The following is a 115343-nucleotide window of genomic DNA, read 5'->3' on the forward strand; positions in this document are numbered from 1 at the left end:
GGCACACACTCCACCGGCGGCCCGCAGCCGACAAGCGGCACACACCCCACCAGCGGCCAGCACGCGACTGGCGGTCAGCAGCGCAGCGGAGGCAGGCACGCGCGTGGACCAGCCGCCGGCCCTTCGGCCACCCACTGGTCCGACGGCGGCACCTCCGGACCCACGCCCCACACACCCGGCGCGGAACCACCCACCGGCCACTGGCCCGAGGACCGCTCGCCCGAACCCCCGCCCCGCGGGCCAGCAGGCGAACCACCCGCTGGAAGCTGGTTCGCAAGCGCTGCCCAACCCCCGTCCGGCGCCGAACCGCCCGGCTGGGCAGAAGGCGGCTCCGAACCCCCATGGCAAGGGCCCGGCGCAGAGCCCAGCCGCTGGTCTGATGGCAGTTCGTCCGAGCCCGCCCCGCGCAGGTCAGCCGGCGAGCCGCCTGCCAGCGACTGGTTCGAAAGCGCCGCCCAACCCCCACCGCACAGGCCCGGCGCAGAACCGCCCGGCAACCGATGGGACGAAAGCGGCTCCTCCGAGCCCGCGCCGGGCGGGGCTGCTGAATCGCCTCAGCGCCGGGCCACGGGACGCTCCGGCCCTGCGGCACGTCCGGCGGGCGCCGAGGCTCCTGGTGAGCCTGCCGACGACGAGGAACGGGGGGCGGACTCCCCTCCCCTGCCCACCGGGCACGGACACGGCCATGGACCGGCCACTCCGGCGTCCACTCGCGTGCGGCAGCTGCTGGCCATCCTCCTCACCCCCTTCGCCCTGGCCTCGCTGGTGGGGTTGGTGGTGTTGTTCCCCACCGGGGACGCGCCCGCAGTCAGCAGTTCCGGGTTGACCCCGGTCGACGGGACCGTGACGGCCGCGCAGGCGGGGCCGTGCTCCGAGGGGGACGTGGGGGGCACCGACTGCCTCACGCTCACCGTCCAGCTCACCGAAGGGGCGGCGGCGGGTAGCGACATCCGCACCACCGTGCCGCTGGAGCCGAGCACCCCCCGCTTCGCCGTGGGGGACGACGTCGTGCTCGCCTACAACGGCGGCGAGCCGTTAAGCGGGCAGTCCTACCAGGTCGTCGACTTCCAGCGCGGGTTTCCGCTGGTCCTGCTGGCCGCGGTGTTCGCGATGGCGGTCATCGCGCTGGCCCGGTGGAAGGGGCTGTCCGCGCTCGCCGCGCTCGGGGTGAGCATCGGGGTGCTGGTCGTCTTCGTGCTGCCCGCCATCGTGCGCGGGGAGAACCCGCTGCTGGTGGGCATCACGGCGGCAGGCGTGATCATGTTCGCGGTCCTGTACCTGACGCACGGGTTCTCGGCGCGGACGTCGACCGCGGTGCTCGGGACGATGGTCAGCCTCGCCCTGATCGGGGCGCTCAGCGCCCTGTTCTCCGCGTTCGCGGCGCTGACCGGGCTGGACGAGGAGACCGCGACGCTGGTGGGCGTCCTCGGGCGCGAGGTGGACACGCGCGGGCTGCTGCTGGCGGGCATCGTCATCGGCGCCCTGGGTGTGCTCGACGACGTGACCGTGACCCAGACCAGCGCCGTGTGGGAGCTCCGCGCGGCCAACCCGTCCCTGGGATGGCGGGAGCTGTACGCCGCCGGGGTGCGCATCGGCCGCGACCACGTCGCCTCCGCGGTGAACACGCTCGTCATGGCGTACGCGGGCGCCGCCCTGCCGCTGCTGCTCTACTCGTCGGTCTCCGGGGTCGGCGCAGGCGCGATCCTGGGGTCCCAGGACATCGCCCAGGAGATCGTGCGGACCCTGGTGGGCAGCATCGGCCTCGTGGCCGCCGTGCCCGTGACGACCGCGCTGGCGGCCCTGGTCGCCGTGCGCGAGGTCAGTCCAGCGACGCCACGAACCGGGTGACGGCGTCGCCGCTGAGCCGCTGGGCGAGCTTGCCCTGCGGGGCGGCCGCCGCCAGCTGGTAGAGCGGCCGCTCCGGCGCGGCCTCGCCCTTGGCCTCCGCCCGCAGCTGGGCGACCAGGAGCTGGGAGAACACCAGGCCCGCCGAGTGCTCGCTGGCGGCCATCGCGTCGGCCAGCCTGCGCAGCGCGAGGATGCCCAGCTCGCGCCCGCCGGTCCCGGCGTACACCGCCAGCGTGATGTTGATCGTGCGCCTGCCCTGCGCGACCAGCACGCTGACCGTCCGCATGCCGCGCACGTCACTGACCAGCAGCTCGATGCGGTCGGCGTGCCGCAGGTCGACGGACTTGCTGCCGATGGTGCGGGCGACGACCGTCGTGCCCTCCAGCGTCAGCCGCCTGCGCCCGGCGGCCCACGAGACGAGCAGGAACACGGCCACCAGCACGGCCGCGGTCACCAGACCCGTGGTCAAACCGGCCGTCGACCCCGCGATGAGCCCCACGACCAGCCCGACGACCGCGCCGACCCCCACGCCGAGCAGGGCGACGACCGCCGTCGCGCAGCCGCGCCGGGTCTGCCGGGTCGGGACGCTGAGCGGGACGGCCTCCATCAGATGCCCCGGCCCCGGCCGCGGTGCGCCGACCCCGGGTCGGACAGGTCGATCATGCCGGTGAGGAACGGGTTGCTCGCCCGCTCGCGGCCGATCGTGGTCGCCGGGCCGTGCCCGGGCAGCACCACGGTGTCGTCGGGCAGCGGGAGGATCTTGGTGCGCAGCGACTCGGTCATCTCCGCCATCGACCCGCCGGGCAGGTCGGTGCGGCCGATGGACCCGGCGAAGAGGGTGTCGCCCGCGAACATCAGCTCGCCGCCCTCCTCGGTCGCGGTGCGGAAGGTGACCGAGCCCCGGGTGTGGCCGGGGGTGTGGTCGACGGTGAGCGTCAGGCCCGCGAGGTCCAGTTCCGCGCCGTCGGTCATCTCCCGGACCTCGGCGGGCTCGCGCATCGCCAGCTCGCCGAAGAACGCGGCGGCCTCCTTGCTCATCCCGAGCATCGGGTCCGACAGCAGCGCGCGGTCCTCGGGGTGGATCCAGGCGGGGATGTCGTTGCCGTCGCAGACCGGCGTCACCGAGAACGTGTGGTCGAGGTGGCCGTGGGTCAGCACGACCGCGACCGGGGACAGCCGGTACTTGGCGATCGCCTCCGCGACGCCCGCCTCGGCCTCCTGACCTGGGTCGACGATCACGCAGGGCGCCCCTTCGCCCGCGGCGACGAGGTAGCAGTTGGTCTGGAAAGCACCGGCGGGGAAGCCGACGACGAGCACGGGCGGACCTCCGGGAGCCGATTTCCTCTCCGCGCGAGCCTAGTCGGGGCGACCTCCCACGCTGTTCTTACCCCGGTGCCCCCTAGACTGCGCGCCTGCCAGGGATCACGTCACGGGAGGGTGCCAGGTGCCGACCAACCAGCAGCGCCGGGAAGCGGCGAAGCGGAAGCTGGAACGCCAGATGGTCCGCCGGGCTGAGCGCGCCAAGAAGCGGCGCATCTTCGCCGTCGGCGCCACCGTCATCGGCGTCGTGCTCGTCGTGGGGCTGATCTATTGGCTCACCACGATCGGCGGCGACGACACCACCGACCCGGCGGCGCAGACCGACACCACCGCGCCCGAGGCGACGCCGGACGTGCCCGCGAGCATCCCGACGGAGCTGGCGGCGGTGCCCAAGCGGCCCAAGGCGCTGCCCGCGACGACGACCTGCGAGTACCGCACCGAGGAGGGCGCCGAGCCCGCCAAGGAGGTCGACGCCCCGCCGACCGCGGACGTGTCCGCGACGGGCACCGTGCAGGCCACCATCAAGCTCTCGACGGGCGACGTGAAGGCAACGCTGGACCGCGCCCTGGCGCCGTGCACCGTGAACAGCTTCGTGAGCCTGGCCAAGCAGGGCTACTTCGCCGACGCCCCCTGCCACCGCCTGACCACCGGCGAGGGCCTGCAGGTCCTGCAGTGCGGCGACCCGACCGGCACCGGCAGCGGCGGCCCCGGCTACGTCTTCGACAACGAGACCTTCCCGGAGATCAAGTACGGCCGCGGCATCCTGGCCATGGCGAACGCGGGCGGCACCAAGAAGGGCGAGGGCACCAACGGCAGCCAGTTCTTCATCGTCTACGGCTCCGCCGAGCTGCCCCCGGACTACACCGTCTTCGGCAGCATCGACGCCGAGAGCATGAAGGTGATCGACGAGATCGCCAAGGCGGGCACCATCTCCCAGGGCATGCCCGGGGACGGCAAGCCCAAGACCGAGGTGGCGATCACCGCGGTCGAGATCGCGTGATCGCGCCCCGGGTCGGCCTGGCCGCCGCGCTGCTCTGCGGCGCGGCGGCGCTGACCGCCTGCGCGTCCACCGTGTCCGGCAGCGCCAGCGGGTCGGGGTCCACCACCGAGCGGACCACGACCGAGAGGACCACGACGAGCACCGCGCCCGCGGGCGACGTGGACGTCCCGGCGAGCATCCCGACGGAGCTGGCGCCGATGCCCAAGCGGACCACGGCGCTCCCGGCCAAGGTCGACTGCGAGTACCGGACGGAGCAGGGCGCGGCACCGGCCAAGGACGTCGACGCCCCGCCCGCGACCGGCGTGTCCGCGCAGGGCACCGCGGCCGCGACCATCGCGCTCGGCGGCGGCGACGTGGCGGTCACGCTGGACCGCGCGCTCGCCCCGTGCGCGGTGAACAACTTCGTCAGCCTCGCCAAGCAGGGCTACTACGACGACACGACGTGCCACCGCCTGACGACGGCGGAGTCGCTGCAGGTCCTGCAGTGCGGCGACCCGACCGGAACGGGCAGCGGCGGCCCCGGCTACACCTTCGACGACGAGGTGTTCCCCGAACTCGAGTACGGGCGCGGCATGCTGGCCATGGCCAACGCGGGCACCGGCGCGGACGGCAACGGCACCAACGGCAGCCAGTTCTTCATCGTCTACGGCGCCTGCGAGATCCCGCCGAACTACACCGTCTTCGGCAGCATCGACGCCGCGAGCATGGCGGTGGTCGACGAGATCGCCAAGGCGGGCACGGTCTCCGAGGGCATGCCGGGCGACGGCAAGCCCTCGGCCGAGGTCGTGATCAGCGGCGTCGAGGTCGCGTGAGCGTGCGGGTCGTCATGGCCGTCGCGCTGCTGGCCTGCGCGGCGGGCTGTGATGCGCCCACTCCGGACAGCGCCGCGGCGTCCGCCGCGACAACCGCGACTACGACCACGGTCGCCACCACCTCGGCGTCCTGCGACTACCGCCCGACCCCCGAGGACCCGCCGGCGGACGGCAGGGACGTCGGCCTGCCGTCCGGCGTCGCCGCCCCGGACGTGGTGATCCTGCTGACCAACCACGGCGAGATCACCATGGCGATGTCGCGCGCGACGCCGTGCACCACGGCGAGCATCTCGCACCTGGCCACGTCCGGCTTCTACACCGGCTCCCCGTGCCACCGCATGACCAAGGCCGAGACCCTGTCCGTGCTCCAGTGCGGCGACCCGACCGGCACGGGTTCCGGCGGCCCGGGCTACACGCTGCCGGACGAGAACCCGACGGACCTCAAGCCCGCGAGCACGGCGGGCTACGTGACCTACCCGCGCGGCACCGTCGCCATGGCCAACACGGGCGAGCCGCACAGCGGCGGCAGCCAGTTCTTCCTCGTGTACGCCGATTCGACGCTGCCTCCGACCTACGCGGTCTTCGCGACGCTGGACGAGGCGAGCCTCGCGGTGCTGGACAAGATCGCCGAGGGCGGGGTGGCGGGCGGCGGCCGCGACGGCGCGCCCGCGGTCGCGGTGACCATCGAGAAGGCCCTCGCCGCCTGAGATCGGGGCTTGGGCCGTCCGGGGGACCGCCTGTCCCGCTTTCGTCCGCTGCCTACCTCGATATATAGCGAGTAGCGTATAGGTCACTGACCGCGCACGAGAGGTGACCCGCGATGAGCACTCGTCCCCGCGCAAAGTCTGTCCGGCCCGCTGGCTGCGGCTGCGGCTGCAGCAACTGCTCCGGCCCCGGCTGCGGCTGCTGCGGCAGCTGCTGACGCCGAGCACCGGGCGGGTCATGCCGCTCGCCCGGTGGGCCGTGTCGGTGGGCGCTGCGACACTGCCGGGGTGACTTACCGGGAGCTGCGGGTCGATGTCCCCGGCGTGGCGTGCCTGTGGTCGGTCGACGTCGACGGCCCCGGCGGCCGGGTGGTGCCCGACGGCTGCACGGACCTGATGTGGCACGCGGCGGCCGACCGGCTGTTCGTGGCCGGACCCGACACCACCGCGCACACCACCACGTTGCCGCCCGGGCGCCTGGTCGGCGTCCGCTACCTCCCGGGAGCGGCCGGGTTCGGCGTCCCCGCCGACGCGCTGCGCGACGGCCGCCCCGACCTGGCCGACGTCTGGACCAGGCAGGCCGCGGAGGCGCTGACCGAGCGCCTGCGCGGAGCGACGGCGGAGGAGGCCCAGCGGATCCTCCTGCTGGCCGCCCCCGCCGCGCCGGACCCGCTGGCCGCCCGGGTGCGCCTGCTGGCCGAGACCGGCCGCGTGCGCGACATCGCCGACGCCGTCGGCTACGGCGAACGCCAACTGCGCCGACGCTGCCTGGCCGCCTTCGGCTACGGCCCCAAGACCCTGCACCGCGTCCTGCGCTTCCAGCGCGCCCTCCGACTGGCCCGCGCGGGCCTGCGGTTCACCGACGTCGCCGCCCGGGCAGGCTACGCCGACCAGGCCCACCTCGCCCGCGACGTCCGCGACCTCGCCCAGGCCCCGCTCACAGCTCTCGTCCATGCGCCCACAGAGTCTTGAGCGCCTCGATCGTCACCAGGCCCAACCACACGTGCTCCACCACTGAGCCAGCACAGCCACCAACCACCGCCCGCGCCGGGCACGCCGACCAGGCCCACCTCGCCCGCGACGTCCGGGACCTCGCTCAGGCCCCGCTCACAGCTCTCGTCCATACGCCCGCAGGGTCTTGAGCGCCTCGATCGTCACCAGGCCCAACCACACGTGCTCCACCACCGGCGCCCCCATGAGCCAGCACAGCCACCAACCACCGCCCGCGGCCGGGCACGCCGACCAACCCACCTCGCCCGCGACGTCCGGGACCTCGCTCAGGCCCCGCTCACAGCTCTCGTCCATGCGCTCGCAGGGTCTTGAGCGCCTCGATCGTCACCGGGCCCGACCACTCGTGCTCCACCACCGGGGTCCAGATGAGCCAGCGCGGCCGCCAGCCGCCGTCGGCGCCGCGTTCGGCCGTCAGCGCGTCCAGGCTCTCGGCCATCTCCGCGGCGGAGAACCACGACGCGGCGAGAGAATTCGGCGTTGGGGCGTACTCGTGCGGGTACGGCAGCTCCGCGACCGTGTAGCCCTGCGGCGTCTCGCCCATGTCCGAGCCGAGCCGGACCATCCGGGACGAGCGGACCAGCTCGCCGAGGCGGTCCGCCGCCGCCCGGGCCCGCGTGCGGTCGGGCGCTCCCTCCAGGAACTCCAGGCATCCCCGCACCTCGTACGGGTGCGACGAGGCCAGCGCCTCGATCCGGGGCCAGCAGTAGTCGGCCGCGCGGGCCACCCAGGGATGGTCGACTTCGGCCAGCGCGCCCGCCAGGTTGGCCGTCGGCAGCAGCGCGCCCTCGGTCGACGCCTGCCACCACGGCGAGTGCGGGTACTCCCCCGCGGGCACGGCGAACGGCACCGCGCCGTCGGCGTCGCTGATCTCCGCCAGGTGATCGGCGATCGCGGGCGCGAACGCGTCGAGGGCGCCGACCTCGCGCAGGACCGACACGGCGGTCAGCGCGGCGAGCGGCTGGCTGTCCGCGCCCCGGCCGTCGGGCTCCAGCGCGTGCCCGTAGCCGCCGTCGGGGTTGCGGTACGCGTCCAGCGCGCGCACGACCGGCTCGGCGTCGCCGGACCCGAACAGGAACGCGAACCGACGCCGGTCCAGCAGCCGCGCGTGGGTGAAGAGGAACGTCTCAGCAGCGGTAATCGACACCAGGCAAACCTAGGCCGCGCCCCGGACCGCACGCTTGAACGAAACGGTCAGGACGCCGACGTGACCCGGTAGACGTCGTACACGCCCTCCACGCTGCGGACCGCCTTGAGCACGTGGCCGAGGTGCTTCGGGTCGCCCATCTCGAAGGAGAACCGGCTCACCGCGACCCGGTCCCGCGAGGTCGTGACCGACGCCGAGAGGATGTTGACCCGCTCGTCGGCCAGCACCTTCGTCACGTCCGAGAGCAGCCGGTGCCGGTCCAGCGCCTCCACCTGGATGGCCACCAGGAACACCGAGGACTCCGAGGGCGCCCACTCCACCTCCAGCAGCCGCTCCGGCGTCTGCAGCAGGTCGTCGGCGTTGGTGCAGTCCGTGCGGTGCACGCTCACCCCGCCGCCGCGGGTCACGAACCCGAGGATGTCGTCGCCGGGGACGGGCGTGCAGCAGCGCGCCAGCTTCACCCAGACGTCCGAGGCGCCCTTGACGATGACGCCCGCGTCGCCGGTGCTGCGGCGCCGGGTGATGGTCGACGGCGTGGACCGCTCGGCCAGCTCCTCCTCGGCGTGCTCCACGCCGCCGAGCAGCGCGACCAGCCGCTGCACCACGTGCCGGGCGGAGATGTGGCCCTCGCCGATCGCCGCGTACAGCGTGCCCACGTCCGGGTAGCGCAATTCGCGGGACAGGGCGGCCACCGAGTCCACCGACACCAGCCGCTGCATCGGCAGGCCGACGCGGCGCACCTCCTTGGTGATGGCGTCCTTGCCGGACTCGATCGCCTCGTCCTTGCGCTCCTTGGCGAACCACTGCTTGATCTTCGCCTTGGCCCTCGGCGACGCGGCGATGTCCAGCCAGTCCCGGCTGGGGCCCGCGCCCTCGGCCTTGGACGTGAAGATCTCGACGACCTCGCCGTTCTCCAGCTTGCGCTCCAGCGCCACCAGCCGGGAGTTGACCCGCGCGCCGATGCAGCGGTGCCCGACCTCGGTGTGCACGGCGTAGGCGAAGTCGATCGGCGTCGAGCCCGCGGGCAGGGTGACCACGTCGCCCTTGGGCGTGAAGACGAAGATCTCCCGGGCGGCCAGGTCGTAGCGCAGCGACTCCAGGAACTCGCCGGGGTCGGCGGCCTCGCGCTGCCAGTCGAGGAGCTGGCGCATCCAGGCCATCTCGTCGACGTCGACGCCGGAGTGGGTGCCCTTGGTCTCCTTGTACCGCCAGTGCGCGGCGATGCCGTACTCCGCCGTCCGGTGCATCTCGTGCGTGCGGATCTGCACTTCCAGCGGCTTGCCGTCCGGCCCGATCACGGTGGTGTGCAGCGACTGGTACACCCCGAACCTCGGCTGGGCGATGTAGTCCTTGAACCGGCCCGGCATCGGCTGCCACAGCGCGTGCACGACGCCCATCGCCGCGTAGCAGTCGCGCACGTCGTCGACGAGGATGCGCACGCCGACCAGGTCGTGGATGTCGTCGAAGTCGCGGCCGCGGACGATCATCTTCTGGTGGATCGAGTAGTAGTGCTTCGGCCTGCCCTCGACCCGCGCCCCGATCCGGGACTGCTCCAGGTGCTTGCTCAGCTCGGTCACGACCTTCTTCAGGTACGTGTCCCGCGACGGCGCGCGGTTGGCCACCAGCCGCACGATCTCGTCGTACTTCTTGGGCTGCAGGATGGCGAAGGCCAGGTCCTCCAGCTCCCACTTCACGGTGGCCATGCCCAGCCGGTGCGCCAGCGGGGCCAACACCTCCAGCGTCTCGCGGGCCTTCTTGGCCTGCTTCTCCGGCGGCAGGAAGCGCATTGTGCGCATGTTGTGCAGCCGGTCGGCCAGCTTGATGACCAGCACCCGGGGGTCGCGGGCCATGGCGATGACCATCTTGCGGATGGTCTCGGCCTCCGCGGCGGAGCCCAGCTGCACCTTGTCCAGCTTCGTGACGCCGTCGACCAGGTGCCCGACCTCGTCGCCGAAGTCGCCGCGCAGCCGCTCGATGGAGTACTCGGTGTCCTCGACGGTGTCGTGCAGCAGGGCAGCGACCAGCGTCGTGGTGTCCATGCCCAGCTCGGCCAGGATCGTGGCCACGGCGAGCGGGTGGGTGATGTACGGGTCGCCGGACTTGCGCCGCTGCGAGCGGTGCATCTCCTCGGCGACGTCGTACGCGCGTTGCAGCAGGGCGAGGTCGGCCTTGGGGTGCAGCTCGCGGTGCACCGCCGCCAGCGGCTCCAGCACCTGTTTGACCGGCGCGGCGCGCTGCGCGGTGATCCGGCGGGCCAGCCGGGCCCGGACGCGCCGGGTGGCCGATGGCTCGCGGCCCGCGGGCGAGGAGTCGGTCTCCGCCGCGATTCCCACGTCGTGTGTCACCCATGCTCCCGGCAAGCTCGCCACGCCCGGGGGCGCTCGGCCTTCCGGGCCACGAGTGTGACCCGGATACCGAGGATAACTCCGTTCACCTGGGCGAACCGGGAGGCCCGCTGCGAAGGACCCGGATCACACGCCCAGAGGCCGGAAATGTTCCGTTCGGCTGGTCGCGAACGACCACTCGGCGTGCCTAGACGGTCAGCAGCGCGCCCGTGTCCCTGCCGGTCAGCCGCTCCCGGCCCGCCAGTGCGGCGATCTCGACGACGACCCGCGTCGCGGCCACCCGCGCGCCCGCCCGCTCGACCAGGTCGCACGCCGCCGCCAGGGTGCCGCCGGTGGCCAGCACGTCGTCGACGACGATCACCTTCTCGGCCAGCCGCAGCCCGCCGTCGGGCAGCTCCAGCGTCGCCGTGCCGTACTCCAGCTCATAGGTCTGGCGGTCGGCGACGAGCGGGAGCTTGCCCGCCTTGCGCACCGGAACCACGCCCAGCCCGTGCACGGCCGCCAGCGCCGCGCCGAACAGGAAGCCCCTGGCCTCGACGGCGACGACGGTCGTCACCTCGGGGTCCAGGTCGGCCCCCAGCGCCTCGGCCACGGCCCGCAGCGCCGGGCCGTCGGCCAGCATCGGGGTCAGGTCGCGGAACAGGACGCCCGGCTCGGGGAAGTCGGGGACCTCCCGGATGAGCGCGAGCGCCCTGGTGAGTGCCTCCGTCACTTGCGCTTCTTGCCCTGCGGCTTGCCCCCGGGCTTGCGCCGCTGGTCGACCGCCTTGGGGTTGCGGGCCGGGACGCCGCCCGCGACGACCATCGCGCGCTCCTTGCGGACCTCGGCGTCGATGGCGTCGTCGTCGCTCAGGTCGACGTCGTCGGCAGCGGCGGCGCTGTGCCTGCGCTCGATGTTCGCCCGCCGCTGCGCGACCCGCTGGGCCTGCAGCTTGTACTTCGGGTCCATCATCTTGAGGTCCACCAGCACCGGGGTGCACAGGAAGATCGACGAGACGACGCCTGCCAGCATGCCGGTCGCCTGCACCAGCGCCAGGTCGGCCAGCGTGCCGACGCCGAGCAGGCCGACGCCGATCACCAGCAGGCCGGTCACCGGGAGCAGCGCGATCAGCGAGGTGTTGATCGAGCGCATCAGGGTCTGGTTGACCGCCAGGTTCGCGGCCTCGCCGTAGGTGCGCCTGGTCAGGCCGAGCAGGCCGCGGGTGTTCTCCTTGACCTTGTCGAACACGACGACCGTGTCGTAGAGGGAGAAGCCGAGGATGGTCAGCAGGCCGATGACCGTGGCCGGGGTGACCTCGAAGCCCACCATCGAGTAGACGCCCGCGGTGACGATCAGGTCGTGGAACAGACCGACCAGCGCCGCGACCGCCATCCACTTCTCGAAGTACAGCGCGAGGAACACCGACACCAGGGCGAGGAACACCAGCAGCGCCCACAGCGCCTTGGAGGAGATCTCCCCGCCCCAGCTGCCGGACACCGCGCTGTCGCTGATCAGCGCCTCGCTGGAGGTGCCGTTCGGCGCCACCGGCTTGAGCTGCTCGAACAGCGCGCCCTTGAGCTTGGACACCTGGTCGGGCGTCAGCGCCTCCGAGCGGATCTGGATGGTCGCGGTGTCCCCGGCGCCGACCGTCTGCACCGACGCGGGCTCCTTGCCCAGCGCCTCGGTGAAGATGTCCTCGGCCCGCTGGGTGTCGATCGGGCCCGCCGCGCTCGTCGCGGGGAACTGCACCCGGGTGCCGCCCTCGAAGTCGATGCCGAGGTTGAAACCCCGGAACACGATCGAGGCGATGCACGCCAGGAACAGCACGCTGAAGATGATGTAGCCGCGCTTGCGCTTGCCGATGATGTCGAGGGCGCCGTTGCCGGTGTAGAGCCCTTCCAGGAGGTGCCGTTTCACCTCACACCTCCTTCACGGCCGGGGTCGCGCCGACCCGCGCCGAACGCTGCAGGGCGGCGGAGCGCTGGGCGCCGCCGAGACCGGAGAGCCTCGGGTCGGACAGGAACTTCGACCGCGACGCGAGCGCGACCAGCGGGTGCGTCACCAGGAACACCACGATCAGGTCGAGCACGGTGGACATGCCCAGGGTGAACGCGAAGCCCCGGACCTGGCCGACGGCGAGCAGGTAGAGCACCGCGGCGGCCAGGAAGCTGACCGCGTCGGCGGACAGGATCGTCCGGCGGGCGCGGACCCAGGCCCTGGGCACCGACGAGCGGAACGTGCGGCCGTCGCGCACCTCGTCCTTCAACCGTTCGAAGAAGATGACGAACGAGTCCGCGGTGATGCCGATGGCGATGATGAAGCCCGCGATGCCCGCGAGGTCGAGGGTGAACCCGATCCAGCGGCCGAGCAGGATCAGCACCGCGTAGACGATCACGGCGGAGAGCACCAGCGACAGGATCGTCAGCAGGCCGAGCAGGCGGTAGTAGAAGAGGCAGTAGACGAACACCAGCGCCAGGCCGATGCCGCCCGCGATCAGGCCCGCCTGCAGCGAGGCCAGGCCCAGCGTCGCCGAGACCGTCTCGGCCTCGGACGACTCGAAGGACAGCGGCAGCGAGCCGTACTTGAGGACGTTGGCCAGCTTGCCCGCCTCGCTCTGGCTGAACCCGCCGTCGCCGCCGGTGATCGTGGTGTCGCCGTTGATGGCGCCCTCGATGGTCGGGGCGGAGACGACCTCGGTGTCGAGCACGAACGCCGCGCGCTCGCCGACGTGCGAGGCGGTGTACTTCGACCAGATGTCCGAGCCCTCGGGCTCGAAGCTGAGGACGACGACGTAGCCGATGCCCTGCGGGTCGAGGTTGGCGTTGGCGTCGCTGATCTGGGTGCCCTCCAGGAACGACGGGCCGAGGATGAACTTCTCGACGCCGTCCTGGTCGCACGCGGCCAGCGGCAGCTTGGGGTCGTCGTTGCCGACCAGCGGGTCGGCGACGCCGGTCCCGCAGTCCAGGGTGGCCAGCGCGGCCTGCTGCAGCACCGGGTCGGCGGCGGCGCCGTCCGGGCTGGGGGCGAGGTTGGGCGCCTGGCGGCACGCCTTGGCCGCGGTGATCACCTCGGCGTCGTCGGCGTCCTCGTCGGCCAGCAGCTTGGCGTAGTTCTCGCAGACCTCCACGCCCGTCGGCGTCCCGGACGTCGAGGTCGGCGGGGCCGTGGTCGTCGTGGGCTGCTGCGCGAGGGGCAGCGGGCGGCCCTGCGGCGACGGCGTCGTGGTCGCCCCGTCTGCCGCGGGCGGCTCCGGGGTGGTGGTGGCGGGCGCGGTGGTGGTGCCGCCGGGGGCCGTGGTCGTCGGCGGGGCCGTCGGTTGCGGCGCCGCGGGCACGGCGTTCAGCACCGGGCGGAACCGCAGCTGCGCGGTCTGGCCGAGTTCCTTGGCGCGCTCGCCGTTCTCACCCGGGACGGTGATGACGATGTTGTTGCCGTCGAGGACGACCTCCGCGCCGCTCACGCCGAGCCCGTTGACGCGGGTCTCGATGATCTGCCGGGAGATGTCGAGCGACTCCCGCGACGGCGGCTCACCGCTCTCGGTGCGCGCGGTCAGCGCCACGCGCGTGCCGCCCTGCAGATCGATGCCCAGCTTCGGGGTGAGCTTGCGGTCGCCGGTGAAGAACACCAGCGCGTACAGGATGGCAACGATCGCCACGAAGAACGCGAGGTAGCGTCCTGGGCGGATCTGCCCGGCCGGTGGTGCCACGGTCGGTCGTTCTCCTCGACTCGTCTAGCGGGTGCGCGCGCTGGGGACGCGCATGGGTGTCACGCCATGCCGCTGCGCCCGCACCCGAACGCACAGGGTGAGGGCGCAGCGTACCCGGTGCGGGGTGAACCCTGTGTTGCGTGGGTCACCCCGCGACCACCGGTCGGATCAGTTGCGCTTGTCGCTCTCGATGGGCTCGGCGACCTCGGCGGTGGCCTCGTCGACCTCGTCGGTCACCTCGTCGTCCTCCACGTCCGGGCCGACCTTCTCCCGCACTGCCTGGCGCAGCCAGGTCGTCTCCACGCCGGGGGCGATCTCGATGCCGATGGTGGCGTCGTCGGAGATGTCGGAGACGGTGCCGTAGAGGCCCGACGTGGTCATGACGCGGTCGCCCACGGTGAGCGAGTTCTGCAGCTCCTGCTGCTGCTGCATCATCTTCTTCTGCCTGCGCGAGCCGAGGATCAGCGGGATCGCGAGCACGGCGATCAGCAGCAGCGGAAGCAGGGCCTGTTCCATGTCTCTCCGTTCGCCGGAACCGCTCCCTCCGGGCGGACGCCGGGGAGAAGTCCGATTTTCACGATTCGGGTGCGGCGCGGGATCGCGCGCGTCACTCGTCGAACAGGGTAGGCGCGCCGCGTCCGGGCGCGTCTACCGGGGCGGACAGACCCAGGTGGGCCCACGCGGCGGCGGTGGCGACCCGGCCGCGCGGAGTCCGGGCCAGCATGCCCGCGCGCACGAGATAGGGCTCGCACACCTCCTCCACGGTAGTCGGCTCCTCCCCCACCGCAACGGCCAGCGTCGAGACGCCGACCGGCCCGCCGCCGAAGGAGCGCACCAGCGCGCCGAGCACGGCCCGGTCCAGCCGGTCGAGGCCGAGGTCGTCGACGTCGTAGACGGCCAGCGCCGCCTTGGCGACCTCCAGCGTGACCGCGCCGTCGGCGCGCACCTCCGCGTAGTCGCGGACCCGGCGCAGCAGGCGGTTGGCGATGCGCGGGGTGCCCCGGGAGCGGGAGGCGATCTCGGCGGCCCCGTCCGGACGCAGGTCGACGCCGAGGATCGTCGCGGAGCGGCGCAGCACCCGCTCCAGGTCCTCGGGCGCGTAGAACTCCATGTGCGCGGTGAAGCCGAAGCGGTCGCGCAGCGGCCCGGTGAGCGCGCCGGACCGGGTGGTGGCCCCGACCAGGGTGAACGGGGCGATCTCCAGCGGGATCGATGTGGCGCCCGGCCCCTTGCCGACGACGACGTCGACGCGGAAGTCCTCCATCGCCAGGTACAGCATCTCCTCAGCGGGACGGGCGATGCGGTGGATCTCGTCGATGAACATGACCTCGCCCTCGACGAGGTTGGACAGCATCGCGGCGAGGTCGCCCGCGCGTTCCATGGCCGGGCCGGAGGTGATCCGGATGGGCCTGCCCAGCTCGGCGGCGATGATCATGGCGAGGCTGGTCTTGCCGAGGCCGGGCGGGCCCGACAGCAGCACGTGGTCGGGCGGGGCGCCGCGCCGGGTCGCGCCCTTGAGCACCAGTTCGAGCTGTTCGCGCACGCGCGGCTGGCCGACGAACTCGGCCAGGGTCCTCGGCCGCAGGGTCGACTCGTCGTCGCGTTCCCCGGGGTCGGCGTGCGCGGAGACCGGGGACTCCCAGTCCTCGTCCTCGGTCACCGCTTGCGCCCGAGCACGGCCAGCGCCTCGCGCAGCGCGGTGGACATGTCGGCCTGGCCGTTGGCGGCCAGCACGCCGTCGACGGTCTGCTCGGCCTGCTTGGCGGCGAACCCGAGCCCGACGAGCGCCTCGACGACCGCGCCGCGCACCCGGCTCGGCGACTGCGCCGCGGGCGCCTCCGCGCTCCCGGCCAGCGCGCCGACCTTGTCGCGCAGCTCGATGATCAGCCGCTCCGCGCCCTTGCGGCCGATGCCGGGCACCTGGGTCAGCGTGGTGATGTTGCCGTCGGCCAGGGCGTGGCGCAGCTGCTCGGGCTCCAGCACGGCGAGCGTGGCCAGTGCCAGCCGCGGTCCGATGCCGGACACGGTCTGCAGCAGGCGGAAGAGGTCGCGGGCGTCGGTGTCGGCGAAGCCGAACAGGGTCAGCGAGTCCTCGCGCACGACCAGCGCGGTGGCCAGCGCGGCCTCCTCGCCCCGGCGCAGCCCGGCCAGCGTGTGCGGGGTGGCCTGCACGGCGAGGCCGACACCGCCCACGTCGACCACCGCGTGGTCGAGTCCGACCGAGGCCACCTGTCCGCGAACCGAGGAGATCACAGCATCATCTTTCACGCTTGGGTCTTGCGGGCCGCCGCCAGCCTGGCACGGTGCTTGCGCGCCAGCTCGGCCGCCCTCGCCTCGGCCTCGGCGAGCCGGTTGCGCACCGGCGCCCGCCACAGGTGGCAGATGGCCAGGGCGAGCGCGTCGGCGGCGTCGGCGGGCTTGGGGGCGGTCGCGAGCCCGAGCAACCGGGTCACCATGGTCGTGACCTGCGCCTTGTCGGCCCGTCCCGATCCGGTGACCGCGGCCTTGACCTCGCTGGGGGTGTGGAACTCCACCGGGAGGCCGCGCCGGGCAGCGGCGAGGGCGACCACGCCCGCCGCCTGGGCGGTGCCCATGGCGGTGCGCACGTTGTGCTGGCTGAACACGCGCTCGATGGCGACGACGTCGGGTTTGTGCCGGTCGAGCCAGTCCTCCACGCCGTCGGCGACCTTGAGCAGCCGCACCGCGAGCGAGTCGTCGACGGGGGTGCGGATGACGTCGACGGCCACCGCGGTGACGCGCCTGCCCGCGGCCCCGTCGACCACGGCGATGCCGCAGCGGGTCAGGCCGGGGTCGACTCCCAGCACGCGCACGCCCGCCCCTTTCCGTGAACACTCGTTCGAGAGCTTAGGGGGCGCGGCGCCCGCGGCGGGGCCCCGACACGCGGACGGGCGAAATCAGGGCGGTCCCCGGGGAAACCCTGATGGCCCGGCGGCCGGACGCGGGCACCATGGGTGGTGTCAGGGGAGCCGCAGGAACAGGAGCACGAATGAACGAGTCCGACAAGGCCGACACCGTCCGATCGGCGGCCGACTCCATGGTCGACGCGGTGCGGGGGCTGCTCAGCGAGGGCATCAACCGCAGGGTCGTCGTCCGCGACAGCAAGAACGACGTGGTCGTGGACGTGCCGGTCGCGGTCGGCATCGTCGCCGCGCTCGCCGCGCCGGTCGCCACCACGATCGGCGCCGGGGTCGCGCTGGTGGGCAAGTGCGGCATCAAGATCGAGAACCGGACCCCGCCCTCGGCCCCGCCCGCTACCGTCGACGCCGAGTAGGCCTCGACCGGGCGGTCAGCGCCGGGTGACCGTGATCGGACGGTCCATCCGGGCGGGGCGCAGCGGCCGGGCCGGGGCGAGCCACGGCTCGTGGGGCGCCCCGTCCGGCCGCGCCGACCAGGCGCGGCAGACCGTGTCGAGCTTGACCGGGTGGATGGTGAGCACGCCCTCGGTGTCGATGTGCATCCGCAGGAAGCCCTTGTGGTCCTCGATGCTCTGCCCCGCCATGACCTCGTTGACGTTGATGCCCGCGCGGGAGGCGAGCAGCAGGTAGACGGCGACGAGTTCGGCGTCGATGAAGCCGATCAGCAGCGGGGTGCCGAACAGGACGATCGACAGCGTCGACCAGTCGCCGACCGCGCCGTCCGGCAGGACGTCGGTGTGCAGGGCGACGACGGTGAGGGACCAGCCGACGCTCAGTCCGATGTGGGCGATCGCGTGCAGCAGTCCGGCCGCGGTGGCCTTGGGGCCCTGGCGGATGTGCTGTATTCGGGCGAACGCCAGGCCGCCGAAGACGAGGACGATGCCGACGCCGATCGCGGGCGCCCAGCTGGCGACCTTGCCGAAGAAGCCGCGCTGCTCGTCGTCGGCGAGGGTGCTGACCAGGCCGTACAGCACGGCGAGGGTCATCAGGGTCTGGAAGGTCCCGGTGAGCGCCCAGAAGCCGGGGTTGCGCCAGGGCAGGCTGAAGACGCCGGTGGCGAAGCGGCGCGACGCGGCCACGTCGGGGTAGCGGGCGGCGAGGTCGTAGGCCGTGGGCGGCGACGGGTCGCGCACGCGCGAGGCCGTCGGGGGCAGGCGGAGCTCGTCGGGGAGCTCGTGCGTGGCGGCCAGGTACGCCCCGCCCAGCCCGCAGGTGATCAGGTGCCGTCCGCCGTCGCGCTCGGCGTAGTGCGCGTAGTGGTGGGTGTCGCCGGAGAGCATCACCCGGATCTCGGCGCCGCGGGCGCGCACGATCTCGCGGTTGAAGAACTCGATGGTGTCGTGGCACTTGGTCGACCCGCCCGCGCCCGCGGCGATCCACGCAGGCGACGGGGTGCAGAGGATGACGCCGTCGCCGGGCTCGATGTCGCGGGAGACCGTGCGGAAGTACTCCAGCTGCGGGGCGTCGACGTAGTCGTCGAACTGGGTGTCGATGGCCATCAGCCACCAGCGGTGCGGGAGCTGGACGGCGAAGTAGGACCGGGTCTGCTCGGTGTCCCAGCCGCCGATGGGCCTGCGCTGGGCGAAGACCCGCAGGAATGAAGTGAGCCCGTCGTACCAGTCGTGGTTGCCGGGCAGGGCGAACAGGACCGGCCGGTCCCCGGTCGTGCTGGGCAGCGCGGCGCGGTAGGGGCCTTTGGTGCGGTCCTCGTAGGCGCGGGTCGAGGCGCCCGGGTAGACCTGGTCGCCGCCGAGGACCAGCAGGCTGCCGCGCGGGAGGGTGTCGCCGTCGAGGGTCAGCGACTCGGCGGCCAGCAGGGAGGCCACGGAATACGTGGCGTCGAAGCCGTCGCCCACGTCGGCGGCGAAGTCGAACCACAGCTCGTCGCCGATGCGGCGGTGGATGGTCGACGGCAGGCCGCCCTGCAGTTCGCGCTTGTCGGCGTAGGACCCGAACACCGCCGCGATCGCGGACTGGATGCCGGTGCTGACCAGCACCTTCGGCGCGAGCCAGCGGACCGCGGGCTGGGGGCGGAAGCCGAGTTCGACCTCGGTGCACGCGCTCGGCCGGGGCCGCTCGGTGGACATGCGGCTCCCCTTCCGCCGAACCGGACCAAGATCCTAGTTCGGGCGTCGGGGCGGCGGATAGGCCCGTTCAGGGGCCGTCGATGCCCGGGCGCCAGGTCTCCGGCCTGCCGGTGTAGGTGAGCACCGGCTGCCAGATGTCGAAGCCGTCCGGGGCGTCCGGGCTCCACGGGAACCTGCCGTCCGGGGTGGCGACGATCAGCTGCATCGCCGGGAAGTCGCCCTGCGGGTAGACGAGGAACGCGCTGCCGAAGAACTCCGGGTAGTGGCCCTTGTGGACGCGCTCCACGACCACCGGGGTGCCCTCGAAGAAGTCGAGGTAGGGCAGGCCGGGGTAGAACCGCTCGCCCTCGGCGGTGCGGCGCACGTAGAGGTCGAGCAGCGGGCGGGCCATGTCGACCGGCAGCCCGACCACGACCGCCTCCGGCGCGGCGAAGCGGCGCCACACGCCCACCGTGAAGGCGTACGGCGCCCCGTCGGCGTCGCCCGCGACCTCGACCGCCGCGTACCCGTCCTGGTCCGCGGTGTGGAGCAGCCACTCGCGCAGCTGCTCCTCGTCCGGGGTGAGGGCGGGCAGGGACACTAGGCGTCGACCTCGGCCATCACGTCGTCGGCCACGTCGAAGTTGGCGTACACGTTCTGCACGTCGTCGGAGTCCTCGAGCGCGTCGATCAGCTTGAAGATCTTGCGCGCGCCGTCGGCGTCGAGCTGGACGGTGGACATGGGCAGGAAGCTCGCGTCGGCGGACTCGTAGTCGTAGCCCGCGTCCTGCAGCGCCTTGCGGACGGCGACCATGTCACCGGCCTCGGAGACCACCTCGAAGCTCTCGCCGAGGTCGTTGACCTCCTCCGCGCCCGCGTCGAGCACGGCCATGAGGACGTCGTCCTCGGTCAGGCCGTTCTTCGGGACGATCACCACGCCCTTGCGGTTGAACATGTACGACACCGAGCCCGGGTCGGCCATGGAGCCGCCGTTGCGGGTCATGGCGGTGCGGACCTCGGTGGCGGCGCGGTTGCGGTTGTCGGTGAGGCACTCGATCAGCACCGCGACGCCGTTGGGGCCGTAGCCCTCGTACATGATCGTCTGCCAGTCGGCGCCGCCCGCCTCCTCGCCGCCGCCGCGCTTGCGGGCCCGCTCGATGTTGTCGTTCGGGACGGAGCTCTTCTTCGCCTTCTGGATGGCGTCGTAGAGGGTCGGGTTGCCCTCGGGGTCGCCGCCGCCGGTGCGCGCCGCGACCTCGATGTTCTTGATCAGCTTCGCGAAGAGCTTGCCACGCTTGGCGTCGAGGGCGGCCTTCTTGTGCTTGGTCGTCGCCCACTTGGAGTGGCCGCTCATCTATCCTCCGTCGTCAGGTCAGGCTTCACGGACCAGGTCCGTGAACAGGCGGTGCACGCGGTGGTCGCCGGTGAGCTCGGGGTGGAAGGCGGTGGCCAGCACCCTGCCCTGGCGGACGGCGACGATCCTACCGCCGGCCTCCCCCGCGGCCTGGGTGTCGGGGACCCTCGCCAGCACCTCGGCCTCGGCCGAGACCGACTCGACCCACGGCGCGCGGATGAAGACCGCGTGCACCGGGCCGTCGTCGAGGCCGGTGACGTCGAGGTCGGCCTCGAAGGAGTCCACCTGCCTGCCGAACGCGTTGCGCCGCACGACCATATCGATGCCGCCGACCTGGTGCTGGTCGGGGCGGCCGTCGATGATCTTCTCGGCGAGCAGGATCATGCCAGCGCACGAGCCGTAGACGGGCAGGCCGTCGGCGATCCGGGCGCGCAGGGGCTCCAGCAGGTCGAAGGTGGCCAGCAGGCGGGAGATCGTGGTCGACTCCCCGCCCGGCAGCACCAGCCCGTCCACTCGGGACAGCTCCTCGGGCCTGCGCACACTCGTCGTCGCGGCGCCCGCCGCGGTGAGCGCGGCGACGTGCTCGCGCACGTCGCCCTGCAGGGCGAGCACCCCGATCAGGGGTCGGTCGGTGGACACCGGTTCGATTCCTTTCGTACGGGTCGAGGTTAGGCCAGCCCCGCGAGACGGAGCAGAGCGGTGGTCAACGCGGCGGCCACGACAACCACCACGAACGGCGCCTTGCGCCAGGCGAGCACACCCGCGACAAGCACCCCGGCGGGCAACGCCCACCCCGCGAAGTCCTGCCCCTTGGCCAGCGCCGACGTCGCCACCAGCGCGAACAGCAGCACGACGGCCGAGGTGGACAGCAGTTCCTTCACCCGGTCCGAGAAGGTCAACCGGTCGCGCAACAGCACCCCACCGAAGCGGAACGCGAAGGTCCCCGCGGCGAGGATCAGGATCGGCAAGAGCGTCACAGCAGAACCTCCAAGACACGACGCGGGACGGCGGGCAGATCAGTCGGACCCCCGGCCCACGACGCCCTCCGGGCGAAATCGTCCGACGGCCCGCTCTCGGTTCCGGAGCCTTCCCCGCCGCGCGCCGACGCAAGCGGGCCACTCACGTCACCACCTCCCCGCACCCTCCGAACCAGGGACGACAAGGTCGGCGGGGTCAGCGCGCCGGTCACGCGACCACCTCCGGCGCCTTCCGGGCAGGCCGGGGGACCGCGAGGAGGCCGAGCAGCGCCAGCAGGATCGGCACGCCCGTCGGCAGGAACGGGGTGGCCGCCAGGGCGACCGCGGCGCCCACCAGGGCGGGAATGCGGGCACTGGCGTCCTTCAGCGCGGGGAGGACCAGGGCCAGCATGGCCGCCGGGAAGACCGCGTCGAGGCCGAGGGCGTCCGCGTCGCCGACGAGTTGGCCCGCGACGGCGCCGCCGAGGACGCCGAGGTTCCAGGCGACGAACAGGGTCGCGCCGCACGCCCAGTAGGCCGCTCGCGCGCGTACCGCGTCGCGTTGGGCCATCGCGAAGGCGACGGACTCGTCGATCAGGAGGTGGCTGCCGAGCAGGCGGGCCGCCCAGCCTCGGCCGACGAGTTCGCCGACCGCCAGGCCGAACGGCAGGTGGCGGGCGTTGAGCAGCAGCCCGCCGAGGACCGCGGCGACGGGGCTGCCGCCCGCCGCCGTCACGCCGACGGCCAGGTACTGCGAGCCGCCCGCGAAGACCAGGAGGGACATAGCCACCGGGACCCACATCGGCAGGCCGGAGGCCACGGAGATGGCGCCGAAGGACGCGCCGTTGACCGCGGCGGCGGCCGCGATGGCCAGCACGCCGCGCCACAGCTCCGCATCGAGTGTTCGCCAGATCGAACGCATAGTGTCCTACGATGAACAATGCTCCGGTCGTTCGTCAAGCCGAACGACTTGTCCGTCACACCGAACGGGAGGCCCGGTGGACCAGCGCGGCGCCCCACTGGACGTCATCGCCCGCTCGCTGCGCCGCGAACGCGAGCGCGCGGGCCTGTCCCTGAGCGAGGCCGCCAAGCGCGCGGGCATCGCCAAGTCGACGCTGTCGCAACTGGAGGCGGCGTCCGGCAACCCGAGCGTGGAGACGCTGTGGGCGCTGAGCGTGGCGCTCGGCGTGCCGTTCTCCCGGCTCGTCGAGCCGCCCACCCCGCGCGTGCAGGTGATCAGGGCGGGCGAGGGGCCGATCGTGTACTCCGAGCGCGCGGACTACGCCGCGACCCTGCTCGCGTCCTGCCCGCCGAACGCCCGCCGCGACATCTACCTGATCAGCGCGGAGCCGGGCAGCCGCAGGGAGTCCGACCCGCACTTCCCCGGCGTGGTCGAGCACGTGGTCCTGGCCAGCGGCCGGGCCCGGCTGGGCCCGACCGACGAGCCGGTGGAACTCGGACCGGGCGACTACATCGCCTATCCCGGCGACATCCCGCACGTGTTCGAGGCGCTGGAGCCGGGCACGACGGCGTGCCTGGTCTCCGAGCACGTCTGACTACCAGCCGCGCTCCGCGAGCCGGTGCGGCTCCGGGACGTCCTCGACGTTGATGCCGACCATGGCCTCGCCCAGGCCGCGGGAGACCTTGGCGATCATGTCGGGGTCGTCGTGGAAGGTGGTGGCCTTGACGATGGCGTCGGCGCGCTTGGCCGGGTCGCCGGACTTGAAGATGCCGGAGCCGACGAACACGCCCTCGGCGCCCAGCTGCATCATCATCGCCGCGTCGGCCGGGGTCGCGATGCCGCCTGCGGTGAACAGCACGACCGGCAGCTTTCCGGTGGTCGCGACCTCCTTGACCAGCTCGTACGGCGCCTGCAGCTCCTTGGCAGCGACGTAGAGCTCGTCCTCGGGCAGCGAGGTCAGCCGCTTGATCTCGCCGCGGATCTTGCGCATGTGGGTCGTGGCGTTGGAGACGTCGCCGGTGCCCGCCTCGCCCTTGGAGCGGATCATCGCCGCGCCCTCGGTGATGCGCCGCAGCGCCTCGCCGAGGTTGGTGGCGCCGCAGACGAAGGGGACGGTGAAGGCCCACTTGTCGATGTGGTTGGCGTAGTCGGCCGGGGTCAGCACCTCGGACTCGTCGATGTAGTCCACGCCGAGGGACTGCAGCACCTGCGCCTCGACGAAGTGGCCGATGCGGGCCTTGGCCATGACCGGGATGGAGACGGCCTCGATGATCCCCTGGATCAGGTCGGGGTCGCTCATGCGCGCCACGCCGCCCTGCGCGCGGATGTCGGCGGGCACCCGCTCCAGCGCCATGACCGCGACGGCGCCCGCGTCCTCGGCGATCTTGGCCTGGGTGGCGTCGACGACGTCCATGATCACGCCGCCCTTGAGCATCTCCGCCATGCCGCGCTTGACCCGGGACGTGCCGGTCTCCGGCTGGGGGGCAGTGGTGGTCTGTGCGTCGGACACGGTTCGCCTCTCGAATCGTCTTGGGGTATGCGGCTCACGAAAGGCCGCTGACCACAGCTTACGTGTGATGTGGACCGCTGAAGGCAGCCAATGCGGGGCTATCTCGGCAGGCCACTTCCGACCTGCGGGGAGCGCGCTGGTCACCAGCGGTGACAAGATGTGAGATCCGACACAAGGGCGGGTCGAGCGGGAGGTGCGGGAGATGGGCAGCAAGCACGCCGACAACGGTCATGCCGAGTCCGCCGTGACGGTGGACGACCCGGCGCGGATCAGGAACGTGGCCCTGGTGGGCCCGTCCGGCTCGGGGAAGACGACGCTCGCCGAGGCGCTGCTGGCCGCCACCGGCGTGCTCCCCCGGGCCGGGACCGTCACCGAGGGGACCACGGTCTGCGACCACGATCCGGCCGCGCAGCGCCAGCAGCGGTCGGTGGGGCTGGCGGTGGCCCCGCTGATGCACGACGGCGTCAAGGTCAACCTGATCGACACCCCCGGCTACGCCGATTTCGTCGGCGAGCTGCGGGCGGGACTGCGCGCGGCGGACGCGGCGCTGTTCGTGGTGTGCGCGGCCGAGGGCGTCGACCCGGCGACCATCGCGCTGTGGCGCGAGTGTGATGCGGTCGGCATGCCCCGCGCGCTCGTCGTGGCCCGCCTCGACCACCCGCGCGCGGACTTCACCGCCGAGCTGGTCGCCTGCCGGGAGGCCTTCGGCGCCAACGTGCTGCCGCTGTGGCTGCCGCACGGCGACTCCGCCCTCGACGGGCTCATCACCAAGCGCCGCTACGACCACTCCGGCGGGCGGATGACGCTCACCGACCTCGACGACGCCGCCCGCGACGCGATCGCCGACGCCCGCGCGGAACTGCTGGAGGGCATCATCGCCGAGAGCGAGGACGAGTCCCTGATGGACCGCTACCTCGGCGGCGAGGAGATCGACACCGAGACCGTCATCACCGACCTGGAGAAGGCGGTCGCCCGCGGCTCGTTCTTCCCGGTCGTGCCGGTGTGCTCGTTCACCGGACTCGGCCTCGAGGAACTGCTGGAGGTGCTGACCCGCGGCTTCCCGTCACCGCTGGAGCACCCGCTGCCCGAGGTGACCGACCCGCACGGCCGCCCGCACGCGGCGATCATCCCCGACCCCCGGGGCCCGCTGGCCGCGGAGGTCGTCCGCACGGCGGTCGACTCCTATGTGGGCAGGGTGTCGCTGGTGCGGGTGTTCTCCGGGACCCTGCGACCGGAACGGCAGGTGCACGTCTCCGGCCACGGATTGGCCGATCGCGGCCACGAGGACCATGACGCGGACGAGCGCGTCGCGCACGTCTACTCTCCCCTGGGGGCCTCGCTGCGCGAGGTCCCTTATTGCATCGCCGGTGATGTGTGCGCGCTGACCAAGGTCGGCTCGGCCGAGACCGGCGACACCCTGTCCGCGCCCGAGGACCCGCTGCTGATGTCCCCGTGGACGATGCCGGAGCCGCTGCTGCCGGTCGCCGTGGTCGCCCGCACCCGCAGCGACGAGGACGCCCTGGCCCGCAACCTGGCCCGGCTGGTGGCGGGCGACCCGACCCTGCGCATGGACCGCAATCCGGAGACCCACCAGCTCGTGCTGTGGTGCATGGGCGAGGCGCACGCCGACGTCGTGCTGGCCCGCTTGCGCGCGGGCGGCGCGGAGATCGACACCGAGCCGGTCAAGGTGTCGATGCGCGAGACGTTCGCCGGGCCCGCGCGGGGGCACGGCAGGCACGTGAAGCAGTCCGGCGGCCACGGCCAGTACGCCGTGTGCGACATCGAGGTCGAGCCGCTCCCGACCGGCGCTGGCTTCGAGTTCCTCGACCGGGTGGTGGGCGGCGCGGTCCCGCACCAGTTCATCCCCAGCGTGGAGAAGGGCATCCGCGCCCAGCTCGCCCGGGGCGTGTCGACCGGCAACCCGATGGTGGACATCCGCGTGACGCTCGTCGACGGCAAGGCGCACAGCGTGGACTCCTCCGACGCGGCCTTCCAGACAGCGGGCGCGCTGGCGCTGAAGGACGCCGCGGCGAAGACCACGATCTCCCTGCTGGAGCCGATCGACTCGGTGACGGTCCGGCTGCCGGATGAGCACCTGGGCACGGTCCTCGGCGACCTGTCGGCCCGCCGCGGCCGGGTCCTCGGCACGGAGTCGGAGGGCTCGGGCTTCACGATCGTCACCGCCGAGGTCCCCGCCACCAACCTGGTCCGCTACCTCATCGACCTGCGCTCCCTGACCTCCGGCTCGGCGACCTTCACCCGCCACTTCGCCCGCTTCGACCCCATGCCGACCTCCCTGGCCACGCAGATGGCCTAGCCGCGCGGTCCGGGACGACCTGACGAGGCCGTCCCGGACCGGTCAAGCAGACCTCGGTGAACCGCCCCAGTTCGACCATCGCGCCGCGGTCAGCGGGCACATGACGGCGTCGGCGGCTAAGGCTCCTGGGCCAGGTCCGGTTCGGCGATCTCGAAGTACTCCGGGCGCGGCGCGCCGCCTGCGAGTTTGAACCAGCGGACCACGCGGCGGCGGCGTTGGGTGAGGGTGTCGCGGACGGCGTCGCCGTGGACGCGGCGGGCGATGACCACGCGGTGTTCGGCGTCGGTCAGTTCGGCGGTCAGCGCGGACGGCAGCCGGGATCGGTCCACTTCGGACAGCGATCGGGTCAGCACGTTCTCCGCGTCCTCCCGGGCCACCCGCGGGGCGTGTTCGGCCTGTTCGGCCTCCACCCGCAGGTGTTCCACCCCCAGCACCCCCGCCACGGCGCGGGCGACCACGGCGCGGCGGGCCAGGGCGGCGTCGAGGGCGGCCCAGGCGGCGTCGGTGCGGATGTGCAGGCGGTCCAGCCGGTTCGCCGTCCCCACCAGGTACACGCCGCCCAGCACCATGACCGCGACCAGCAGGACGATCCACCAGCTCACTGCGCCTCCCCCACCGGGCGCGGGCAGGCCGCGACCGCCTGCTCGTAGACGCGCAGCACCTGCGCGGCCACCACCGACCAGTCGTACGCGGCCACCCGCCGGTGTCCCTCGGCCGCCACCGCGGCGCGGCGCTCGGGGTCGGAGAGCAGCGAGCGCAAGGCCTCCGTCAGAGCGGGCGCGTCCCCGACCGGCGTCAGCACCCCGGCCCGCCCGTCGTCCAGCACCCGGCGGAAGGCGTCGAGATCGCTCGCTGCGACGGCGGTCCCGGCGGCCATCGCCTCGGTGAGGATGATCCCGAAGCTCTCCCCGCCGGTGTTGGGCGCGCAGTAGACGTCGATGCCGCGCAGCATCGACGCCTTCTCCCGGTCGTCCACCTGCCCCAGCAGCTCGACCCGCACCGGGCCCGCCGCCTTCCGCAGTTCGGCGGCGTCGCCCCGGCCCACCACGACCAGCCGCAGCTCCGGGAACTCCGCGGCCAGCGGGCGCAGCGCCTCCAGCAGCACCGGCATCCCCTTGCGCGGCTCGTCGTAGCGGCCGACGAACCCGACCGAGCAGCCGCGCGGATACCCCGGCAGCGGGTCGGCGTCGCGGAAGAACGCGACGTCCACGCCGTTGGGGATCTCCACCGCGTCGCCGCCCAGGTGCTCCACCTGCACCCGGCGCGCCAGCGCGGACACCGCGATGCGGGCCGTCACCTTCTCCAGGAACGGCTGCAGCACCATCTGGAACGCGCTCAGCGTGCGCGAGCGCGGGGTCGAGGTGTGGAACGTCGCCACGATCGGCCCGTCGGCGACCATCAGCGCCAGCATCGACAGGCTCGGCGCGGTCGGCTCGTGCAGGTGCAGGACGTCGAAGTCGTGCTCGCGGATCCAGCGCCGGACCCGGGCGAAGGACAGCGGCCCGAACGACAGCCGGGCCACCGACCCGTTGTACGGGATGCCCAGCGCCCGGCCCGCGGGCTGGACGAAGTCGGGGACCGGGGTGTCGTCGTCGGCGGGCGCGAGCACGTCGACCGAGTGCCCCAGCCCGCGCAGCGCCCTGGCCAGGTCGACGACGTGCGCCTGCACCCCGCCGGGGACGTCGAAGGAGTACGGGCAGACGATGCCGACGCGCAGTCGCTGTGCCGATGGTCCGCTCGCCAGCCCGCTCACGACGTCACGTCCTCCAGCCACAGGTTCTGGAGCATGTGCCAGTCCTCCGGGTGCGCGGCGATGTCCGCGGCCAGCACGTCGGCCAGCGCCTGGGTCGCCGACGGCACCGCGCGCACGCCCGCCACCGGCAGCGGCGGGTGGAACCGCACGCCCCACCCGTCCTCGGTGAACCAGCAGCCGACCGGGATCAGCGCCGCCCCGGTGCGGGCGGCCAGGTACGCCGGCCCCGCGGGCATCTTCGTCTCCGCGCCGAAGAACGTCACCGTCCTGCCGCTCGGCGTCAGGTCGCGGTCGGCGAGCAGGCAGACCAGCCCGTTCTCCCGCAGCCGCTCGGCCAGGACCACCGCGGGGTTGCGCTCCCCGCCCGTGGCCGGGACGACCTCGAACCCCAGCGACTCGCGGTACGCGACGAACCGGTCGTACAGCGACTCCGGTTTCAGCCGCTCCGCGACGGTCGTGAACCGGCCGTACGCGCGCACCAGCCAGACCCCGGCGGCGTCCCAGTTCCCCGAGTGCGACAGCGCGAAGACGACGCCGTTGCCGTCGGCCAGCGCCTTGTCCACGTACTCGGTCCCGGTGACGCCCGCGTCGACCCGCCGGTACACCGAGTCCAGGTCCATCGACGGCAGCCGGAAGGCCTCCATCCAGTACCGGGCGTAGGACCGCAGTCCGGCCCGCACCAGGTCGTCCAGCTCGGCCGCGCCCGCCTGGGGCACCACCCGCGACAGGTTCCGGCGCAGCCGCCGCGCGCCCGGCCCCTCCCGGCGGGCGGCGAGGTCGGCCCCCGCGCGGAACAGCCCGGTCGCGACCGGCTCCGGCAGCGTCCGCACCAGCCGCCAGCCCGCCGCGTACCCCGCGTCGGCCAGCCGCTCCCCCCAGCTCATGCCCGCTCCTCCGCGCTCCGGCGCACCGCGACCAGCCGCTGCGCCACCGTCACCACCGACCCGACCGACAGCAGCACCAGCGCCACGTGCAGCGCGTACGGCACGCCGAGGCCCACCAGGCCGGTCCCCACCAGCGTGGTGATAAGCCGTTCCGCCCGCTCCACGAGCCCGCCGTCCGCCGACAGCCCGCTGGCCTCCGCGCGCGCCTTCACATAGGAGATCACCTGCGCGGTGACGAGGCAGATCAGCGCGGTCGAGGCCAGCAGCGCGTCCTGCGCCACGAAGAAGGCGTACCAGGCGATCCCGCTGAACAGCGCGCCGTCGGCGAGCCGGTCGCAGGTCGCGTCCAGCACCGCGCCGTAGCGCGTGCCGCCGCCGCGGGCCCTGGCCATCGCGCCGTCGAGCAGGTCGAACATGGCGAAGCCCCACACCACGAACGTCCCCGCGAGGAGGTGGCCCGCCGGGAAGAGCCAGAGGGCGCCCGCGATGGCGCCCGCCGTGCCCACCAGGGTGATCGCGTTGGGGGTCAGCCCGACACCGACCAGCCACCTGCCGACGGGATCGGTGACTCGGGACACCGAGGCTCTGGCGAATATGTTCAGCATGGGGCCTTACCGGCGGAGATGAACAGGGCTGGGGAAGCCTAACCCGACCACGATCGTGCGCTCGGCACCCCGCGTGCGTGCCGTCCTCCGGTCGGCGGCCGAGCCGGACCGGGACCCGCCACTAGGATCGGGGCATGGCCGTGGACCCTGAGCTCGTCGCCCAGGAAGGCGTCGGGATACCCGACGCCCTGCAGCGGCTGTGGACGCCGCACCGCATGGCCTACATCCGCGGCGAGAACAAGCCGGTCGGCGACGAGCGCGAGCTGTGCCCGTTCTGCACCCTCGTCCAGCTCGACGACCCGGACGCGCTGATCATCGCCCGCGGCGAGCTGGTCTACGTGGTGCTCAACCTGTACCCGTACAACCCCGGCCACCTCATGGTGGTGCCGTTCCGCCACGTCGCCGACTACACCGACCTCACCGCGGAGGAGACGGTCGAGCTGGCCGAGCACACCCAGCGGGCGATGCGGGTGGCGCGCAAGGTGGCCGCGCCGCACGGGTTCAACATCGGCATGAACCAGGGCGTCATCGCGGGCGCGGGCATCGCCGCCCACCTGCACCAGCACCTGGTGCCGAGGTGGGGCGGCGATGCCAACTTCATGCCGGTGATCGGCCACACGAAGGTCCTGCCGCAGCTGCTCGGCGAGACCAGGGCGCTGCTGGCCGACGCGTGGCGCACGGTCGACTGACCGCCTAGCGCGCCGGGTCGACCCCGTACACCTTGGCGATGTCGTCGAGCACCACGTTCGCGCCGTAGAGGCCGACCGCGCTCATCCAGGTCTTGTCGCTGACCTCGTGGACGGTGCCCTTGAGCTGCCCCCACAGCGGGTTGGCCTCGAACTTCTCCTTGGTCTGCGCGCTCAGGCCCGCCTCGTCGGCGTAGACGGAGACGAAGATGTCGTCGGCGTCCATGAGGCCGATCTGCTCGTCGGAGATCTCGGTGTTGAAGCCGGTGCCGGTCGCGGCCTCGGGCTTGTCGAAGCCGAGGTCGCCGATGATGACGCCGATGTAGGTGTCGTCCTTGTAGATGCGGGTCGGGCCGTCGACGAACCGCACGACCGACACCGTCGGGTTGGCGCCCTCGGCGGCGCGCACCGCGTCGCCGACGGCCTTGGCCCTGGTCTCGTAGGCGGCGATCTTCTGCTTGGCCAGGTCCTCCTTGCCCAGCGCCCGGCCCACGAGTTCGAGGTTGGCCTTCCAGGTGCCGCCGGTGGTCTCGGAGAACACCGTCGGCGCGATCGCGGTCAGCTGCTCGTAGAGCTTCTCGTGGCGGACCTTCGCCGAGAGGATCAGGTCGGGGTCGAGCTCGACGATCTTCTCCAGGTTGGGCTCGCTCAGCGTGCCGACCGGGACGGCCTTGGGCGCGTACTTCGCCACGTCGCCGCCGAAGTAGTCGGGCAGCCTGTCGTCACCGCCCGCGAGGGTGGTGAAGCCGACGACCTCGCCCTCCAGCGCCAGCGTGGCGTCCACGAAGGTCATGTCGAGCGCGACCACCCGCAGCGGCCGCTCGGGCAGCTCGGCGGTCCCCATGGCGTGGGTGACGGTGCGCGGGAACGCGCCCCCGCCCGCGGCCGCGCCGCCCTGCGATTCCGGTTCGGCGCCGCCGCACGCGGTGGCGGCGAGGGCCAGTGCGACGACTAGGGAGCGTGCTCTCATGCGAGGGGTGTCCTTCAAGGTCATTTGTAAAGGTAGGCTGCCCTAAGCTAACACTCGGAGGAACGCGTGACCCAGGCCCGGACCAGCCTGCGGCGCCGGGGCCTGGTCGTGGTCGCCGCCGCCGTGCTCGGCGTGGTGCTGCTCAGCATCGCGCTGGGCAGCAAGGCGTTGAGCCTGCCCGAGGTGTGGCACGGCCTGTGGACGCCCACCGGCGCCGAGGGCGACGTCATCGTCCGCTCGCTGCGGCTGCCGCGCACCGCGCTCGCCCTGGTCGCCGGCTGCGCGCTGGGCGTGGCGGGCGCGCTCATGCAGGGCCACACCCGCAACCCGATCGCCGACCCGGTGCTGCTCGGGGTGAGCGCGGGCGCGGGCATGTTCGTCGCGGGCGGGATCTTCCTGCTCGGCGTCACCACGCTCTACGGCTACGTCTGGTTCGGCTTCGCGGGGGCGTTCCTGGCCTCGGCGATCGTCTACTTCGTGGGCAACCGCACCCGGGGCGGCGCGACACCGGTCACCCTCGCGCTCGGCGGCGCGGCGGTGCACGCGCTGTTCACCGCGCTCACCGCGGGCATGCTGATCCTGGACGAGCAGGCGCTGGAGCTCTACCGGTTCTGGACCGTCGGCTCGGTCTCCGGGCGTCCGGCCGAGATCACCGCGCAGATGCTGCCGTTCGTCGTCGCGGGCCTGGTGTTGGCCGCGGCCAACGCGCGCGGGCTCAACTCGCTGTCCCTCGGCGAGGACGTGGCCCGCGCGCTCGGGGTGCGGGTCGGGCTCACCCGGCTGGTGGGCATGGCCGCGATCACCCTGCTCACCGGGGTCGCGGTGGCCGCGTGCGGGCCGATCGGGTTCGTCGGCCTGATGGCCGCGCACATCGCCCGCTCGATCACCGGCCCGGACTACCGGTGGGTGCTGCTGTACTCGGCGCTGGTCGGGATGGCGCTCATGGTCGCCGCGGACGTGCTGGGCAGGCTGGTGGCGCGCCCGAGCGAGCTGCCGGTGGGGATCATGCTGGCGTTCATCGGCGCCCCGGTGTTCATCTACCTGATCCGTCGGCGGAAGCCGGTGCGGCTGTGAAGGCGATCCGCGTCGGCCCGGTCTCGGCCGTCATCCGCCCCCGGCACGTGCTGGTGCCCGCCGTCACCCTGGTGGCGCTGTTCGCCGCGATCGTGGCGAACACCGGACGCGGCGAGTTCGACATCCCGGCCAGCGACATCGTCGGGGTCCTTCTCGGCGGGGGCGACCGCACCGACCGGCTGGTCGTCCTGCAGTTCCGGCTGCCCAGGGCCGCCGTCGGGGCCATGGTCGGGGCGGCGCTCGGGCTGGCGGGGGCGATCATCCAGGGCGTCGGGCGCAATCCGCTGGCGAGCCCGGACATCCTCGGCGTCACCGCGGGCGCGGGGGCCGGGGCGGTCGCGGTGATCGTGCTCGCCGGGGAGTACGGCGCGGTCAGCGGGCCGCTCGCCGAGGTGGGCGTGCCGCTGGCCTCGATCGGCGGGGCGCTGGCGGCGGCGGTCCTGGTGTACGTCCTCGCGGTGCGCCGCGGGCTGTCCGGGTACCGGGTGCTGCTGGTGGGCGTCGGCATCCAGGCGGTGCTGACCAGCCTGATCTCGTGGCTGCTGGTGAAGGCGTCCATCGTGGACGCCGGACGCGCGATCGTCTGGCTCAACGGCAGCCTGAACGCGGCCACGTGGGAGAACGCGCAAGCCGTCGGGATCGCGCTGGTGGTGCTGCTGCCCGCCGCGCTGGTCCTGTCGTTCCCCTTCGGCGCCCTGAACTTCGACGACGACACCGCGCGCGGCCTCGGCGTCCGCATCGACACCACGCGCGCGGTGCTGATCGTCATCGCGGTCCTGCTGACCGCCACCGCGACCGCGGCGGCGGGGCCGATCGCGTTCGTCGCCCTGGCCTGCCCGCAGCTCGCGGTCCGGCTCCTGGGCACGGGCACGCCGCCGCTGCTCGCGTCCGCCCTGCTGGGCGCGGCCGTCACCGTCTGGGCGGACGTCCTGGGGCGCACGGCCTTCGGCGCCGTCGAACTGCCGGTCGGCGTCCTGACGGCCGCTCTGGGCGCGCCGTACCTGCTGTACCTGCTCGTCCGCAGCGGAAAGGCCCGCACATGACCGACCTGCGCGCCGAGCGCCTCACCCTCGCCTACGACGAACGCACCGTGGTGCACGGTGTGGACCTCGAAATCCCCCAGGGCACGGTGACCGCCGTGATCGGCCCCAACGGCTGCGGCAAGTCCACTCTGCTGCGCGCGTTCGGCAGGCTGCTCAAGCCGGTGGAGGGCCACGTCCTGCTCAACGGCCAACCGGTCCACAAACTGCCGACCCGGTCCGTGGCGAACGTCGTCGGCCTGCTTCCCCAGTCCCCCGTGGCCCCCGACGGCCTGACGGTCGCCGACCTGGTCGCCCGCGGCCGACACCCGCACCAGACCTGGTACCGCCGCTGGTCCTCCGCCGACGAGGAGGCCGTCAACCAGGCCCTGAAGAAGACCGCCGCGGACGAGTTCGCCGACCGCACCCTCGACGAACTCTCCGGCGGCCAACGCCAACGAGCCTGGATCGCGATGGCCCTGGCCCAGGAAACCGACATCCTCCTGCTGGACGAGCCCACGACGCACCTGGACCTGGCCCACCAGATCGACGTCCTGGAACTGGTCCGAGACCTCCACCGGGACACCAACCGCACGATCGTCATGGTCCTCCACGAACTGGCGTTGGCCGCCCGCTACGCCGACCGATTGGTAGCGATGAAAAACGGCCGGATCGTGGCCGTGGGGGCGCCTGGGGAGGTGTTGACGGAGGAGTTGCTGCTGGAGGTGTTCGGCTTGCGAGCGCGGGTGCGTGAGGATGAGGAGACGGGGTCGCTCATGGTGATCCCTTTGGGACGGTAGGCCCGCTCGCGCTGACCTTGCCACTCCGGCGGGCTCTCACCTTGCCTTGCCCGCCTGCCACTCCGGCGAACTCTCACCCGTCTTGCCCCGCCGCCGCCCAGCGGCTCTCACCCCGCCTTGCCTGCCCACCGCTCCGGCGGGCTTTCATCCCCACTTCCCCCACCCCAGCAACTCCCAACCTCACTTCTCCCGCCCGTCACCCCGGCGAGCCTTAACTCCGCCTCGCCTGCCCACCACGCTGGCCAACTCTCAACTCTTCTCGCCCGCCCCACTGGCGGCCATTCAACCTTGCCTGCTGAATCACACCTCTGCCCGCGGCACGTGCCAGCCAGCTTTCCGCACTCCCTCAGCTCACCCTCCGTCCCGGCAGCGGCAGGTGCTCTCTCAGCCTGGCCAGCTCCGGCTTTCACCCCCCACCTGTGCCCCAGGTGCCCACCTCGTCCTCCCTAGGTGGCGTGACGCCCTTCGCGAGCTGATTTGTTGGTCCGATGGGGTGGACCCGCATTCGCGGGGCCCCTAAGCGAAGCGTCGCGGGCGCGGGGAAGCGGCGGAGCGGGCAAGCCGTCCGCGCCCGAGCGAGGGTAGCGACGCTTCGCTCCCCACGAATGCGGGTCCACCCCATCGGACAGTGCTCGTGGGGCGTGTTGCGTGGGTGGGTGGTTGCGCTGCTTCTTCTTTTTTGTGCTCTAGACCGAGAAGGTCTCTGCGGTGGGAGACGAGTTCTCTCGGCGCGCTACCCACGCCTCGATCGCGGCCACCGCCTGTGCCACGGGAACGCCATTTACCTGGGTGCCGTCGCGGAAGCGGAAGGAGACTGCGCCTGCTTCCACGTCCTTGCCGCCCGCCAGCAGGAGGAACGGGACCTTCTGCAGCGTGTGGTTGCGGATCTTCTTCTGCATCCGCTCGTCCGAGGTGTCCACCTCGACGCGGAGGCCTCGGGTCTTGAGGTCCTTCGCCACGCCCATGAGGTGGTCGATGTGCTCGTCGGCCACCGGGATGCCGACCACCTGGACCGGGGCCAGCCAGGCCGGGAAGGCGCCCGCGTAGTGCTCGGTCAGCACGCCGAAGAAGCGCTCGATCGAGCCGAACAGGGCGCGGTGGATCATGACCGGGCGCTGGCGGGAGCCGTCGGCGGCGGTGTACTCCAGTTCGAACTTCTCCGGGAGCATGAAGTCGACCTGGATCGTGGACATCTGCCAGGTGCGGCCGAGGGCGTCCTTGGCCTGGACGGAGATCTTGGGGCCGTAGAACGCCGCGCCGCCCGGGTCGGGGACCAGCTCGAGGCCGGAGCTCTCGGCGGCCTCGCGCAGCGTCTGCGTCGCCTCTGCCCACACCTCGTCGGAGCCGATGTACTTCTCCTCGTTGCGGGTCGACAGCTCCAGGTAGAAGTCCGTGAGCCCGTAGTCGCGCAGCAGGCCGAGCACGAAGGACAGCAGCGACCGCAGCTCGTCCTGCACCTGCTCGGGCGTGCAGAAGATGTGGGCGTCGTCCTGCGTCATGCCGCGCACGCGGGTCAGGCCGTGGATGACGCCGGACTTCTCGTAGCGGTACACCGAGCCGAACTCGAACATGCGCAGCGGCAGCTCCCGGTACGACCGGCCGCGCGAGCGGAAGATCAGGTCGTGGAACGGGCAGTTCATCGGCTTGAGGTAGTAGTCCTGCCCCGGCCTGCGGACGGTGCCGTCGGCGTTCAACTCGGCGTCGAGGTGCATCGCCGGGTACATGCCCTCGCGGTACCAGTCCAGGTGCCCGGAGGTCTCGAACAGCGTCCCCTTGGTGATGTGCGGGGAGTAGACGAACTCGTAGCCCTCTTCCTCGTGCCTGCTGCGCGAGTAGTCCTCCATGACCCGCCGGACGATGCCGCCCTTGGGGTGGAAGACCGCCAGGCCGGAGCCGATCTCGTCGGGGAAGCTGAACAGGTCCAGCTCGACGCCCAGCCTGCGGTGGTCGCGCCGCTCGGCCTCGGCCAGCAGCTCCAGGTGCCGGTCGAGCGCCTCCTGCGACTCCCACGCGGTGCCGTAGATGCGCTGCAGCTGCGGGTTCTTCTCGCTGCCGCGCCAGTAGGCCGCCGCGACCCGCATCAGCTTGAACGCCGGGATGTGCTTGGTGGTCGGCACGTGCGGCCCCCGGCACAGGTCGCCCCAGACGCGCTCGCCGGAGCGCGGGTCGAGGTTGTCGTAGATGGTCAGCTCGCCGCCGCCCACCTCCATGACCTCGCTGGTGTCGACGTCGCTCTTGATGTCGACCAGCTCCAGCTTGTACGGCTCGCCCGCCAGCTCCTGCTTGGCCGCGTCGACCGACTCGACGACCCGCCGGGAGAACCGCTGCGCGCCCTTGATGATCTGCTTCATGCGCTTCTCCAGCGCCTGCAGGTCCTCCGGGGTGAACGGGCGGTCGACGTCGAAGTCGTAGTAGAAGCCGTCCTTGACCGGCGGGCCGATGCCCAGCTTGGCCTCGGGGAACTGCTGCTGGACGGCCTGGGCGAGCACGTGCGCGCACGAGTGGCGGATGACGGCGCGGCCGTCCTCGCTGTCGGCGGCGACCGGCTCGACGGTGGCGTCCGCGTCCGGCGTCCACGCGAGATCGCGCAGCCGCCCGTCGGCGTCGCGGACGACGACGACGGCGTCGGGTCCCTTGCCGGGCAGTCCGGCCTCGCGGACGGCGGCGCCCGCGGTAGTCCCCGCGCGCACCACCACGCTGGTGGGGACGGCGGGCACGGGCTGCGGCTGGGACACGACGACTCCTGGTCGGCTCGGGTGCGCTTGACCCGTCGATGCTATCGAGGGGGTCCGGCAGCACGCGCGCCGGTTATCCCTGCATCTCCCGCATGCGGCGGATCTCGTCGGCCTGCTCGGCGATGACGTCGTCGGCCATCTCCTGCACCCGCACGTCCACACCGGAGACCTGCACGGCCCTGGCCATCTCGATGGCGCCCTCGTGGTGGCGGATCATCAGTTCGAGGAACAACCGGTCGAACTCGGGCCCGCGCGCCGCGGTGAGCGCGGCCAGCTCCTCGGCGGTGGCCATGCCGGGCATGTCGGCGTGGGCGTGCGCCTCGGTGGGGTTGACCGCAGGCAGGTCGTGGCCCGTCAGCCAGCGGTTCATCATGCCGATCTCGGGGCCCTGCACGTCGTGGATGCGCGAGGCCAGGCCCCTGACCCGCTCGTCGGCTGCCCGCTCGGGGGCGAGCGCGCTCATCTCCACCGCCTGCTGGTGGTGGATGATCATGTTCCGGACGTAGGAGACGTCCTCGTCGTTGGGCTCGGTGTCGGGGAGCGCGGACTCCGCTTCCTCCGCGGAGAGGGTCCGGTTGGGCTCACCCGGCAGGCCGGGCTGGACAATCGTATGGTCAGGTGCTGGGGGCTCTTCAGAGCAGGCCGATACTCCGAACAGCGCAATGGCGACAACCGTGAGCCAAGCCCGCACATGCCCTCCCAACTGCGACGACGCCGACGACCGTACCTCCTCGGCGGCCTCGTCGGGGATAAACGTTCAACTGGTAAAACCACCCGAAAAGTGAGGGTGGTTTGAATAGCTAACAACGACGATACTTCGGGCACCCGAAACCGAGAGGGGTGTGCAGCGTGTCTTCATCCCGACGTGACCGGCGCCGCCGAACACCAGTTGCGATCCTGGGAACGACCTTCGTCGCCGCCGCCACGGTGCTGGGGACGACCTCCGCGACCGCGCAGAGCGAGTTCCCCGCGCCGGACGAGACCGTCATGAGCGCGAACGTCACGCACGTCGCCAACATTCCGGCCACCGCGCCGCTCGCGGGCTCCGCGTCGGTCGGCACGGACCTCGCCTTCACCGGCGACTACGCGATCGTCGGCAACTACCTGGGCTTCACGATCTACGACATCAAGAACCCCAAGCGGCCCGCGATCCTGAGCCAGGTCCTGTGCCCCGGCTCGCAGAACGACGTGTCCGTCACCGGCGACCTCGTCGTGCTCTCGACCGACTCCCGCCGCAGCGACGCGTCCTGCTCGTCGACCTCCCAGAACGACGGCAGCAAGCCGTACTGGGAGGGCATCAAGGTCTTCGACATCAGCGACAAGCGCAACCCGCGCTACGTCACCGCCGTGGAGACCGCCTGCGGGTCGCACACGCACACCCTCGTGCCCGACAAGCGCGGCCGTGACATGTACGTCTACGTGTCCTCCTACGGGCCCTCGCAGACCCTCTCCAAGTGCAAGCCGCCGCACGACTCGATCTCCATCGTGAAGATCCCGCTGCGCGACCCGGCGTCGGCCGCGCTCGTGGCCACGCCGAACCTGTTCCCGGACGGCGGCAACCCCGGGCGTCCCGGCACGGTCCAGACCGGCTACGTCTCGGCCACCACCGGCTGCCACGACATCACCGCGTACCCGTCGAAGAACATCGCCGCGGGCGCCTGCATGGGCGACGGCATCCTGATGGACATCTCCGACCGCGAGAAGCCGCGCGTCATCAACCGCGTCCAGGACAACGAGAACTTCGCGTTCTGGCACTCGGCGACGTTCAACAACGCGGGCACCAAGGTCCTGTTCACCGACGAGCTCGGCGGCGGCGGCGCGGCCACCTGCAACGCCGAGATCGGCCCGAACCGCGGCGCCAACGCCATCTACGACATCACCGGCCGCGGCGACAACCGCCTGATGGAGTTCCGCAGCCTCTACAAGATCGACCGGCACCAGACGTCGTCGGAGAACTGCGTGGCCCACAACGGCTCGCTGATCCCCGTCCCGGGCCGCGACATCTTCGTCCAGGCCTGGTACATGGGCGGCGTTCAGATCATCGACTTCACCGACTCCACCAACCCGAAGGAGATCGGCTACTTCGAGCGCGGCCCCGCCGCGAACCCGGACGAGAGCGGCGGCTCCTGGTCGGCGTACTACTACAACGGCTACATCTACTCCAGCGACCTCGGCAAGGGCCTCGACGTCCTCCAGGTCAACGACCCCCGCACCAACCCCGCGCGCGGCGTCCACCTCACCGAGCTGAACGTCCAGTCCCAGCACTCCTACCGCTGACCCGACGCGCCGATGCCCCGGTCGATCGGCCGGGGCATCGGCCTGTCGCTACTCGGCCTCGCTCTGCTGGCCGTAGCGCTCCCGGTGGTAGGCGAGGTGCCGCACGTCTATGCCGTGTTCCTCGTCAACGGCAAGCACTCCCTGGCTGACGCCGTTGACCCGGACGGTGAGGTCTGCGTCGATCACGAGCGCGCCCGCGTCGAAGAGCACGTGGCAGTTCGGGCACAAGCACAGGACGTTCTGCGGCACATCCGGGCCATCGTGCCCACTTCCGAGCGGCCGGATGTGCGCGCCCTCGGAGTACCCGCGATCACCGACCATCAGCCTGACCCGACACGCTTGGCAGGTGTCGCTGTACATCGCCTTCACGTAGCGGGAGACGACTGTCGACCGCACGACCCGCTGAACAGTCGAATCACGTCGACCAGGCTTGACGGTCCCTTCCGGCGCGACAGAACTCGCCTTGTCGGCGTCGATTACGGGTGTCAGGCGGAATTGGCACACCTTGTGCCCTTTGCGCTCGACGTCCCGCCACGCGTCCACTACTCGGAAAAGCCCGAGATAGCGATAACCAGGCTCACGCATGCCATGCAAGACCCGCACCGGGATACCGGTCAGCCTGCTGGTCAGCAGCGCGGCGTTGGCGGGCGTCTTGAAGCTCTGGTCCCGGCCTGCTTCCCCTTGGCCGGCGTAGATGATCTCACCGTCGACCTCCTGGTCGGCGGGGACGAGGATCGATTCGGCGCCTGCGGCAGCAGTCCCGCAGACGCTTTCCGTCAGCGGCAGGTGCACTCCAGCCCGCGAGGCGGCCTCCCGGCTCGCGTAGCGGGTTCCTGCGGGCTGCCCAGCGATCTCCCCGAAGCCTGCGCGCTCGTGTTCCTCGGCGGTCCGAACGTCGAAGCCGAGATCCTGCAGCACGCGAACCACGGACGCCAGCCCGCCGGTGAAGTCCGCCGCCCGCCAGAACGTGCCCGTGGCGAACCCATGAGCGACACCGACGATCGCCTTGGAGTCGTACGCGCGCCCTTCATGCACCAGCACGTATTTGCGCGCAGGCCCGAATCCGTAGGTCGAACGGAACTCGTCACCACCGAGCCGGTCGAATTCGGCAACCGCCCGCCGCACCGACTCGACCGTGACCTCCCCTAAGCCCATGAGCGGATCCTAGATCCACCTCAGCACCGTCGGAAGAAGCCCTGGAGCCCTGAACGATCGGATCGAAGGCAGCCCCTGATTTCGGCTTGGTTCCACATGCCGTCACCCACCCGTCGGCGGAGGTCAGGTTGTCAGCCATCAGTCGGTGAGGTAGTTGGTCGACGCCTCAGTGAAGGGGCCAGCGGTAGTGTTTCGACTTCACCTCACCACCGTCGAAGGTCACGACGACCCACACTTCGTGGTCGTTCGGGGGCAACGCGAACCGGTGGAACTCCTTCGTCCCGTCGGCGTCGACCTCGAGGGTGGCCCCTGGGTTGAACGGGCTGTCCCACTCCGATGAGTGGGGAACGACGTTGAACCGGGCGTTCGGTGGGAATCCCCACATGCGGATGAACATGGCGTGACAGGGCGACGCGCAGCCGTCGACGTCGTCCTCGGGCCTACCGAGCGACACTTCCACAATGGGCTCGGTGGACTCGGTTGGGGGCTGTCTCGACGACGTGGCGAGGGTGGTCGTTGTCGTGGTCGGAGCGGGCACGGGCCGTGGTGTCGGGGTCCTGGTGGGCGTCGGCACGGGGGAAGCGGCGCTCGTCGTCGGTTCGGCCGTGATGGTCGTGGGAGTCGGAAGCACGATCGGTCGGTCGTCCAGGGGTTCGGGGGTCACGAGGAAGCTCAAGGCCACCACCCCGAGCACCGACGCGAGTCGTGCCCGCCCCAGCACCGACTCCACTCGCGCCCGCACCAGCCGCACCTGCGACGCGTGGAAGTGGACATCCCGTCCGGCCTGCACGTTCACCGCACTCGACTCCGCCGTGACGGTGTTGAACACAAGCCCGCTCTGACGGGCTTCGGTCACTCCATCATCCGCTGAGCGGCTCCTACCGCCGAAGACCCGGGCAACCCATCGACTCGGCCAGCGCTCCACGCGCCCTAGTGTGGACCTAGCGCACCAACCCAATCACGCTTCGTTGGGTTTCCAGTTCCGGCATAGCGGCTAGACACGAGCTGTCGGATCGGATCGACGAGCCCTCAGGTCATGCAGGGACAGCACGTCCCCTCATCATCGCCGTCACCGATGTGAGCACCCCTCAGTCAGATCGCCGCACCCGCGCATCCACCGATCGCAGTACGTCACCGTGTGCCGGTGTCTGGTAAGCCTGGTGACGGAGCTGGCGATCCGTCGGCGTCTCAGCGTGCTTGACCGTTCGACGTGCGCACCGAATGGAGAAAGCCATGACCAGGTGGCGGAAGTCGACGCTCCGATGCGGTGCCCGACCTTTCGCCACACCTTCTCAAGGCTGACATGACAGCCTCTTTGCGTACCCGGCATCCCGGCAGGTGGGTGTTCGGCCTGCTCTTGGTCGCGATGCTCAGCACGGTGGGGATCAGCGTCCTCTCCGCAGGGGATCGAGTCGACCCAGCGGCGCGGCCAGGGCCGTCATCAGCGACGAGGACCACCGATCGCACTCCAGCGCCGACGCTGACTCTCGCCGAGTTCCGGGCCAAGGAGAAAGCCGCCCATCGGGCGGTCCGCACGGCAGTGGAGCGGGTGCTGAAGGCGTCTTCCCTCGCCGAGGTGGACACCGCCACCGCGAACCTCTCCAAGGTGCTGGACGAGCAGTGGAACGAGATCGCGTCGTTCCACCCGTCGGATGAGGTCTGGGAGCCGACACGCCACCTCTTGGCAGCACTGCACGAGCCCCTCGCGGAATTGCGAGGCACCAAACCCTCGTCGAACGTCGCGTCAACGGATGAGTGCGGTCCGACGACGCTCCAGGAGCGGCTGTACGACGCGAAGGCGAACGTCTACCAGATCCTGCACTCCAGCGAGCCCAGGCTGCCGCTCCCCGCCAGCCCCGAACCGCCACCCGCCGGACAGAACCGCCTGCCGAACGGCCACGTGATCGAGCGCACCGGCCCGCGCGGGCCAGGCCGCCTCGACATCGACAACGGCACGGCAGACGACGTCGCCGTGTCCGTCGTGACCGGAGACCCGTCGAAGCCTCAAGTCATGGTGTACGTGCGGGCCCACTCCCAGGCGACGGTGACGGGGATATCAGGTACTTACCAGGTGTACTTCAAGTCCGGCTCCGACTGGGACGCGGACAGGCGCGGCTTCACCCAGGGCTGCGCGTTCCACAGGTTCGACCAGCCATTCGACCAGCGGTCCCACTGGCAGATCGATCTACGACGATCAGTACTCGGCAACGCCAAGACCAGCACCGTCCCGCCGTACTAGTGCGGCGTCACCCTGAGCGGAGACCGCTGCGTCCGCCTCGCGCCAACGATGTCCGCGGAAAGCCGGGCGCGCCCGCTGCGGAGCGACGCACCCACCGCCACCTGGATCTTTCCTTGGCGAAGGTCGGTTCGAGCTTCCCGTCGTCATCGAGAGCGCGGGCGATGCCGGTCCGGAACGCCTTGCTGAACTCCGTGTAGTGGACCGTGAGCGGTCGGAGGCGGGCCTTCTGCACCGCTTCCAGCAGCTCGCTGCTGTACTCGCGGGTGGAGCTGGCGTAGGCGGAGCACCGGGTGGGGGCGTACCCGCCGATCTCGGCCAGGAGCAGCTGACTCGACGTGATCGCGGCCGAGGCAGGCGTGGCCAAGGCGTGCAGGCGTTCGGTTCGGCGGGATCGAGGTGATCACCCGCGCCAGGTCCTTCTCGGTGAGCGGCTGCTCCATCGCAGGCGTCGACTCCCGACGTTCGTCCCGCCAGCCGTGCACGTGCTGTCGGAGTGTCCTGCGCCGCGCTACAGGCTCACCTCCCAGCGAAGCGGCGCTTGTATCCGTGGTCGGCGAGCGGCTCGGTCACCGCTCCTCGCGGGCGGACTGGTCGGACCTGATCACGGCGGCGAGCCCGAGCAGCACCGCTGCGATGCCGACCACATGGCTCCAGTGGAACGACTCGCCCAGCAGCACGTAGGACAACAGCAGTGCCGAGACCGGCATGACCGCCATGAACCCCGACGCGGTGGCGCCCGAGGACCGCCGCATCCCGGAGAACCACAACACCGACCCGACGCCCATCGTCGCCGCCCCCCACCACAGCACCGCTAGCCAGTCCGCACCCGACGGCACACCCCAGTCGAACGACAGCGCGTCCACCACGGCGAACGGGGCGAACAACAGGCCCGCACCGACCGCGGCCACGGCGGAGATCGCCAACGGCGTCAACCCGGCGGTCAGCTTCTTGCCCAACAGCGTGTAGGTCGCCTCACAACACACCGCGCCGAACACCAACACGCTGCCCAACCACACGTTCTCGCCCTGGCCGCCGACCGCGCCCCCCAGATTGACCACCAGCACCCCGCACACGGCCAAGGCCAGCCCCATCGCGCTCCACCGGTTGATCCGGTCGCTCAGGAACAGCACCGCCCCGACCGCGGTCACCGCCGGGGTCATCGCCATCACCACGGCGCCGACCGCCCCCGGAGCCTGCCGCATCCCCAGGAACAACAACACGGTGAACCCGAACGTCCCCACGACCGCGATGCCCGCCAACAACCACCGGTCCCGAACGCCCAACCGCTCCCCCGGCCAGTCCGTCCTCCGCCTGACCACCAGCAACGGCACGAGCACCACAACAGCGGTCAGCATCCGCAACCCCGACGCCAGCATCGCCGGGAACGCCTCCCCCACCAGACGACTGACCGGCGTGGCAGAGCCGAACAGAGCCATGCCCCCTGCCATCAGGGCATACGCCACCGCGCGACTCCCGTTCGAGTTCCCCACCGCCATGCCGCCGGGATACCGCGCCGCGCGGCATCCATGCATGACCGCGGCCACCGCAGACGCGGTGGCCCACACGGCAAACGCGACGAGCACCACCAATACCGGGATCCAGCGACACCTTCATCGGCCACGTACCGACCCGGCAGCGCGACGGGCTCGGAGTCGCCAGCGCCCTGGCCGCCTTGACGGAGGCATCCCTGATCCGACGAATCGACCATCCGACCATATGACCCGCAACAACGATTCGGAGAATCGGACTAACCGCGCCGTCGCATCTCGCTCATCGCGTACCCACCAATGGGGTCAAGGTCGCGGTTTGCACTTGCGATAGAACGGCTGGTTGGGTCCCCTCATGGGTCATGTGGACCATCAGCGCTGATCCGCCGACCACTAGCCCGCTGTCGGACACCCCGACACTCACACTGGCCGCAGAGAGCGGCACTCTCGGTTCGATCGAGGAATGGATCAACAACGTCTTCGATCCGCTTTCCGAGGGCCTGTCCACCTTCGTATTCGCCGAGATCTCCGTGTTCGGCATCAGCTTCCCCTGGATCGTCGGCTGGCTGATCGCCGCCGCGGCGATCTTCAGCGTCTACTTCGGCTTCATCCAGTTCCGGGGGTTCAAGATGGCCCTGGAACTCGTCCGCGGACGGTACTCGAAGAAGGACGATCCGGGCGAGATCACGCACTTCCAGGCGCTCAGCTCCGCGGTGTCGGGCACGGTCGGGCTCGGCAACATCGCGGGGGTGGGCGTCGCGGTGACCATCGGCGGGGCGGGGGCCACGTTCTGGATGATCCTCGCGGGCCTGCTGGGCATGTGCACCAAGTTCGTCGAGTGCACCCTCGGTGTGCGGTACCGGGAGACCCACGAGGACGGCACCGTCTCCGGCGGCCCCATGTACTACCTGCGCAAGGGCATCGCCGAGCGGTTCGGCGAGCGTGGCGGCAAGGCGGTGGGGCGGGTGCTCGCCGTGCTGGCCTCGGTCATGATCCTGTTCTTCGCCATCGCGGGCGGGAACATGTTCCAGGCCAACCAGACCTTCGCCCAACTGCGCGACGTCACCGGCGGGAGCGAGGGCTTCCTCGGCACGGACGGGGCCGCGCTGATCTTCGGCATTCTGCTCGCCGCCGTGGTCGGGGCCGTGATCATCGGAGGCATCAAGTCGATCGGCAAGGTGACCAGCAAGCTGGTGCCGTCCATGGCGATCCTCTACATTCTCGCCTGCCTTGTGGTCATCGGGACCAACATCACCGCGGTGCCCTCCGCGTTCGGCGCGATCATCTCCGGCGCGTTCTCCCCGGAGGGCGTGCTCGGCGGCGCCATCGGCGCGCTGATCGTCGGGTTCCAGCGGGCGGCGTTCTCCAACGAGGCGGGCCTGGGGTCGGCGCCGATCGCGCACTCGGCGGTCAAGACCCGGCATCCGGTGACCGAGGGCTACGTCGCGCTGCTCGAACCGTTCATCGACACCGTCGTCATCTGCACCATGACGGCGCTGACGATCATCATCGCCAAGACCGAGTTCTGGACGAACGCCCAGGCATCGGTGTTCGCGGGCGGTGAGGTGCCGAATGGCGTGACGGTGACCTCGGAGTCCTTCGCGACCGTGCTGCCCTGGTTCCCCTACGTGCTCACCCTGGCGGTGGCGCTGTTCGCGCTGTCGACGCTGATCACCTGGGCCTACTACGGGCAGAAGGCGTGGACGTACCTGTTCGGCAAGTCGCCCGTCACCGAGCGCGTCTACCAGGTGGTCTTCTGCCTGTTCATCGTCGCGGGCTCGGTGCTGACCCTGGGCAGCGTGCTGAACTTCGCCGACGCCGTGCTGTTCCTGCTCGCCCTGTTCAACATCATCGGCCTGTACCTGCTGGCTCCGGTGGTCAAGCGGGAACTGCGGAGCTTCCAGGCCAAGATCCGCTCCGGCGAGGTCAAGAAGAACGACCGGGTCGGATCCTGACCGGCGGGCGCCCCGCGGGCCGTCCAGCCCGCGGGGCGCTCCGACATTGCCGACGTAGCCTTTCCGTCCATCGCACCGATGGGTGCGCCGGAATCGCGGTGCTGGTCGTCAGGCGGCGCGGAACCGGGCGGCCTGAGTTGATCGCGGCCACCCCTGCCGCAGGCTCCGGACCACCTTCGCCGACCGACCCGAACGAAGGCCGGCCCCAGGGCGTGCACCTCCACGACCTGAGCCACACCCACCAGACCTGGCTCACCGAGGACGGCGCCAGATGCTCCCCGAAACGATCAATGCCCTGCCAACAAGATTTGTTGGCAGGGCATTGACCAGCACGAATAACCCGTGGGCGATACTGGGATCGAACCAGTGACCCCTTCGGTGTGAACGAAGTGCTCTCCCGCTGAGCTAATCGCCCGGGTCTGCCGCCCGCTCGGAGCGACGGGTGAACCTTACAACATGGTCGGGACTAGTCGAAAACCGGGGACCTCAACCACGGCCAGTCGATGCCCACCCAGCCGCCTACCAGGGAGAAGACGCCGAACAGCCAGAGGGTGACCGCCACGACGGCGCCGGTGAGGGCGAGCACGAGCAGGCGGACGGCGATGTGCTGGCGCTTGAGCCACTCGACCCACGCGTCGTACTTCGCGCGGGCGAAGTCGAGGACGCGGCGGGCCCAGGGGAACTCGACGGCGAGGATGGCCAGGCCCGCGAACACCACCAGCCAACCCGGACCGGGGTACGGGATCAGCAGGATGCCGCCAGCGAGGACCGCGCCGCCGATCACCGCGACGCCCACGCGCCACACCAGTCGGGTGGTTCTACTGCGGTCGGCCCAGTCCGGGCGGATGGACTTGTCCTCACTGGCCCCGCTCGTCACGTGCGCACCTCCGTCCCGGGCGAGCCGGTGGGTCATTGTGCCCGGAGCCGCGCATCGGGGCATCCGCAATGCTCTTGACCTGCGGGAACGTGGTCATTGCCACATCAACCGAACCCTCCCAGGTCAGCGCGGATTTTGCCATCCGGGAACAGCCGCCGCTGTCCAGATTCGCACTTCAGGCGCTACCAACCGACCCGAAAACCGGCCAGTATGGGGAGGCTGCCCGGGTCGCCGAGGTGACACTGCGCAGCGAGACGAGCGCCCAGCGCGGCGAGCGGTGGCCCGTCCGGGTGACATCATCCGGAATCGCGACCTTTTCGTTGCGCAGAGGCGTCACATGGAAGGGGCTCAGTCGTTTTGACTGGGGAGGGAGCAGAAGGGTAGCGACGATGCGAAACGATCACGTCACGCTGCGGTCGACCGCGGTGTTCGACCTACTGGCGCCGAGGACCCCCGCGGTGCCGGTCAAGGTGGAGCTGCGGTACGACACGCGCGACCCGTACGCGGTCGTCGCAGCCTTCCGCACCGGCCGCACCGGCTGGGTGGAATGGGTCTTCGCCCGCGACCTGCTGGCCGACGGCCTCATCGCCGAGGCGGGCGACGGCGATGTGCGCATCCGCCCGGCAGGCGACGACCCCGAGGTCGTGGTCATCGAGCTGAGCAGCCCGTCGGGCCACGCGGTGTTCGAGGCGGCCGCCCAGGAGCTCGCCGACTTCCTCGACCGCACCTACGACGTCGTCGTGCCCGGCAACGAGCACCTGTGGGTCGACGTCGACGAAGCGCTCACCCAGCTGATCTCCACCGACCTGACCTGAGGAAACCGGTGAAGGGGACCCCCGATTTGGATCCCTTGGGGGGCCTCCGATAGAGTTCACTCGCACCACGCCGGAGGGACCACCACGGACCACCCGGAAGGCGTGCGGACGTAGCGCAGCTGGTAGCGCATCACCTTGCCAAGGTGAGGGTCGCGGGTTCGAATCCCGTCGTCCGCTCGGAAGCGGTTCGGCCTGTGCGCCGGCCCCCCGAAGGTCCCCCTTCGGGATACGGCGGAGTGGCCGAGTGGCTTAGGCAAGGGCCTGCAAAGCCCTGTACGCGGGTTCGATTCCCGCCTCCGCCTCGGGCGATTAGCTCAGTGGGAGAGCACTACCTTGACACGGTAGGGGTCACTGGTTCAATCCCAGTATCGCCCACCAGTGATAGTGGCTGGTCATAGGCCCTGTCCCTCTTTGCGAGGGGCAGGGCCTCAGTCGTGAATGGGGGCGATTTGACGGTCTTCGACCAATTCCCGAGTTCTCGCCGCTCCGGAGCGGCGAGGGCCGTGAGTGACGGCCGCCACCTCCTCCCGCAGGCGTGGGGGCGTGCCTGCCCCGTCGAAGGTGAACCAGGGCAAGACGCGGGCTCGTGATCCTCGGCGGTCGGAAAGTGGACCGCCGCCACGGACCGGATGGTTGTGGGGCGGTGAGGTCTGCACGGCTTGCCGTCCGAAGTCGAGATTTCCGGCGACGTACTCGGCAGCAGGAGCAGTGGGGCAGGGTGGCGCAGGAGGCGGTGCCCGGGCGGGCTCCAGGCGCCTCCCGCGCGGGCGGCCGTCGGGTTGGCGGCTTGTCGCCCCGGCCTGGATTAGTCCTCAGGGTGCGCAGGGTGCGGGGGCAGGCAAATCACCGGCGCCGGTGGTGGTCAGCGGCGGGTGTCAGGGGAGTTCTTTGAAGTAGCGGGCGACGGGCCAGCGTTGGAAGCCTGCCCGCTCGTAGGCCGCCCTGGCGGGGGCGTGTCCCGGGTCGTCACCGGTTTCTGCCATGAGCATGCGCATTCCGGCTGTTCGGGCGCGTTCGGCTGCCCGTGCCATGAGTGCGGTGCCCACGCCTCGGCGTTGGTGGGCGGGGTGGACGGCGAGGACGTACAGCTCGCCCATGTGGTCCTCGGGGTGCAGGCGGGTGCACGCCCAGCCGACCAGGTCGTTGCCGTGGAAGGCGAGGTCTACGTTGTCCGGTTCTCCGTCCAGGACGGCGGAGAGGTCGGCGAGTTGGCGGGCTTCCCAGCCGTGGGGATAGAACGAGTCGTAGACGAACGCGGGCACTGCCGACCTGGTGAGCGGGAAGACCGACGCCCACGCCCGTATCGACAGGTCGAGCACCGCCGCCCGGTGCTCGGGGGTGTAGGGCCTGATCCGCATCCCTGGGTTGGTCATGACGGTCCTCATCGGTCGGAAGTCGCGTGGGCGGCCAGGAGAGGTGCGCGATGAGCGTATCCGCCCGCTTGATCTCCAGTTAACTGCAGCTTTTAGGGTCACGGGTATGCGAATCACGGCCAGCGCTCCTCCGTCATCCCGCGCCACGCTCAAGGAGTGGTTGGGGCTCGCGGTCCTCCTGTTGCCCACGATGGTGCTGACCATGGACCTGACCGTCCTGCACCTCGCGATCCCCGACATCAGCGCCGAGCTCGCGCCGTCGTCCACCCAGGTGCTGTGGATCACCGACGTGTACGGCTTCCTGGTGGCGGGATTCCTCTTGGTCATGGGCAACCTCGGCGACCGGATCGGCCGTCGCAGGCTGCTGCTGCTCGGGGCGGCGGCCTTCGCGGCCGCCTCGGCGCTGGCGGCGTACTCCACGAGCGCGGAGATGCTGATCGCCGCGCGGGCCGTGCTCGGCGTGGCGGGTGCGACGCTGATGCCCTCGACGATGGCGCTGCTGCGCACGATGTTCCGCGACGAGCGCCAGCGGACGACGGCCATCAGCGTGTGGATGGGCGGGTTCATGGTCGGCGGGGTGCTCGGCCCGCTGGTCGGCGGCGCGATCCTGTCGGTCGCCTGGTGGGGCGCGGTCTTCCTGCTCGCGATACCGGTGATGGGACTGCTGCTGGTGGTCGGCCCGGTGCTGCTGCCGGAATCCAGCGATCCGGCGCCTGCGCGGATCGACCTCGTCAGCGCCGTCGTGTCGACCGGCGGGATCCTGGCCCTGGTGTACGCGCTCAAGGAGATCGTGCAGCACGGCATCGGTGTGCGCCCGGCCGCGGCCTTCCTGGCCGGGCTGGTGCTGCTGGTGGCGTTCGTCCGCAGGCAGACCCGGTTGGCGGACCCGTTCCTCGACGTCAGCCTGTTCCGCCGCCCTGTGTTCGGCATCGGCATCGCCGCGATGACCGTGGGCGGCGCGGTGATGCTGGGGTTCAACCTGTTCACCGCGCAGTACCTGCAGCTGGTCGAGGGCCACGACACCCTGGTCGCAGGCCTGTGGCTGCTGCCGCAGACCGGCGGCATGGTGGTCGGCCTCGGCGTGACCTCCGCGATCGCGGCCCGGGTGCGCCCGGTCGTCGTCCTCGCGGGCGGGTTGGCCGCCGCGGCCGCTGGCTACGTCCTCATCGCCCTGACCGTCGGGGAGTCCTTCGGCTGGTTCATCGCCGGGACCGTCGTCGCCGCCGTCGGCCTCGCCGGACCCGCGGTGCTGGCGACCACCGTCGTCCTGTCCGCGGCTCCGCCCGAGCGCGCGGGCGCGGCCTCGGCCATCTCCGAGACCAGCAACGAACTGGGCGGCGCCCTCGGCCTCGCGGTGCTCGGGAGCATCGGCGCGGCCGCGTACCGCGCTTCCGTCGACGGCCTGACCCCGGCGGACCTGCCCGAGCCCACGGACACGGCGATCCGGGACTCCATCGGCGGCGCCATCACCACCGCCCGCGACCTCCCGGGCGACCTCGGCGGCCAGGTCGTCGATGCGGCACGGCTCGCGTTCGTCAACGCCACGGCGGTGACCGCGTACGCCGGAGCGGCCCTGGTCGCCGCGATGGCGGTCATCGCCCTGGTCGGCTTGCGGAAACTCCCGGTCGCGCCCGAGCAAGGCCAGGAAAGCGCCGACGCATCCCGGTGAGCGCGGGCTATAGCCCGACCGCGGCGCCGCTGCCAATGAATTGCGATCGGCGGGAAGGCAACGGACCAGAATGATCACTATTCCGCGAATGGCGCGCCTTGCCAATCTCTCGACCGTCGCGTCATTGGACGGCGCAACTGTAGACAGGGGCCCGCCGGTTTCATGACAATTAAAGAATGTCGAAAATGTCTTTGCCATCGAGATTTATGAAATCCCAGAGATTCGCGATCGCGGCGGTGGTCAGCGTCGTCATGACCTCGGCGGTGACGCTGGTGGTGGCGGGTAATGGGGCCGCGGCGGCGGGCTCGCCCGCGGCGCTTGTCGTCTGTGATGCGCCTGCTTGGGCGGAGGGCAACACCTACACCGCGGGGACCAAGGTGAGTTACCAGGGCAGGCTCTACGCCGCCAAGGTGACCCACACCGCGTGGCCGGGGACCGGGTGGAATCCCGCTTCCACGCCGACGCTGTGGACGGATTCCGGCGTGTGCGACGGCAATCCGCCGACCACCACCACCGATCCGACGACCACGCCGCCGACGACGGATCCGACAACGGAGCCGCCGACAACGACCACGACGACCCAGCCGCCCGGCGGCGACACCTGCCCGGTGAAGTCGAAGCCCGCCGGGAAGGTCCTGGTCGGGTACTGGGAGAACTGGGACGGCGCCGCGAACGGTGTGCACCCGCCGTTCGGGTGGACGCCGGTGACCAACCCGGCGATCCGGCAGCACGGGTACAACGTGCTCAACGCCGCCTTCCCGGTGATCCGCTCCGACGGCACCGTGCTGTGGGAGGACGGGATGGACGCCACCGTCAAGGTCGCCACCCCGGCCGAGATGTGCCAGGCCAAGGCGGCGGGCCAGACGATCCTCATGTCGATCGGCGGCGCGACCGCAGGCATCGACCTGGGCTCGCGGGCGGTGGCCGATCGGTTCATCCAGACGATCGTGCCGATCCTGAAGAAGTACAACTTCGACGGCATCGACATCGACATCGAGACCGGGCTCACCGGCAGCGGGAACATCAGCCAGCTGTCCACCTCGCAGGCCAACCTCATCCACATCATCGACGGCGTGCTGGCGCAGATGCCGTCGAACTTCGGCCTGACGATGGCGCCCGAGACCGCCTACGTCACCGGCGGCAGCGTCGTCTACGGCTCGATCTGGGGCGCCTACCTGCCGATCATCAAGAAGTACGCGGACAACGGCAGGCTCTGGTGGCTGAACATGCAGTACTACAACGGAAGCATGTACGGCTGCAGCGGCGACTCCTACTCCGCGGGCACGGTCCAGGGCTTCGTGAAGCAGACGGAGTGCCTGAACCAGGGCCTGGTCATCCAGGGCACCACGATCCGGGTGCCGTATGACAAGCAGGTCCCCGGCCTGCCCGCCCAGCCGGGCGCGGGCGGCGGCCACATGGGCCCCGCGCTGGTGTCCCAGGCGTGGAACAGCTTCGGCGGCAGCCTCAAGGGGCTGATGACGTGGTCGCTCAACTGGGACGGCTCGAAGGGGTGGACGTTCGGCGACAACGTCAAGGCGTTGCAGGGCCGGTGACCACCGGGGAGCCCGTTCGGTCGCTCGACGCGGCCGGACGGGCTCCATACTGCGGGGGTGGCTGACCCGGCGGCGTTCACCGATCCGAGCAACTGGCACGGCGGCTTCTACGAGCTGTCCCTGGAGTTGGGCGACCGCGACGACGGCCGTCTCCAGCGCGCGCTGACCGCGTTGTGGCGCGCGGCCGCCATCTCCGGCTGCTACCCCAGCGCCGACCGGGAACCGCCCGAGCAGACGGCGGTGCCCGTCACCGTGGCGTCCCTGGAGGAGTTCGGGCACCTGCGGGGGATCATCCGCCTGCACGAGGGGACCCCGGTCGTCTGCGGATGCGTCGTCACTCGTCTCGACGACGGCGCCGACTGGTTGACGCTGTACCTACCGCAAGGCGCGTTGGCCCGGGTCGACCGCCGGGTCGGGGGCTTCCCCTTCGGGCCGGACGGCGGGGCGGTGTCGCTGGACTGGCGGGCCGCGCTGGACGCGTGGCTGGCGGAGGTGGCAGGGCAGGTCTTCCAGGAGGTCGACTTCCGGCTCGGCCTGATCGGGTTCGAGATCGACGGAGACATCAGCGCGGACGGCCTCCGCGGCTCTGTGCCCCAGGAACGGTGGAACGGGTATCTCCTGCCCGAGCAAGGGCGGTTGCGGTACACGCCCGCGAACCGCTGAAGTGGCCGGAGCAGGGCACTACGTTCCCCGGGGGGACGAGATGGCGATGGACCGCGACCCCTGCAGGCCGCCCTCGCACGGCCTTGCCGGCTTCCACGTCATCCACCTACGCCAGGGTCTTCCTGCTGGCGTTCGCGGACTGAACGGCGGGGTCAGACCGGGAGGGTCTGGGGGTCGGTGAGCCTGCTGTAGGGCTGTTTGAGGTTGATGACCTCCAGGAAGAGCTGGGTGAGGTCCGGGTCGGTGGCGGCGGCCTCGAAGAAGCGGGCGACGCGCTCGTCGTCCGGGCCCGGCTGGAAGGAGGGGTCCGTCAATGCGGCGTCGCCCGCGGTGGCGATCGCCCAGGCGTTGGCGACGGGCTCGGCGCAGCGCGGCAGGTAGCGGGACGCGAGGTCGTCGCGGCGGTCGGCGAGCAGGTCGCGCAGGAGGCGGGCCTGGATGGCGGCCAGGGTGATGCCCTGGCCGTAGAGGGGGTTGAGGACGCTGATGCTGTCGCCCAGCGGCAGCAGGCCCGCGGGCCATGCGGTCGCCTCGTCGTAGCGGCGCCAGAGGTTGGCCGGGATGTGGAAGATATGCGGGCCGTCGAGGACCTCGGCCCCGGCGACCGTCTCGGCGATGAGGGGCGACGGGAGGCTCGCGGCGTAGTCCAGGTACTCGGCCTCGCCGAACGGCGGGCGCACGCCGTAGCCCGCCAGGGAGGCGATCCAGCGGTCGCCCTCCAGCCACAGCAGCGCGCCCGCGCGGGGCGCGTCGGCGGTGGGGCCGATGAGGATGCTGTCGATCCGGGCCGGGTCGCGGGTGTAGACGCGGCTGACGTAGTAGAGGTCCACGCGCAGCTGTTCCTCCCGTGGCCGGGGGTATCCGGCCTGCGCCAGCCAGTCGGGGAGCCGGGAGGCGCGGCCGGTGGCGTCGACCACCAGGTCCGCGTCCACCCACTGGTCCGGACCCGACGAGGCGACCCGGACGCGGCGCACCGCGCCGTCGGTGACGTCGATGCCGGTGACGATGTGCTCGGGGTGGATCTCGACGCCGGGCAGGGCCGCGACCCTGGCCCGGACGTGGTGTTCGAGCAGGACCCGGCTCACGGCCAGGCCGCGCAGGTCGCTGGGCGCGGTGGCGAGGTGGTGCCCGTTGCTCACCCACGCCACGTCGGCGGCGAGGTCGTCGCGACGGGCTCCCTTGGCCACAAACTCTTCGGTGATGCCGGGCAGCAGCTCCTCAAGGACGTCGACCGAGGTGGTCAGCAGCCCGTGGGCGTGACGGCCCTGCCCGACGCAGCGGCGCGCCCGCGGGGTCCCCGGCAGGGCGTCGCGGTCGAACACCACCACCCGTCGATACCAGGGCTGCAGCGCCGCCGCCGTCATCAGGCCCGCCATCGACGCGCCCGCCACCACTGCCACACCACCGGGTCTGGACATCGCTCCCACTCCTCACCGCCGACGGTCACCGCGGCAGGCGCAACACGAGGAGTTACCTCAAGGCAGGCGATTCACCCTTTCCATCGTCGACCTGGCGCGGCGGATATGACAGCTAGTCAGCATGGCACCGGAATAGGCGGACGATCCCACTGCCGCGCGGATTCACTCGTTCGCCCCGGGAATGGCCGCTGCGACAGAGGCGCGTTAGGACGAGTGAGGGACACCGGGATGTGCCTACAGCCACCAGTTTAGGGGTGTCGTGTCGTCCGCGGGGTCGTAGACGTTGACGTAGTACCACTCCCCCGTCGGCACCCTGGCCTGGTAGGCGTTCATCGCCGACTCGATGGCCGACCAGCCCGCGCTCAGCGGGATGGTGAAGACGGTCAGCGAGGCCGTGCGGTCGCGGGTCCAGCCGACGCCGTCGCAGCGGCCGCCCATGCGCTCCACCGCCGCGCGCAGGGACGACAGGTCGGCGGCTGCCTCGGCGGGGGCGCTGACGTGGACGGCGATGTTGCCGCCGCGCTCGACGACCGTGAAGGAGTGGTCGGGGGCGACGGTGAGCAGGTCGCCCGCGGCGGCGCCCATCGCGAGGCCGGGAGACGCGGTGAGGCGCCAGCCGCTGCCCTCCGCGACGGCGGGCACGTCCTCGTGCACCGGCCGCCCGGAGGGCCCCGTCTGGACCAGGAGTCGCACTGTGCTCACGGGTCTCGATCCTAATCCGTTCTGCCGTAGGGAGCGCCGCAGCTTCCGCGTTCGGCGCAGGACATCCCGGGTCTCGGCCCGCCGCGGTTGCCCGCGCTGAGGTTGCAGGCCGCGCCCTCCAGGCACACGTTGGGCCGCGACAGGTTGCCGCCCCGCGAGGTGGGCACGTTGCGGTGGCCCAGGTGCATGTTCGACGGGTTGGTCGACGTCTGGCCGCAGCGCCAGCAGACGTAGGGGCCGCCAGCCTGGTCCGCCTCATCGATCAGGGCGTTGCGGACCGCCTGCTGGCCCGCGCGGGAGCCGCCGGTCGGACCGCCGGTGCTGGCCGCGATCTCGGCCGCCGTCGCGCCCTGCCCGTCCCGCAGGACCTGGCCAGCCCCGCCCATCGGCTGCTGGGTGGCCGGGCGGATCGTGGGCGTGGTGGGCGGGGCCGCCGCGGGCGGCGGGCTGCCGCGCAGCGACCGCACGACCGCGCCGCCGCCCTTGACCACGCCGAACGTGACGCCGGAGATCACCGCGTCGGTGGCGATCGCGCCCGCGGTCTGCTCCTCGCCGGAGATGGCCCGGGAGACGACGCCGCCGGTGACGCCCGCGCCGACCGCGGCCGTGCCCTGCACGACCAGGGACGCGCCCATGGTCGCCCCGGCGACCGCGCCGGAGATGACGCCAGCGCCCGCCGCGCCCGCCAGCCTGCCCGCGTTGAACTCGCCGGTCACCGCCTGCCGGACGCCCTCGATGCCGACGCCGACCACCAGGCCGATGCCCGCGCCGACCACCACGTTCAGCCAGCGCCCGTCGGGGTCGCTGACGCGGATCGGGTTGTGGCCCGCGTAGGTGTAGGAGGCCAGGTTGACCGGGCTGTAGACCCCGCCTGCGGGCGCGCCGTCCAGATAGGACTCCATCGCCGGGTCCGGGCTCTGCCACAGCTGCGTGCGCGGGTCGTAGTAGCGCGCGCCGAAGTAGTACAGCCCGGTCTCGGGATCGATCTCCTTGCCCGTGTACTGGTGCGGGACGGGCTGCGACGGGTGCTCGCTGACCCACGTCTCCCCCGCCGCGAAGTACTTGGCGTGCTCGGCGAGGCCGCCCTGGTCGTCGGTGACGAACGACGTGGAGCCCAGGTGGTCGCCGTGCGAGAAGTACTGCCGGTCCTCCGGCCGGTGGTCGGGCTCGACGGCCTTCGTCACCAGCTTCGTCGGGCCGACGTAGACGTGCTTGAACTCGTGGTTGCCGCGGGTGGAGTAGTTCTGGTTCGGGTAGACGTGGAACTGGGCGCCGTCCTTGATGACCCGGTTTCCCTGGTCGTCGTAGCGGTGCCGGGCGCGGTTGGCGGTGCCGCCCGCGTTGTCGCAGGACGTCGGGACCTGCGGCAGGACCTGCGACTGCACGTTCTCGTGGGTGCAGGCGAGCCGGTTCTCCTCGTCCCAGATCAGCTGCCGCGTGGGCTTGGGCTGCTGCGAGCGGCTGATCTGGTTGCCGTTGGCGTCGTAGGCGATGGTGAACGGGCCGAGCCGGTCCGGCGCGTGCGGCTTGGCGCCGCCGTAGCCGTAGGCGTGGTTGTAGGTGGTCTTGTGCTGGGTGATGGTGTTGCCACCGCTGACCAGCTGGTGGACCTGGTTCTTGCTCGTGATGTTGTGGATCGAGTCGTAGACCAGGTCCACGGTGTAGCGGTCGGTCCTCGGGTTGCGGGACTGGTACGTGCCCTCGGCCCGGGTGAGCCGGTACAGGTCGTCGTAGACGAAGGTCTGCGTGCTCGGCCCGCCGACCTGCCTGCCGACCTCGGGCCCGCCGGGCACCGGCGCGGTGTCCCTGATCGAGGTCACGTTGCCCACGGCGTCGTAGTCGTAGGCCACGTCCTGGAACACGTGGTCGCCGTGCTCGGCGTCGAGGCGGGCGTGCAGGCCGTCCAGCCGCCGCGTGGTGTCGTCGTAGCGGTAGACGGTGCGGGTGCCGTTGCCGGTCTCCAGCAGGGTGCGCTGCTCGAACTTGTCGTAGTCGAGTCTGCTCAGGTAGGTGTAATCGATGCCGCCCTTGGTCCCGGTGGCGCCGTCGACGAGACCGCCGCTGTTGTACCGGTAGGACAGGACCTCCCCGTCGGGGTAGGTGATGCCGAGCACGCGGTTCCACGTGTCGTAGCGGTACTGCGTGGCGTACTCGCGCACCTGTCCGCCCTGGACGGTGACCGTGCGGCTCTCCCGGGTCACCTCGCCGAGCGGGCCGTACTCGCGGGTGAGGGAGCCCGCGCCGTCGGTCATCGCCACGACCCGGCTGGCGCCGTTGTTCGGGGCGCCGGGCGCGCCGTAGGTGTAGGTGACGTCGTTGGCGGTGAACAGCGGGTAGCGGATCTTGCTGAGCCGGTTGAACTCGTAGTCGTACTCGATGGCGTGGCCGGACTGGGCCAGCTTCGCGGTGACCTTGCGGATCGGGTTGTCCGTCAGGTCGAACTCGGTGACCGTGCGGCCGGAGTCCGGGCTGTCGACGACCGTGCGCCGCCCGAAGAGGTCGTACTCGGCGGTGGTGGCGTTGCCCTGGTCGTCGGTGACCGCGGTGAGCTGGCCGAGCGGGTCGTGGTCGTAGCTGGTCCAGATGACCGGCTGGCCGCCCGCCGGGTTGAACTCCTGCACCGAGGTGGTCAGCTCGCGCACGTTGTCGTAGGTGCGCTTGGACTTGCCGTTGGCGTCGGTGGTGACCATCTGGAAGCGCTGCGTCCCCGACCGGTCCGCGCCGAAGCCGTACTCGGTGGTGTCGACCGTGCCGTCCGGGTGGGTGGTGGACGTCTTGCGGTCGAGCACGTCGTAGGCCACCCGCGTCGGCGGCACCGGGTCGACGGCCGGGGAGAACTCGGCGTTCGCCGGTCCCTTCGGCTCGGTCACCGGGTACGACAGGGCCACCGGCCTGCCGAGGGTGTCGTAGACCGTGCGGCCGGACACCGTCATGACGTCGGCGGGCGGCGTGTCGGGTCCGGTGTGGACCGTCGCGTCCTTCTTCGTCTGGACCTGCCTGCGCAGGCCGTCGACGAAGGTGATGGTGTCGATGGTGTCCGGGCGGACCGTGCCGTCGGCCTGCCGGTCGACGTGGCGGGTGATCGCGTACGGGACGGGCGCCTCGGGGTGGTACTCGAAGTCGATGGTCACCCGGTTCTCGGCGGCCTCGTACGGCCCGGTGACGGTGTCCACCCGGCCTGCGGCGTCGTAGGTGTTGCGCACCTGGTGGCCGTTGAAGTCGGTGGTCGTCTCCACCAGCCCGAACCGCAGGTCGTAGGTGGCCAGGGAGCGGTAGCCGAAGCTGTCGGTCACCGACTCCACGTGCACGCCCACGACCTGGTCGTAGGTGTAGTCGAGCCGGTACCGCTGGCCGTGCTTGTTCACCGGGCGGGTGACCGACGTGAGGTTGCCGTCGTCGCGGTAGGTCATGTCGGTGACGGCCTCGGACCCGTCCGCCAGCCGGGCGCGCACCTGGGTGACGTCGCCGGACGCGCAGTCCACGGTGGACTCGCGGTGGCGCATGAGCTGGCCGCCGCCGATGACCTCGATGCGCTTGGGCGTGCCGATGATGTGGCTCGCCTGGCAGGCGGCGTCCTCCGCGGTGAAGCCGACCCGGGTCTCGACGTCGTCGGCCGGGCCCGCGTCGGCGGTGTCCAGCCTGCGGGTCATGTTGCCCGCGGCGTCGTAGTCCATGGTGACGAACGTGGTCAGGCCGGGGTTGGGCGCGCCCTCGAAGTAGCGGCGGTCGGTGCGCACCAGCGCCGGGAAGATCGTCGCCGTGGTGCTGGCCGCGTCCGCGGGCGCGCCGGAGAGATCGCGCAGCTGGTAGGTGTGCTCGGTCTCGACGAACGGCCTGCCCGCCGCGTCGAGCGTGCGCTCGGAGCGCACCAGCCCCCGGGTGTAGTGGCTGTCGTTGTGGAAGGCGCGTTCCACGCTGCGGAGCACGGCGTCGCCGTCGGCGGGGTCGCGGTGGCGCTCGGTCAGCGTCGCGTAGCCGAGGAACTCCCGCTCCAGCCGGTCGAAGTGGCCGCCAGCGTACTCGTAGGTGACGAGCTGGACGTCCGGCCCGTCGCCGGGGTGCCCGTCGTCGACGGCGACCCGGCTCAGCACCCAGCGCGACTGCGGCAGGTCGTAGGTGTTGCCGTCGCGGGTGTAGTCGAACTCCATCGAGCCGCCGAGCGGGCGCTTGACCGAGCGCAGCAGGTTCGTGCGGCCGGTCTTGTTGCGCGCCACGGTCAGCTCGTCGTCCTGGGTGGACGCGAGGTGGTCGGCGAAGCCGTCGCCGTCGATGTCGCGGATCGACTGCTCGGTGCGGGCGGCCCCGGTCGAGATGTCCGCGCCGGGGTTGATCACCACGCAGACGGCGGTGAAGCAGATGCCGAAGGTGAAGTACACGCCGCCGCCGAGCTTGGCGTTCTGGTCGCCGTTGAGGCCGGTGAGGCTGCCGTGGAACGGCACGGCGGGCTCGAAGCCGTTGCCGGTGTTGAGCGCGACCGTGATCGGGGTGCCTGCGAACACGCGGTCCATCAGGCCGTCGCCGTTGAGGTCCATCATCGTCGCCGACGCCGAGCTGCTGCCCTCGGAGTAGGACGCGCCGCCCGCGAAGCCGTAGAAGTCGGTGTTGAACCCGATGTTGAGGCCGAAGTGCGAGCCGCCCCCGTCGTTGACCGCGGCCGGGTTGCGCCAGGTCTCCGGCGCGCCGAAGCGGTAGCCGAGGTTGAGCGCGACCCTGCCGTCCTCGTAGACGCGGTCGGGCAGGTCGTCGCCGTTGATGTCGATCAGGTCGAACGCGGTGTCCGCGTCGCTGCCGCCGATGGTGCCGCCCACGCCCAGCGGCGGCATGTCGTTGCCGGACTGCGCGCTGTTGGCCGCGGCGTGGCCGGGCGGGGACGCGTGGCCGCGCCCGGTGCCGATGGTGCGCGCCGCGCTGCCCGCGCTGGCGTTGCCTGAAACGGTCTCGGAGCGGCGCACCGCGCCGTCCGGCGTCGCGCCCCGGGTGGCGCCGAGGCCGCCGACCATGTCGGTGTACTGCACGCCGCCCGCGCCCACGACGTCCGGGAACTGGTCGCCGTTGAGGTCGACGAAGTCCACCTCGCCGGTGCTGTCGCCGGTGGCGATGCTGCCGCCGAGGGAGCCGACCCCGCCGCCGACGCTGCCGGTCAGCGAGATCTGCTCCGAGCGCGACAGCCGGGGCACGGCCGTGGCCCCGGCGAAGTCCTCCGGCTTGGGCAGGCTGATCGACTCCACGCCCAGCCGCGAGCTGCTCGACCGGTCCCGGGCGACCCAGTTGTGCTCGCCCGCGCTCCACCGCTTGGCCTGCGGTGACGGGGAGAACGGGGCCACCTTCGGCGGCGTGATGCGCGGGTCGGCCGCGAACTCGTCCTTCTGCGCCTGCGGATCGACCGAGTCCGGCAGCTGGTCGGCGAAGCTCTCGTCGATGACCAGGTCGTCCTGGACGATCGGCTGGCCCGCGCGGTCGCGGTTGCCGTTGTAGCCGATCGTGGCCCACCCGCGGTACGGCTGCGGGAACGCGCCCTCCACGGCCGCGCTGTGGAAGGCGTGCGGGGCCGCAGAGCCGTCGACGGTCACCGAGCTGCCGGTGAGCGCGTCGCGCAGGGTGGGGCTGGTGGTGCTGAAGTCGAAGAACAGCTCCTCGCCCTCCTGGGCGTCGACCGCGAGCGGGGCGGGCGCGGTGACCTGGCCCGCGACGATGTCGAAGAAGCCCTTGCCCGCCAGCGCGCCGCGCCGCTTGACGGTGAACGCCACCCGGGTGGTCGGGGTCTCGCCGCCGAAGTCGAACGTCAGCGCTGGCGTCACGTCGAGTTGGCCGTCGGCCGGGACGACGTAGGCCGCCTGCGGCGCGGTGAGCCCGTTGACCGGGTAGATGTCCAGGTCGTACGGCGGGTGCACGACGACGAGCGGGCTGCCGTCGGGCGCGGTGAGCCGGTCGACGCCCTCGGCCTCGGTGTAGTGCGCCCTCGGGGTCCACTCCACCTGGTCGACGTCGATCGGCGAGTCGACCCGCACCCGCCACTTGAGCTTCTGGCCCTTCTGCACGGCGATGTCGCCGGTGACGGGGATGGCGCCCGTGGCGTTCGCGGCGAGGGTCTGCTCGAACACCGGCGCGCCGTCGCGGGTGATGACCACGGTGACGTCGTCGGTCGTGGCAGCCTTCTTCACCAAATCGCCGGACAGCCGCATGGCGCCGGTCAGCGGGACGGTGACCTCGGCGGAGCGGCCCGCGAGGGTGAAGTCGCGCGCGGCGTCGAAGGTGTGGTGCGCCAGCCCGTTGACGTCGGCGCCCGCTGGGGCGCCGACATAGCTGACGACCGGGTTCCAGACGACCTCGTCCAGGCCGCCGTCGAAGGCCGACTGGACGCGGAAGTACAGCCGCTGGCCTCGGCTGACGGTGATCGCGTCGACCCCGGTGGGGGCGTACTCGGCGTCGTCCTCGGCCTCGATGCGCTGCGCCCACAGCTCAGCGCCCTCGTGCTGGATCGCGACGCGGACGCCGTCGGCGGTGGTGGAGGCGTCGCGCTCGGCCGCGGTCTCCGGGGCCAGCCGGACGCCGCCGGTGACGCGGACCTGGCCGTCGTAGGGGGCGACCCAGCGCCGGACGCTGTCCAGCAGCGGGAAGGAGTCGATCAGCCGTTCCTGGTCGGCGGCGTAGTCGCCGAGCAGCCCGTCGGTGTCGACCTGCCCCGCGCCGATCGGCACCGGCGTGTCGCCGCTGACGCCGTACACCGGGACGCCGCCGTCGCCGAGCCGTCCGAACAGGACGGTCGTGCCGTTCACCAGGTCGGTGATGCCGTCGCCGTTGACGTCGGCGAAGTACTGCGTGGTGCGGGAGAAGGTGTTGACGTAGTCCAGCTGAGCGGCGACCGCGCCCGCGTAGCCCTCGACGCCGAGGGTGACGCTGTTGCTGCTCTCGCTCTGGATGCCCGGGAGGGCCAGGGCGCGCGCGTCGTCGGCGAACCGGGGCGTGCCGCCGGGGCCTGCGAGGTTGCGCCGGTACTTCACCTGGCCGCCGTCGCGGAACACCTTGTCCGGCAGGGAGTCGCCGTCGACGTCGATGAGCGCGAGCAGGCCGCTGTCCTCGGCGTGGTTGAAGCCGACCTTGACGCCGACCGACCCGGACTTGGTCGGCGAGCTGCCCACGCCGACGTAGAGGTGCCCGCCGCCGCCGACGCTGGTGTTCGCGTTGAGCGCGCTCGCCTCGCCCGCCTCGTCGGGGGTCAGGTTGAGCGCGTCGCTGCCGAGGTCGTCGCCGGGGCTGGTCCACGCGAGCTGGTCGAACGCCTGGTACTGGCCCTCGGCGTCGCGGATGTCGTCGAAGTAGTCGAACTCGTGCGCGGTGAACAGCGCGCCGGTCGCGTCGTGCTGGGTGATCTTCTTCAGCAGCGTCTTGGCGAACGCGCCGGTGGTGTACTCGAAGGAGTAGTCGCGGACGGGCTGGTCGTCGATGCGGATCTCGACGCGGCGCAGCAGGTCGCCGGTCACCCGTTTGAAGCCGCCGCGGGCGTCGATGGTCTTGTCCGCGCGCAGCGGCTCGCCCAGCTCGCGGTCGCGGACGAAGGTGACGGAGTAGCGGCCCTCGGTGTCGCCGTGCCCGGTGTAGGTGATCCGCTTCGGGTAGAGGTTGCGGCCGGGCTCGGCTCCGCCGTCCACGCCCGGGTCCTCGACCTTGGCGTGGTGGTAGCGCAGCAGGTTGCCGTTGGCGTCGCGGACCTCGCGCAGCGCCCAGAGGTGCACGTTGCCCTCGGCGTCGGCCAGGCTGGCCTCCGGCTCCGGCGCGGGCGCGCCCTTGGCCGAGCCGTAGAAGTAGGTCGTGCCGGTCTTGTCGGTGACCTCCCAGCGGTAGTTCGACGGGTGGTCGCCGCGCCGGACGATCCGGTCGAACCCGCCCTCGACGCGGGCGTGGAAGACCTTGTCGGCCGTGCGCGCCTGCAGCTGCCCGCGGTGCGCGACCGGGGTCAGCTGCTCGCCGTTGAGCAGGTAGGTCTCGGTCTCCAGGCCGTCGTCGTAGCGCGGGACGCCCCAGCGGGTCTCGGTCACGATGGCGGGCGTGGCCAGGTCCCAGCCGGTGCCCATCCAGCCGTTGCCGCCGGAGGAGTTGTAGCGCACGTCCAGCTTGGGCTGCAGGCCTTCGCGGCCCGGCGGCACCTCGATGGGATGGCTCAGCCGGTTGTCGCCCTGGCTGTTCGGGCCGGGCGGGGCGATCAGCGCGACGCCCTGGGCGGGGTCGGCGGCCTGGATGTCCTTGAGCTGGTTGGGGTCGAACGACGCGCCCTCGGCGTGCTCGGGGACCGTCACCGTCGCGTTGATCATGTTGGTGAAGTGGTCGGTCGCCGAGACGATCTGGTGGTTGGCCTCGTCGACGGCGACGCGGCGCAGCGGCTTCCAGCAGGCGCCCAGCTCGTCGTAGAAGAAGGTGAAGATGTCGTTGGCGGTGAAGTCCGGGGTCAGCAGCGCCGGGTCGTACGGCATGGTCACCGTGATCTCGGCGGAGAACGTGTGCGGCGTCGGCGTGAATCGGTAGCCCTTGTGCGGTCCGGTCACGTTCGTCATGCCGGAGTCGAGCGCGGGCAGCTGGCCCTGGCCCAGCGGCGTGATGCCGACGCCGACGGGCAGCCGCACCGCGTCCGGGCCGATCTGCAGCTTCGCGCCCTCGTGGGCGATGGTGCGCGTGCCCGGCTCGCCGGGCCGCACCACCACCTGGTGGGCGGGCAGCCCCACCTCGGCGCGCGCGGCCCGGTCGCCCGTCCGCACGGCAGCGGCGCCGCTGTCGGCGCACTGGTCGGCGACCAGCGCCACCGTCGGACCGGCAGCCTCCTGCGGGGGAACGGACGACCCGGAGAAGACCAGCGCGAGCGCGCTGAACGCGCCCAGCACCCGGACCGTCCGAGGGCGATCGACTAGGAATCCGGCCACGTGAACCACTCCCCAACGCGGAAGGCGCTCATCACCGGCAGGTAGTTCGCGCGACCGGTTCCCGGCGTTGCGGCCGTCACCGGATCGGACGCGGTTGACCGGCGGGAGATCCCACGTTCGCCCGCACCACTGCTACCGGGAGCGGGTCTGCGGGGCGCGGCCGTCACCCGAACGTCCGGCGGCCGGACGGACCAGTCGGGCGCGTCCGGCCGCCGATCGGGCGATCAGTGGCCGAACACCGGGTAGTGGTCGGAGAAGTCGGTGTAGGAGTACGTGCGGAACCAGGACGTCACCGTCCATACCGGACTTTTCACCCGGCGGGTCTCGTTGGTCAGCAGCGGGCCTTGGAGGGTGAGCACGTAGTCCAGGTGCTCGGACGCGTACTCAGGGCCGTACTGGCCGCGGCAGACGGAGTTGTCGGCGCAGTCCCACGAGTGCGGGTGCCCGGTGTACGGGGGCGCGGGCGCGTCCAGGTCGGCCAGCATCGCCGGGTACTCGGGGCCGTCCTTGATCACGTTCAGGTCGCCTGCCACGTACAGCGGCTCGTCGGCGGGGATGCCCTCGGCGGCCAGGAAGGCGGCGATCTCGGCGCGCTGGGCGGCGCGTACGGCCGCCGCGTCAGCGCAGGCGGGGTCCTCGGCCTGCATGTGCGTGCCGATCACGTGCACGGGACCGGCGGGCGAGGCCAGTCGGACGTAGGCGAACCCCTTGTTGGCGAGGCGGTCCGCGCCGCAGCCGGTGGTGTAGACGTGCTGGGCGCGCTCGGCGATCGGCCACCGGCTGAGGATCGCGACGCCGCCGTCCTCGGGGGTGGTGTCGCCGTAGGCGCCGGTGGTGGCGTCCCAGCCTGCGCGCGAGCGGCCGACGGTCGGCGTGCGGTGCGGATAGGTGTCGGCGAGGTTGGCCAGCAGGCGGTCGCCCGCGGCGTTGTCGAACAGCTCCTGCAGCACGACGACGTCCTGCCCGGCGAGGACGCCCTCCCGGTCGATCAGGTCGGCGCGGGTGCTCTGGCCCCAGTTCGGGTAGAGGGCGCGGGACAGCATGAACACGTTGTAGGTGGCGATCTTCGGCGCCACGGCGGCCGCGGCGGGCACGGGCGGGACCGCCAGGACGGCGGCCAGGCCAAACGTGAGCAGGGTTCGCATCTTCATGGCGGCGATCATGCTGGCCCGCGCTCGCCGGGCACAAGCACGGCGGGCGAGTGTTCACCGCGCGCTCGACGGCCACCTGCCGACGGGTAACCTTCCGCCGCCACAGCGGACGAGGGGGTAGCTATGACGGCGGTGGACGAGGACAGACGCACGCGGAAGCAGGGCAGGCTGTGGCGCGTCGCGCTCCTGGTCATGGCCGCCGCGCCCGCGGCGCTCGCGCTGTGGCAGGCGGCGCGCGGATCGCGCACGCACGTGCTGCTCGACTACTGGCACGTCCTCGCGAAGATCACCGACGACCAGGGCGGGCTGGTGCCCGGCCAGGTCGCGAGCTACCACCTCGAGCAGCCGTTCCTGGTGCCGTCGTTGATCTTCTGGCTGGACGCGCAGGTGCTCGGCGGCAGCAACCGCGCCCTGACCGTGGTGACCGTGGCGCTGCTGGCGGGCGTGGTGGTCCTGCTGGCCACCATGCTTCCCCGCGCGCTGGACCCGACGCTGCGGGCGGCGCTCACGGCCGGGTTCTCGTTCCTCGTGTTCAGCCCGCACGCGCTCGAACTGTGGGCGCAGGCGACAACGGGATCAGCTGGGCGCCCGCCGTCTTCCTCAGCGTGGCCGCGCTTTCGCTCGCCCACCACGGGCGAACGGCCTGGGGTTACGCGTGCGCGGGACTGGCGACGCTGTCGTTCGGGGTCGGGCTGCCGGTGTGGTTCGCGCTCGCGCTCGTCGTGTGGGTCCGCCGCGGCCGCGCGTGGGTCCCCGCCGCCGTCGGCGTCGCCGTGGCGCTGCTGTGGGTCCTCACCAAGCCGGACGGGATGAACTCCGGCGCGGTCGCGGGGTTCCAGCCCGCGGACCGGCTGTCCGTCGCCATGGCGGCGCTGGGCGGGGTGTGGACCGCGCAGAGCCCGGACCTGGCCGTCCTCGCCGGGGGCGTGACCGCCGGGGTGCTCGTCCTCCTTGCCTACTCCGCGCTGGGACGGCGGCGCGCCGCCGACGCGGGCTGGGTGGGCCTGGCCTGCTACGCCGTCGCCCTGGCTGCGCTGATCGGGGCGGGGCGGACCACCGGGGGCGGGAACGTCGGCCTGGTCAGCCGGTACGCCATCGTCGCCGCGCTCGCCCTGTGCGCGGTGATCGGGCTGCTCGCGCTCAGCGAGCGCCTGCCGCGCAGGCACCTCGTCGTCGGCGTGCTGGTCGTCGGCGCGGTCACGTTCAGCCTGGGCGCGCCCAAGGCGGCCGACGTCCGCCGGTCGTACGGTCCCCTTGAGGTCGCGGCTGCCGCCCTGCGCGTCGAGGCGCCCGCCGCCCTCGCGGAGCTGCGCATCCAGAGCGGCGTCATCCCGGCCGCGAAGGCCATGGGCATGTACCCCTTCACCGACTTCACCCTCGGCTGCGGGGACCACGAACTCGACGGGACCGTCGACCGCGCCCTCATCCGCCCCCTGCCCGCCGGGAACGGCGTGGTCGACACCCGCCCGGCCACCGCGGACGCCGTGCTCACCGGCTGGACCGCCATCGACGGCCGCCCCGCCGACTGCGTCCTCGTGCTCGACCCGCTCGGCCGCATCGTCGGCGGCGGCGTCACCGGGCTGCACCACCCCGGCCTCCCGCCCGACCTCGGCCCCGCGGGCTGGCGCGCGGTCGCCCGACCCGGGATTTCGGACATCACCGTCGTCGCCGTGGCCGGGTCGGCGTACTACGAGCTGACCGGCTGACGAGGCTCAGCCCGGATGGACGAGGCCGTGGGCCATGCCGCTCGCCGCACGGTCCCGCTGCTGGCTGCGTCCGCTGCCGCCCCTCGGATCGGCTGCCGCTGGCGACGACGTGAGCCCGGTCCCGGGCGTCGGTTCGGCCAGGGCACGGCTGATGGCCCAGTTCGTCATCGTCGAGCCGGAGGCCGAGGACGCCACACCCCTGCACGGACACTGATCGCGTTGTCTCCCTTCTCTAGAACAGAACCGGGGTGTGCGGCAGGAGAGCGTCGTTGCGGGCGTCGGCGAGTTTGCGGGCCGTGGCCCCGCCGATGAGCGAGGGCAGGTAGCGGTCCGCTGGCCAGACCTGGATGGGGGTGTCGCCCAGCAGGTCGGGCAGGAACAGCGCCATGGGCTGCGCGGACCGCGCCTGCGGGATGGTCTGCGTCCCCTCGACGCGCAACTCGGTCCAGTTGGGGCCGTGGAAGGTCCACGGGGTGTCCTGCTGCCAGCGCGGCGGCTGGAAGACGTGCCTGCGGGCGCCGCGCACGGTGACCGCGGTGGCGCTGGTCGACCAGTGCGCGGAGCGCCCGCGCCGCACGGGTGGCGCGCCGCGGTGGTAGAAGACGGTGGTCCGGCGGCGCTCGTGGAACCGCACCTCGTGGAACCGCTGCCCGTGCGGGGTGTGGTGGACGAACCGCAGCCGGTCGCCGCGCCGGTACAGCGCGGCCTGCGCTGCCGCGGCGGCGTCGGCGAACGCCTGGGTCAGGGGTCTGCCGCGGTGATCCCCGAACTCACCGAGCACTACCACCGGGATGTCGTCGGATCCAGACTCGAACGCGCGCGCGTGCACCACGGTGTCGTATCCCGCCTTGCCGTACGGGATGACCGCGTCGTGCACGAGCCGCCAACTGATGTCCTGCATGCTCCTCCTTCCCGTTGGTATCGACCATACGTTCGACCACCGACAATTCCGCGACGTCAGCCGAAGGGCGGACGCACATCCGCGACGGTGTACTCCATGACGCGGTCGGCGACGATCGCGATGCCGGTGTCCGGGGCCGAGGCGACCGCCCGCCACGCGTCGAGGGCCGCGCGGGACTCCCAGCGCTCGAAGTTGTTCACCCGGCCCCGGTCGAGCGGGTCGGCGGCGATGACCAGGTCGAGACACCCCGGCGCCCGCCGCGCCCGCCGCACCAGGTCCCGGTGGGCCTCCACGAACGCGTCCCGCTCGCCCGGGTCGACCTCCACGTGCCCTGCGATGATCACCATGCTCGTCCCTCTCGTCGATGGCCTCACCCAGGTGATACGTCCCGGCCCAGGCGAACTCATCGGCGCGCGGCGTCAGCCCGCGGGGAGGGAGATGACCATGGTGAGGCCGCCGCCGGGGGTGTCCTCGGCGGCGATGGTCCCGCCCATGGCGTCGATGAAGCCCTTGGCGACGCTGAGGCCCAGGCCGATGCCGGGGGTGGCGCGGTCGCCGAAGCGGTGGAACGGGGTGAAGACCGTGTCGGCGGCCTGTTTGGGCAGGCCGGGGCCGTGGTCGACGACGCGGAGTTCGACCTGGTCGCCGTGGGTGCTGGCGCGGACGGCGATGCCGGGGGCGCCCGCGCCGTGGCGCAGGGCGTTGTCGATGACGTTGGCGACGACGCGTTCCAGCAGGCCGGGGTCGGCCAGGACCGGGGGCAGGCCCTCGTCCACGTCGACGGTGACGGTGCGGCGTTCGTCGATGCCTGCGAGGGCCTGGGCGACGACCTCGTCGTAGCCGACCGGGCGGAGTTGGGGGGTGACCGCGCCGGTGGCCAGGCGGGAGGAGTCCAGGAGGTTGTCGACCAGACCGGCCAGCCGGTCGGCGGACTCCTCGACGGCGGCCATCAGCTCGGCGGTGTCGGCCGCGGAGAGCTCGATGTCCGGGGCGCGCAGGCTGCCGATGGCGGCCTTGATCGAGGTCAGCGGGGTGCGCAGGTCGTGGCCGACGGCCGAGAGCAGGGCGGTGCGCAGTTCGGTGGTGGCCGCGCGCCGCTGGGCATCGGCGGTCTCGGCGGCCATCCGCTGCTGGCGCAGCGCCAGGAGGGCCTGGCCAGCGGCGGCCTCCAGCACCCGCTGGTCGCTCGCCGACAGGGAACGCCCGCGCAGCGCCAGGTGGACGTCGGCGGTCACCGGGACGTCGACGTCGGCGTCGTCGGGTTCGGCGCACGGCCGCGCGCCCACGCAGGCGACCCGCTCCCACCGGCCGTCGCGGCGTTCGAGCAGGGCGACCGAGTCGAGGCCGAAGTGCTCGCGGACCTGGGTGAGCAGCCGCGCCAGCGGGTGCGGGCTGAGCACGGCCCGCGAGTACGACGCCAGCAGCGCCGCCTCGGTGCGGGCGCGGGCGCCCTGCTGGGCCAGCCGCGCCGCCCGGTCGACCACCAGCGCCACGAGCACGGCGACGATCACCATGGCGGCCAGCGAGATGATGTTGCGCGGCGCGGCCACGGTGAGGCTGTGGTACGGCTCGGTGAAGAAGAAGTTGAGCAGGCCCGCCCCCAGGAACGCCGCCACCAGCCCGGGTCCGAGCCCGCCGACCAGGGCGACGACGACGGTGGCCAGCACGAAGCCGAGCAGCACCGTCGACAGCTCGATCCGGTCGCGCAGCAGCAGGCACAGCGCCGCGGACGCGGCGGGCAGCAGCAGGGCCATCAGCCATCCGACGAGCAGCCGCGAGCGCTGGAACGAGCTGCGGAGCACGCGCCAGCGCAGGCCGCGGCGGGCCTCGTCGTGGGTGACCATGTGCACGTCGATCGGCCCGGACGCCTGGATGACGGCCGCGCCGATGCCCTCGTCGAACACCCGGGCCAGCCGCGGCCTGCGGGAGGTGCCGAGCACCAGCTGCGTCGCGTTGACGCCGCGGGCGAAGTCCAGCAGCGCGGTGGGCACGTCGTCGCCGACCACGGTGTGGAAGGTCGCGCCGAGGTCGTCGGTGACCTCGCGGCAGCGGGCGACGGTCCCCGGCGACGCGCCCTCGAGCCCGCCCCCGCGCAGGACGTGCACGACGAGCAGGTCCGCGCCCGCGCGCAGGGCGATCCGGCGCGCGCGGCGGATCAGCGTCTCGCTCTCCGGCCCGCCGGTGATCGCCGCGACCACGCGCTCGCGGGCCTCCCAGGTGTCGGTGATGTCCTGTTCTGCGCGGTAGCGCTGCAGGGCGACGTCCACCTGGTCCGCCACCCACAGCAGGGCCAGCTCGCGCAGCGCGGTGAGGTTGGCGACGCGGAAGTAGTTGCCCAGCGCGGCATCGATCCGGTCGGCGGCGTAGACGTTGCCGTGGGCGAGCCGCCGCCGCAGGGCCTGCGGGGTGATGTCGACCAGTTCGACCTGCTCGGCGCGGCGCACGACCGCGTCGGGCACGGTCTCGCGCTGGCGGATGCCCGTGATCCGCTCGACGACGTCGGTGAGCGACTCCAGGTGCTCGATGTTGACCGTGGACAGCACGTCGATGCCCGCGTCGAGCAGTTCGTCGACGTCCTGCCAGCGCTTGGCGTTGCGCGAGCCGGGCGCGTTGGTGTGGGCGAGCTCGTCGACGACGGCCACCTCGGGCCTGCGGGCCAGCACGGCGTCGATGTCCATCTCGGCGCCGCGACGCGGAACCGTCTCCAGGCCGTCGAGCAGTTCGGCGGTCCTGGCGCGCCCGTGCGTCTCGACGAGGCCGACCACGATGTCGGTGCCCCGCTCCGCCCGCCTGCGCGCCTCCCCCACCATGGCGAACGTCTTGCCGACGCCGGGCGCGGCCCCGAGGTAGATGCGCAGCTCACCGCGCCTGCGTGTGCTCTCCACGCCCCCAGTCTGCTCCGCGGCGGCCAAGCGGCGCGGGTCAGCGGATGGCGGCGATGGCGTCGAGCAGGCGGGACTGGAACTTGTCCGGCAGCGGCACGTACCCGGACTCGGTCATGCCCGCCTGGCCCGCGGTCGCCGCAGTGTTGAGGAACGCCTTCACTGCCGTCACGGTCCCCGGGGAGTACCCGGTGGAGCAGACGATCTCGTAGGTGACGAGCACCAGCGGGTAGGCGCCGGGGCTGTCGCTGGCGTAGAGGGCGTCGAGGTCGAGGACGAGGTCGTTGCCCTTGCCCTTGATGGTCGCGGCCTCGATGGCCTTGCGCGCGGACTCCACGCTGAGCGGGACCGGGCCGGAGCCGCTGTCGATGGCCGCCATCCGCAAGCCCTTGTCCTGGGCGAAGGACCACTCGACGTAGCCGATCGCGCCGCGGCTGGCGGCCACCGCCTCGGCGACGCCGGGCGATCCCTGGCCGCCTTGGCCGATGCCGCCGTTGAACGTCTTGCCCGCGCCCTTGGTCCACGCGCCGTCGGATGCGGCGGTCAGGTACTTCTGGAAGTTGTCGGTGGTGCCGGACTCGTCGGCGCGGTAGACGACCGCGATCGGGAGGTCCGGCAGCGCCGTGCCGCCGTTGAGGGCGGCGATGGCCGGGTCGTTCCAGCGGGTGATCGCCCCGCTGAAGATCTCGGCCAGCACCGCGCCGTTCAGCGTGAGGTCCGTCAGCCCGTCGACCTGGTAGACGACCGCGACCGGGCCGAACACCAGCGGCAGGTTCCACGCCGGGTTGCCGCCGCAGCGCGCCGCGGCGTCCTCGACCTCGCCCTTCTCCGCCTTGAGCGCGGAGTCGCTGCCGCCGATGTCGACGATGCCCGAGACGAACTGCTTGACGCCCGCGCCGGAACCGCTGGCGGTGTAGGACATCTGGAAGCCGGGGCACTGGCGCGTGTAGGCGGCGATGAACACGTCCATCGCGCCCTTCTGGGCGGTGGAGCCCTCCCCGGTGAGCGCCTGCTCGCCGCCGCACTCGACCGGGACGGTCGCCGTCGGCGCGGGCGCGTCGCCGCCCCCGATCGACCACCGGACGGTGTTGACGTCGCTGCCGCAGGCAGACAGGGCCAGGCACAGCGCGGCCGCGGCGGCGGCGCCCCGCTTGTTCGTCACTGCCACGTCCTCCGCCCGGAACCCGCGTCCACCGCCATGAAATGAACGATAGATGAACATCGGTCCGGTCACTGACCAGGGGTCATGCGGTGGCGAGCAGCTCACGGACGCGGGGGATCACCCGGTCGCCGTAGAGCCGGATCGACGCCATCCGGTGCTCGTGCGGCAGCGGTCCGGCGCTGTACTTGAGCTGGAACCGGGACAGGCCCAGGGTGCGCACGGCCCAGGCGATCTTGCGGGCCACGGTCTCCGGCGAGCCGACGAACAGCGCGCCCGTGGGACCGGCCATGGCGTCGTAGTCGGCGCGGGTCATCGGGGACCAGCCGCGCTCGGCGCCGATCTTGGCGAAGGACGCCTGGTGGTGCGGGAAGTGCTGGGCCACCGCCAGGTCGTCGGTCTCGGCGATGTGGCCGGGGCTGTGCATCGCGACCGGCAGCTCGTCGTGCCCGGCCTCGCGCAGCGCCCGGCGGTACAGCGCGGCCAGCGGCGCGAACCGCTCGGGTGAGCCGCCGATCACGGCCATCACCAGCGGCAGGCCGTACGCCGCCGCGCGGACCACGGACTGCGGCGTGCCGCCGACGCCGACCCACGCGGGCAGCCGCCCGGACTCGGTGAGCGGGTAGGCCTGCGCGCCGTCCAGCGGCGGGCGCACGGTGCCCGCCCAGCTGACCGGCTTCTCGTCCAGCAGGCGGGTGAACAGGTCCAGTTTCTCGGCGAAGAGCACCTCGTAGTCGGCCAGCGAGTACCCGAACAGCGGGAACGACTCGGTGAACGAGCCGCGGCCCAGCGTCACCTCGGCGCGGCCCCGGGAGAGCGCGTCGAGGGTGGCGAACCGCTCGTACACGCGGACGGGGTCGTCGGAGCTGAGCACGGTCACGCCGGTGCCCAGGCGGATGCGCTCGGTCCGCGCCGCGATCGCGGCCAGCACGACGTCGGGCGAGGACACTGCCATCTCCGGGCGGTGGTGCTCGCCGACGCCGAAGTAGTCGACGCCCACCCGGTCGGCCAGCACGCCCTCGGCCACGACCTGCCGGATCGCCTCGGCCTGGGCGATCGGCTGCCCGTCCGCGCCGTTCTCGACGTCGCCGAAGGTGTCCAGGCCGAACGTCGGCGCCTGCGGTGTGCCCAGGATGTCGGTGTCCATCCCACTCCTCCCGAGTAGTTGCCTCGGCAAACACCCGGGCCGGGGCGGGTTATTCCAGGATCGCGGCGAGGGCGTCGGCCAGCACCCGGGGCTCCGGGCCGTGGTCCTGGCCGGGCAGGACGGTCCTGGTCGCGGTGGGCAGGGCGGCGGCGACGGCGTCGGCGGCCTCGGGCATGCCGGGGAAGGTGCGGTCGCCGGAGAGGACGGCGACCGGGACGGTGACGCCCGCCCAGCGGGTCGGCCAGTCGGGGTCGAGGGTGATGTCGTTGAGCGCGGTGAAGTCGTAGCGCAGGGTGGGCGCGACGGACACCATCGCGGGCCAGGCGGGCGACGCCGCGATGCCCTCGACCATCTCGGGCGCCACGCCGATGACCGCCGTCAGGCCGTGGCGCATGGCGGCGTCGTGGTCGCCCGCGTCGAGGAGGCGGCGCAGCTCGGTGATCTTGTCCGAGTTGTCGGCCCCGGGGAAGAACGGCGGCTCGTACAGCACCAGGCCGGTCACCCCGATCCCGGCCGCGGCGGCGGGCAGCGCGACGGTGGCGCCCGACGAGCTCGCGTAGAGCGTCGCGGTCCCGCCGACGGCGGCGATCAGCGCGGCGACGTCGGCCACCTCGCGCTCGACCGACCAGTCCGGGTGGTCGCCGGAGCGGCCCCGGCCGCGCCGGTCGTAGTCGACGGCGGTGAACCCGCGCTCGGCCAGCAGCTTCGCGGCCGTCGTGGTGCGCGCGTCGATGGCCCGGAACTGGGTGGCGCCGCCGATGAACACCACGGCGGGCCCGCTCCCGTAGGCGTCGTAGTCGATCGTGGTGCCGTCCGCCGAGGTCGCTGTGCTCATGGCCATGGCTTAGCACACCAGGGCAAACGCCGAGGCGCTCTGGGCCGATGTCCCTACTCCCCGCCCGACCGTTCTCGTCAGCACCGAGGGCCTGATGCCGAATTCGTGATCACCCTGTTGGCCCAAACCACTTGACGGGGTTCCCGGGCATCGGTGACGGTTTTGACCGGTCGATGACAGGAGTCGCTGATGGCGGTGACGGCGCGTGAGCGGCCCGCGGAGTCGGGCGTGCGCGAGGTGGGGCTGGTCGGGTACTGCGTCGACACCGGCTCCAACCTGCTGATGGACGCCTTCCTGCGCGCGTTGTCCGCCCGGGTCGAGGCCGCGGGCGGCCACGTCCTGCTGTTCAACGCCCCCGCCGGGGCCGAGGGCGTCGGGGTCTACACCGACCTGGCCGCGCGCCGGGCGGTCGACGCGTTCGTGCTGGCCGACACCGTCGTCGACGATCCCCGGCACGCGGCGCTGGCCCGGTTCGGGGTGCCGCTGGTGTCCTTCGGCCGGGCGCCGGTCGGCGGGTGGGTCGACGTGGACGGCGGGGCGGCGACCGCGGAGCTGGTGCGCGGGCTGGTCGCGCTCGGGCACCGGCGCATCGGGTTCCTCGGCTCCTGCACGCCGCGCGCCGCGGGCGTGGACGAGCGGCTGGCGGGCTGGCGGCGGGCCTGCGCCGACCTCGGGGTCAGCGGCGAGGTCGTCTGGGCCGAGGAGGACACCGTCGCCGCGGGCGAGCGGGCGGCCCTGCGGCTGCTGGGCTCAAGGCGTCCGCCGACGGCCATCGTCGGCGTGGACGACCAGGTGGCGATCGGCGCGCTGCGCGCCGGGCGCGGGGAGGTCGCGGTCACCGGCTTCGACGACTCGCCGCTGGCCGCGGTCGCCGAGCTGACCTCCGTGCGCCAGCCGATCGACCGGATCGTCGGCGAACTCGTGCGCCTGCTGACGACGGGCGGCGAGGAGCACGTGCTGCTGCGCGGCGAGATCGTCGCCAGGGCCAGCGCCCCGCTCGCGGCCCGTCAGGGCCGGTACGGGAAACCGGGGTACATGTAGCCCGCGCCCCAGAAGGGCACGTAGCCGTAGTAGCCGTACAGGTCGTCGGCGTAGGTGCGCTCGACGGTGAGGTCCGGGTCGTACACGGGCGCGCCGACGACGTGCTCGCGGTCCTGGTCGATGCGGATGTCGTCCTGCCCGACGGCGGTCACGGCGTCCACGGGCACGAGCACCTTCTGCTGCCCGATTCCGAGGAACCCGCCGGAGGCGACCTCCAGGAACCGGACCCGGCGCTCGTCCTCGTCGACGATCAGGCCGTCGACCGAGCCCACCTCCTCGCCCTTGCGGTCGAACACGGCGCGGCCCCGGACGTCGTCGTCGGGGTTGGCGAGGGTGAGGTCGGTGTCGCCGATGCGCACCAGCGTCGCGGTCATGGCACTCCTTCGATTCGGTCACCGGTCGCGTACCCGGACGCTTCGGGCGCGAAACGGGGTGTCGGATCGGCCACAGCGCCCAGCTCGCGGAGCCGGTCAGCGAGGAAGCGGCGGTCGGCGGGGTCGACGGCGAGCTCGGCGGCCCGCCGGTAGGCCCGCTCGGCCTCCGCCCGCCTGCCGAGGCGGCGCAGCAGATCGGCGCGGGCGGCGTGGAAGAGGTGGTAGTCGTCCAGGCCGTCGACGCAATCGATCAGCGCGAGGCCGTCCTCCGGGTCGGCGGCCATGGCCACGGCGATGCCGTGGTTGAGGGCGACGACCGGCGTGGGGGCGACGGCGAGCAGGTCGGCGTAGAGGGCGGCGATGGCCTGCCAGTCGGTCTCGGCGGCGGACGGGGCCTGGGCGTGCACGGCCGCGATGGTCGCCTGCAGCTGGTACGGCCCCGGGACGCCGTGCCGCAGGGCGCGGTCGAGCAGGCGGACGCCCTCGGCGACGCGGTCGGCGTCCCACGCGGCGCGGTCCTGGTCGGCCAGCAGGACGGGCCCGTCGCCGCCGCGCCGGGCGGGCGCGCGGGACTCGTGGAGCAGGAGCAGGGCGGTCAGGCCGAGGGCCTCGGGCTCGTCGGGCATGAGCGCGGCGACCAGCCGGGCCAGCCGGATGGCCTCAGAACGCAGCAGCTCGCCGTCGGGGGCGGTGTAGCCCTGGGTGTAGATCAGGTAGACGACGGCGAGCACGCCCGCGAGGCGTTCGGGCAGCAGGTGGTCGGCGGGGACCCGCAGGCCGATGCCCGTGTCCCTGATCCGGCGCTTGGCCCGGACCAGGCGCTGGGCCATGCCCGCCTCGCCGACGAGGAACATCCGCGCGATCTGGCCCGCGGTCAGCCCGCACACGGCCTGGAGCGTGAGGGCGACCCTGGTCTGCTCGGCCAGCGCGGGGTGGCAGCAGGTGAAGATCAGGCTCAGCCGCTCGTCGCCGATCCTGAGCAGGCGCTCCTCGGTGAGGTCCGGGACCACCGCGACGTCCGGGATCTCCCCCGGCGCCGGGTCGCGGTCCAGCCGGGCGCGCCGCAGCCGGTCGTAGGCGCGGTTGCGCGCCACGGTGAGCAGCCAGGCCACCGGGTCGTCGGGCGGGCCGTCCGACCAGCGGCGCAGCGCCGTGGCGCAGGCGTCCTGCAGCGCGTCCTCGGCGAGCTCGATGTCGCCGAGGACGCGGACGAGCGCCGCGAGCATCCGCGCCCGGTGCTCGCGGACGACCCGCTCGACGAGCCGGTCGCTCACGAGCCGTCGGGGACGACGGGCCGGACCTCGATGCTGCTCCACTCGGCCAGCGGGCACAGCGCGGCCAGCTCCAGCGCCTCGTCGAGGTCGCGGCAGTCGAGGACGTAGTAGCCGCCGATGTGCTCGTGGGACTCGGCGAACGGGCCGTCGGTGATCAGCGTCCTGCCGTCGCGGACGCTGACGGTGGTCGCGGCGCTCTCGTCGCGCAGGCGGCCGTGCGTGACCAGCACGTTGCGCCGCTTGCACTCCTCGGCGAACGCGTTGACCCTGGCCAGCGCGTCGGCGAAGCCGGGGTCGGTGGGGGCGGGCGGGGTGCAGTCGTAGACCAGGAACAGGTACTTCACGGTGTCCTCCGGGATTGGGGTCGGCCCTAGGACGATCGGGCCGCCCCGATCTCGACATCCTGGCCCGGAGAACCCGCGCGCACAGCCCGACTACTCCGGTTCGGTCTCGTCCTCGTCGGGCATCGGTTCCTGGTCGCGGCCCTCGTCGGCCCTGGTCGGGCGGTTGGCCCGCAGCATGCCCTCCATCTGGTGCTTCAGCTCGTCGTCCTGCCGGGGGCCGTGCTTGTCGCTCTCGCGGTGCATAGGGTGCCTCCTCTCGCCGCGATGGGGTAGCCCGGGCCGGGGCGGCGAAACCCGTCAGGGGGCCATCGACGGCGATGAGGCGTCGGCGGCGAGGAGTTCCGGCGCGCCGGAGCCGTCGGCGGGGACCTTCCAGACGTCGGGGCCGGGGAGGGCGTAGGCGAGGGTGCGGTCGTCCAGCCAGGCCGCCTGGTCGTCGACGCTCCTGGTCTCGGCCAGCGGGGTCTCGCGCAGGGTGGCCAGGTCCAGGACGTGCAGCCGCCACGGGTCGTCCGCGCCCGGCAGCACGCGCTTCTTGAAGGCGATCCGGGTGCCGTCGGGCGACAGCGACGGGCATTCGGCGTTGGCGCGCAGGGTGCGCGCCGTCCACGCCGCCATGTCGCCCTCCACGAGGTAGGTCCGGCCGCCGGTGGCGACGGTGGCGTAGAAGCGGTTGTCGTCGGCGGCGAAGGTGACGCCCCAGAAGTTCACGTCCGGGGCGTGGTGCCGCCTGCCGTCGAGGTAGAGCTGGATCGACTCCATGTTCTTGACGAGGTAGCCGGTCCGGGTGTCGAGGATCCCGGTGCGGGTGGAGAAGCCGGACGCGGTGTAGGAGTCGCCGCTGACGAACACCGTCCACGACACCATCCGGCCGGAGGGGGACACGCGGGCGCGGTTGGGGGTGCCGCCGAACTCCACCTCGTGGCGGGTCGTCAGGTCCCGGCCGAGCACGGTGGCCGTGGTCTTGGGCGGGAAGCCGGGCTTGGCCGCAAGGCAGACGGCGGCGTCGCCCGCGGCGTAGAAGCGGTGGCAGGACAGGCTGGTGCCGGAGACCGTGCCGTCCGCGGTGCGCACGTGCAGGCCGGGGGCGATCGCGCCGGGCGCGGTCTCCGGCGCGGGACGATCGGCGGCGTGCACGGTGTAGCCGACGGCGACGGCCGCCAGGACGACACCCGCGGCCACCACGGCCATGACCTTCATCGCGCGTCCCTGAGGATGACGGCGGCCGCGCCCAGGCCCACGGCGAGCGCGCAGGCGGCCGCCACGAGGGCGGGCGTCATGCCCCACGCCGTCCAGGCCGCGCCGAAGAGGACGGAGGCCAGGAGCCTGCCGGTGGCCTGGCCGGTCTGCAGGAGGGCCAGGCCGCCCGCCCGCCGCTCCCTCGGCACGAGCGGGCCGCCGAGCGCCATCAGGACGCCGTCGGTGGCGGCGTAGTAGATCCCGTGCAGCAGCAGGACCAGGACAGGGCCGCCGACGGGGACCAGCACGGCGGCGTAGGCGCCGAGCAGGGCCAGGTGGCCGAGCAGGAACGGCGTCCTGCGGCCGATCCGGTCGGCGAGACGGCCGAGCGGCACCGCGAGCACCAGGTACACGGCCGCGCTGCCGAGGGGAAGGAGCGGGAAGTACGCGGTGTCGATGTCGAGGCGGTCCTGCAGGACCAGGTAGAGGAACCCGTCGGTGACGCTGACGAGCCCGAGGAGCGTCGCCGCGAGCAGCACCCGCCGGAAGCCCGGCGCGCCCACGAGCGCCAGGGTGGACCGCAGCGAGGGACCGCTCCGGGGCGCCGCGGGCGATGTCGACCCGGTGTCGCGCCCCGCCGCGCCCGGGACGAAGGCGATCAGGATCAGCAGGCCCAGCGCGCCGATGCAGAAGCTCACCACGAACACCGCGTCGTACGCGCCCGCGGTCAGCCACAGCAGCGCGAAGGCGACCAGCGGGCCGAGCATCGCGCCGGTGGTGTCCATCGCGCGGTGCACGCCGAAAGCGCGGCCGAGGTGGTGTTCCGCGGAGTGCAGGGTGATCAGCGCGTCCCGGGGAGCGGTGCGGATGCCCTTGCCGACGCGGTCGGCGGCGATCGCGGTGGACAGGGCGGCGGGGGTGGCGGCGAGCAGGCCGAGGCGGGACAGCGCCGAGAGGGCGTATCCGGTGCCCGCGACCAGCTTGTGCCGTCGCCAGCGGTCGGCTGCGTGGCCGCCCGCGAGGCGCACCAGGGCCGTGGCGCCGTTGTAGAGGCCGTCCAGCAGGCCGAACTGCAGCGGGCTCAGGCCCAGGCCGATGACGAGGTACAGCGGCAGCACCGCGGTGACCATCTCCGAGGAGACGTCGGTGACCAGGCTGACCGATCCGAGGGCGATCACGGCCCCCGCGACCCGGCGGCCGCCCGGGGCGGTCGCCGGGTCGCCGGTGTCCTGCCGTGCCCTGCTCGCGGCGAGGTACATCAGTGGCAGGACTGGGTCGGGCCCGCGTCGCGGACGGCTCCGTCCACGTCGACGAAGGACACCCGGAACGTGGTGTCGGTGAAGTCGAGCCGGACGACGCCGAAGCGGTCCCAGATCCGCGTGACGCTGTTGTCCTGCACGGAGTCGCCCGCTCCGTAGAGGTCCTTGCCGCCGGTGCCGCCGATGACCTCGACGATCCCGTTCGGATCGGCCGAGCCGTCCGGGTTCTGCGGGGCGAACCGCTCGTAGTGGTGGTCATGCCCGCTGAGCACCAGTTCCACGTTCGCGTTGCGCAGCAGCTGCCACACCGGTCGGGACACCGGGTCGTTGCCGTGGTCGCCGGAGCTGAACAGCGGGTGGTGGAAGTAGGCGGCCACGCACTGCCTGGTGTTCGCGGCGAGGTCGGCGCGCAGCCAGTCGAGCTGCTCGCGCTCGTCGAAGCGGTTGGAGTTCAGGGCGATGAAGTGCCAGTTGCCGTGGTTGTAGCTGTACCACATCTTGCCCTGCGGGGTCGCGCGCGAGCCGAAGTACTCGCGGTAGGCCCGTTCGTCCTGGTTCTCCCAGTCGTCGTACGCCTCGTGGTTGCCCGGCACAGGGAATGTCTTCGCCTTGAACCGGCCCCACGACTTGTCGTAGTACGCCCGGAAGTCCTCGATGTGCGCGTCGTCGTACTGGTTGTCGCCCATGGTGATGTAGAACGCCGGGTTGATGGCCTCCGCCCGCGCGGCGGTCTTGAAGTGCATGCAGGTCGACTGGCTCGCCGTGCACTGGTCGGCGATGTCGCCAGCGCCGACCACGGTGAACGCCCCGGTGCTGGGCGCGCTGGCCCCGTAGACCTCCAACTCCCACAGCGAGTAGCCCCACTGCGTGCCGCGAACGGTGCCGTACACGCGCAGGTAGCGGCCCGAGCCGGAGAGGTTGGTCCAGTCGTCGATCCCGCCGTTGCCCGCGGTCTCCGTCGCCAGCCTGGTCCAGTTCGTCCCGTCGGCGGAGATCTCCACCCGGTAGGCCCGGGCGTAGGCGGTCTCCCAGTTCAGCCGCACGCGGGAGACCGTCGACCCGGAGCCGAGGTCGACCCTGATCCACTGTGGATCGATGCCCTCCGCGCTGGCCCACCGGGTCGTGGTGCTGCCGTCGACTGCCTTGTCCGGCGTCAGCGACGACATCTCCACCGAGGACGCGGTGACCGGCTTGCCCCGGGAGATCAGCGGGGCGTCACCGGGCGGGTCGCCCGGCGTGCCGCCCTCGCGCACCCGGTCGCGGACCCACTTGCCCGCCTCCTTGAGCCGCGTTGTCCCGGTGTACGGCCCGCTCGGGCAGGTGCCCTCGGTGAAGACCGCGCCGGAGCGGTGGTCGTCGGAGTAGTTCCAGTTGGTCCAGCTGATCTGCTTGCGCGCCATCAGGTCCAGGTACCGCTGGGCCATCGCGAAGTCGTTGGGCCCCTCGCCCGCGTAGTCCTGGGTGCCGAACTCGGTGACGAACATGGGGATGCGGTCGGCCGCGCGCGACAGCGCGTTCAGGTACTCGTCGCGGTGGGACGCCGCGTAGAAGTGGAACGTGTACATGATGTTCGACGCGTTGACCGGGTTGTTGACCACCTCGGTCTCGGTCGCGCCCTCGGAGACGCCCAGCGACGACCAGGCGCGGGTGCCGACCAGGATCGGCGTCTCCGGGTCGACCGCGCGGATCACCGGGATCAGCTGCTCGGCGTAGCTCTTGATCCGCGACCAGCTCACCCCGCTCGGCTCGTTCGCGATCTCGTAGAGCAGGTTCTTGTTCCCGTTGTGCCGCCGGGCGATCTCGGTGAAGAACGTCTTGGCGCGGCTGAGGTTGTAGTGCGGGTCGCCGGGGCTGAGCATGTGCCAGTCCACGATGGCGTACATGCCGCGCGCGGTGACCTCGTCGATGATCGAGCTCACCCGGTTGGTGAACCCGGCGGGGTCGGTCTCGTAGCCTCCTTCCTGGACGTACATGGAGATGCGCATGACGTCCGCTCCCCAGTCGTGGGCGAGCGCGTCGATGGACGCGTCGTTGACGCAGTCGGCGTACCACTGGATGCCGTGCGTGCTCATGCCGCGCAGCTGCACCGGCCGGTTCTGCTCGTTGCACAGCTTGACGCCGCACACGCGCAGTTGCCCGTTGGCGGCCACGGGCGTCGCGGCGGTCTCCGCCGCCTGCGCGCCGGACACCACGGGGATCGAGAGGGCTATCAGGGGGAGGGCAAGCAGGGAGGTCCATCGTCGTCGGGACACGGCGTTCTCCTCTAAGGGGTCCGAGCGGCCGTCACGAACGAAATTGTTAGGCAACTTTCCTATACATTCCGAACCGGTGTCAAGGTCTGGACCATCGGCGCAGCGCGGCCGCGGCCTGCGGCGGGGCGCCGAGCGCGTCGAGGCCGAGCAGGGCGGCCCCGACGACCGGCGGGGCGGTCACCACCCGGATGCGGGTGTGCGGCGCGGTAGCGGCCAGGCCGTCGCGGATCACGGAGAACAGCAGGGGATCGCGCCCGCGCAGCACTCCCCCGCCCAGCACGACATCCGCGGGCGACGCGGCCAGGTCCAGCCTGCGCAGCGCCGCGGCCGCGAAGGCAGCGACCTCCTCCCCCTGGCGCACGACGATCGAGCGGGCCACCCGGTCCCCACCCGCGGCCTCGCGGAAGACGACCGGCGCCAGCTCGCCCACCCGGGCGGCGACCGCGCGGTCCAGATGGGCCGCGATCGCCACGTCCGTGGCGGTGGCGAGGCCGAAGTGGACGGCGACCGCGAAGCGCAGCGCGGTGTCCGGCCCCCGGCCGTCCTCGGCGCGGACCGCGTGCCACAGGGCGAGCCGCCCGATGTCCCCGCCGCCGCCCCAGTCGCCGCTGATCGGCCCGAGCGCCGGGAACCGCACGGTCCGCCCGTCCGCGGCGCGCCCGACGCAGTTGATGCCCTCCCCGCACACGACCGCCACGGCGTCGCGGGCGTCGGTCCCCGCGCGCAGCAGGGCGACGGTGTCGTTGTCCAGCACGGACTTCGTCGCCCAGTTCGCCGACGCCACCGCGTCGGTGAGCGTGGCCAGCTCGACGGGCAGGTCCGCGCCCGCCAGGCAGCAGACCACGACGTCCGGCGGGTCGTCGCCGGGCAGGCCTGCCCGCGCCTCGGCGATGAGCCGGTCCAGCCGGGCCATCGCCTCGGCCACCCCGCCGACCGTCTGGTGGTTGGTCCCGGGGCCGAGGGCGTGGCCGAGCACGGCGCCCCCGGTGTCGCAGACCAGCACCTCGGTCTTGGAGTTCCCGCCGTCGACCGCGATCAGCGTGCCCACGGCAGGTGCTCCGCGTTGGCGGCGATGAGCCGGTCGGCCAGCCCGCGCGCCCGGTCGGCCTGGCCGACGAGCGGGTGGGCGAGCAGGGCGCGGAAGACCCGCTCCGCGCCGCCGTCGCGGGCAGCGGCCAGTGCCAGTTCCTCGTAGGCGGACACGTGCGCGACCAGGCCCGCGAGGTCCGGCGGCAGCGCGGTGGGCAGCGGCGCGGCGCCCGAGGGGTTCACCCGGCAGGACACCTCGATCACCGCGTCGTCGGGCAGGTTCGGCAGGGTCCCGGCGTTGCGCACGTTCACCGCGTGCACCCCGCCGGGGTCCGTGCCGACGAGCGAGCCGAGCAGGCCGATCGCGGCCTCGGAGTAGAACGCGCCGCCGCGCTCGGCCAGCAGGTCGGGCTTGCGGTCCAGCGCCGGGTCCCGGTACAGCGCGAGCAGGTCGCGCTCGATCTCGGCGACCCGCTCGCCCCGCGACGGCGCGGACCGCTGCTCGGCGACCACCTCGTCGTGGCAGTAGAAGTACCGCAGGTAGTACGACGGCAGCGTCCCGGTCGCGCGCAGGACGGCCAGGGGGACGCCGACCAGGTCGGCCAGCTCGCCGCCGTGGGCGTCGAGCAGTCCCGGCAGCCGGTCGACACCGCCCACGCGGGCGGCGCGCTCCCACGTGAGGTGGTTGAGCCCCACGTGATCGAGCGTCACGTCGGCGGCGGGGACGTCCAGCAACGCGGCGAGCCTGCGCTGGAGCCCGATGGCGACGTTGCACAGGCCGACAGCGCGGTGCCCGTCGTCGAGCAGCGCCCGGGTCACGATGCCCACCGGGTTGGTGAACGCGATGATCCACGGGTCGCCCCGCTCCCTGGCCCGCCGGGCGATGTCGAGCACCACCGGCACCGTGCGCAGCGCCTTGGCGAGCCCGCCTGCGCCGGTGGTCTCCTGGCCGACGCAGCCGCAGTCGAGCGGGAACGTCTCGTCGCTGATCCGCGCCGCCTGCCCGCCCACGCGCAGCTGGATGAGCACGACGTCGGCGCCGTCGAGGCCTGCGTCGAGGTCGTCGGTCCACGACAGCGTGCCGGGGTGGCCGTAGCGGTCGAGTATCCGCCGGGCGAAGGCGCCCACGACCGCCAGCCGCTCGGCGGCGGGGTCGATCAGGACCAGCTCGTCCACGGTGGCGTCCAGCCGGGCGAACCCGTCGATCAACTCGGGCGTGTAGGTCGAGCCTCCGCCGACCACGGCTACCTTCACCCTTTCACCCCCGTCAGCGTCACGCCCTGGATGAATGCCTTCTGGGCGAAGAAGAACATGATGATCACCGGGGCCATGACCAGCAGCGACGCGGCCATGACCAGGTTCCACTCGACGTGGTGCAGGTGCTTGAACTGCGACAGCGCGATCGACAGCGTCCAGCTCTCCTGGTTCTCGCTGGTGTAGAGCAGCGGGCCGTAGAAGTCGTTCCAGGCGTAGAAGAACTGGAAGATCGCCACCGCGGCGACGGCCGGGCGGGCCAGCGGCAGGATGACCCGCAGCAGCACCTGCCACTCCGAGCAGCCGTCGATGCGGGCGGCGTCGCGGTAGTCGTCGGGGATGGTCAGCAGGAACTGGCGCAGCAGGAAGATGCTGAACGCGTCGCCGAACAGCATCGGGATGATCAGCGGCCACAGCGTGCCGGTGAGCCCGGCGTTGGCCCACATCAGGTACAGCGGCACGGTGACCACCTGCGGCGGCAGCATCATCATGCAGATGACGACGACGAACACCGCGCGGCTGCCGCGCCAGCGCAGCTTCGCCAGCGCGTAGGCCGCCGGGATGCTGGACAGAAGCATGAACCCGGTCGCCATCAACGCATACATCATGGAATTGAGCAGGTAGTCCAGCATCGGCAGCTTCGTGAAGATGTCGACGAAGTTCTCCGGGTGCCAGCTCGACGGCCACAGGTCGCTGGTCAGCGCCTGCTCGCTGGTCATGAACGCGGTCAGCACCACGAACCCGAACGGCGCGATGAAGATGACCGCCACGGCGATCGGGATGCTGTAGCGGGCTACCCAGACCAGCCACGGGTCCCGCCGGGTCCGCACGGTCTCCGGTGGCGCGGTCGGCCTGGTCAGCGTGGCGGTCATCGCTCGCTCCCCACGAACTCCCGGAAGCGGCGCAGCAGCACCAGGGTGACGGCGAACGCGACCACGAACAGCACGACGGCCAGCGCGTTCGCGTAACCCATGTCGTAGTAGCGGAAGCCGGACACGTAGAGGTGCAGGGGGTAGGTCAGGGTGGCCTCCTCCGGGTAGCCGAACGTCGACGAGATGCCGCCGCCGGTCGTGGCCTGGCCGCTGGCCACGCTCGCGGCGACGGCGGCCTGGGTGAAGTACTGCAGGGTCTGGATGACCCCGGTCACCGCGGCGAACAGCAGCACCGGCGCCATCGCGGGCAGCGTCACGTGCCGGAACCGCTGCCACCGGCCCGCGCCGTCGATCTCGGCGGCCTCGTAGAGGTGCCGGGGCACGGCCAGCAGCGCGGCCAGGAAGATCACCATGAGGTCGCCGACCGCCCAGGTGCCCAGCAGCACCAGCGACGGCTTGGCCCACTCCGGCGAGTCGAACCACAGCGGGCCCTCGACGCCGAGCCAGCCGAGGAACCCGTTCACCGGGCCGGTCGCCGGGTTGAACAGGAAGACGAACGCGATCGTCGCGGCGACCGGCGGGGCGAGCGCGGGCAGGTAGAACACCGTGCGGAAGAAGCCGCCGCCGCGGCGCACCCAGGTCAGCAGCAGCGCCGTGCCGAGCGCGGCGAGCATGCGCACGGGCACCAGGACCGCCACCAGCCACAGCGTGTTCAGCGCGGCCTTGACCGCCAGCGGGTCGTGGGCGAACAGGTAGGCGTAGTTGCGCCATCCGACCCACTCCGGCGCGGCGAGCAGGTCGAACCGGGTGAAGGAGAAGTACACCGCGGACAGCAGCGGGTACAGGAAGAAGACGCCGATGCCGACCAGGGCGGGCGCCATGAAGCCCAACACCGTCATCCGCTGCCGCCACCGCCCGTGGCGTTCCACTATGGACATTCTAGCGGCCGAGGTCGAGCGCCTGGTCGATGCGCTTGTCGAGGTCCGGCAGCCCGGCAGCCGGATCGCCGCCCGGACCGGAGAGGTAGGCGTTGACGTACTCCTGGGTCAGCTCGATGTACTTCGGCCCGGCCGCGTTCGGCGGGGTGGTCGCGGTGCGCGGGTGGGCGAAGATGTCCAGGAACGTCTGGAACTCCGGGTCGGCCTCCAGCGCGGGCGAGGCGAGCGCGGCGCGCGTGGTGGGCACGTTCTTGATCGCGTTGGCCAGGCCGACGATCGCGTCGGTGTCGGTCGTCAGGTGCCTGATCAGCGCCCAGGACGCCTCCGGGTTGTCCGAGTTCGCCGCGACGCCCATGATGTTCCCGGTGACGTAGCCCGCGCCGTGGCGGTCGAGCGCGGTGTCGGGGACCGGGACAGCAGCGGTGCCGAACTCGATGTCGGGCGCCTGGTCGCGCAGGAACGCCACCCGGTACTCGCCGTCCACCGCCATGGCGATCTTGCCTTTGTGGAAGGCGTTGTCGGCGCTCCACTCGTCGCCCAGTCCCGCGGTGAACTTCTGCAGGTTCTCGTAGCCGTACCAGTCGACGAGGTCCTTGTGCCACTTCAGCATGGCCGCCCAGTCGGGGTCGCCGCCGATCGCCGAGCGCTCGTCCGGGGTGAGCCACTGCAGGTCCCACGACGGGCCGACGTGCGAGGGGGTGTGCTCGTAGAAGTTCAGCAGCGGCACGAACCCGGCGACCTCGATGGTGCCGTCCGCCCGCCGTTTGGTGAGCCGCTTGGCCATGTCGGCCAGCTCGGTCATCGTCCGGGGCGGCTCGGTGTACCCGGCCTCGGCGAGCAGGTCCTTGTTGTAGTACAGGCCGTAGACGTCGGCCAGGAACGGCATCGCGCACCGCTTGCCCTGGTAGGCCGTGTACGAGCGCACGGTCTCCGGGTACTGCTCCAGGTCGACCTTGTCGCGCTCGAGGTAGGGCGTGAGGTCGCGCCAGGCGTTGCCGGAGCAGAACTTGCCGACGATGTCGGTGGAGTAGGACAGGGCGACGTCGGGGCCGTTGCCGCTGGAGATCGCCTGCAGCACCTTGGCGTCGTCCTGGCCAGCGGTGATCCGCACGTCCACGCCGGGGTGCGCGCGCTCGAACTCGGCCACCGCCGCCTCGACGGCGGCGGCCTCGCGGGCGGTGAAGAAGTGCCAGAAGTCGACCGTCCCGGTCGCCTGCCCACCCGAGGGCGCGACGACATCGGTCTCGGTGCTGCCCGGGGTGCAGGCGCCCGCGAGCAGGAGCGCGGCGGCGGCGAGCAGGGCGGGGCGGGGTGCCATGGGACCTCCGGTGGGTGTGGGGACTATCCGCGGTCGAGCAGGGCGGTCCTGACCGCGGTGAGCGTGGTGTTCATGGCGCCGAGCAGCACGGGGTCCTCGGTGACGCCGGTGGAGGCGACCGCGGTGTCCAGCACGGACAGCTCGCGCAGCGCGGCGCCGACGGCCTTGTGCAGTTCCGCGCCGCCCGCGTGGCCGACCTCGCCCGCGAGCACGACCAGCGGCGGGTCGAGCACCGCGATGACCGCGGCGAGCCCGACGGCGATGCGCAGCGCCAGCTCGTCGATGAAGGCCCGCGCGCCCGCCTCGACCGCCGCGGCGACGGCGGCGTACCCGGTGTCGGCGGCGATGCCGTGCCGCGCGGCCAGCTCGTGGACCGCCTGGCCGCTGACGAGGTCGTGGAAGTCGTGGACGGTGCCCTCCGCGGGCAGCCCGACCGGCATGTACCCGATCTCGCCTGCGCCGCCGCGCGCGCCGCGCAGCAGGCTGCCACCGAGGTCGATGGCCAGACCGAGGCCCTCCTCGCCCAGCCACAGCAGCGCGAACCCCTCCACGTCCTCGGCGATCCCGTGCGACCGCTCGGCGACGGCGGCGAGGTTGACGTCGTTGTCCACGCTCAGCCCGGTGCGCAGGCGCGCCCGGATCTCCTCGACCAGGCCCGGCCGCGACCACCCGGGCACGTCGACGTAGCGGATCACCCCGGCGTTCTCGTGGTAGGAGCCGGGGACCCCCAGCTGCACGTGGACCACGCGGCGCGCGGCGACCCTGGCCTGCTTGCACGCGGCGGCCACCACCTCGGCGATGGCGTCGACCGGGTCCGTCGCGGCGAAGTCGACCGGCGTCTCCACCCGCGCCCGGATCTCGCCCGTCAGGTCGCAGAGGGCGGTGACGAGCGCGGAGTCCCGCGCGCGCAGGGAGACCGCGGCGCCGTAGGCGGCGTTGGGGTTCACGCCGTAGACGTCGGCGTTGGGGCCGCGGCCGCCGCTGGTGCGGCCGACCACCTTGACCAGCCCGGCCTCCTCCAGCCGCCGCACGGCCTCGGAGATCGTCGGCTTGGCCAGCCCGGTGAGCGCGCACAGGTCGCCCCGGGTCAGCGGGCCGCCGTCCAGCAGGTGGCCCAGCGCCGCGGCCTCGTTGATCTCCCGCAGCATCCGAGCGGACCCCGCCTGGTGGCTCATGCTCCCGCGTCCCCTTTAATTAGGCAGTATGTCTAACTAAAAGAGGACGATAGGGCGGCGCGGCGCACGGGTCAAGGGTCAAGCCCGCTCAGGTCAGCGCGAGACTGCGCAGCCACCCGCGGTCGCGGCCGTGGACGGTGAGCTTGGCGGCGAGGACGCCCCCCGGGTGCCCGTCAGCGGGGTCATGCCGCCCATCCGCACCACCTGTCGGGACGGCCGTGGATGTGGTCGGCAAGCCAGCCGGGCACCAGGAGCACGCCTGCCGTGGCAGACACCGAGGTCGTCTAGGTGGCACTTGGCGCAGAGCGAGGCCCAGGGCCGCGACGGCGACCACGCGGAACGCCGCGCCCTCGTCGCCCAGCGACCGGCCAGCGGTCCACAGTGCACGGCTCACGCCGGGCGTGCCGGAGCAGCAGGCCCTGTCTGACCGGATCGGCCCGGCCGGATCAGGTGAGAACGCTGCGGCTGTCGGTGGTCGCCCACGCGGACAGCCAGGCGCCGGGGTCGGACCTCGGCGGGCTTCGCGACCGCCAGGCTCAGCATGGCGTGCGGGCCCGGCAGGCCGGTGACTATCTCGTCCTGGCTCCAGCCGAGCACGGGATGGCCGCGGTGGCCGCCGAGGCCCGCCGGGTCGGCGTCGGCCAGGGCGGCGAGGTGGTCCGCGACCAGGGCCAGCCGTGCGGGGAGGACGGGCATCGAGCCCACCGGGTGCGCCAGCAGGCCGCCCGACGGCCCGCTGTCCAGGTCGTGGTCGGTGGAGCCGACGGCGGCGGCGCGTGGCGGCCTGGGCGAGCACCGCTGCGGCGCGATCGGCCGCGCAGTCGGCGCCGGGGAGCGGTCGCGGTCCGGCGACGACGCCGCCCAGGCCGCCGGACAGAGCGGTGCCCGACGCGGCGGCGACCGCCCCGCGCAGCCAGGCCCGGCCCGCGGCCGGGTCGGGCACCAGGGCGGCGAGCGCGGCGGGCCGCGCCGCGCTCGCCGACGACGTCCAGGAGGAGAGCGGCGTCCAGGAGGGGAGCGGCGTCGTCCGGCACGGCGCGTTCGGCCTGCGGACCCGCCATCAGCGCTCCCTCCGGGCCGCGCCCCTCAGTGCCAGTGGGGGCAGCCGTCGTCATCGCGGTCGTCCAGGCCGCACAGCAGGCCGGACGGGGCCGCGATGTCGTCCGTCGCGACCTCGGTGATCTGGGTGTCCAGCTGGTCGACCAGCTCGTCGAGTTCGGACTGTTCGAGCGGCGATCGCATGATTGCCTCGTTTCACTCGTCGCACCGGCGGTTCCGGTGGTGCTTCGGGGGTCAGGACGCGACCACCAGCGGCTCCGCGCGGCGCAGCGCCCGTGCTGCCCGCTCGGCGAGTCGGGCCGGGTCGGCCTGGCAGGGCAGCCGGACCACGAGCTGGGCGGCGAACCGGGCGTCGTGCTCGTCGCGCACCGGGAGGTGGTCGGGATCGGGCAGCATCTCCTCCAGCGCCAGTTCGGTCACCTCGGCGGGGGCGAGCAGCCGGTCGACCACCCGCAGCGCGCCCAGGCTGTCCAGATCGATCGGCAGCGGACGCCGCCCGCCCGCCACCCGCACGAAGTTCCAGCGCGGCGCGCCGGTCCACGCCCGCAGCCGGGCGAGTTCCCTGACCCGCGCCGCGAGCGGCGCGCCCGGGGCGGGCAGGCGGTCGCGGGGCACCAGCGCGGTCCGGCCCGCGAGCACGAGCCCGCCGCCGAGGACGATCCTCGGCCGCACCGCGCGGTCGGGGAAGGCCATGGCCGGGTCGCCGACGGCGAACGGGGCCACCAGCTCCGCGACCGGGTTCGCCGCGGTGAGCAGGGCCAGCACGGCCTCCCACGGCCGAGGCGCCGCGCCGGTGGCGTGGTGGATCGGCCAGAGCCTGCGCCCGGACGGGTCCTCGGCGATGATCCGCCCGCCGGACTCGCGGACGGTGATGCTCCGCAGCGGCAGATACCGGCCCATGCGCTCGACGAGGTAGGCCGACGGGTCCGCGTCGCCGGTCCAGGTGGACGTGTAGCGCGGGCGGCGCACGGTGTTGGCGCCGCGCTCCCCCTGCGGGGGCACGAGGACCTCCACCGGCTCCGCCCCGCAGCGCGCCGCCGTGTGGGCCAGGAACGCGCGGTAGCCCTCCACCTGCGGGACGCGGCCGTGCAGGCGGCCCAGCGCCTCGGCGAAGCGGGCGTCGGCGACACCGGCGGGGATGACCGCCTCCAGCACGTCCCGGCCGTCGGTCATCGGCCGGATCAGGCAGTCCACCGGCCAGGCGGGCGGCGCAGCGGGTGGCGCGCCGATCGCGTCGAGCACGTCGGCGGTGATGTCGACCTCGTCGCCGGGCTGCTCGGCCAGCCAGTCGCACAGCCGCGCGTACGGGGTGCCCGGCCGCGGCGCGGGCCACGCAGTCGCCCTGCGCGCCGAGCGCTTGGGCGGCTCGTGCTCGAGGAACTCCGCGACGACCTGGGTGACCGGACGCGGCCTGCTGTCCACAAGAGACAGGATGGGATGGCGTCGCGGCGGGCTCGGCGCCAGCACCGCGGCCAGCCTGCGCGCCTGCGCGACGAGTTCGCTCAACCGCCCGGCGTCGGTCAGCGAGACGTGCCCGACGCCGCGCCGGTAGACGTCGACGAACCCGGGCCGGTCGGCGCGGCGCGGGCGCTCGTTCCAGCCGTCGAGCCGCGCCGATGGCGGCTCGGACACCTGCACGACGCCGAGGTGCACCAGGTGGCGCAGGAAGTCCCGGGTCACCGCGCGTCGGTCCGGGTCAAGGGCGAGCAGTTCCAGCACGGTCGGCGTCCGCAGCGCGGTGTGCCCCAGCACGCGCCGCACGGCGTCCACGGCCGGGGTGCGCCGGACGCGCACGAACCGCAGGCCCGCCTGGTCGTCGACCCAGCAGCACAGCCGGTCGCCGCGCACCCAGTGCAGGCCCGTCATGCTCAGCCAGGCATCGGGCAGCTCGTCGGCGGCGGCCAGGGCGCGGCGCCCGTCCTGGATGTCGGCGACCGTGTGCACCGCGTGCGCCCCGACGCGCAGCTCCCCCGGACCGGGCCGCACGTCGACCAGCGCCACCTGGCCCAGCCACCCGCGCGGGGTCGGCTTGAACGCCGAGCGGGCCATCAGCCGCAGCAGGTAGTCCCCGCGCTGCCGCAGCCGCTTGGCGTCCCACCGCTGGCCGTCGGCGAGCCGCGCCCGGATCTCGGCGACGGCCTCGGGCGCGGTCTCGGTCATGATGCGCGTCAGCGCCGGGCTCGCGGTGATGATCCGCCACGGCAGGCCGGTCAGCCGGTCCTGCTCGGCGGCGACGGCGGCGGCGAGGTCGCGCTCGGCGGCGGCCAGGCCCTCGGCCCGGTCCCCGGCGCGCAGCAGGCTCTCGGCGAGCGCCTCCCCCATGCCGACCGCCACGGAGAGCACCGCCAGCCTCCGGCACGCCTGCGCGTCGACCAGGTCGCCTCGGCGCAGCGTCCGCGTGACGGTGATGGCCAGGCCGCGCAGCGGGGGCGTCAGCTCGGGGTGCGGGATGAGCTCGTCGCCGACGCGCAGCGCGAGCGCCTTGGCGAACCGCCGGTAGCCCGACTCCGCGTCCAGGTGCACCCGGAGCCGGTCGAACAGCTCGGGCGCGCCCAGCTCGGCGAGGGCGGCGGCGGGCACGCCCGCCACCCGCAGCAGGCAGGCCGGACCGGTCGGGAGGTAGTCAGCGCACATCGCCGTTCCCCGCCTCATCCGTCGAGGCGCCGAGCGCCGAGCTGATGAGGATCTGGGTGCCGACGCGCAGGGCGGCCCGGTTCCAGTGGAAGATCACGTACCAGGCCAGCGCCTCGGGCGTGGCGGGCCAGCGCGGCACGAGCGGGTCGATCAGGACGGCGTGGCGGTCGGCGAGGGCCAGCGTCGCCGGGGGCAGGGCGGCGCGCAGGTCCGCCGGTCTCCGCCACAGGGCGCGCAGGCCCGCCGCCGCGAGCGCGGTGTCCGGCGCGCGCGCCGGACGCTGTCTGCCCGCCGCGGCCACCGCGGGCCAGACGGCAGCGTCGACGCCCTCGGGCACCACGTGGCGCAGCATCGCCAGGGAGAGCCGCCACGCCGGGGTCCCGGTCCGCCGGGAGTGGAAGTCGAGCCAGGTCAGCGCGTCCACTGTGAACAGCCGGTGCACGGCGGCCATGGCAGCCGGGCCGCCGAACCGGGACCCCTCCGGGGTGCACGGCGCGGGTCGGGCGTCGGAGATCAGGCCCGCGTACCGCCACCGCAGCGCGCGCACCAGGAACTCGGTGCGCACGGCCGCGGCGTCCTCCCCGGACACGGCGAAGCGCACCCGCAGGCCGGGCGGCTTGTGCGTGAAGAAGAACTCGGTGATCACCCGGTCGCGCAGCCACTCCCGCACGACGGGGGCGAGTTCCGGGTAGACGAGCCGGACCTGGCAGGCGGTCGCGGCGAGGTCGACCTGCACCCACTCGCCGGTCGCCGTCGGCGCGGGCTCGGTCAGCGGCACGGCCATGGCGGGTTCCCTTCGCGGAGGGCGCGGGTCAGGGGCCGATGGCGGGCACGATCGCGGCGGGCGGGGCCGCGGACATCAGCCCGTCCTGGCACTGCCATCCGCCCTCGGGGAGCAGTCCGAGGCCCTGGCCGAGCAGCCCGGCCTGCTCGCAGAGGTCCTGCGTGCCGAGGAAGAGCACCGGCGCCGATGGCCCGCCGGCGGGTCCGGTGGGCTGCGGCTCGGTCTGCGCGGACGCGGGCGCCGCGCCGAGCGCGGCGACCGCGGCGACGGCCAGGGCCTTCCTGATCATCTCTGCTCCCTTGCTCGTGGCGTGCGGTCGCGGATGACGGCCGCGGGTGGTGAGACCGGTCGGCGTGCGGGGTGCGAGTCGTTCCCGCCGGTGCGAGCGGGGCGGTGGCCGCCATCGGCCCTCCGGCGCATTTCGCGCGCGATTCCCAGCCCGCATTGACGCTAACACCGCCCTACGCGTCCCGGGAAACAAAACACGGCCACCGGTTTCCGACCATTCGATGGCGGGTTCCGCTCGTCCGGAAGGGGTGGCCGACCCGTCCCCTCGGCACGCTCCGTGCCGTCCCGACCGCCCGAAAGAGCTGGCAGGACAGCGGATCACCGGTAGTGCCGCAAGGTGATCAGCGGTTATCCGGGCTGGTCGTCGCGAAATCGCCTGATCGATTCGCCCACCGAACGAGTGAAGCCCGCGATCTTTCCATCCGACCGGCTTATGCCGACGCCATTGCGCGGTCAGGAATCGATCAAGCCCTTTCGGGTGGATTGCCGACAACGTCCACAGGGAATCGACTTGCCGCCGATCTCCTCCCCCTTCGGAAGGCCCGTGATGACCGCCACCGATCCCCGGGTCTCGGCCGGGTCGACGCTGGACAGGATCCACCGCCCCGACGACGTGCGCGCCCTGCCCGCCTGCGCGCTGCCGGGCCTGGCCGAGGAGATCCGCGCGCTGCTGGTCGAGACGGTCTCGCGCACCGGAGGGCACCTCGGCCCGAACCTCGGCGTCGTCGAGCTGACGATCGCCCTGCACCGGGTGTTCCACTCCCCGCGCGACGCGATCCTGTTCGACTCCGGGCACCAGAGCTACGTGCACAAGATCCTGACCGGCAGGCGCGGGGACTTCCCGCTGCTGCGCCAGCCGGGCGGGCTCTCCGGCTACCCGAGCCGCGCCGAGTCGCCGCATGACCTGGTGGAGAACTCACACGCCTGCACCGCGCTGTCCTATGCGGACGGTCTGGCGCGGGCTGCCGCGCTGCGCGGGCGCTCGGGCGGCGTCGTGGTGGCCGTCGTCGGCGACGGCGCGCTGACCGGCGGGATGAGCTGGGAGGCGCTGAACACCCTCGCCGTCGGCGGGCGGCCGGTGGTGATCGTGCTCAACGACAACGGCCGCTCGGACGCGCCCACCGTCGGCGCGGTCGGCGCGCACCTGGCGCAGTTGCGCGAGCACGGCGGCGACTTCCGGCTCTCGGTGTTCGAGAACCTGGGCCTGTCGTACGTGGGACCGGTGGACGGCCACGACATCGGCAGGCTGGAGGAGGCGCTGGGCAAGGCGCGGTCGATGGGCCGTCCGGTGCTCGTGCACTGCGTGACGACGAAGGGCAGGGGCCACCCGCCCGCCGAGGACGACGCCGTCGACCGGATGCACGCCGTGTCGCCCCCCGGCCCCGGCCCTGCCGGTCCCACCTGGACCTCCGTGTTCGGCGACGCGCTGCTCGACCTGGGCGCGCGCAGGCCCGACATCGTGTGCCTGACCGCGGCGATGCAGCGCGCCACCGGCCTGACCGCGTTCGCCGAGGCCTACCCCGACCGGGTGCTGGACGTCGGCATCGCCGAGCCGCACGCGGTGGCGTGCGCGGCGGGGCTGGCGATGGGCGGCATGCACCCGGTGGTCGCCATGCACGCGACGTTCCTCAGCCGCGCGTTCGACCAGGTGCTGCTCGACGTGGCGCTGCACGGCCTGCCGGTGACGCTCGTGCTCGACCGCGCCGGGGTGACCGGGGTCGACGGGCCGAGCCACCACGGGATGTGGGACCTGTCGCTGCTGCAGGCCGTGCCCGGGCTGCGGATCGCCGCGCCGCGGGACGCGCGGCGGCTGCGCGCGCTGCTCGCCGATGCCGTCGCCGCCGACGGCCCGACCGTGCTGCGCTTCCCCGACGGCGCCACCGGCCCCGACGTGCCCGCGGTGCGCGAACGGGACGGACTGGCCGTGCTGCACGAGTCCACCGCCCGCGATGTCCTGCTCGTGTCGGTCGGCCCGATGGCGGTCACCGCCGTGCGGGCCGCCCTGAAGCTCGCCGACCAGGGCGTCGGGGTGACGGTGTGCGATCCGGGCTGGGTCAGTCCGCCGAACCCGGCGCTGGTCGCCCTCGCGGACTCCCACCGCCTGGTGGTGTCCGTCGAGGACAACACCCGCGTCGGCGGCGTGGGGGTCCGCCTCGCCCAGGCCGTCGCCGACGCGGGCGTGACGACCCCCGCGCACGCCTTGGGGCTCCCCGCCGCGTTCCTGCCCCCGGGCCCGAGGCCGGAGGTCCTGCGCGGGCACCGACTCGACGCGTCCGGCATCGCCCGCACGGTCCTCGGCCTGCTCGGCGCGGGCGCCCGCCCGCCGGTCCCGCCGCCACGCCGCGTCCAGCCCGCACGACGGCGATAGCGGGTCAGGTCGCGGTGTCGGCCTCCCACGCCTGCCACAGGCGGGCGTAGTGGCCGCCCTCGGCCACCAGGTCGGCGTGGGTGCCCTCGGCGACGACGCGGCCGTGTTCGAGGACGACGACCCGGTCCGCGCCTGCTGCCTGGGTCAGGCGGTGGGCGACGACCAGGGTGGTGCGCCCCTCGGTGGCCGCGCGCGCGGACTCCTCCAACGCGCGGGCGCCGAGGCTGCCCGCCTCGGCCGTCGCCTCGTCCAGGATGGCGACGGGCGGGTCGAGCAGCACCAGCCGGGCCAGCGCCAGCTGCTGGGCCTGCGCGGAGGTCAGGTCGTGCCCGCCCTCGCCGACGACGGTGGCGAAGCCGTCCGGCAGGGCGCGGACCCACTCCAGCGCGCCCACCGCGCCCAGGGCGGCGGCGATGTCGTCGTCGGTGGCGTCCGGCCGGGCCATCCGCAGGTCGGCGGCGAGCGGGCCGGCGAAGACGTGGGTCTCCTGGCTGACGATGGCCACCTGCCCGCGCAGCGCCTCCGTCGGGATGTCGGCCATCGGGACCCCGCCGAGCAGCACCTTCCCGGTCAGCTCGCGGCCGCGCAGCACGCCAGCGGCGATCGCGGCCACAGTGGACTTGCCCGCGCCGGTCGAGCCGACCAGCGCCACCCGCTCGCCGGGTTCCACGCGCAGGCTGACGCCGTGCAGGACGGGTGTGCCGCCGTCGTAGCTGAACCGCACGTCGGCGAGTTCGAGCCCGGCGTCGACGGGCCGGGCCGTCGCCGACGCGGTCTCCGGCTGGCCGGGCAGGCCGATCACGCCGACCAGCCGGGCCAGGCTCGCGACCGCGGACTGCACCTCGTCGAAGGTGTAGAGCAGCATCGAGACCGGGCCGACCAGCCGCAGGAACAGCAAGGCCGCGGCGGACACCTCGCCGACGGTCACCGCGCCCGCGCGGGCCAGGAGGAACCCGGCGACGAGGATCGCGGCGATCCCGCCGAACTCGGCGATGTTGACCCGGGTGACGAACCGGGTGAAGTACGAGAACACGTGCACGGAGATGTCGCGCGAGTGCGCCGACGCGGCGTCGATGCGCCGCAGGTGCTCGACCTCCCGCCGGTAGGCGTGCACGGTCCGCACGCCCTGCATGCTCTCCACCATCAGCCGCGACCGCTCCCCCACCGCGGCGCGCTGCTCGGCGTACCCGGGCGCGGCCTTGGGCAGGTACCACCGCAGGGCGGCCACGTAGAGCGGGACCGCGACCAGCCCGGCCAGGCCGAGCCGCCAGTCCAGCGCCGCCATCCCGGCCAGGCTCATCACGCCGAGCAGGAACGCGGACAGGACCGTCGGGATGACGTCCGACGCCGCCTTGCCCACGGTCGCCACGTCCGCGCTGACCCGCGACAGGAGGTCGCCCTTGCCCGTGCGCTCGATCGTCGTGGCGGGCAGGGTCAGCACGCGCGCCACCGTGGCCTCGCGGGCGTGTGCGAGCACCCGTCCGCCGAGCCTGCCCACCAGGTACGCCGTCAGCCCGGACGCCAGCCCGCCGACGACCGCCGCCACCAGGATCACCACCGCGATCGGCGCGATCGCGCCCCCGCCGCTCACCCGGTCGATCAGCACGCCGAGGGCGTACGGCGGCACGACGAGCGCGCCCGCCCCGGCCAGCCCGACCAGCAGGGCGGCGCCCACCTCGCCCGGTCGTTCCCGCAGCCGCGCCCACAGCCACGACCGGGTGGCCCGCGGCGACGCGACCGGCAGCGCGCTCACCGCAGCACCGCCGCGCGGTAGGACTCGTGGCTCGCGCCGAGTTCCTGGTGGACGCCCTCGGCCACGACCCGGCCGCCGTCGATCATGACCACCCGGTCGGTGACCGACAGCAGGGCGGGGCTGCTGGTCACCACCACCGTGGACAGCCCGGCGCGGAGGTCACGGACGCCGTGGGCGATGGCGTGCTCGGTCACCGCGTCCACCGCCGTCGTCGGGTCGTGCAGCACCAGGACCGGGGGGTTGGCCAGCAGCGCGCGGGCCAGGGCGATGCGCTGGCGCTGGCCGCCGGAGAGCGTGGTCCCGCGCTCGGCCACCAGCTGGTCGAGGCCGTCGGGGTGGTCGGCGACCACCTGGTCGGCGGCCGACGCGGCCAGCGCGCGGGACAGGTCGGCGTCGGCGGCCGGGCCGAGGTTGTCGGCCAGGGTGCCGGTGAACAGGTCGGTGTGGTGCGGCTCGGCCAGCACGGTCGCGCGGGCCAGGTCGAGGTCGAGGGTGTCGACGCGGACGCCGCCGAGGCGGACCTCGCCGGTGTCGGGGGCGGCCCGGCCCGCGAGGAGGGCGGTCAGCGCCTCGCCGTCCTCGGGGCCGCGCACGACGACGCCGACGAACTCGCCCGGGCGGACTGTGAGGTCGAGCCCGTCCAGCGACCGGTAGGACACCCCGGACAGGCTGAGTTCGACGTTCTCGACGCGGTCGACCGGGCCGGGCTCGACCAACGTGGGCGCGGTGAGGACGGCGGACACGCGGTCGGCGGAGGCGCGCGCCTCGGCGACCAAGCCCGGCACGATCGCCAGCACGCCGAACGGCTCGATGAGCACCTGGGCCAGGCCGATCACCACGATGCACTCGCCGACGGTGATCTCCCCGCGCACCGCGAACCACCCGGCCAGCAGGGCGATCCCGCAGGCCAGCAGCGCGGACAGGGCGTTGGACGCGGCCAGGTAGCCGCCCTGGGTGCCCGCCGCCCGCACGGCGGCGCGCAGGGACCGCCCGCTCACCTCGCGGTAGCGGCGCAGCGCGGCGTCCTCCGCGCGGATGCCGCGCAGCGGGCGCAGGCCGCTGACCAGGTCGGTCGCCAGCGCCGCCGCCTCGCCTGCGACCTCCTGCTGGGCGGCGACCCGCCGGGTGATCGCGGGCGAGCCGACCTGCAGGACCAGCAGGACGACCGGCGTGCCGACGAGGACGGCCAGGCCGAGCACGACGTCGATCGAGAGCAGGGTGACGGCCGCGACGGCGGTGGCCGTGACCGCGCCCGCCACTCGCGGGATGTAGTCGAGCAGGTAGGAGGTGTTGTCGGTGTCCGTGCTCGACACCGTCAGCAGCTCGCCCGCGCGCATGTCGGTGCGGATGCCGCGCGGGTCGAGGACGCGCTCGGTCACCTCGGCGCGCAGGCGGTGGCTCTCGTGCGCGATGGCGAGCATCAGCAGCCGCGCGCCCAGCCGGTACATCGAGGTCTGCACGAGGATGAGCCCGGCGAGCCCGCCGATCCACAGCGCCAGGCCGAGCCCGTCCCCGCCGGCGATGACCTGATCGATGATGTAGCCGATCAGCACGGGCACGAACGCCTCACACGCCTGGAACAGGCAGATCAGCAGGGTTCCCGGCCAGAGCCTGCCGCCGTTGCGGGCGACCGTGCGCCGCAGGAGGCCCATTCAGGCGCGCAGGCTCTTGGGCCGCAGGTCGGTCCACTCCCGCTCGACGTAGTCAAGGCAGTCCTGGCGCGAGGCCTCCCCGAACACGACGCGCCAGCCCTCCGGCACCGCGGCGAACGTCGGCCACAGCGAGTGCTGCTCCTCGGCGTTCACCAGGACGTAGAACGTGCCGGACTCGTCGTCGAACGGGTTGCTGGCCACCGGTCTCCTCCTCAAGCGCCGAACCACGGAGAACTTAGCAAGGCAAGCCTTACCAAACTACTCCCAGTGCTCCCGGTCACTGTCCTGTCCGCGCCGGACATACATCGCGGCGGCGGACACGGGGTACTAGACCGGCATGGAGCCTGAACCCAGCGACCCGCGCCTCACCGGTGAGATCGACGTCGACGACGCCACCGTCAAGGCCGTCGGCCTGCTCACCGAGGCGTGGGAGACCGTGCAGATCGCGCACGGCCACCTCTACGCCTTCCACCAGCTGACCGGGTCGGCCGACTTCAAGCTGGAGGAGGCCGTGAAGGCCCTGCGCGACGCCGGGCACGGCGGGCTGGCCACGCGGTTGGAGACCGAGTTGCTCGGCCGCAACGTGCTGCCGGGGCGGTGGACGTTCCAGGTGGTCGAGGACTACGAGGACACCTACTACGAGCCGTTCCGCGAGTTCGAGCGCGAGGGCCGGGAGCTGACCGGCGGGCTGCGGCACCTCTGGGAGGCCGGGCTCAAGCGCGACCGCCGCACCCCGGGGCAACCCGGGCACGAGGCCACGCCCGCGGCGGTGCCGGGGGATTCCGGGAGCGGAATGGGGTAGCCCACCACCTGTCGACCACCTACCCCGGGAGAAGCGCCCATGCCTGACCTCGTGCTCGCCGACGCCGCCCAGGAGCCGGTGGGCGGCCTGGCCGGATGGGCGGTCGACGTCATGGACGCCCTCGGCGGGTTCGGCGCCGCGCTGCTGCTCGCGCTGGAGAACGTGTTCCCGCCCCTGCCCAGCGAGTTCCTGCTGCCGCTCGCGGGGTTCTCGGCGAGCCAGGGCGCGTTCAGCCTGCTCGCGGCGCTCATCTGGACGACGGTCGGCTCGGTGGCGGGCGCGGTCGTGGTCTACGTGCTCGGCATGCTGCTCGGCCGCGACCGCACGCGGGCGCTGATCAGGCGCATCCCGCTGCTGGACGTCGAGGACTTCGACCGCACGGAGCGGTGGTTCGCCAGACACGGGACCAAGGCGGTGTTCTTCGGCAGGATGGTGCCGCTGTTCCGCAGCCTGATCTCGCTGCCCGCCGGGGTGGAGCGGATGAACTTCGCCGTCTTCCTGCTGCTCACCACGCTGGGCAGTCTGGTGTGGAACAGCGTCTTCGTCGTCGCGGGCTACCTGCTGGGCGCGAACTGGCACGTGGTGGACCAGTACGCGTCGATCTTCCAGACAGTGGTGTTCATCGGCGTGGGCGCGGCGGTCGTGTGGTTCGTGGTCAAGCGCGTGCGCAAGCGTCATCGGGAGCACGCGCGCTAAATCGGATGCTCGCGGTGGATGCGCCGTACTACCGTCGGCGGGTGGAGAACCGGATCGACTGGCGCCGCGTCACGCCCGCCGACTTCCCGCTGCTGGCCGAGTGGCTGGCCCAGCCGCACGTGCACCGCTGGTGGCACCACGAGTTCACCCCGGAGGCGGTGGAGCGCGACTTCGGCGCCGCCGCCCGCGGCGATGAGCCCGGCGAGGACTGGCTGGTCTCGGTGGATGGCGAGCCGGTCGCCCTGTTCCAGCGCTGCCGCGTGGCCGACTACGCCGACGAGTTCGACCAGCTGTCCGCGGCGGTCCCCACCCCGCTGGACACCATGACGATCGACTACCTCATCGGCGACCCGCACCGCACCGGCAAGGGCCTGGGCACCCGCCTCATCCGCTGGGCGGTGGCCCGCACCTGGACCGACTACCCGGACGCGACGGTCATCATCATCCCGATCGTCGCGGCCAACAGGGCATCCTGGCGAGCCCTGGAGAAAGCAGGCGCCAGGCGCATCGCGACGGTGGAGATGGAACCGGAGAACCCCATCGACGACCGGGAGCACCACGTCTACCAGTTCGACCGCCCGGTCGACCGGTGACGCTCGGCAGGCGGACCCGGCTTCCGACGAGCACCCCGACTCCGGCAGCGCTGACGCCTGACAACCACTCCGCTCCGACCGATGCCCCGGCTCTGCGCTGCACGCTGCCGACCGGTGGCGGCGACCGTGGGTGGGAGAGCGGTGGGTGGCCAACCGGTGTCGACAGTGAGGAAGCATGGACAGCGCCCGCCTCTGCAGGTGCCAGGGGCCGTGAGCAGTCGGCCGAGCGGCGGAAAGCAGTTCCGTGCGCCGCGCTGTCGTCGCTGATCGGCTGGCTTTCTTTGTTTGTTGCGGCTTCGGCCCGCGGCCGTGACGAGCGGGCGGCCTTCGCCGACCAGCGACCGCAGTCCTGGTCTGCGGCCGTTTCTGCCCAATAGCCCAGCTAACGGGCAAGCTCGCGGACCCTCGTTTCAAACGTTTGCGCGGTCGCCGTCCCTCAACCCACCAATGACCGCGGGCCCGCTGCATACTCCCGCCACGCGCTGGCCAGGCGTTGGGTCGCGTCGGTGAGGACGTCGGGTGGGGACAGGAACGGGATGCGGAGGAAACGGGCGCTGTCGCCGTTGGGGTCGAGGGTGGTGCCGGAGAGGACGGCGACGCCGTGGCGGAGGGCGGTCTGGGCGTAGGAGTTGCCGTCGCCGTGGGGTAGTTCCACCCAGAGGGTCTGGCCGCCGTCGGCTGGGCGGAAGCGCCAGGTGGGCAGGAGGTCGCGCAGCAGGGCGCAGAGGTGGTCGTGGCGGTGTCGCAGGAGCGCGGCCCGCTGGGCGCGCAAGTCATCCAAAGTGGACACCAGCTCGGCCGCGGCGAGTTGGGCTGGCACGTCCGTGCCGAGGTCGTGCACCGCCTTGGCCCTGGCCAGCCTGCGGATCAGCGGCTCAGGGCCGCGCACCCAGCCGATCCGCAGGCCGCCCCAGACGGTCTTGGCGAGCGAGCCGATGGTGAGCACGCGGTCCGGGGCGTACCGGAAGATCGCGGGCAGCGGCTCGGTGAAGCCCAGGTCGGCCAGGGCCTCGTCCTCGACGATCACCGTCCCGGCCGCCGCCGCGGCGATGCGCCTGCGGGCGAGGTCGGACACGGAGGTGCCGGTCGGGTTGTGGTTGGTCGGCACGAGGTAGGCGAGCGCGGGCCGCTCCCCCAGCGCACGCACGAGCGCGCCGACATCAAGACCGTCCATTGTGGTCGGCACGGGCCGCAGCACGGCGGCGGCGTCGCGGAAGACCTCCAGCGCGCCGGGATACGTCGGAGCCTCCACCACGACCCGGTCGCCCGGCGCGACCAGCGCCGACGCGATGAGCGAGAGCGCCTGCTGCGCGCCGGTGGTCACCAGGACGGTCGCCGGGTCGACCGCGTACCGCTCGGCAAGGGCGGCGCGCAACCGGGGGTGGCCCGCGGGGTGGTAGCCGATGTCGTCGGTGATCCCGCGCCGCAGAGCGGTGGCGTAGGCGTCGGCCACGACGGCGGGCATGGCGTCCGGGGCGGCGCAGACGAGCTGGATGACGTGGTCGGCGGGCTCCAGCAGGTGCCGGAACAGCGGGTTGGCCGTGTCGCGCCTGCGCAGCGGGGCCGGGGCGGGCGCGACCCGGGTGCCGCTGCCCTGCCGCCGGACGATCCGGCCCTCCTGGGCGAGCAGGTCGTAGGCGGCGACCACGGTGGTCCGGCCGACGGAGAGCCCGGCGGCGAGCGTCCGGTCCGGCGGGAGCACGGCGTCGGGGACCAGCTCGCCGTCGTCGATCATCTGCCGCAGCCGGGCCGCCAGCAGCACCGACAACGGCCCGCGACCGGCCGACCAGCGGCCCAGCCGCGACCGCAGCTCCTCCAGCGACACCCGCACACCCGGCAGCGTAGTGGCCTCACGGGCAAACCAATTGCCCCCGATTGGACCTTCGCGGCCGCCGCGGGCTGCTCCAGGGTGGAGGTCATGACCCAGCACCCCGCGACCCGCGCCACCCGGATGAGCGTGCCCACCCCCGTCGAGGGGCGACCGGTGGGCGTGCCGCTCTACCAGAACGCGATCTTCGCCTTCGACACCGCTGCCGAGCTCGCCGCCGCGTTCACCGGCCCCGACCAGGCGTTCCTCTACAGCGGTTACGGCAACCCGACCGTGCGCGCGCTGGAGGACGGGCTCGCCGACCTCGAGGGCGGGGTCGCCGGGCTCGCCACCGGATCGGGGATGAGCGCGATCAACGCGGTCCTGTTCGCGCTGCTGCGCGCGGGCGACCACGTGATCGTCCAGGAAGCGCTGTATGGCGGCACCCACGCCGCGCTGAGCGGGCTCGCGGAGCGGTGGGGCATCACCGTGTCCTCCATCCCCGGGGACGACCCGGCCGAGCTGACCGCGGCGCTGCGGCCGCGGACGCGCCTGCTCGTCATGGAGACGATCGCCAACCCGACGTGCGTGGTCCCCGACCTGCCCGGGCTCGTCGCCGCGGCCCGGGCGGCCGGGGTGGCCACCGTCGTGGACAACACCTTCGCCACGCCGATGCTGTGCAGGCCGCTGGAGTTCGGCGCGGACGTGGTCGTGCACTCCGCGACGAAGTACCTCGGCGGCCACCACGACGTGATCGGCGGCGTCGCCGTGTTCGCCGACGCCGACCTGCACCGGCGGACGTGGCGGCAGGCGGTGACGCTGGGCGCGGCCATGGACCCGTTCGCCGCGTGGCTGGTGATCCGCGGCATGAAGACGCTGTCCCTGCGGGTGGCCGCGGCGTGCTCGACCGCGGCCGAGATGGCCTCGCGGCTGGCCGAGCACCCGGCCGTGGCGACGGTGCACTACCCCGGCCTGGCCGCGAGCCCCAGCCACGCCCGCGCCACCAAGCTGCTGGACGGCGGCTACGGCGGCACGCTGGCCCTCGACCTGGCCGCCCCGCACGCGTTCCTCGACCGGCTGCGGCTGATCCTCAACGCCGGGTCGCTGGGCGGCCCGGAGACCGTGGCGATGCACCCGGCGACCACCAGCCACCGCTCGGTCGACCCGGCCGTGCTGGCCCGGGCGGGCGTCACCGCCGGGACGGTCCGGATCGCGCTGGGCCTGGAACACCCGGACGACCTGTGGGCCGATATCGCGCAGGCACTGCCGTGAGCACCAGCGCGACCGCGAGCAGGCAGGCCCCGACGACCCCCGCTGCGGTCAGCCGGTCGTCCAGCAGGATGACGGCCAGCACGGTCGCGGTGAGCGGTTCGAGCATGCTCGCCACGGCGGCGGTGACGGCGGGCGCGCCGCGCAGTCCCGCGAAGTACGCGCCGTAGGCCACGGCGGTCGGGACGACGCCGAGGAACGCCGCGGTCACCAGCACGTCGGCGCGCAGCGGGACGGCCATGCCCAGCGGCAGGGCGAGCGGGAGCAGCAGCAGACCGCCGAGCAGCAGGCCGAGCGCGGTGGTCACCCCGCCGCCCAAGCCGGGGATGGGCCGCCGGGTGACCACGGTGACGGCGGCGAAGCCCGCCCCGGCGGCCAGCGAGAGCGCCACGCCCACGGCCGTCCGCCGGAGGTCGCCGGTGATCGGCCCGCCCGCCAACAGCGCGAGCCCGACCACGGCGAGCCCGACGGCGACGAGCGTCCGCCCCCGCCGGTCCCGGCACGCGACGGCGACGAACACCGGCACGCTGCCGATGGTCAGCAGCGTCGCCGTGCTGACCGAGATCAGCTCGACGGCGCCGAAGTACCCGGCCTGGAAGAACGCCACGAGCCCGCCCACGGCGAGCAACCTGCGCCCGACGGCAGCGGTGCGCGGAACGCCCCGGACGGCCGCGGCCAACGCCAGGGTGGCGAGCCCGCCGCCGATCAACAGCCGATACGCCGCCACGGCGACGGGGTGCAGCCCGGTGCGGGACTGCAGCAGCGCGCCCGCCAGCCCGCCGGTGCCCCAGAGCAGGCCCGCGAGCACGAGAAGGAGAAGGGATCTGGTGGAAGACAAGGATGTGCTCCGACGTCAGAGGAACGATTGCGTTCTTCCGCGGAGCGCACGCCAACGGCCGCGACGACGACCGCCGCAGCCCTAGCCCCGCCCCGCCCTAGGCGGCGGGCGGCGGAGTGATCGTGAACAACCGGTGCACGACGGGAACTATAGCGGCCGGTCGGGCATCGACCACCGCCTTTATGCCGAGGACCACCGCGGCGCGCGGGGCCGGGCAGGCATTCTTCGAGCGGACCCCACTCTGACCGCCAGCCTCGCGCCTGGCGCACCCAACCCCCGCCAGCCCTCACCAAAGCCGACCCCCACAACTCCCACCCGACGCACCAACCCCAGCCCTCGCCGAAGCCAACCTCACACACCCCACACACCAACCCCACCAGCCCTCCCTAAGCCGACCCCACAACTCCCACCCAACACCCCCACCCCCGCCTGCCCTCACCAAGCCGACCCCACAACTCCCACCCAACACACCAACCCCCACCAGCCCCCACCGAACCCAACCCCACAACTCCACCCAACACCCCCACCCCCGCCTGCCCTCACCAAAGCCGACCGCCGAACCCGCCACCGGTCTCTCGGTCACCACACCTCACGGGCGGTGCATGCGGTCCCACAGTTCCGGCCACGGCGCCCGTGGTCCGGTGCACACGTACACCGGCACCCCCTGGTTCGCCGTCTGCGCCGGGGTCTCCAGTCGGACCGTCGACACCTGGTGGACGTCGGTGAAGTGGCGGGTGAGCCAGTCGCGCGTGCCTCCGACGTAGAGGACCTGGGTCGTGGTCGCGGGTGGCGTGCCCGTGTACCAGTACCCGCGTTCGGGTCCGTAGGCCCTCGGCAGGCCCAGTGGCCGACCGAAGACGTCCAGGGCGCTTGACTGCCAGTACGAGTCGCCCATGATCGCGGTGTTCTCCCGGGTCGGGAGGGCGTGGTAGGCGGTGGCGGCGGTCTCGGCGAGCTCGGGCCAGCCGTGGCTGCCGCTGGCCACGAAGTCCACCAGGTCCACCCCCGTCCAGCCGTTCGACGGGCGGACCGGGAGGCACAGGTACACCGCGATCGGCACCGACAGCGCGTACACCGGCCACGTCGGCACCCACCGCCACCAGCGGGCGATGCCGTGCTGCTCGATGCGCACCGCGGACGCGGCGAACAGGACCGCGTACAGCCCCGCCACGTAGTAGTACCGGCTCGCCGTGAGCACGAACAGCACCGTCACCACCACCGCCGCCCACCCGAACAGCCGGTGTTCCGGCGAGCGGAACAGGCTGTAGACCCCGTGGCAGGCCAGGAAAGCGCCCACCAGGCCCGCCATCACCACGGCCAGCGGGACCATCGCCACCGAGCCGCCGAGCAGGCGGGCGTTCTGCTCGGCGACCACGTCGTGCATCAGCAGGTACGGCCAGTCGTTGGCCGCCTGCCAGCGCAGGGTGGGCACGGTCGCGGCGAGGGTGAGCGCCCCGCCCGCCCACAGCGCGGGGCGGCGGAGCAGGTCGCGCGGGCCCGCGATCAGCGCGCCCGCCGCGAGCGCGAGCCAGAGGAACGCGATCAGGAACTTGCCCTGCATCGCCACCGCCGTCACCACGCCCGCCCACCACAGCAGGCCGTCGGACCGGACCCTGATCCACCGCGCCACCAGCCAGCTCACCAGCACCCAGGCGAACGGGTCCACAGTGGACGTGGCCAGCACGTGGCCGGACGCCAGGATCTGCCACGCCAGCGCGTACGCCCCCGCGGTGAGCACCTGCGCCTTCGCCCCGCCGCCGAACTCGCGGGCGATCAGCGCCGACACCACCACCCCGAGCGAGGTCAGCAGCAGCGGCAGCAGCCGCAGGCCGACCACGGAGCCGGGGAACAGCCAGTCCAGCGCCCGCGCCAGCGTCGGCAGCAGCCACGGGTTGTCCGCGTACCCCCACGCGGGGTGGTAGCGGCCCGTGGCCAAGAAGTACAGCTCGTCGCCGAAGTAGCCGAAGCGGCCGCTGACCGCGAGCAGGACCACGCCGACCGCGCCCGCGATGGCCAGCACCGGCCCGCGGGCGAACGGCGGCGCGGTCAAAGAGTGCCCTCGGCGTAGCGGGCACGGCAGGCCGAGCGCTGGATCTTGCCGCTGGACGTGCGCGGCACCGCCCCCGGTTCGAGCAGCTTCACCTCCCGCAGCGCCAGGCCGTGCGCCTGGGACACAGCGGCCCGGACCGCCGCGGTCAGTTCGGCGGTGTCGACGTCGGCGGCGGCCACCTGCTTGGCCCGCTCGGCGACCACCACGGCCTGCTCGCCGCTCGGCCCGGCCACGGCGAACGCGGCCACGGTGTGCCTGCGGATCGCCGGGTGGGCCTGCTCGACGGTGACCTCGATGTCCTGCGGGTAGTGGTTCTGCCCGTCGACGATGATCAGGTCCTTGATGCGCCCGGTGATGAACAGCTCCCCGTCCAGCACCACGCCGAGGTCGCCGGTGCGCAGCCAGCCCGCGCGGCCCGGGTAGGGCGCGACCGGCTCGCCGTCGGCGTCGGTCGCCACGGCCTCGAACACCTCGGCCGACTCCCGCCCCCAGTAGCCCACGCCGACGTTCGCGCCGCTGGACCAGATCTCGCCGACCCGCCCGTCCGGCAGCACCAATCCGGTCTCCGGGTCGACGATGCGCAGCTTCTGGTCCACCGGCCTGCCCGCGGACACCAGCGTCGAGCCGTGCTCCGCCCCCGGCTCCACCGGCACCGCCCGACCGGCGGCCAGGCTGGCCCGGTCGAACGTGCGCTGCCGGGGCGGGCTCCCCGCAGGCGACACGGAGATCATCACGACCGCCTCGGCCAACCCGTAGGTGTGCCGGTGCATGCGCGGCGCCAGTCCGCAGTCGGCGAACTTCGTGTAGAAGGCGGCCAGCGTGGCGGGCAGCACGGGCTCGCTTCCGTCGCCGAGGGACACCACGTGGTCCAGCCGCAGCTCGGCCTTCTCCGCCTCCGTGGTGCGGGAGGCGACGTAGCCGTAGGCGAAGTTCGGCGCGGCGCTGACGGCCGGTCCCGGCGTGGCCGCCAGCTGCTGCAGCCAGCGCTGCGGCCGGATGAGGAACGCCAGCGGGTCCATCAGCGTGGCCGCGAAGCCGCCCAGCACCGGCACGGCGAGGCCGACGACCAGGCCCATGTCGTGGAACAGCGGCAGCCAGCTCACCGAGGTGGTCGCCGCGTCGCACTCGTAGGCGGCGTACCCCTGCCGGGCGTTGGCGACGACGTTCCCGTGCGTGATCATCACCCCGGCGGGCGCGCGCGTCGAGCCGGACGTGTACTGCAGGTACGCCAGGTCGTCCGCGGCCAGCGGGACCGGGTCGAACGCCGCCTGCGGCAGCACGTCGACCGCGGCCAGCCGGGGCCCGGAGAGCTTGCGCTCGCGCAGGAACAGCTCCACCCCGTCGGCCTGCTCGCGCGTGGTCAGCACGATCCTGGGGCCGCAGTCGGCCAGCACCCCCGCGAGCCGGTCGTTGTGCCCGGGCAGCGGCGACGGCGGGAACAGCGGCACCGCGACCAGTCCGGCCCGCAGCGCGCCGAGGAAGGCCACGACGTACTCAGCGGACTGCTCCACCAACACCGCGACCCGGTCGCCCCGCTCGGCCCGGCCCGCGCACCACGCCGCGACGGCGTCCACCCGGGCGTCGAGCTCGCGCCACGTCAGCGATACCGCGACACCGTCCGCGTCGGACTGGTAGTCGACGAAGGTGACCGCCCGCTCGTCGGTGCGCTCCCGCGCCCACCGGGCGAGCGCGGCGGGCAGGGAGTCGGCGCCGAGGTCGGAGACGTCGGTCCGGCGCAGCTGGGAAGGCATGGTCATGTGGGTTCCTCCGTTAGATGCCCAGGCCGTCGGCCAGGACGGGCCACGATCGGCGCAACGCGCGTTCCCAGTACGGCCAGGAATGCGTTCCGGGGGTGTAGAAGTCTGTGGTGGCGGGGATGCCGGAGCGGCGCAGCTTGTCGGCGAACCCGCGGGAGTTGGTCAGCGCCACGGACTCCAGCAGGCCGGGCACGATGGGCTTGCCCGCGTCGTCGAGCGGGCCGCGGGCGCCGTCGCCCGCGGAGATGTAGAGCCGGGCGCCGCGCAGCAGGTCGACCTTGTCGTACGGGTTGTGGTCGCGCCAGCGGGCGCGGTTGAGCCACGGGTCGCCCCAGAGCAGGCCCCAGACCGGGAAGCCCTGGGAGATCAGGTTCAGCTGGGTGACCTCGGGCAGCCCGGGGGCGAGCACGTTCGGCGCCGCGCTGTAGGAGGCGACGGCGCCGAAGCGGCCGGGGAAGCGGGTGGCGTACTCCAGCGCGCCGTAGCCGCCCATGGAGAGCCCCGCGATGGCGGCCCGGTCGCCCGCGCCGTAGCCGCGCTGGAGGATCTGCCACAGCTCCACCATGTGGAACTCGCGCCAGTCGGGCCGGTCGGACAGACCCCAGTTCCACCAGTCGCTGTACATGCCGATGGCGCCGCCGCTGGGCATCACGACCAGCACCGGCTGATCAGCGGTGAACGCGGCCACGTCGGTGAAGCGGGTCCAGGACTCGTAGTCGGCGGGCTCGCAGCAGCCGTGCAGCAGCCAGAGCACCGGCCACGACCGCCCGGCGCCGGGCTCCCAGCCCTGCGGGACCAGCAGCCGCACGGGCGCGGTCGCGCCGAGCGCGGGGGACTCGACGCGCAGGTCGATCGTGCGCTCGTCGACGCGGGTCTCCGCGACGACGCGGGCGCCGTCGTCGGCGGACACCGGCTGCGCCGCGGCGGTGGGCGTGAGCGCGGCCGCCAGCGTGACGGCGGCGAGGACGGCGGCTCGTCGGTTCATGTCAGCTCCCGGGCGATCCGGTCGGCGACCACGGCGACGTGCGGCGGGTCGATCACGCTGATGTGGTCGCCGGGCACCGCGACGACCTCCAGGGCGGGGCAGAACTCGTCCCAGCCCAGCGCGTCGTCGGTGCGCAGGTAGCGGGGGTCGAGGGTGGTGGTGAGCGGGTGCGGGTCCTTGGCCCGGAACAGCAGGACCGGGCCCGCGTACGGGCTCGGGGTGTAGCGCTCGGCGATGCGGGCGTCGGCGAAGGACGTCTGCTGGTGCTCCAGCACCGCGTCGCCCATCCGGGACACGCGTTCCCGCAGCCGGGCCATGACCAGCGCGGACCGCTCGTCCTCCGTCATCCCGGCGAGGTCGGGCAGGCCGAGGTCGACCTGGTAGGTCTGCTCGACGTACTCGGTGAACCGGGCCAGGCGCAGCAGTTCGTCGTGCTCGCCCGCGCGCAACGGCAGGATGGTGTCGATCAGGAACAGCAGCCCGACCTCCGCGCCGCGCGCGGTGAGCAGCCGCGCGGTCTCGTAGGCGAGGATCCCGCCGAACGACCAGCCGCCCAGCCGGTACGGCCCCTCGGGCTGCCGCTCGGTGATCAGCTCGACGTAGCGCGCCGCCTTCTCCTCCACAGTGGACAGGTCATCCAGGCGTTCGAGGCCGTAGGAGGCGACGGTGGGCAGCAGCCGGGCCAGCGGCCGGTACGCGGCGGTCGGGCTGCCCGCGGCGTGGAACAGGAACACCGGCGGGCCCTCGCCGCCGAGATGGCGCACCGTCCCCTCGCCCGCCTCGAGCCGGGCGCGCACGACGTCGGCCATCCCGGCGATGGTGGGCTCGGCGAACAGGTCGCCGACCTCGCCGAGTTCGTCGGTCACCGCGGCTGCCAGCCTGCGCGCCGCGGCGTCGTCGCCCGGGAACGGCTCGTCCACCGCGACCTCGGCGTCGCCCAGCACCTGCCGCCAGCGCAGGGCGACCCAGCGCTCGGCCAGGTCCCGCGTGCCCGGGCGGGCCGGGCGGCGCGCCGGGGTGAGCGCCACGCCCGCGATGTGGTCGGCGATGTCGGCCAGGCTGGCGCCGCGCAGCAGCAGGGGCAGCGGGATGGTGGCGCCGAAGTCGCGCTCGACGGCCGCCCTGGCGCGCATCGCCAGCAGCGAGTCCATCCCGAGCGCGGTGAGCGCGGTGTCCGGGGGCAGCAGGTCGGGGGCGAGGCCCATCATCTCGGCGACGACCGCGCGCACGTGCTCCCCGATGACGGTCCTGGCGCGTTCGGGGTCGTCCACGGCGAGCGTGCGCAGGGCGTCGATGCCTGCCCACGGCCCGGCCGCGGGCCGGTTCCCCGCGAGGAGGGCGAAGAACGGCCGCTCGGCGATGCGCGGGAACAGCTCCAGCACGGTGTCGGCGTCGAGCCTGCTGATCCCGGTCTCCCCTCGGCCCGAGGCGAGGACGGCGGCCAGGGCGGCCGTGCCCTCCTCGGTCGGCATCGGCTCCAGCACGGGGTTGGCGGGGGCGTCGGCCCAGGCGCCCCACTGGATGGTGGCGGCGGGCAGGTCTCGTGCCCGCCGCCACCCGGTGAAGGCGTCGAGCCAGGCGTTGGCGGTGGCGTAGGCGGCCTGGCCGGGGGAGCCGAAGAGGGCCGCCGCGGAGGAGTAGGCCAACCACCAGTCCAACTCGACGCCCTGGCACGCCTCGTGCAGGCGAAGCGCGCCCTCGGTCTTCGCCCACCAGACCGCGGCCAGGTCAGCCGCGGTCATCGCGAGCACGGCCCCGTCGGCGAGCACCCCGGCCGCGTGCACCACGCCCCGCACCGGGTGCGGCCCGGCGGCGTGCACCATCCGCTCGGCCACCCCGGGCTCGGCGATGTCCCCGAGCACGACCTCGACCTCACACCCGATCCCATCCACCGCCACCCGCGCGTCGGGCGTCATCCGCCTACTGGACAACACAACACGGCTCGCGCCGTGCTCAGCCAGCCAGCGGGCGACGACGATGCCGAGCGCGCCGAGACCACCGGAGACCAAGTAGGCACCAGCCCGCACGACCGGCGCGTCCCGGTCGGGCAGGTGGGCGCGGGTGAGTTTGCGGGTGTAGCGCTGGTTGCCGCGCCAGGCGGTTTCGTCGTCGGGGGTGTCGGCGGTCAGTTCTCCGGCGATGGCGGCGTCGGTGTCGGTGTCTACCCAGGTTGCTCGGAGTTCGGGGTGTTCGAAGGCGAGGACCCGGACCAGTCCGCGGAGGGCGGCGACGTTCGGCTGGCCTGCCTCGCCCGGTCGGACGATCGCGGCGTCCCGGGTCGCGATCCACAGGCGGGGTGCGTGCGGCAGCGCCACGAGGTCGCGGACGACCTCGGCGACGGCCAGCACCACCGCCCGCGCGGCCCCGAGGTCGGCGGGCGATCCGGGCAGGACCGCGACGCCGACCCCGGTCCCGTCACCGACGGCCGCGACGAGGTCGCCGCGCGCGGACAGGGGCAATACCCTGCAGTCCGGCCCCAGCCCGGCGACGACCTCGGCGGGATCGACCCCGTCGGCCACGAGCAGCACCCAGGCCAGCCGCGCACCGCCGGACCTGGGCTCGGCGGGCGCCCACTCCGCCTGGTAGGCAAGCCTGCGCGGGGTGAACGGGACGTCGGCACGCCGCACCTCGTCCAGCTCCACGCCTTCGAAGGACACCAGCGCCACCCCGTCGGCGTCGCTGAGCCACACGCCCCCGGCACCGGCCGTCGCCCGAGTGGCCCGACGCGGATCACCGAGCACCCGCACCCGCCCGATCCGGCCGGCCCGCCGCTCCCCCACCCCGACCAACACCCGCAGCGCGGCCTCACCCAACTCGGGATGGAGGACGAACCCCGCCCCCCTGGGCTGCTCGACAGCCACGTCATGCCCTGACCGGGAGAAGTCTCGATCGGCCCCACCCACGCCCGCGCCGCCCACCAAAACCGAGCCCGACCGAAAGACGCCTCCGCCAGCCCCACCCCCATCAGCCACCAAGTCCGATTCACCGCCCGACGGGAAGACACCCCCACCGGACCCACCCCCACCCACCACCGAGACCAACTCACCGCCCGACGGGACGAACCTCCCACCGCCCGCCACCAAGTCCGACCCACCACCCGGCGAGAACGCACTCCCACCGAACCCACCCGCACCAGCCACCGAGACGGACTCACCACCCGACCGGAAGAACCCCCCACCGGACCCATCTCCGCCCGCCACCAAGTCCGACCCACCACCCGACCGGAAGAACCCCCCACCGGACCCATCTCCGCCCGCCACCAAGTCCGACCCACCACCCGACGGGAAGGCGCTCCCACCGGGCCCACCCGCACCAGCCACCGAGACCGATTCACCGCCCGACCGGGAGGAGATCCCTCCGCCCTCACCCAGGCCGGCGGCGGCCACGGAGTCCGTCTCGCCGTCCGCACCGCGGTTGTCCTCAATAGACCCAGTAGCCACCGTGGTCCAGTTCTGCCTGGAGCGCGCGGAGATCGTCAGGTGCTCGCCTTCGGCGACCACCGACACCTCTGTGTCCTCCTCCAGCGGCAGGAGGCGGTGCAGGACGACGTCGCGGAGGGCGGGTGGGTGGCCTAGGTCCTGGGCCACCGCCAGCAGCAGTTCGACGGCAGCCGCGACCGGCAGCACCGGGACCCCGTGCGCGGGGTGCTCGGCCAGCCAGGGGTGCTCGGCCGTCCCGACCCGGCCGGACCAGACCACGTCGGTGGTGCCCGGGATCTCCGCCCGCCTGCCCAGGAACGGGTGCCCGGAGCGCGGTGGCGGGGTCGACGCCCAGTACCGGCGGCGCCGCCACACCGGTGGCGGCAGGTCGGCCACCAGGCGGTCCGGGTAGCGGCGTCGCAGGGCGTCCGGGTGTCCGTGGGCGTGCACGGCGGCGAGGGCGGTGGCGAAGTCGTCGTCGGGTGCGCGGCGCAGGGTGGGGATCACCGTGACGGCCAGGCCCGCCGCGGTCTGCTCGATCGCGGCCGTGGCGACCGGGTGCGGGGCGATCTCGACGAAGGCGCGGTGCCCGTCGCGCAGGGCGGCGGCGACCGCCTGGGTGAAGCGGACCGGGCGGCGCAGGTTGGCCGCCCAGTAGGCGTTGTCGAACGCGGGACGGGCGCGCGGGTCGTCCAGCACCGTCGAGTACCACGGCGTGGCCGTGCCGCGGGGCCGCAGCGCGCCCAGTGCGTAGCGGAGCCGGTCCAGCATCGGGTCCACGGCCGCGGAGTGGCCCGCCCCGGTGACCGGCAGCGTCCGGGCGAGCCCGCCGCGCCCGCCGACCCGCTCGACCAGCGCCGCCACCTGCTCCGCCGGCCCGGTGACCGTGCACTGCGTGGGCGAGCCGTAGACGGCGACGGTCACGCCCGGGAAGTCGTCCAGTTCCTCCGGTGCCGCCTCGACCACCGCCATCGCGCCGCCCCCGGCGTCGTGGACCGCCGCCAGCAGGCGGGACCGGTGCCACATCACCCGCAGACCGTCCACAGGAGACAGCGCCCCGACGGCCACCGCCGCGGCCACCTCGCCCATCGAGTGGCCGATCACCGCAGCGGGCCGCACGCCGTACGAGCGCCACAGCTCGACCATCGCCACCTGCGTGCCGAACAGCGCGAGCTGCCGGGCGGCCAGGCCGTCGGCCTCGGTGAGCGCGACCAGCCCGGACCCGGTGACCTCGGTGAACACCGGGTCCAGCGTCCGGACGGCCGCGGCGAAGGCCGGTTCGTCGGCGAGCAGCCGCCGGGCCATCCCCGACCACTGGGAGCCGTGCCCGGAGAAGACGAACACCGGGTCGGACCACGCCCCCGAGCCGGTGAAGGCCGTGCCGCCGTCGGCGATGGCGCGCAGGCGCTCGCGCAGCTCGTCCGCGTCCCGCGCGGGCACCGCCGCCCGCACCGGACCGGGGTCGGCGGCGTGCAGCACGGCCGGGGCGACGATGTCGCCGGGCCAGTCGGCGAGCGCGCGGGCGCGGTCGCGCAGCCGCTCGACCGACCGCGCCGACAGCGCGACGACCCTCGGCCGGTCCCAGACGTCCGGCGCGGGGATGCCCCGCGGCCACTCCTCCACCACCACGTGCGCGTTGGCGCCGCCGAACCCGAACGCCGACACGCCCGCGCGCGCCACCCCCGGATACCGAGGCCAGTCCGTCTCCTCGGTCACCACGCGCAGCGCGGAGAAGTCGACGTGCGGGTTGGGCTCGGTGAAGTTCAGGCTCGCCGGGATGCGGGAGTGCCGCATCGCCAACACCACCTTGATGAGCCCGGCGATGCCCGCCGCGCCCTCCAGGTGCCCCAGGTTGCCCTTGACCGACCCGATCAGCAGCGGCCGCTGCGGGTCCCGGCCCACGCCGAGCACCGAGGACAGCGCCCCCGCCTCGATCGGGTCGCCGAGCAGCGTGCCGGTGCCGTGCGCCTCGACGTAGTCCACCGCGCCCGCCGTCACGCCCGCCTTGGCGTACGCGCTCGTCAGCAGGCGCTGCTGGGCGATCGGGTTGGGCGCCATGATCCCGTTGGACCGGCCGTCGGAGTTGACCGCGCTCCCCCGCAGCACGGCCAGGATCCGGTCGCCCGCGCGCCGGGCGTCGTCGAGCCGCTTGAGGACGACCACGCCGCAGCCCTCGCCCCGGACGATCCCGTCGGCCGAGGCGTCGAACGGCTTGCACCGCCCGTCGGCGGCCAGCGCGCCCGCCCGGTGGAAGGTGGCGGTGATCCCGGGCGAGAGGAGCAGGTTGACCCCGCCCACGACGGCCATCGACGCGTCCCCGTCGGCCAGCGCGCTCATCGCCAGGTGCACGGCGACCAGGGACGACGAGCACGCCGTGTCCGTGGTGACGCTCGGGCCGTGCGCGCCGAGGGCGTAGGAGACGCGGTTGGCCGCCAGCGCCGCGGCGGCGCCCGTGGCCGACCACGCCTCGACGCGGTCGAGGTCGGTCATGGTCAGCTGGCCGTACTCGGTGGCCGACAGGCCGACGAACACGCCGCAATCGCTGCCCCGCACCGAGTCCGGCGGGATGTTCGCGTGCGCGAGCGCGTCCCAGACGACCTCCAGCAGCAGGCGCTGCTGCGGGTCCATCAGCTCGGCCTCGCGCGGGCTGATGCCGAAGAACTCCGCGTCGAACCCGGCGATGTCGTCGAGGAAGCCGCCGAAGCGCGGCAGCCCGTGCTCGGCCACCCGGGGCGCGAACTGCTCCCACCGGCCCACGGGCACGGTCGAGATCGCCGAGCGCCCGTCGATCAGCGACGACCAGAACGCGTCGGCGGACGCCGCCCCGGGGAAGCGGCAGGCCAGGCCCACCACCGCGATCGGCTCCGCCGTCCGAGCCCGCGCGGGGTCGATCGGCGCGTCGCCGTGGGC

At 72.8% G+C, this 115343-nt stretch carries 98 protein-coding genes and 4 tRNA genes (1 of these 102 running past the window's edge); 33 read left to right on the plus strand and 69 right to left on the minus strand.

Annotation, left to right across the window (positions count from 1 at the left end; translation table 11 throughout):
• Positions 1–714: 714 nt before the first annotated feature.
• Positions 715–1848, plus strand: a complete 1134-nt coding sequence (locus IEY98_RS24470; protein ID WP_308425924.1) for a YibE/F family protein — start codon at positions 715–717, stop codon at positions 1846–1848.
• Here IEY98_RS24470 and IEY98_RS24475 read toward each other — a convergent pair.
• On the minus strand, positions 1820–2455 hold the full coding sequence (locus IEY98_RS24475; protein ID WP_189212990.1) for a hypothetical protein: 636 nt from the start codon (positions 2453–2455) through the stop codon (positions 1820–1822). The two genes, IEY98_RS24470 and IEY98_RS24475, sit on opposite strands and share 29 nt — an antisense overlap.
• On the minus strand, positions 2455–3165 hold the full coding sequence (locus IEY98_RS24480; RefSeq protein WP_189212991.1) for an MBL fold metallo-hydrolase: 711 nt from the start codon (positions 3163–3165) through the stop codon (positions 2455–2457). Before IEY98_RS24480 ends, IEY98_RS24475 begins: the two co-directional genes overlap by 1 nt.
• A gap of 127 nt (positions 3166–3292) precedes the next feature.
• Here IEY98_RS24480 and IEY98_RS24485 point away from each other — a divergent pair, with 127 nt between their 5' ends.
• The 5 genes from IEY98_RS24485 to IEY98_RS24505 all read left to right on the plus strand — a co-directional run bounded on the left by IEY98_RS24485 (position 3293) and on the right by IEY98_RS24505 (position 6656).
• Positions 3293–4168 (plus strand): peptidylprolyl isomerase, encoded by an 876-nt coding sequence (locus IEY98_RS24485; protein ID WP_189212992.1) that lies wholly within the window; start codon positions 3293–3295, stop codon positions 4166–4168.
• Positions 4165–4980 (plus strand): peptidylprolyl isomerase, encoded by an 816-nt coding sequence (locus IEY98_RS24490; RefSeq protein WP_229787366.1) that lies wholly within the window; start codon positions 4165–4167, stop codon positions 4978–4980. Before IEY98_RS24485 ends, IEY98_RS24490 begins: the two co-directional genes overlap by 4 nt.
• Positions 4977–5687 carry a peptidylprolyl isomerase gene (locus IEY98_RS33185; protein ID WP_308425925.1) on the plus strand — a complete coding sequence of 237 codons (711 nt, stop codon included), beginning with the start codon at positions 4977–4979 and terminating at the stop codon, positions 5685–5687. Before IEY98_RS24490 ends, IEY98_RS33185 begins: the two co-directional genes overlap by 4 nt.
• Before the next feature lie 103 nt (positions 5688–5790).
• Positions 5791–5976, plus strand: coding sequence for a hypothetical protein (locus IEY98_RS24500; RefSeq protein WP_189212993.1), 186 nt, complete (start codon positions 5791–5793; stop codon positions 5974–5976).
• A complete protein-coding gene (locus IEY98_RS24505; RefSeq protein WP_229787368.1) occupies positions 5973–6656 on the plus strand; it encodes a helix-turn-helix domain-containing protein in 684 nt (227 codons plus the stop codon). The genes IEY98_RS24500 and IEY98_RS24505 overlap by 4 nt, the downstream gene beginning before the upstream one ends.
• Positions 6657–6791: 135 nt before the next feature.
• Here the strand turns inward: IEY98_RS24505 and IEY98_RS24510 are convergent, their stop codons facing one another.
• From IEY98_RS24510 to ruvC, 10 genes are all read right to left on the minus strand, one after another.
• The gene (locus IEY98_RS24510; protein WP_189212994.1) at positions 6792–6989 is read right to left on the minus strand and encodes a hypothetical protein; all 198 of its coding nucleotides are present in this window, start codon (positions 6987–6989) and stop codon (positions 6792–6794) included.
• Positions 6973–7839 carry a hypothetical protein gene (locus IEY98_RS24515; protein WP_229787370.1) on the minus strand — a complete coding sequence of 289 codons (867 nt, stop codon included), beginning with the start codon at positions 7837–7839 and terminating at the stop codon, positions 6973–6975. The genes IEY98_RS24510 and IEY98_RS24515 overlap by 17 nt, the downstream gene beginning before the upstream one ends.
• A gap of 47 nt (positions 7840–7886) precedes the next feature.
• A complete protein-coding gene (locus IEY98_RS24520) occupies positions 7887–10184 on the minus strand; it encodes a RelA/SpoT family protein (protein ID WP_189212995.1) in 2298 nt (765 codons plus the stop codon).
• Between the two features lie 187 nt (positions 10185–10371).
• Positions 10372–10896 carry an adenine phosphoribosyltransferase gene (locus IEY98_RS24525; RefSeq protein ID WP_229787372.1) on the minus strand — a complete coding sequence of 175 codons (525 nt, stop codon included), beginning with the start codon at positions 10894–10896 and terminating at the stop codon, positions 10372–10374.
• On the minus strand, positions 10893–12080 hold the full coding sequence (gene secF, locus IEY98_RS24530) for a protein translocase subunit SecF (protein WP_189212996.1): 1188 nt from the start codon (positions 12078–12080) through the stop codon (positions 10893–10895). The genes IEY98_RS24525 and secF overlap by 4 nt, the downstream gene beginning before the upstream one ends.
• A 1-nt stretch (position 12081) precedes the next feature.
• The gene (gene secD / locus IEY98_RS24535) at positions 12082–13869 is read right to left on the minus strand and encodes a protein translocase subunit SecD (protein ID WP_189212997.1); all 1788 of its coding nucleotides are present in this window, start codon (positions 13867–13869) and stop codon (positions 12082–12084) included.
• A gap of 168 nt (positions 13870–14037) precedes the next feature.
• The gene (yajC, locus tag IEY98_RS24540) at positions 14038–14385 is read right to left on the minus strand and encodes a preprotein translocase subunit YajC (protein WP_189212998.1); all 348 of its coding nucleotides are present in this window, start codon (positions 14383–14385) and stop codon (positions 14038–14040) included.
• A gap of 91 nt (positions 14386–14476) precedes the next feature.
• Positions 14477–15529 (minus strand): Holliday junction branch migration DNA helicase RuvB, encoded by a 1053-nt coding sequence (ruvB, locus tag IEY98_RS24545; protein WP_189212999.1) that lies wholly within the window; start codon positions 15527–15529, stop codon positions 14477–14479.
• Positions 15526–16122, minus strand: coding sequence for a Holliday junction branch migration protein RuvA (gene ruvA / locus IEY98_RS24550; RefSeq protein ID WP_189213000.1), 597 nt, complete (start codon positions 16120–16122; stop codon positions 15526–15528). Before ruvA ends, ruvB begins: the two co-directional genes overlap by 4 nt.
• Before the next feature lie 11 nt (positions 16123–16133).
• On the minus strand, positions 16134–16700 hold the full coding sequence (gene ruvC / locus IEY98_RS24555) for a crossover junction endodeoxyribonuclease RuvC (protein WP_189213001.1): 567 nt from the start codon (positions 16698–16700) through the stop codon (positions 16134–16136).
• Positions 16701–16876: 176 nt separating this feature from the next.
• Between ruvC and IEY98_RS24560 the strand changes: the two genes are divergently transcribed.
• Complete coding sequence (locus IEY98_RS24560) at positions 16877–17161, plus strand: DUF4342 domain-containing protein (protein ID WP_189213002.1); 285 nt, start codon at positions 16877–16879, stop codon at positions 17159–17161.
• A 15-nt stretch (positions 17162–17176) separates the two neighbouring features.
• Here IEY98_RS24560 and IEY98_RS24565 read toward each other — a convergent pair whose 3' ends face one another.
• The 6 genes from IEY98_RS24565 to IEY98_RS24590 form a co-directional block, all read right to left on the minus strand.
• Entirely contained in the window at positions 17177–18892 is a 1716-nt protein-coding gene (locus IEY98_RS24565; protein WP_189213003.1) for a metallophosphoesterase family protein, read from the minus strand.
• A 67-nt stretch (positions 18893–18959) separates the two neighbouring features.
• Entirely contained in the window at positions 18960–19472 is a 513-nt protein-coding gene (locus IEY98_RS24570; RefSeq protein WP_189213004.1) for a DUF4262 domain-containing protein, read from the minus strand.
• Positions 19472–20224, minus strand: a complete 753-nt coding sequence (locus tag IEY98_RS24575) for a YebC/PmpR family DNA-binding transcriptional regulator (RefSeq protein ID WP_189213005.1) — start codon at positions 20222–20224, stop codon at positions 19472–19474. Before IEY98_RS24575 ends, IEY98_RS24570 begins: the two co-directional genes overlap by 1 nt.
• 18 nt (positions 20225–20242) lie before the next feature.
• Positions 20243–20863: a pyridoxal 5'-phosphate synthase glutaminase subunit PdxT gene (gene pdxT, locus IEY98_RS24580; protein WP_189213006.1), complete on the minus strand. Its 621-nt coding sequence runs from the start codon at positions 20861–20863 to the stop codon at positions 20243–20245.
• A 29-nt stretch (positions 20864–20892) separates the two neighbouring features.
• Positions 20893–21201, minus strand: coding sequence for an AzlD domain-containing protein (locus tag IEY98_RS24585; protein ID WP_189213007.1), 309 nt, complete (start codon positions 21199–21201; stop codon positions 20893–20895).
• Positions 21202–21409: 208 nt separating this feature from the next.
• On the minus strand, positions 21410–22102 hold the full coding sequence (locus tag IEY98_RS24590) for an AzlC family ABC transporter permease (protein WP_189213008.1): 693 nt from the start codon (positions 22100–22102) through the stop codon (positions 21410–21412).
• A 76-nt stretch (positions 22103–22178) separates the two neighbouring features.
• Here IEY98_RS24590 and IEY98_RS24595 point away from each other — a divergent pair, with 76 nt between their 5' ends.
• Positions 22179–22736 (plus strand): helix-turn-helix domain-containing protein, encoded by a 558-nt coding sequence (locus IEY98_RS24595; protein WP_229787375.1) that lies wholly within the window; start codon positions 22179–22181, stop codon positions 22734–22736.
• On the opposite strand, the gene pdxS is transcribed toward IEY98_RS24595, so the two are convergent.
• Positions 22737–23651 carry a pyridoxal 5'-phosphate synthase lyase subunit PdxS gene (gene pdxS / locus IEY98_RS24600; RefSeq protein ID WP_189213010.1) on the minus strand — a complete coding sequence of 305 codons (915 nt, stop codon included), beginning with the start codon at positions 23649–23651 and terminating at the stop codon, positions 22737–22739. It abuts the gene before it with no gap.
• Positions 23652–23853: 202 nt separating this feature from the next.
• Here pdxS and IEY98_RS24605 point away from each other — a divergent pair, with 202 nt between their 5' ends.
• On the plus strand, positions 23854–25968 hold the full coding sequence (locus IEY98_RS24605; protein WP_189213011.1) for an elongation factor G-like protein EF-G2: 2115 nt from the start codon (positions 23854–23856) through the stop codon (positions 25966–25968).
• A gap of 116 nt (positions 25969–26084) precedes the next feature.
• On the opposite strand, the gene IEY98_RS24610 is transcribed toward IEY98_RS24605, so the two are convergent.
• Genes IEY98_RS24610 through pgsA form a run of 4 tightly spaced genes read right to left on the minus strand, consistent with a single transcriptional unit; the run spans position 26085 to position 29210 of the window.
• Positions 26085–26537 (minus strand): NUDIX hydrolase, encoded by a 453-nt coding sequence (locus tag IEY98_RS24610; RefSeq protein ID WP_189213277.1) that lies wholly within the window; start codon positions 26535–26537, stop codon positions 26085–26087.
• A 29-nt stretch (positions 26538–26566) separates the two neighbouring features.
• The gene (locus IEY98_RS24615) at positions 26567–27685 is read right to left on the minus strand and encodes a glycosyltransferase family 4 protein (RefSeq protein ID WP_189213276.1); all 1119 of its coding nucleotides are present in this window, start codon (positions 27683–27685) and stop codon (positions 26567–26569) included.
• Positions 27686–27717: 32 nt separating this feature from the next.
• Entirely contained in the window at positions 27718–28605 is an 888-nt protein-coding gene (locus tag IEY98_RS24620) for a phosphatidylinositol mannoside acyltransferase (protein WP_189213012.1), read from the minus strand.
• Complete coding sequence (gene pgsA / locus IEY98_RS24625; RefSeq protein WP_189213013.1) at positions 28602–29210, minus strand: phosphatidylinositol phosphate synthase; 609 nt, start codon at positions 29208–29210, stop codon at positions 28602–28604. Before pgsA ends, IEY98_RS24620 begins: the two co-directional genes overlap by 4 nt.
• Before the next feature lie 134 nt (positions 29211–29344).
• On the opposite strand from pgsA, the gene IEY98_RS24630 reads away from it, so the two are divergent.
• Complete coding sequence (locus tag IEY98_RS24630) at positions 29345–29899, plus strand: HIT family protein (protein ID WP_189213014.1); 555 nt, start codon at positions 29345–29347, stop codon at positions 29897–29899.
• Positions 29900–29903: 4 nt separating this feature from the next.
• Here IEY98_RS24630 and IEY98_RS24635 read toward each other — a convergent pair whose 3' ends face one another.
• The gene (locus IEY98_RS24635) at positions 29904–30866 is read right to left on the minus strand and encodes an ABC transporter substrate-binding protein (protein ID WP_189213015.1); all 963 of its coding nucleotides are present in this window, start codon (positions 30864–30866) and stop codon (positions 29904–29906) included.
• 66 nt (positions 30867–30932) lie between these two features.
• On the opposite strand from IEY98_RS24635, the gene IEY98_RS24640 reads away from it, so the two are divergent.
• From IEY98_RS24640 to IEY98_RS24650, 3 genes are read left to right on the plus strand one after another with little or no spacing between them, the layout of a single operon-like run.
• Entirely contained in the window at positions 30933–31940 is a 1008-nt protein-coding gene (locus IEY98_RS24640; RefSeq protein WP_189213016.1) for a FecCD family ABC transporter permease, read from the plus strand.
• Positions 31937–32983, plus strand: coding sequence for a FecCD family ABC transporter permease (locus tag IEY98_RS24645; protein ID WP_189213017.1), 1047 nt, complete (start codon positions 31937–31939; stop codon positions 32981–32983). The genes IEY98_RS24640 and IEY98_RS24645 overlap by 4 nt, the downstream gene beginning before the upstream one ends.
• The gene (locus IEY98_RS24650) at positions 32980–33759 is read left to right on the plus strand and encodes an ABC transporter ATP-binding protein (protein ID WP_189213018.1); all 780 of its coding nucleotides are present in this window, start codon (positions 32980–32982) and stop codon (positions 33757–33759) included. Before IEY98_RS24645 ends, IEY98_RS24650 begins: the two co-directional genes overlap by 4 nt.
• Positions 33760–34445: 686 nt before the next feature.
• Here the strand turns inward: IEY98_RS24650 and thrS are convergent.
• A complete protein-coding gene (gene thrS / locus IEY98_RS24655) occupies positions 34446–36455 on the minus strand; it encodes a threonine--tRNA ligase (protein ID WP_189213278.1) in 2010 nt (669 codons plus the stop codon).
• 112 nt (positions 36456–36567) lie between these two features.
• Positions 36568–37185 carry a DUF305 domain-containing protein gene (locus tag IEY98_RS24660; protein WP_189213019.1) on the minus strand — a complete coding sequence of 206 codons (618 nt, stop codon included), beginning with the start codon at positions 37183–37185 and terminating at the stop codon, positions 36568–36570.
• Between the two features lie 158 nt (positions 37186–37343).
• Between IEY98_RS24660 and IEY98_RS24665 the strand changes: the two genes are divergently transcribed.
• On the plus strand, positions 37344–38771 hold the full coding sequence (locus tag IEY98_RS24665; RefSeq protein ID WP_189213020.1) for an LVIVD repeat-containing protein: 1428 nt from the start codon (positions 37344–37346) through the stop codon (positions 38769–38771).
• 48 nt (positions 38772–38819) lie between these two features.
• On the opposite strand, the gene IEY98_RS24670 is transcribed toward IEY98_RS24665, so the two are convergent.
• Together IEY98_RS24670 and IEY98_RS24675 are read right to left on the minus strand one after the other, a co-directional pair.
• Positions 38820–39926, minus strand: coding sequence for a ScoMcrA-related endonuclease (locus IEY98_RS24670; RefSeq protein ID WP_189213021.1), 1107 nt, complete (start codon positions 39924–39926; stop codon positions 38820–38822).
• 166 nt (positions 39927–40092) lie between these two features.
• A complete protein-coding gene (locus IEY98_RS24675) occupies positions 40093–40851 on the minus strand; it encodes a hypothetical protein (RefSeq protein ID WP_189213022.1) in 759 nt (252 codons plus the stop codon).
• A 342-nt stretch (positions 40852–41193) separates the two neighbouring features.
• Here IEY98_RS24675 and IEY98_RS24680 point away from each other — a divergent pair, with 342 nt between their 5' ends.
• On the plus strand, positions 41194–42165 hold the full coding sequence (locus IEY98_RS24680) for a hypothetical protein (RefSeq protein WP_189213023.1): 972 nt from the start codon (positions 41194–41196) through the stop codon (positions 42163–42165).
• Positions 42166–42731: 566 nt separating this feature from the next.
• Here the strand turns inward: IEY98_RS24680 and IEY98_RS24685 are convergent.
• A complete protein-coding gene (locus IEY98_RS24685) occupies positions 42732–43697 on the minus strand; it encodes a DMT family transporter (protein WP_308425929.1) in 966 nt (321 codons plus the stop codon).
• A 317-nt stretch (positions 43698–44014) separates the two neighbouring features.
• On the opposite strand from IEY98_RS24685, the gene IEY98_RS24690 reads away from it, so the two are divergent.
• Positions 44015–45607 carry an alanine/glycine:cation symporter family protein gene (locus tag IEY98_RS24690; protein WP_189213025.1) on the plus strand — a complete coding sequence of 531 codons (1593 nt, stop codon included), beginning with the start codon at positions 44015–44017 and terminating at the stop codon, positions 45605–45607.
• Positions 45608–45950: 343 nt separating this feature from the next.
• Here IEY98_RS24690 and IEY98_RS24695 read toward each other — a convergent pair.
• Both IEY98_RS24695 and IEY98_RS24700 read right to left on the minus strand, forming a co-directional pair.
• Positions 45951–46022, minus strand: a tRNA-Val gene (locus tag IEY98_RS24695).
• A 51-nt stretch (positions 46023–46073) separates the two neighbouring features.
• Positions 46074–46484 carry a TIGR02611 family protein gene (locus IEY98_RS24700; protein WP_229787379.1) on the minus strand — a complete coding sequence of 137 codons (411 nt, stop codon included), beginning with the start codon at positions 46482–46484 and terminating at the stop codon, positions 46074–46076.
• A 389-nt stretch (positions 46485–46873) separates the two neighbouring features.
• On the opposite strand from IEY98_RS24700, the gene IEY98_RS24705 reads away from it, so the two are divergent.
• The 5 genes from IEY98_RS24705 to IEY98_RS33535 all read left to right on the plus strand — a co-directional run bounded on the left by IEY98_RS24705 (position 46874) and on the right by IEY98_RS33535 (position 47889).
• Positions 46874–47299, plus strand: coding sequence for an SsgA family sporulation/cell division regulator (locus IEY98_RS24705; protein ID WP_189213027.1), 426 nt, complete (start codon positions 46874–46876; stop codon positions 47297–47299).
• A gap of 104 nt (positions 47300–47403) precedes the next feature.
• Positions 47404–47476, plus strand: a tRNA-Gly gene (locus tag IEY98_RS24710).
• 53 nt (positions 47477–47529) lie between these two features.
• Positions 47530–47601 (plus strand) — tRNA-Cys (locus IEY98_RS24715).
• A 1-nt stretch (position 47602) separates the two neighbouring features.
• Positions 47603–47677: transfer RNA gene (locus tag IEY98_RS24720), tRNA-Val, on the plus strand.
• Positions 47678–47802: 125 nt separating this feature from the next.
• Positions 47803–47889: an RNA polymerDNA-directed RNA polymerase subunit B gene (locus IEY98_RS33535; protein WP_505606721.1), complete on the plus strand. Its 87-nt coding sequence runs from the start codon at positions 47803–47805 to the stop codon at positions 47887–47889.
• A 285-nt stretch (positions 47890–48174) separates the two neighbouring features.
• Here the strand turns inward: IEY98_RS33535 and IEY98_RS24725 are convergent, their stop codons facing one another.
• Positions 48175–48672, minus strand: a complete 498-nt coding sequence (locus IEY98_RS24725; protein WP_229787381.1) for a GNAT family N-acetyltransferase — start codon at positions 48670–48672, stop codon at positions 48175–48177.
• A gap of 106 nt (positions 48673–48778) precedes the next feature.
• Between IEY98_RS24725 and IEY98_RS24730 the strand changes: the two genes are divergently transcribed.
• The 3 genes from IEY98_RS24730 (at position 48779) to IEY98_RS24740 (ending at position 52557) form a co-directional block, all read left to right on the plus strand.
• Positions 48779–50341 carry an MFS transporter gene (locus IEY98_RS24730; protein WP_189213028.1) on the plus strand — a complete coding sequence of 521 codons (1563 nt, stop codon included), beginning with the start codon at positions 48779–48781 and terminating at the stop codon, positions 50339–50341.
• A 251-nt stretch (positions 50342–50592) separates the two neighbouring features.
• A complete protein-coding gene (locus IEY98_RS24735; protein WP_229787481.1) occupies positions 50593–51894 on the plus strand; it encodes a glycosyl hydrolase family 18 protein in 1302 nt (433 codons plus the stop codon).
• A gap of 57 nt (positions 51895–51951) precedes the next feature.
• Entirely contained in the window at positions 51952–52557 is a 606-nt protein-coding gene (locus tag IEY98_RS24740; RefSeq protein ID WP_229787383.1) for a hypothetical protein, read from the plus strand.
• A gap of 152 nt (positions 52558–52709) precedes the next feature.
• Here the strand turns inward: IEY98_RS24740 and IEY98_RS24745 are convergent, their stop codons facing one another.
• From IEY98_RS24745 to sph, 4 genes are all read right to left on the minus strand, one after another.
• Positions 52710–53975, minus strand: coding sequence for an NAD(P)/FAD-dependent oxidoreductase (locus tag IEY98_RS24745; protein WP_189213030.1), 1266 nt, complete (start codon positions 53973–53975; stop codon positions 52710–52712).
• A gap of 234 nt (positions 53976–54209) precedes the next feature.
• The gene (locus IEY98_RS24750) at positions 54210–54677 is read right to left on the minus strand and encodes a DUF4265 domain-containing protein (RefSeq protein ID WP_189213031.1); all 468 of its coding nucleotides are present in this window, start codon (positions 54675–54677) and stop codon (positions 54210–54212) included.
• 11 nt (positions 54678–54688) lie between these two features.
• The gene (locus IEY98_RS24755) at positions 54689–63589 is read right to left on the minus strand and encodes a SpvB/TcaC N-terminal domain-containing protein (protein ID WP_189213032.1); all 8901 of its coding nucleotides are present in this window, start codon (positions 63587–63589) and stop codon (positions 54689–54691) included.
• Positions 63590–63813: 224 nt separating this feature from the next.
• Complete coding sequence (gene sph, locus IEY98_RS24760) at positions 63814–64740, minus strand: sphingomyelin phosphodiesterase (protein ID WP_189213033.1); 927 nt, start codon at positions 64738–64740, stop codon at positions 63814–63816.
• Between the two features lie 123 nt (positions 64741–64863).
• Here sph and IEY98_RS32850 point away from each other — a divergent pair, with 123 nt between their 5' ends.
• From IEY98_RS32850 to IEY98_RS24770, 3 genes are read left to right on the plus strand one after another with little or no spacing between them, the layout of a single operon-like run.
• Entirely contained in the window at positions 64864–65553 is a 690-nt protein-coding gene (locus tag IEY98_RS32850; RefSeq protein WP_229787384.1) for a hypothetical protein, read from the plus strand.
• Positions 65439–66446: a hypothetical protein gene (locus tag IEY98_RS24765; protein WP_229787386.1), complete on the plus strand. Its 1008-nt coding sequence runs from the start codon at positions 65439–65441 to the stop codon at positions 66444–66446. The genes IEY98_RS32850 and IEY98_RS24765 overlap by 115 nt, the downstream gene beginning before the upstream one ends.
• A gap of 34 nt (positions 66447–66480) precedes the next feature.
• Complete coding sequence (locus IEY98_RS24770) at positions 66481–66660, plus strand: hypothetical protein (protein WP_189213034.1); 180 nt, start codon at positions 66481–66483, stop codon at positions 66658–66660.
• Positions 66661–66678: 18 nt separating this feature from the next.
• Here the strand turns inward: IEY98_RS24770 and IEY98_RS24775 are convergent, their stop codons facing one another.
• From IEY98_RS24775 to IEY98_RS24800, 6 genes are all read right to left on the minus strand, one after another.
• The gene (locus IEY98_RS24775; protein WP_189213035.1) at positions 66679–67347 is read right to left on the minus strand and encodes a hypothetical protein; all 669 of its coding nucleotides are present in this window, start codon (positions 67345–67347) and stop codon (positions 66679–66681) included.
• Positions 67348–67403: 56 nt separating this feature from the next.
• Positions 67404–67694 (minus strand): putative quinol monooxygenase, encoded by a 291-nt coding sequence (locus IEY98_RS24780; RefSeq protein WP_189213036.1) that lies wholly within the window; start codon positions 67692–67694, stop codon positions 67404–67406.
• A 72-nt stretch (positions 67695–67766) separates the two neighbouring features.
• Positions 67767–70232, minus strand: a complete 2466-nt coding sequence (locus IEY98_RS24785) for a sensor histidine kinase (RefSeq protein ID WP_229787388.1) — start codon at positions 70230–70232, stop codon at positions 67767–67769.
• A gap of 37 nt (positions 70233–70269) precedes the next feature.
• Positions 70270–71397, minus strand: coding sequence for a phosphate ABC transporter substrate-binding protein PstS (gene pstS / locus IEY98_RS24790; RefSeq protein ID WP_373292450.1), 1128 nt, complete (start codon positions 71395–71397; stop codon positions 70270–70272).
• Between the two features lie 76 nt (positions 71398–71473).
• Entirely contained in the window at positions 71474–72535 is a 1062-nt protein-coding gene (locus IEY98_RS24795) for an LLM class flavin-dependent oxidoreductase (RefSeq protein WP_189213037.1), read from the minus strand.
• A gap of 49 nt (positions 72536–72584) precedes the next feature.
• Positions 72585–73370, minus strand: coding sequence for an alpha/beta fold hydrolase (locus tag IEY98_RS24800; protein WP_189213038.1), 786 nt, complete (start codon positions 73368–73370; stop codon positions 72585–72587).
• A gap of 189 nt (positions 73371–73559) precedes the next feature.
• Here IEY98_RS24800 and IEY98_RS24805 point away from each other — a divergent pair, with 189 nt between their 5' ends.
• A complete protein-coding gene (locus tag IEY98_RS24805) occupies positions 73560–74411 on the plus strand; it encodes a substrate-binding domain-containing protein (protein WP_189213039.1) in 852 nt (283 codons plus the stop codon).
• On the opposite strand, the gene IEY98_RS24810 is transcribed toward IEY98_RS24805, so the two are convergent.
• The 18 genes from IEY98_RS24810 to IEY98_RS24895 all read right to left on the minus strand — a co-directional run bounded on the left by IEY98_RS24810 (position 74378) and on the right by IEY98_RS24895 (position 92445).
• The gene (locus tag IEY98_RS24810) at positions 74378–74785 is read right to left on the minus strand and encodes a PRC-barrel domain-containing protein (protein WP_189213040.1); all 408 of its coding nucleotides are present in this window, start codon (positions 74783–74785) and stop codon (positions 74378–74380) included. The two genes, IEY98_RS24805 and IEY98_RS24810, sit on opposite strands and share 34 nt — an antisense overlap.
• Positions 74782–76011: an RNA polymerase sigma factor gene (locus IEY98_RS24815; RefSeq protein ID WP_189213282.1), complete on the minus strand. Its 1230-nt coding sequence runs from the start codon at positions 76009–76011 to the stop codon at positions 74782–74784. The genes IEY98_RS24810 and IEY98_RS24815 overlap by 4 nt, the downstream gene beginning before the upstream one ends.
• Positions 76012–76055: 44 nt before the next feature.
• Complete coding sequence (locus tag IEY98_RS24820; RefSeq protein WP_189213041.1) at positions 76056–76403, minus strand: YciI family protein; 348 nt, start codon at positions 76401–76403, stop codon at positions 76056–76058.
• Between the two features lie 90 nt (positions 76404–76493).
• Positions 76494–76646, minus strand: coding sequence for a hypothetical protein (locus IEY98_RS24825; protein ID WP_189213042.1), 153 nt, complete (start codon positions 76644–76646; stop codon positions 76494–76496).
• 54 nt (positions 76647–76700) lie between these two features.
• On the minus strand, positions 76701–77603 hold the full coding sequence (locus IEY98_RS24830) for a TolB family protein (protein WP_189213043.1): 903 nt from the start codon (positions 77601–77603) through the stop codon (positions 76701–76703).
• Positions 77600–78841 carry an MFS transporter gene (locus IEY98_RS24835; RefSeq protein WP_189213044.1) on the minus strand — a complete coding sequence of 414 codons (1242 nt, stop codon included), beginning with the start codon at positions 78839–78841 and terminating at the stop codon, positions 77600–77602. Before IEY98_RS24835 ends, IEY98_RS24830 begins: the two co-directional genes overlap by 4 nt.
• Positions 78841–81093: a cellulase family glycosylhydrolase gene (locus IEY98_RS24840; protein WP_189213045.1), complete on the minus strand. Its 2253-nt coding sequence runs from the start codon at positions 81091–81093 to the stop codon at positions 78841–78843. The genes IEY98_RS24835 and IEY98_RS24840 overlap by 1 nt, the downstream gene beginning before the upstream one ends.
• Positions 81094–81172: 79 nt before the next feature.
• Positions 81173–82141: an N-acetylglucosamine kinase gene (locus tag IEY98_RS24845; protein WP_189213046.1), complete on the minus strand. Its 969-nt coding sequence runs from the start codon at positions 82139–82141 to the stop codon at positions 81173–81175.
• Positions 82129–83376, minus strand: a complete 1248-nt coding sequence (locus IEY98_RS24850; protein WP_189213047.1) for a family 4 glycosyl hydrolase — start codon at positions 83374–83376, stop codon at positions 82129–82131. The genes IEY98_RS24845 and IEY98_RS24850 overlap by 13 nt, the downstream gene beginning before the upstream one ends.
• Entirely contained in the window at positions 83373–84248 is an 876-nt protein-coding gene (locus tag IEY98_RS24855; protein ID WP_189213048.1) for a carbohydrate ABC transporter permease, read from the minus strand. Before IEY98_RS24855 ends, IEY98_RS24850 begins: the two co-directional genes overlap by 4 nt.
• Complete coding sequence (locus IEY98_RS24860; RefSeq protein WP_189213049.1) at positions 84245–85186, minus strand: carbohydrate ABC transporter permease; 942 nt, start codon at positions 85184–85186, stop codon at positions 84245–84247. The genes IEY98_RS24855 and IEY98_RS24860 overlap by 4 nt, the downstream gene beginning before the upstream one ends.
• A gap of 1 nt (position 85187) precedes the next feature.
• A complete protein-coding gene (locus IEY98_RS24865) occupies positions 85188–86504 on the minus strand; it encodes an ABC transporter substrate-binding protein (RefSeq protein ID WP_189213050.1) in 1317 nt (438 codons plus the stop codon).
• 23 nt (positions 86505–86527) lie between these two features.
• Positions 86528–87679, minus strand: coding sequence for an ROK family transcriptional regulator (locus IEY98_RS24870; protein ID WP_189213051.1), 1152 nt, complete (start codon positions 87677–87679; stop codon positions 86528–86530).
• A 390-nt stretch (positions 87680–88069) separates the two neighbouring features.
• Positions 88070–88375 (minus strand): hypothetical protein, encoded by a 306-nt coding sequence (locus IEY98_RS24875; RefSeq protein WP_189213052.1) that lies wholly within the window; start codon positions 88373–88375, stop codon positions 88070–88072.
• A 390-nt stretch (positions 88376–88765) separates the two neighbouring features.
• Positions 88766–88921 carry a hypothetical protein gene (locus tag IEY98_RS24880; RefSeq protein ID WP_189213053.1) on the minus strand — a complete coding sequence of 52 codons (156 nt, stop codon included), beginning with the start codon at positions 88919–88921 and terminating at the stop codon, positions 88766–88768.
• A 51-nt stretch (positions 88922–88972) separates the two neighbouring features.
• The gene (locus IEY98_RS24885) at positions 88973–91372 is read right to left on the minus strand and encodes a lantibiotic dehydratase family protein (protein ID WP_189213054.1); all 2400 of its coding nucleotides are present in this window, start codon (positions 91370–91372) and stop codon (positions 88973–88975) included.
• Positions 91362–92156, minus strand: coding sequence for a thiopeptide-type bacteriocin biosynthesis protein (locus IEY98_RS24890; protein ID WP_189213055.1), 795 nt, complete (start codon positions 92154–92156; stop codon positions 91362–91364). The genes IEY98_RS24885 and IEY98_RS24890 overlap by 11 nt, the downstream gene beginning before the upstream one ends.
• A gap of 28 nt (positions 92157–92184) precedes the next feature.
• Positions 92185–92445, minus strand: coding sequence for a hypothetical protein (locus tag IEY98_RS24895; RefSeq protein WP_189213056.1), 261 nt, complete (start codon positions 92443–92445; stop codon positions 92185–92187).
• Positions 92446–92991: 546 nt separating this feature from the next.
• Between IEY98_RS24895 and IEY98_RS24900 the strand changes: the two genes are divergently transcribed.
• On the plus strand, positions 92992–94812 hold the full coding sequence (locus IEY98_RS24900; RefSeq protein ID WP_189213057.1) for a 1-deoxy-D-xylulose-5-phosphate synthase: 1821 nt from the start codon (positions 92992–92994) through the stop codon (positions 94810–94812).
• A gap of 4 nt (positions 94813–94816) precedes the next feature.
• Here the strand turns inward: IEY98_RS24900 and IEY98_RS24905 are convergent, their stop codons facing one another.
• The 3 genes from IEY98_RS24905 to IEY98_RS24915 are packed head-to-tail and all read right to left on the minus strand — an operon-like array spanning position 94817 to position 98418.
• Positions 94817–96565, minus strand: a complete 1749-nt coding sequence (locus IEY98_RS24905; protein ID WP_189213058.1) for an ABC transporter ATP-binding protein — start codon at positions 96563–96565, stop codon at positions 94817–94819.
• Positions 96562–98217: an ABC transporter ATP-binding protein gene (locus IEY98_RS24910; protein ID WP_189213059.1), complete on the minus strand. Its 1656-nt coding sequence runs from the start codon at positions 98215–98217 to the stop codon at positions 96562–96564. Before IEY98_RS24910 ends, IEY98_RS24905 begins: the two co-directional genes overlap by 4 nt.
• Complete coding sequence (locus tag IEY98_RS24915; protein ID WP_189213060.1) at positions 98218–98418, minus strand: MbtH family protein; 201 nt, start codon at positions 98416–98418, stop codon at positions 98218–98220. It lies immediately after the preceding gene.
• 136 nt (positions 98419–98554) lie between these two features.
• Here IEY98_RS24915 and IEY98_RS24920 point away from each other — a divergent pair, with 136 nt between their 5' ends.
• Genes IEY98_RS24920 through IEY98_RS24930 form a run of 3 tightly spaced genes read left to right on the plus strand, consistent with a single transcriptional unit; the run spans position 98555 to position 100308 of the window.
• Complete coding sequence (locus tag IEY98_RS24920; RefSeq protein WP_189213061.1) at positions 98555–99019, plus strand: hypothetical protein; 465 nt, start codon at positions 98555–98557, stop codon at positions 99017–99019.
• Between the two features lie 39 nt (positions 99020–99058).
• A complete protein-coding gene (locus IEY98_RS24925) occupies positions 99059–99715 on the plus strand; it encodes a DedA family protein (RefSeq protein ID WP_189213062.1) in 657 nt (218 codons plus the stop codon).
• A 41-nt stretch (positions 99716–99756) separates the two neighbouring features.
• Complete coding sequence (locus IEY98_RS24930) at positions 99757–100308, plus strand: GNAT family N-acetyltransferase (RefSeq protein WP_229787394.1); 552 nt, start codon at positions 99757–99759, stop codon at positions 100306–100308.
• 436 nt (positions 100309–100744) lie between these two features.
• Here the strand turns inward: IEY98_RS24930 and IEY98_RS24935 are convergent, their stop codons facing one another.
• Complete coding sequence (locus IEY98_RS24935; RefSeq protein ID WP_229787395.1) at positions 100745–102139, minus strand: aminotransferase-like domain-containing protein; 1395 nt, start codon at positions 102137–102139, stop codon at positions 100745–100747.
• Positions 102140–102226: 87 nt separating this feature from the next.
• On the opposite strand from IEY98_RS24935, the gene IEY98_RS24940 reads away from it, so the two are divergent.
• A complete protein-coding gene (locus IEY98_RS24940; RefSeq protein WP_189213064.1) occupies positions 102227–103387 on the plus strand; it encodes a trans-sulfuration enzyme family protein in 1161 nt (386 codons plus the stop codon).
• Here IEY98_RS24940 and IEY98_RS24945 read toward each other — a convergent pair.
• From IEY98_RS24945 to IEY98_RS33190, 5 genes are all read right to left on the minus strand, one after another.
• Complete coding sequence (locus IEY98_RS24945) at positions 103305–104222, minus strand: DMT family transporter (protein ID WP_189213065.1); 918 nt, start codon at positions 104220–104222, stop codon at positions 103305–103307. The genes IEY98_RS24940 and IEY98_RS24945 overlap by 83 nt on opposite strands.
• A gap of 589 nt (positions 104223–104811) precedes the next feature.
• Positions 104812–106272: a glycosyltransferase family 39 protein gene (locus IEY98_RS24950; protein WP_229787397.1), complete on the minus strand. Its 1461-nt coding sequence runs from the start codon at positions 106270–106272 to the stop codon at positions 104812–104814.
• A complete protein-coding gene (locus IEY98_RS24955) occupies positions 106269–108029 on the minus strand; it encodes a fatty acyl-AMP ligase (RefSeq protein WP_189213066.1) in 1761 nt (586 codons plus the stop codon). The genes IEY98_RS24950 and IEY98_RS24955 overlap by 4 nt, the downstream gene beginning before the upstream one ends.
• A 13-nt stretch (positions 108030–108042) precedes the next feature.
• Complete coding sequence (locus tag IEY98_RS24960; RefSeq protein WP_189213067.1) at positions 108043–109014, minus strand: alpha/beta hydrolase; 972 nt, start codon at positions 109012–109014, stop codon at positions 108043–108045.
• Positions 109011–115343 carry the 3' portion of a type I polyketide synthase gene (locus IEY98_RS33190; protein WP_189213068.1) on the minus strand. It continues 234 nt past the right edge of the window, so 6333 of the gene's 6567 nt are visible here — the last part of the coding sequence; the start codon falls outside the window, past its right edge — the gene reads right to left on this strand; it ends in the stop codon at positions 109011–109013. Before IEY98_RS33190 ends, IEY98_RS24960 begins: the two co-directional genes overlap by 4 nt.

It is taken from the genome of Actinokineospora fastidiosa (assembly GCF_014648415.1).
Classification (GTDB): Bacteria; Actinomycetota; Actinomycetes; order Mycobacteriales; family Pseudonocardiaceae; genus Actinokineospora; species Actinokineospora fastidiosa.

Excerpts from the sequence above, each read along its gene's own strand:
- IEY98_RS24705 (WP_189213027.1), top strand. The coding sequence starts at position 46,874 with ATGCGAAACGATCACGTCACGCTGCGGTCGACCGCGGTGTTCGACCTA.
- IEY98_RS24770 (WP_189213034.1), top strand. The coding sequence starts at position 66,481 with ATGCCGCTCGCCGCACGGTCCCGCTGCTGGCTGCGTCCGCTGCCGCCC.
- IEY98_RS24960 (WP_189213067.1), bottom strand. The coding sequence starts at position 109,014 with ATGAACCGACGAGCCGCCGTCCTCGCCGCCGTCACGCTGGCGGCCGCG.
- IEY98_RS24910 (WP_189213059.1), bottom strand. The coding sequence starts at position 98,217 with ATGGGCCTCCTGCGGCGCACGGTCGCCCGCAACGGCGGCAGGCTCTGG.
- IEY98_RS24745 (WP_189213030.1), bottom strand. The coding sequence starts at position 53,975 with ATGTCCAGACCCGGTGGTGTGGCAGTGGTGGCGGGCGCGTCGATGGCG.
- pgsA (WP_189213013.1), bottom strand. The coding sequence starts at position 29,210 with ATGCTGAACATATTCGCCAGAGCCTCGGTGTCCCGAGTCACCGATCCC.
- IEY98_RS24475 (WP_189212990.1), bottom strand. The coding sequence starts at position 2,455 with ATGGAGGCCGTCCCGCTCAGCGTCCCGACCCGGCAGACCCGGCGCGGC.
- IEY98_RS24560 (WP_189213002.1), top strand. The coding sequence starts at position 16,877 with ATGAACGAGTCCGACAAGGCCGACACCGTCCGATCGGCGGCCGACTCC.
- IEY98_RS24885 (WP_189213054.1), bottom strand. The coding sequence starts at position 91,372 with ATGTGCGCTGACTACCTCCCGACCGGTCCGGCCTGCCTGCTGCGGGTG.
- IEY98_RS24865 (WP_189213050.1), bottom strand. The coding sequence starts at position 86,504 with ATGGCACCCCGCCCCGCCCTGCTCGCCGCCGCCGCGCTCCTGCTCGCG.
- IEY98_RS24925 (WP_189213062.1), top strand. The coding sequence starts at position 99,059 with ATGCCTGACCTCGTGCTCGCCGACGCCGCCCAGGAGCCGGTGGGCGGC.
- IEY98_RS24815 (WP_189213282.1), bottom strand. The coding sequence starts at position 76,011 with ATGCTCGCGGCGCTCGTCCGCGTCCTCGGCGACATCGAGCTCGCCGAG.
- IEY98_RS24795 (WP_189213037.1), bottom strand. The coding sequence starts at position 72,535 with ATGGACACCGACATCCTGGGCACACCGCAGGCGCCGACGTTCGGCCTG.
- IEY98_RS24575 (WP_189213005.1), bottom strand. The coding sequence starts at position 20,224 with ATGAGCGGCCACTCCAAGTGGGCGACGACCAAGCACAAGAAGGCCGCC.
- IEY98_RS24875 (WP_189213052.1), bottom strand. The coding sequence starts at position 88,375 with ATGCCCGTCCTCCCCGCACGGCTGGCCCTGGTCGCGGACCACCTCGCC.
- sph (WP_189213033.1), bottom strand. The coding sequence starts at position 64,740 with ATGAAGATGCGAACCCTGCTCACGTTTGGCCTGGCCGCCGTCCTGGCG.
- IEY98_RS24805 (WP_189213039.1), top strand. The coding sequence starts at position 73,560 with ATGGCGGTGACGGCGCGTGAGCGGCCCGCGGAGTCGGGCGTGCGCGAG.
- IEY98_RS24830 (WP_189213043.1), bottom strand. The coding sequence starts at position 77,603 with ATGAAGGTCATGGCCGTGGTGGCCGCGGGTGTCGTCCTGGCGGCCGTC.
- IEY98_RS24855 (WP_189213048.1), bottom strand. The coding sequence starts at position 84,248 with ATGACCGCCACGCTGACCAGGCCGACCGCGCCACCGGAGACCGTGCGG.
- IEY98_RS24810 (WP_189213040.1), bottom strand. The coding sequence starts at position 74,785 with ATGACCGCGACGCTGGTGCGCATCGGCGACACCGACCTCACCCTCGCC.
- IEY98_RS24605 (WP_189213011.1), top strand. The coding sequence starts at position 23,854 with ATGGGCAGCAAGCACGCCGACAACGGTCATGCCGAGTCCGCCGTGACG.
- IEY98_RS24610 (WP_189213277.1), bottom strand. The coding sequence starts at position 26,537 with ATGGTGCTGGGCGGCGTGTACCTGGTGGGGACGGCGAACCGGCTGGAC.
- IEY98_RS24510 (WP_189212994.1), bottom strand. The coding sequence starts at position 6,989 with ATGGACGAGAGCTGTGAGCGGGGCCTGAGCGAGGTCCCGGACGTCGCG.
- IEY98_RS24880 (WP_189213053.1), bottom strand. The coding sequence starts at position 88,921 with ATGCGATCGCCGCTCGAACAGTCCGAACTCGACGAGCTGGTCGACCAG.
- IEY98_RS24685 (WP_308425929.1), bottom strand. The coding sequence starts at position 43,697 with ATGCATGGATGCCGCGCGGCGCGGTATCCCGGCGGCATGGCGGTGGGG.
- IEY98_RS24565 (WP_189213003.1), bottom strand. The coding sequence starts at position 18,892 with ATGTCCACCGAGCGGCCCCGGCCGAGCGCGTGCACCGAGGTCGAACTC.
- yajC (WP_189212998.1), bottom strand. The coding sequence starts at position 14,385 with ATGGAACAGGCCCTGCTTCCGCTGCTGCTGATCGCCGTGCTCGCGATC.
- IEY98_RS24870 (WP_189213051.1), bottom strand. The coding sequence starts at position 87,679 with ATGAGCCACCAGGCGGGGTCCGCTCGGATGCTGCGGGAGATCAACGAG.
- IEY98_RS24895 (WP_189213056.1), bottom strand. The coding sequence starts at position 92,445 with ATGATCAGGAAGGCCCTGGCCGTCGCCGCGGTCGCCGCGCTCGGCGCG.
- IEY98_RS24835 (WP_189213044.1), bottom strand. The coding sequence starts at position 78,841 with ATGTACCTCGCCGCGAGCAGGGCACGGCAGGACACCGGCGACCCGGCG.
- IEY98_RS24860 (WP_189213049.1), bottom strand. The coding sequence starts at position 85,186 with ATGTCCATAGTGGAACGCCACGGGCGGTGGCGGCAGCGGATGACGGTG.
- IEY98_RS24635 (WP_189213015.1), bottom strand. The coding sequence starts at position 30,866 with ATGAGAGCACGCTCCCTAGTCGTCGCACTGGCCCTCGCCGCCACCGCG.
- IEY98_RS24725 (WP_229787381.1), bottom strand. The coding sequence starts at position 48,672 with ATGACCAACCCAGGGATGCGGATCAGGCCCTACACCCCCGAGCACCGG.
- IEY98_RS24940 (WP_189213064.1), top strand. The coding sequence starts at position 102,227 with ATGACCCAGCACCCCGCGACCCGCGCCACCCGGATGAGCGTGCCCACC.
- IEY98_RS24630 (WP_189213014.1), top strand. The coding sequence starts at position 29,345 with ATGGCCGTGGACCCTGAGCTCGTCGCCCAGGAAGGCGTCGGGATACCC.
- IEY98_RS32850 (WP_229787384.1), top strand. The coding sequence starts at position 64,864 with ATGACGGCGGTGGACGAGGACAGACGCACGCGGAAGCAGGGCAGGCTG.
- IEY98_RS24730 (WP_189213028.1), top strand. The coding sequence starts at position 48,779 with ATGCGAATCACGGCCAGCGCTCCTCCGTCATCCCGCGCCACGCTCAAG.
- IEY98_RS24690 (WP_189213025.1), top strand. The coding sequence starts at position 44,015 with ATGTGGACCATCAGCGCTGATCCGCCGACCACTAGCCCGCTGTCGGAC.
- IEY98_RS24670 (WP_189213021.1), bottom strand. The coding sequence starts at position 39,926 with ATGGGCTTAGGGGAGGTCACGGTCGAGTCGGTGCGGCGGGCGGTTGCC.
- IEY98_RS24800 (WP_189213038.1), bottom strand. The coding sequence starts at position 73,370 with ATGAGCACAGCGACCTCGGCGGACGGCACCACGATCGACTACGACGCC.
- IEY98_RS24650 (WP_189213018.1), top strand. The coding sequence starts at position 32,980 with ATGACCGACCTGCGCGCCGAGCGCCTCACCCTCGCCTACGACGAACGC.
- IEY98_RS24900 (WP_189213057.1), top strand. The coding sequence starts at position 92,992 with ATGACCGCCACCGATCCCCGGGTCTCGGCCGGGTCGACGCTGGACAGG.
- IEY98_RS24620 (WP_189213012.1), bottom strand. The coding sequence starts at position 28,605 with ATGAGCTGGGGGGAGCGGCTGGCCGACGCGGGGTACGCGGCGGGCTGG.
- IEY98_RS24590 (WP_189213008.1), bottom strand. The coding sequence starts at position 22,102 with ATGCGTTCGATCTGGCGAACACTCGATGCGGAGCTGTGGCGCGGCGTG.
- IEY98_RS24735 (WP_229787481.1), top strand. The coding sequence starts at position 50,593 with ATGACCTCGGCGGTGACGCTGGTGGTGGCGGGTAATGGGGCCGCGGCG.
- IEY98_RS24920 (WP_189213061.1), top strand. The coding sequence starts at position 98,555 with ATGGAGCCTGAACCCAGCGACCCGCGCCTCACCGGTGAGATCGACGTC.
- IEY98_RS24955 (WP_189213066.1), bottom strand. The coding sequence starts at position 108,029 with ATGACCATGCCTTCCCAGCTGCGCCGGACCGACGTCTCCGACCTCGGC.
- IEY98_RS24825 (WP_189213042.1), bottom strand. The coding sequence starts at position 76,646 with ATGCACCGCGAGAGCGACAAGCACGGCCCCCGGCAGGACGACGAGCTG.
- IEY98_RS24780 (WP_189213036.1), bottom strand. The coding sequence starts at position 67,694 with ATGGTGATCATCGCAGGGCACGTGGAGGTCGACCCGGGCGAGCGGGAC.
- IEY98_RS24775 (WP_189213035.1), bottom strand. The coding sequence starts at position 67,347 with ATGCAGGACATCAGTTGGCGGCTCGTGCACGACGCGGTCATCCCGTAC.
- IEY98_RS24890 (WP_189213055.1), bottom strand. The coding sequence starts at position 92,156 with ATGGCCGTGCCGCTGACCGAGCCCGCGCCGACGGCGACCGGCGAGTGG.